The sequence below is a fragment of the Tunturiibacter lichenicola genome, assembly GCF_051013355.1.
GTDB classification, from domain to species: Bacteria; Acidobacteriota; Terriglobia; order Terriglobales; family Acidobacteriaceae; genus Edaphobacter; species Edaphobacter lichenicola_F.
On sequence record NZ_CP132944.1, the window covers coordinates 230,686 to 346,028 of the forward strand.

Genomic DNA, 115,343 nt, shown 5'->3' on the forward strand with positions numbered 1-115,343 from the left:
GGTCGAGTCCGGTTTAAGCTGCAGTTGTGTCTCCACCGACCGTAACGCCAGTTGCATATTTGTGAGGCTTCCATTCTCTGGCGTTCCGTCCGTTGACTGGCGCGACACAGAGTTGCCTGCGAGCGCGCGGCCCAATGCCAGGGTCTCGTCAACCAGCGTTCTTATCTCCACACGACTGGTGCGGTGGTTAACGATGGCGACGCGGATAGCAACGCGGCCGTTCAACCTGGTTGTCGACGGGGCAACACTGCCACACTCCTGGAGTTCGACCACGATCTGTTCGTTGATGCGATCGGAGTCCTCAGCACGATAGCGGAAGCAGACGATATTAAGTTCGACTGGAGCCAGCAGTTCGAGCTCGGAGCTATCAGCAACCAGCGCTTCCAAATACCGCGCCAGCTCGCAGGTCTGCGAGATCACAGCGCCGATGGCCTCCGTCCCGTGAACCTTGAGGGTGAACCAGACCTTCAGTGCGTGGAAGCCTCGCGAAAGATCGGGCCCAAAGTCGCACGGCCATGGGGCGCCGGCAGCGAGCCCGCGAATCTCACGCTTCAAGTAGGCGGGCGAGAATTCGAACGACCTCCGATGGAGTTGGCCATTTCGTATCAGCACGAACCCGGAGTCATATGGGACCTGTCCCCACTTGTGAAAGTCAAATGCAAGTGAGTCAGCGTATTCAATTCCTTTCAGGCGCGAGGCAAGATCGGGAGCAAGAATTGCCAGAGCGCCATAGGCTCCGTCTACGTGAAACCAGAGCTTTTCGCGCTGACACAGGTTGGCAAGCGCAGTGAGATCGTCGATGGCTCCTGTATCGACCGTCCCAGCACTACCGACAACAATAAATGGAGTAAAGCCATCTCTGCGATCTTCACGGATCGCCTGCTCGAGAGCTTCGACGTCGATGCAGTGACGATCGCTGGTTGAAATAATCCGCAGCGCATCGCTGCCAAGACCGGCGAGATCCAAGGCCTTTGCAAGACAGCCATGCACTGCAGCAGAGCCATACGCTGTCAGCCGCTTGCTGCCGTCTGCTGCGATTCCCTGCTGCCGAACCTGAAAGCCGAGCTCTACGTCACGCGCTACGACCACGGAGATGAAGTTCGCCATCGATGTGCCAGTCACAAAGAGCCCTGTAGCTCCCTGGGGAAAGCCAAAAAGCTCACGCACCCAATTGACGACCTGACGCTCCACCTCGACGGGTGCGTGATCACGGCCACCGAGATTTGCGTTCAATCCAGCAGCCAGCATCTCCGCTACCATGCCAACCGGTGTCCCTCCGCCATGCACCCAGCCCATAAAGCCTGGGTGAACGTTGCCAGCGGCAAACGGCAAGATATTTTGCATGAACTCGGCGTGAACCATGGCAAGATCCGTCGGCAGCAGAGGTACATCTCCGCGGAGCTGCGCGCGCAGGGGGTCCGGAATAGGCTGCCACACGGCCCGTTCGCGGATGTTCGCGATGTAGTCGATCATGTCATCGAGCATCCGGTGCGCTTCCACGCGAAAGCCGGTCCAGTCGGACGGGTCGAGCGATATAGGCATACCCACCGGAGCGCCTGCGCCTCTATCTAAACTGTTTGGATTTGCTACGTGAGACATTCACTCTCCCGCGTCCGCGCAATCGGCCGCGCGTTAACAGCCAGCAAGCGTCTGACCAAAAACGCTCGACGTTCTGATGGAGAAATTAGTGAACTCTCATAAGTCTTTCGCTCGGCTTCCGAGCTCCGTGTCTGATGATCCAAGGCCGCTGGCCTTGAACCGAATCGAAGCTACGGAATTACTTCGGTGGCTGTGGCGAAGCTGAGCTGGTGAATGGCCATCCAAGTCTGGGAGTAGGCGTTGAGGGCGTCGGAGGTGACGGAGCGGGACTCGCGGAGGGCATCGAGGTAGTCGATCAGGGCGAGGCCGCCGTGGTCGTAGCTGAACCTTGAGATCTCGAGAACGTCTTTGGCCTCGTCGAGGTAGTGGCCGTTGTAGCGGTCGGAGAGGACCTTCGCGTTGGCGTAGCCGGACCATGCCTGATCGACGTCGGCGATGACCTGGTTGCGGGTGGCTAGCTCGGTGAAGCGACTGGCCTGCGCGACGTACTTACTGGTCGCCTTATTGCCTTGGTTGCGATCAAAGAAGCGCAGCGGGATGTCGAGGGAGAAGCCCACAGAGTTGTCCGGGCCGTTGCGGTCGTACTCCGCCCCGAGGGTGGGGTCGGTCGTGCCGTTGGCGTAGGCGAGTTTTACATTGGCGTCTGCTACCGCAACGCCGAGATGGGCTGCATGGTAGTCGGGGCGGGCAGCGAGAGCTTTTTGCTCCAGGCTTTCCATTGTGTCGGAGACGGGTGGCGGTACGAGATCGCCGATGACATCGAAGTCCGGGCGGGCTTTGTCGTAGCCGAGGAGCGCCTGAAGCTGGATGCTGGCCTGTTGAGCGCTTGTGATGGCGTTCGATTCGTCGGTTTCGAACTGTGCGAGCTGGAGGTCGAGCCGTTCGTAGTCGAGCTTGGAGAGGTCGCCGGCCTTGAAGCGCTCGTGGCCGATGTCGAGCTCGTGTTTGAAGTCAGCGAGGTTGTCGTCGGCCAGTTTTTTTGCGGCCTTGGCAACGACGAAGTTAGTGAAGGACTGGCGGACCGAGAGGATGGTCTGCTGCTCCTGGGCGTGATACTGGGCGTCTGTCTGGGCGGTGGTGGAACGTGCGCTGTCGAGACGCCAACGACGTTTTTCGCCTCGCTCGAACAAGCGGGAGACACCGACGTTGTAATCGTACGGATTGTTGGATTGAGCGCCAAGGGTGACGTTCGATCCTGAGAGGTTGAGATCAGGGTTTGCTCGAACGCCGGCTTGAATCTCCTGTGCCTTGACGGAGAGCAGGTTCTGTTGGGCAGAGAGCAACGCTGGATTCTTCATGCGGGCGATATCAACTGCCTGCTGCATGGTGACTGCAGCAGGGGCGGCCGAGCTGGAGGGCTGGGTCTGCGAGAACGCAACGCAAGGCAAAGAGAGAAAGCAGGCGGCAGCTAGGAGGATCTGATGTTTTGTGTTTGGCATATGTTTCGTGTTTGGCATAGCGCCGTCAGAGCCTCCTTTCGCCTGGGTGAAGATCGTCGAATACTTACCTGCACACTTGAACAGCATTAGTTCTCGAACTCCGTCTCTGGGTTGGGGAGGACATCGTTGGGCCTCGCGATCCAGACGTATAGGGTAGGCAGCAGAAAGACGCTGATGAGGAGCGCTCCGACGAGTCCACCTACGATAACGATGGCGAAGGGACGCTGCGAGTCGGAGCCGATGCCGTGCGATGTTGCGGCAGGAAGCAGGCCCAAGGTGGCGACTAGCATCGTCATCATGATGGGACGGAGGCGCAGGACAGCGCCTTCGATGGCGGCTTCTTCGATGGAGTGACCGCGGACTCGCATCTGGTTGATGTATTCGAGCATGATGACGCCGACCTGCACCGATACGCCGAAGAGTGCGAGAAAGCCCACGCCGGAGGAGACGGAGAAGTTGGTGTGCGTGATGAAGAGAGCGAGCAGGCCACCCAGAGGCGCCATGGAGACGTTGAGGAGGATGAGCCCGGCCCATTTGCCGGAGTGGAACATGATGTAGAGGAGCAGAAAGATGAGAAGGATCGTGATGGGGAGGACGAGCGCAAGGCGGCGTGAGGAGCGCTTCTGGCTCTCATACTCGCCTGCCCAGTCGGTCTTGTAGCCGGGAGGAAGCTTGACCTGTTCGTCCACCTTCTTGATGGCTTCTTCTACGGTTGAACCGAGGTCCCGGTCGCGGACGCTGTACTTGATGGCGACGTAGCGCTGGCCAGATTCGCGATAGATCTCCTCGGCGCCGTCTTCTGTCTTGACGGTGGTGAGTTGGGCGAGAGAGACGCGCTCGCCGCTGGGGGAGAGGAGGCGGATGTTGTTGATGGCCTCTTCGGTGTCACGATACTGCGGCAGGTAGCGAACTACGACGTCGTAGCGGGCCTCCTTGTCGAGAACCTGACTGACGGCGTTGCCACCCACGGCGGTCTGAATCGCATCCTGTACGTCGATGACGTTGATGCCGTAGCGGGCGGCAGCTTCGCGGTTGACGGCGTAGTTGAGGTTTGGCTGGCCGATGACGCGGAAGAGGCCGAGATCCTGGACGCCGCGAACTTTACTCATGACGGAGACGATCTCATCGCCCTTTGCTTCAAGGGTCTTGAGATCGTCGCCGTAGATCTTGATGGCTAGCTCGCCTTTGACGCCGCTGACGGCCTCTTCGACGTTGTCGGAGATGGGTTGCGAGAAGCTCCAGAGGACGCCAGGAGTCTTATCGAGTTCATGCTGCATGGCGGCGATGAGCTCTTCCTTGTTCTGGTTGAAGACGGGGCGCCAGTCGGCCTTGGGCTTGAGATCGACGAAGTATTCAGTGTTGAAGAAGCCGGTAGTGTCGGTGCCATCGTCGGGGCGTCCGGTCTGACTTACGACCTTGTTGACCTCGGGGAACGCCGCGAGCGTAATGCGTGTTTCGTTCATGACGCGGAGGCTTTCGGTTGGGCCAACAGATGGAGCCAGGGTGCCGCGAACCCAGATAGAGCCTTCGTCGAGGTGAGGAAGAAACTCGGAGCCGATGGCGCCGCTGAATCCGAGAAAGAAGGCGAGGGCGAGGGCGAAACCAGTGAGTGACAGAGTGACGACGCGATGTTCGACAGCCCATCGGACGGCAGCGCGATAACGGCTGGTGAGCCATGTCATCACGGGGTTCTCCCACTCGCTGGCGCCGTTGGGAAAGAGCAGGCTGGAGAGGACAGGCGCGAGGAGGAGAGAGAAGATGAGCGCGCCGAGCAGAGCGAAGCTGACCATCCACGCCATTGGCCTGAAGAGACGGCCCTCGACTGCCTGCAGGGTGAAGATTGGCAGGTAGGCGGTGATGATCATGCCGCGTGCGAAGAAGACCGGGCGCTGCACCTCGTGCGAGGCCTCGCGGATCTGCTGGGACGGGGAGAGAGAGTCTTTGCGCTGGTGGCTGAGGTGGCGGACGATATTCTCGACCATGACGACGGAGCCGTCGACGACCATGCCGAAGTCGAGCGCGCCAAGGGAGAGAAGGTTCGCGGGAATGTGGAGAAGGTTGAGGCAGATTGCGGCGAAGAGGAGAGCAAACGGAATGGTGAGCGCGACGATGATGGCGCCGCGGGCGTTGCCGAGGAAGAGAAACAGGATGACGACAACGAGGATGATGCCTTCGGTGAGGTTGTGAAGGACGGTGTGGGTGGTGTAGTGGAGGAGTTCGCTGCGATCGAGGAATGGGATGATCTTGACGCCGGGCGGGAGGACGTGGTCGTTGAGCTCGTCGACTTTTTTGTGGATGCCTTCGAGGACGCCGTCGGAGTCTACGCCCTTCTGGAGCAGGAGGATGCCTTCAACGACGTCGTCGTTGTCGATGAGCTTCCCGTCTATGTGACGGATGGCGTGCTTGGCGCCGGGCTTGTCGACGTGATCGACGCAAGGGTCGGTGGCGCTGAAGGATGCTCCTGATTCGGCTGCGGGTGTGTCGCCGCCGCGGCAGGTCTTGCCGATCTGGCCGAGGCGAATCTTAGGCCCCTGGGCGACTGTCGCAATGTCTTTTACGCGGATAGCGGCGCCGGCCTGGGTCTTGAGAACGGTCTCTTCGATATCGTGGACGTTAGTGTAAAGGCCGACCTCGCGGACGTTGACCTGCTGCTGGCCCTGCTCGATGAAGCTGCCACCTGCGTTTTGATTATTGTTGGCGAGCTGCTGCTCGACCTGGCTGATGGAGAGGCCGTACGCGATGAGCTTGTCGGGGTCGATGCGGATCTGGTACTCGCGGGTAGCCCCCCCGAAGCTAGAGACGTCTACGACGCCGGGGACAGATTTGAACTCCTTCTCGAGCTTCCAATCCTGCAGGGATTTGAGTTCCATGCTGTCGTAGGCGGGATTGGTGGAGCGAAGGGTGTACCAGTAGATCTGTCCGACAGGGCTCCAGTCGCTTCCCATCTGCGGCTGGAGGCCGGCGGGAAGGACAACCTGTCCGAGGCGCTGAAATACCTGGTCGCGATTGTCTTTGTTGACGGAGTCGTCGTCGAAGACCATGGTGACACTGGAGAGGCCAGCAAGAGAGGTGGAGCGGAGATGGGACATATGCGGGATACCAGCCATCTGGATCTCGATGGGCGTTGTAACCTGCTGCTCTACCTCTTCAGCGGCTCGGCCGGGCCACTGCGTAATGACCTGAACGTAGTTGTTGGCGACGTCCGGATAGGCTTCGACGGGTAAATTGTGAAAGGAGATGGCTCCCCAGGCGAAGAGAATAAGCGATGCCCCGAGTACGAGCCATCGATTGTTCAGTGCAAAGTCGATGAGTCCACGAATCATCTACTGGTCCACCGTATTCTGCAGCGCGAGTGCGTTGGAGACGACTTGCTGACCGGCATTGAGGCCCGACAGGATCTCCTGCAGGTTGCCGGAGAGCGCGGCTCCTCCCTGGACGGCGACGCGGCGGAATTTGCCGTCGCCTGCGGGGACGTAAACCCAGTCGCGATCGTGCAGATGAAGTACCGCCGTGGACGGTACCTGCACGTGGGTCTGGAGTGTCTTGCCATGGATGGTTGCAGTGGCGAACATGCCGACGCGCATGAGAGTGTTCGGATTTTCTACCTGAATGCGTACCTTGGCAGTGCGTATCTGCGGATCGAGGACAGCGCCGATATCGCTGATAACTCCTGTCAATACACGGTCGGGGTAGGCGGTGAGGCGAATGTCGGCCTTTTGACCAAGATGCACGGTGGGGAGATCGTTCTCGTAGACGTCACAGATGATCCAGACGTGCGACAGGTCAGCGATGGTGAACGCATTCGCCGAACCGGCGTAGGTGACACCGGCGGCGGCGGCGTTGGTGACTGTTTGCGCAATGATGAAGCCGGAGGCCGGGGCGTAGACCTTGACGGTCGCGGCAGGGTGATTCTTATCGACGCCGAGGACACGGAGTTGCTCCTCGGATGCCGAGAGCGCGGCTTTGGCATCGTCTTCGGCATTCTGCGCGATCTCAACCTGGCTGTTGGGAATGGCGCCCTTGTCGTTCAGGATCTTGGCGCGGTCGAGCTGCACTTTGGCGAGGCGCTCGTCGTTGACGGCCTTGAGGTAGGAACCAAAGGCGCCGGAGACGTCAGTGCTCTGCACATCCATCAGGAGCTGACCTTTTTTGACGTAGTCGCCGATGCGCGCATGCACTTCAACGACTCGGCCGGAGGCAATCGAGATGACAGGGATGGTGCGGGAGATGTCAGGGTTGACCGTGCCGGTGACCTGGATGGCCGAAGCGGCCGCGTAGTCAGTCGCGGCAACCAGAGTGAACTGATCGGGATGATCGACGTGCACCAGATTCGAGTCCGCATCGGCTTGTACAACCGCTGGCGGGGGAACTTCACTCTTCGGGTCCGACGGCTTATCTTTGCAACCTGCCAGAAATAAAGCGCCTAAATAGAACAAGATCGGGGCAGGATGCCTGAAACGGATTGAACTCATCGCGTAAACTCGTTGTCTCCCATAGGATCAGTCAGTTATATTGCTTCCTTCTTAGAGATTACCCGATGCAGCGACCTTAGTTGCGGTTGAATCTGTCCCGCCACTTAATCCCATTTCGAGAGACATAGGACTTTCACGCACGGCGAAGGCTCCGTTAGCTAAGTCTACCGTTTGGTTGCTAATTGCACGTCAATATTTGACTGGACATGCAGTGGTTTGGTTAGACAGCGTGCGTGGAGGCCCAATGACCTTCGAGAAAGCGCGATCCATCTCTAATTTCGCTGTAACAGCAGCGGCGCTTTGATGCCGTTTGCTCACTGCGGTTCGTTAGCAACTTCGGTCGAGTCCACGGGCTGCGCTCAGATGTCGAGAAAGCCGCGCTTCATTGCGATGATGACAGCGTGTGTGCGGTCGCTCGCGTCGAGTTTGGCGAGAATGCTTTTGAGGTGACCTTTGACGGTGTGTTCTGAGATGGCAAGCCTTGCAGCGATAATTTTGTTGGAATTGCCTTTGGCAACATCGCGCAAAACCTCGATTTCTCTTGCGGTCAGCGTTTCGTCACCGGCATGCTGTGCCATCTCCGAGGCTATCTCTGGTGGGATGCGCCGCATTCCTGCGTGAGCAGTTCGTATCGTGTCGATCAACTCCGTCCGCAACATACTCTTCAGCAGATACCCTACTGCCCCGGCCTTGAAGGCGCGAAGCGCCTGGATATCGCCGCCGTATGTGGTAAGGACGACGATTCGAGCCCAGGGGAACTCCTTACGAATTGCCAGGATAGCGTCGATGCCGTTTATTTTGGGCATGCGAAGGTCCATGAGCGTGACGTCAGGACGGTGAACTCGAAAGCAGGCGAGCGCCTCTTCGCCGTCTGAGGCTTCAGCAACAACGGTCATATCCTGCTGAGAGTTGATTGCGCCCGAGATTCCTGCCCTGAGTAAAGGATGATCGTCGACAGTGAGGACTCTGATTGTGTGCCCTTCGCTCATAACGTTCCTTAGTCTCGGAGGTCCGGTGGTCTGTCAGCGCCGGCACCGTCGTAGGCCACGACAATAACCATTCGCAATTCTATCTTCGTGCCTGCCGTGGAGCGTCGACAAACTTCGACACCATAGTGCGAGCACCTGCTGCCCAGGTCATCGAACGTGATCTAAAGGCTACCCCAAGTCATTTATCTGGGATGTCGCTCGGCTCTGCAGACGAAGTGCTGCTTGTGTGGCTCCATTTGTTCTGTCAGAAATCAGCACGAGACTCATTACCCATAACAACTGTGGAATAGGATACCCCTCGAAAGTGTTGCTCGTCATACGCTCTCTCCGGGTTTGCCCGTTTGTGAGATGGCAACTAACCTCTCCGCGTGCAGAGACTCTTTTCGATGTTTCCAACGGGAGCGGCTGGCGTTGCATTAGTTCTGCTGCGGGTTTCTGTTGCGGCGATGCTCGTCTCAAATGTCATCCCGAGTGAAGACCCAATCGTTCATACAGGTGAACTTGTGGGTCTCAGTTTGCTCGTGGTGTCGCTATGTCTGGGAGTTTTTACCCCAGTTGTATCCGTTTTATCGTGCTGTGTTGAGATCGCAGCCATATCGGATCTGAGACAGTTGGGTGTCACTCACCTTATCGCATCCATTCTGATTACTGCATCATTGGCGATGTTGGGACCCGGAGCATATTCCATCGACGCACGCATGTTCGGACGGCGCCTCGTGGTTTCATCCTCGGATAGGAACGACGATTGACCGAGGCTGATCAGGTATTGACACAAATCGGGCGGCCACGACTTTGACCGGAAGGCTTGTACCCCTCGAAAGAGTGTCCCGACGGAGGCACGATTTGGGCTTTCATAAAACGGCGATACAACCTAAGTTGAATAACATCCTAATCGGTTAATGAAATTTCCCGCTGCAGGATTGGTGGTTCTCCCATGCAAAGCTCGGAAGTCGCGATGGCAATTACTCGTACCTCAGATTCCCTTCTCTTCAGCAACTTTGTTCGCAGTTATGACAAACCCAATCCGGAGCGGTCGTCAGATATTCGCGTGGAGCGATCGCGACGAGCTCTCCGAGATTAAGTCTGCACCGGCCAGCAGAAGGCTGGGCAAAATGCACTCTTTGAGAAATTTCATTCAATATCTCTCAGGTTTTGGACCATGACTCGGCACTTGATTACAGAATAAAGTTCGAACTGTCTGCAAAACAAATCATCCATCCCACGTTCGTAAAGGTGGTTTTATGAGTTCATGTCTTTCATCAGGCGTCATCAGTGTGCAAGCAATTCTCAACAGCTCAGGTGACGAGACGCTTGTCGCCGCAGCAAGATCCGGCGAACATATGGCTTTCTCCGAGCTTTGGAATCGACATTCGAAGAAGGTCTTCAACACGATGTATCGGATTACACGCAACCGACAGGATGCGGAAGATGCACTCCAGGACGCTTTTCTGAAGGCCTTTGTTCACTTGAAAAATTTTGACGGCAGATCGTCCTTCTCCACATGGCTTACGCGAATCGCTATCAACTCCGCACTCATGATCTTGCGCCGGAAGCGCGCACACCCTGAGATTTCGATGGATGGTAGTGTCGATGGCGACGCGTGGCAGCATTGGGAGGTAGCGGATAGACGAGTCAATACGGAAGAACACTACGCTAGATCTGAAAGAGAGAGGCACTTGAAACGTGCCATCCACCGACTTAGGCCAGCGCTTCGCACCATCGTTGAGATCCAGCAGGTGCATGACAGCTCGATCAAAGAGATTGCCGAGATTGCGGGCATTTCGGTGGCAGCCACCAAATCTCGGCTGCTGCGTGCCAGAACCGTGCTGCGCCGATCATTGGTGTGAAGAATTAGCCAGCAGTCGAATCAGCTTTCAAGTGGTAATCCGCACGTCTGCGGTATCGTAGGCAAGACATTCAGCTTTTCCGTCCGGGAAAACTGTTCGACTTGGCCATTCCCTCATGAGAGGCATGAGGCCTAGGTACCCGGCGAAGTACTCTGCGGCTCGTCGATCAGAAGGGCTCAGGTGTGACGGATTCGACCGATAACCTTGCGAGCCAGGCGGTCAGGAATAATCGCTTCAGCTTTCACATTATCGAGCTTCGAGTTCTGTCCAGGAGGAGTGGGCCTCATCCCTAACTTGCGCTCGTAATAATTGAATGCGCGAGTGCGCCCCAGCGCTCGATCGGCCTTCGTCTCAAAGACGCAGCTATAAGAGATCGATCTGCTTCCGCAGGTCTCGACCCAATGTGGTGCGTTCTGAGGTTGGTGGAAGCCATGCCCTGCGCTGAGGTTATAAACCTGTTCTTTGCCTGGATCGCGTTGCTCGATGTCGAGTTGGCCAATGCTCACTTTTCCTCGAACGTAGAAATCCTCGAGATCTTCTTCGCGCACATCGTCTGGAGAATAGACATGGTAGGTCTTGTCTCCTTCAATCTGAGCAAAGAATCCAACTTCCGGATCAAAGTGGAGAGGTGTCGTGGATGCCGCAGAGGTGATGAATAAGCTGGATTGAATTCGTAAGATAGGTTGATCTCCAAGCCCACCCGGGATGCTGCGAATTCGCTTGATGATCAGGTCAAGCAGCTTACGGAAGCGATCGTCATGGTTCTCCAATCGCTTGAGCAATATGCGGGTAGGACGTTCGTGAAGCTGATGAATGGCTTCCTTTGGAGTCAGCTTGATATGGGGTGCATCAAAAAAAGCGCTTCCTGCCGCTGCCGCGCTCCCGGCAACATAGTAATCGTTGCTAGCACCTGTATAACGATCCAGCAATTCGGAGATAGAGTCGAACTGGAAGATATCCAATCGGTGCAAATTATGCGTAAACCCGAATGGGGTCCTGTTATAAAACGTCTGGTAGGACTTCGGATCTATATCAAGCTGCACATCCTCGAGGGCAACCCGCGGCAGCATTGCGGAATTTGGAGCGGTGGCGGTGTCTAAGTTAGCCGACATAAATTCTCCCATGTAGAGCAGAGGCGACAGTGATGCGATGATAGCAGCCCGTAGCCTTGACCGAGCTTCATTTCTTTTGGCTCTAGATATCTAGCTTTATCCCAAAAGAGCCATCTGCAATGGTTAGCGAATTGCACATAGCTCACTGTGAGCAATTCAGAAGCCAGACATCGCAGTGAACTGCCTATTTCCGGACGAAATCGTTATTGTATCGGTCTGGAATTAGGAATAAACTTCGCTTAAATCTACGTCCCGAGAGCGTGCCGTACTATGTCAACTTCTGTTATTTCGAACGACCTACTCGAAGACTGCTGGATCACCACAGATCGTGATGAATTGAGCAGCAAGTTTGATCGTGAACACTTCGAAATCACTCACACCTTGGCAGAACATCCACTTCTACAGATCCCCGAATTGATGGAGTTGGCTGAACGAACTCTACAGACCAGGCCAGCTGGCATTTACTATGATGCGGGCGAAATACGGGTCGACCAGAGATGGGATCAAATGCCGAAGAAGCAGTTTTCGGTTGTAGAAACAATGAAACGCATAGAGACATGCGGCGCTTGGCTATTGTTCAAGGACGTACAGCGTGATCCAGAATATCAGGCCTTTCTTGGTAGTGGGTGGCACAAGATAAAAGCAAAGATCGGCCACAGTCTGGAGTCGCAAATCTTGCGCGAAGATGCTCTCATCTTCGTCACTTCTCCCAAACGGATCGCAACTTACCACATCGATCGTGAATGCAGTTTCTTGTTACAGATCAAGGGGACTAAAACCATTCACATCTTCGATCGCACAGATCGAGACGTACTTCCCGAGGAAGAAATCGAGCGTTTCTGGACAGTTGATAATAATGCTCCTGTTTACAAACCACAGTTTCAAGCTCGCGCCACTTCTTATAAGTTACGCGCCGGCACGGGGGTTCATATTCCCGTGAACTGCCCTCACTGGGTTGAAAATGACGACAACATATCCGTCTCCCTCAATGTCAACGTACAGTTCAAGGACACGCTTCGCGCAAACACATATCGCGCAAATCACGCCCTTCGAGCCCTTGGTCTGACCCCGAGACCACCAGGTCAGTCTGCTGCAGTGGACTACCTTAAATCTCGGTCCATGGTGCCTGTTGTGGCAGCCAAATCTGCGCTCCACAAGTTAAGCTTTCTCAAGAAGTAGCAGCCGCTAGAATTAGCAAAGACAACTATTCAGGTCTCGTCTGTGAATGGTTAGCACACAAGCCTGGACGTTCCTTCACTATCTTTTATGCGGCTATTCGAAACTATCTTGATTCTTGTTGTAATCGCTGCCGCGCTGGCGCAAATAGCTAAGATGTCGGATTCCTGGCCGCGATCTCTGACGTTTTTAGCTCTCTTACTCTGCACATGGCATATTGCCTACGAAAAGACTTACTGGCAGATGTTTCCTGCTCTAGCAGGTTTACTTGTTCTAACAATTTGGAACTTAGGTCCCCGCCGCCTGCATACTGCGCTCAGTCAACCAGTGAAGGGGCGCTTGGCCCTTGGGGTTGTTCTGCTCTGCCTGATGAGTTTCGGATTACTTCTGCTTGTGCCGATGTTCGTTCTCCCAAAACCGACCGGCCCGTACTTTGTCGGCACTCGAATAATTTACCTAAAGGACTCGAGCAGAGTTGAAGATGCGGATCAACAACACCCAGGATTGCCTCGTGAGCTTGTGGTTCAGATATGGTACCCGGCTAATCCCTCTAGCAATCACCTTGCCGCATATCAAAGGCTAGCAGAGACAAGTCTAGTCACTTCGTATCGTAGTGTTCTCTGGACCAACTCACGTGTTGACGCTCCCATCGCAGGAGAGGGAGGGTCTTTCCCTGTTTTACTTTTCAATCATGGATGGGGGGGAAGGCGCACGCAGGATACGTTTCTCACGGAAGATCTTGCGAGCCACGGTTATGTTGTCGCTGCGATCGATCATACGTATAACGCCGGCCGGGTCGCATTGGCAGGTGATCGCATTATTGATAGCGCCAACGGATACGATCCGATAGACGCTTCAAAGCATACGGCCACAGAGATCAAAAAAGCCTGGAATACAGAGCTCCAAAGATGGGTCGATGATGAAGTATTTGTTCTTAATGCGCTCCAAAACGAGAATGCTGATAGCAAGAGTTTTTGGTATGGGCGACTCAATACCGATCGAGCTGGCGCCCTTGGTCACTCGTTCGGAGGGGCCGCAGCAATACAGGTCTGCTCTGTTGATCGCCGCATTCAATCCGCACTCAACATGGACGGCTGGACGTTCGGAAATATTCAACATCGCACGTTCGCCCAGCCGACGCTGTTCATGTACGAAAAGTCGAATCATCCCCAACAGGAAGATCTGAGCGCGCTGGATACCGAAGCGCGAACCTTGAAGCAACTAGATAAGAATGACGAAAGCGAAGTAGATGCCAGCCTCAAACAGTATGGCGGATATAAGCTATATGTGAGTAATACCTCACACATGGACTTTACCGACCATCCTCTGATAACTCCGTGGAGTAGCTGGACGCAGCCCACGCATATCTCTCCCGCACGAATACAAATGATTGTTCGCGCATATGTGCTGGATTTCTTTGATCAGACCGTCCAAGGGAAAAAATCTAGCCTGCTTGAGACTGAAAACCCGAGTCAATTTCGTGAAGTTCAGGTGAAGAAATGGACACCATAGTAAAAGTTTCTTTGGCCGGAGCACATTAGTCTATAGGCAATGCTCCACCAATCATCACATCGGCTTAGCTAAGCAGGATCTTGCCGGTCAAATTTGCTGAGACAGCCATGAATGGTTTTAGCCAATACATCGATTCCCGGCTCAGACAAAACCTGCCAATGATCTCCCGGTATGTGATGAATTTCGATGCCTTCGTCAAAGATTGCTGACCAGCCATTATCGGAGGGTATATTGACGTTAGTCTGTTTAGAGGCCCGAAAAAGAGTCAATTTACCTGGAAATGGTTTTGGCTGATAGTTGCGTGCTGCGACAGCATTAATTTCGTGAGTATTTTTTAAAAAGGCGGGCAATGTGGAGAACAGTTTAGCGGCGATCGTAGTCATATAACGCACCCTGCGTTCGTCCATGTCTTTGAGAAAAAACTCCGCCCATGCTTTGCCACTTCCGTGGCCTTGATTACTGCGGAAAAATCCACTAAGCCGCCCTCGTTTTTCTAATTTTTCTGATTCACTCTTCTTCGGCATCTCCTGGGCGTAATCTTTGGCTCGTGTATCCAACATTCCTAAAAGGCCAACTTCTTCGCCAGCGTAGTGTAGTTGGTGGGCCATCTCGAGTACAACGATGCCTCCGAAAGAATACCCGAGAAAATGGTACGGCCCTTTAGGTTGAATACGACGAATCTCTCTCAAATAATGGGCAGCCATGTCCTCCATGCGAAGGAGCGCCGGTCGGTTTGCTTCGAGCGCTTGAGCCTGGACTCCGTACACCGGCTGGTCGGCACCAATCCTTGTTGTCAGACCATAAAAATTGACTACATTTCCGCCCGCTCCGTGGACGATATATAGCGGTCGGCGCGTACCCACCGGCTGAATCGGCACAAGTGACGTCGCAGTATTCGGCGCATAACGCCTGCGAACCAGTTCAGCTACAAGCTTGATGGTAGGAGCCGAAATTAAGCTCGCTAGCCCGAAGCCCATCGAATAGAGACTATTCATCCGCGTGACAAGCCGAAGAATAGACAATGAGCTGACTCCCAACGAAAAAACATTCGTGTCAACAACAATATCTTCGATGGCTAGCATCGAACGCCAGAGCTCAAGCAACTGAATCTCGATTGGGTCGTTCGTGGTTGCTAGTTGCTCGTCGAGCTTCTCCATTATCTGGGCGCTGTCAACAAATTGCTTCGCCCCGTGAAGTCGCGTATTTCTTCGAGATATGGTGCGATTGGAAATGTCAGGCGGGGTGGCGGGAAGAAAATCATCCGCCGGAGCCATCTTCTCTAATTCGATTGAAGGCTCCTGTACCGCAGAGTCAAGCAACGCAATAAAGCTTTTCAAGTAGCGTTGAATTGTCGTAGAGCGAAAGTAGTTTGGGTTGTATTCGAGCTGTAGTCGTGGTCCTTCTTCCATCCGATCAACGATGGCGAACATCCATTCGAAGACTGCTCCAGGGCTCATTGAGCGTAGAGGCACAATTTCTAGTCCGGCAACGCGCTGGGTTACCATAAAGGACTTCTGATACAGAAAGAAAATCGGAATTTCAAACGAAGTATTGTTGTGCGAAAAATGTGAGTCGTAGATCAGCTCTTCAAATGGAAGCTCCTGATTCTCGTATGCACCTAGCGTCCAGTCCTGAACCTTAGTAAGAAGAGACCGAAAAGACTCGTGCGGTTCTATCTGAACACGAAGAACTTGGATGTTCATCAAGAGACCGATGAGCTCTTCGGTGTCCTCGTTTCGATTCGCGCACGGAGATCCAATAACAATATCTCGTTGCCCAGTTACTCGATGAAGCAAAGCGCAGAAGATACTGAACAGCAGGATATTCAAAGTTACGTTTTGATCTTTGCAGAATCTATGGGCTGACGCGGTAAGTGCTGGCGAGATCAGGAGCGTTTCAATATCTCCCGACTCTGAGTCAGTGCGCGTGTCGCGCAGGCCCTCAGGAGAAGCATCGTGTGGTAGTTCAATGTGGCTAAAGTCACTTCCGAGAGCCTTATGCCAGAAATCAAGCGACACCTCCGCAGCTTCGCTCTTTCGCCACTCTTCTTGCCATACCGCAAAGTCTGCATATTGGATTGGCAGTGATGGAAGGATAGGCTCCTTCCCTTCGACCAGTGCTTCATAGAAGACTGCTACATCACGCAGAAGAATACCGAGCGATATACCGTCGCAGATGATGTGGTGCATCGTTACAAGCAGTAAATGATGTTGTGGAGCAAACTTTAGCAGTTTGATAACGAGCAGAGGACCGTTCATCAGGTCCATCCGATACGCAGCATGCTCGCGGATCAGTACACCAGCTTCGTGCGATTCTGATGCATTAGGTAAATGCTGCAAGTCTTTAACCGGAAGCGGTACGCTGTATGGATTTCCGATTATCTGTGAAAGCTTCCCATCCACCATCGCAAAGGTAGTTCGCAACACTTCATGACGCTGCACTGCCTGATTAAAAGCCAATGCCAATAGATCTACGTTTAATCCCCCACGACATTGCCACATGAGAGGCATGTTTAACGCAGGATTACCGGGGTGCATTTGGTCAAGTGACCAGAAGCGGATCTGCCCTTGCGTGGCGGGCATGACATACACGTCACCTGCTGGAGGAAGCATCGGATTCAAGACAGAGAGCTCCTCTGGAGCGTTCATAGTTAGTCCCGTCGCTGGATGAAATTGTTGTTTCATTCGCGTATTCCAGTCTGACCGCGATAAGCCTTCCGTGGTGCGACTGCAATTCGTGGTGGGGCCTTTACCGTTGTAACCTCTGCGTCGCTTGAATTTTTAAGTTCATTAGACAAGGCCAAGATCGTTCGGTGCTTGAAGATCTGAGCTGCCGTAACATTCAACCCTTCCTTCTTAGAGCGTGCGGCGATGCGGAAGATGAGAAGAGAGTCGGCGCCAAGTTCAAAGATGCTGTCTGTAATACTGACGCGATCGACCATCAGTACTTCAGCCCATATCTTTGCGAGCTTTTTGTGCTCGACCGTAGAAGGTGGAATGAACGATCGTTGCGATGCGTGAAGGCCAGACTTGAGATAGGTCTCCACATCAGGCAGGCTCTTGCGGTCGATCTTCCCATTCGGAGATCGAGGGAGCTGCGGGAGTGGGAGAATAACGGCGGGAATCATGTACTCAGGAAGCGTGTCAGTAAGCATCGTAACTAAATCTGCAGTGAGTGCGTTGGCATGTTCAGCTGAATTGCCCGCATCGACGTAAGCTACAAGACGCGTGATCGATGTTCCAGCACTTTGACTCGTATGTGCCACCACTACGGACTCGCGCACGGCCGGATGGCGATTCAACGCGGCTTCAATCTCCCCTAGCTCGATGCGATAGCCACGAATTTTAACTTGAAAGTCCGTTCGACCGAGTAACTCGACCCGCGCTTGGCCAGAGGGGTTCACACGCCAGCGTCCCAGGTCACCGGTTTTATAGATCCGACCCTCAGTAAATGGGTTTGGCAGAAAGCGCTCGGTGGTCAAATCTAGTCGCCTCCAATAGCCGCGCGCCAATCCCCTGCCCCCAATGTACAGCTCGCCTACTACTCCGATAGGTACGGGCTGCAGCCGCTGGTCCAGCAAATAGAATTGCGTGTTCGATATAGGTGGCCCGATCAACAGCGGTCCTGTTTCACGAACGACACGAGTAGCAGATGACCAGATGGTCGTCTCGGTCGGGCCATACATGTTCCACACCTGCTCGCTTCGTTCAACCAGTTGGTCAGCAAGATCTCTCGGCAACGCCTCACCGCCGCACAGAACTTTCAGTGGCAACTGGCGCCCCCATCCTGCGTCGATCAACATTCGCCATGTTCCGGGGGTGGCCTGCAGCACCGTCGCTTTACTCTGTTCGAGCAATTGCAGCAAAATGTGTCCGTCCATTACTTGATCTTCGTTTGCTATCACCAGCCGCGCACCCACTAGAAGCGGCAGTAACAGCTCCAGGCCCGCGATGTCAAAGGCGAGCGTTGTTACTGCAACCAGCAGGTCCTCCCGGCTAACTCCAGGTTCATGCTCCATCGAACGCAACAGGTTCATCAGCGCCCCGTGTTCGATAGCCACACCCTTCGGCCTTCCAGTAGTCCCCGATGTGTAAATTACATAAGCAAGAGAATCTGCCGAAGTCGTAACTTCGAGCTGAGCGGCACTCTCTTCGGCTATCTGTTCATCCAGCACTATTGTTTTTGCAGTTGTCGTCAGGCCAGGCTGTGCAGATGCGAAAGAGCGACCTACTAGCAGCAGTTTCGTCCCCGCATCCTCGAGCACCATCTCCAACCTCTCACTCGGATGACGAGAATCCAATGGAACATAGGCACCACCGGCCTTCAGGACGCCAAGCAACGCACCTACCATCTCCACGGATCGTTCAACGCAGAGACCCACCAGATCACCAGGCTTCAGCCCCTCACGCAGCAGTCGATGAGCAATGCTATTTGCATAGTCGTCGAGCTTCTTTCTGGTCCAACTCGATTTACCACTCTCAATCGCTATCTCGTCCGCATGCGTGTGTGCCTGTACCTCTATCAATCTGTGTATTGGCAGGAATTCTCGCTCGAACTCCACCTTAGTCTGGTTCCAAGCTTCCAATATCTCAACACGATCTTTCTGGCCCAGCAGTTCCAACTCGTCCACGCTCACTGTCGCGTCCCGAACAACGCTGGCGAGGAGGTTGGCATAGAGAAGCATCCAGCGACGAACGGTCTCTTCGTCGAAGAGATCCGTATTGAAGTCGCAATCGAACTCGAGATCACTCTCGGTTTCAATCATGTTAAGAAACATGTCGGTATTAACAAACTGCTTTGGATTGGCTTTTATCGTCGCTGCCAAGCCATCGAAGCCGATGCGTGTCCCAATCTTTTCGAGATTGAACTGGACTTCGATCAGCGGGAGGCGACTCGCATCTCTTGGGATTGAGAGCTTTTGAAGCAAGCTGCCGTACGTAAACTCCTGATGGTCGAATGCATCGAACAACATGTTACGCGTAGCAGCAATATGGTCTTTGGCCGTCTCAGTCTCGGTGATCCGGCTCAACATTGGCAAAAAGTGTACGCAGTGTCCGACGAGACTTGCATTCTGGAAGAGCGCTTGTCCGGCGGTGGAGATGCCAACGACGACTTCTTGCTGTCGCGTCAGGCGGTGCAGCAGGAGTTGAAAGCCCGACAACAAGGTTATATAGAGAGTGCATCCAAGTTTGGTGCTGGCGTCCTTCAAATCGTTATACGGCCCAGTACCCAGACTGCCCTTCAGAGTTGCGCCACGGTAACTCTTGTTCGTTGGACGAGGCCGGTCGGTGGGCAACTCAAGCACCGGTGTAAGGCCCTCGAATTGCTTCACCCAAAAGGCTTCGTTGTCTGTAAATTCGCCCGAGCGATGACGTGTCTGCTCCTGAACAGCGTAGCTACTGAAAGGCAAAAGAGGAAGCAGCTTCACCGATGCACTGTTTTTCGCCCCATACAGTTTACTGACTTCCTCGAATAGCTGATTGACCGACCATCCATCGAGAACAATATGATGCGCGGTAAAGAGGAGGACAACATTATCTGCTGAGATCCGAAAGATCGTGGCGCGAGCGAGTGGTCCATCAGTCAGTGAAAACGGCGTCCTCCCTTCTCGTTCAATCGCATCTTGAACGACTGTTTCGCGAGAATGGATCGTTGGAGTCTCTGGCAACTTGGAAAGATCGTGATACTCGACGACACCAGTAAAGACCGGAGCAATCATCAGCGACTCGCCATCGATACTGATCGTGCTTCGCAACGCATCGTGCCGCGCAAACACCGAGTCCAGTGCTCGCTGCAGTTCCTTCTCCTTCACATCTCCTTGTAACCGCAGGGATACAGATTCGTTGAAAGCACAGTTCGCCTCATCGCCGAGCGCTGCTGCGAAGTATATCTCTCGTTGCGCCTCCGTTATAGGAGCCTGCGTAGGGTTTTTCGCCAGGACGGCCGGATGCATTTCAGGTCCCGCTACATCTGCGGAAATTTGCTTGTGCGAATCATGACTGGGAAGCGCGTTGCTCCGCTGCATCTCTTCCACAGTTTCGCGAAACGCCGCCTCAACTGCAGCCAGATCTGCGTCGGAATGTGACGTTGTGAGAAAGCAGGGATAGCCTTCCTGAATGTGAATCCCCTTCTCGCGCATCGCATAGTACAACAAACTGCCAAGCCGAGCATCACCATGGAAAGTAAAGTAAAACCAGGATGCAAAGTGATGAATCCTGCTCGGCACTCCACGCTCAACAAAGAAATTGTCGAGCCTCATAGCTAGCTCGGCTGTCTTTCGATTTAAATCTAGCTGGAGTTGCGGCCCTGCATCTTTCAGATGTTTGAGCACCGAACGAGCCGCTGCGAGAGCCTGCGGATGTCGAACGAAAGTACCGGCGAAGAAGGTCACGCCAACTTCAGGTATGGACGCATCGCCGTACTGCCAGGCTCCTCCGTCGAGTGCGTCCATGAATTTTGCCTTACCGGAGAGGACACCTATTGGATAGCCACCGCCGATAACTTTGCCATAAGTGGCCAGATCGGCGCGAACACCAAACGCCTCCTGCACTCCACCAGGAGCAAGACGGAAGCCGGTAACAACCTCATCAATGATCAGTGCGATCTCTTCTTGCTCAGTAATCTCCCTCACCGTCTTAATAAATGCAATCGGCTGCAAGCCCGGATTACGTGTCTGTACCGGTTCAATGAGCACTGCTGCAATCTCGCTCGCATTTTTCCGTATGTAATCGAGCGACGCATACGCTCCATATTCGAGTACAACTACGTTCCCTGTATTTGCTATCGGAATTCCCGGCGCGAGCGGTACCGTGCCACGCGGCGTATTGCGAACCAGCACCTCATCGAATGTTCCATGATAGTCACCGGCGAAATAGATGATGCGGTCTCGCCCTGTAACCGTCCGGGCCACACGAATGGCAGCCATAACTGCTTCGGACCCCGTATTGCAAAACGTCACCCGATCATTGCCGGTCAACTCACATATCTGTGCAGCGACCTCGCCTGCCAGCGGAGATTGCGGACCAATAGCAACACCTAACTCGATCTGCTCTCGAACAGCATCCAGCACGAACTGCGGGGAGTGTCCGAACATAATTGCGCCATATCCATTCACGATGTCGATGTATTCGTTGCCGTCGACGTCCCATATCCGCGACCCCTTCGCTCGATCTGTCACAAGCGGATAGACCATCTCTTTCCACTGGGGGCGAAACCCCGCGACTGCTCGCGGATCCGCCAGATGAACGCGCGCCGCATCTGTCAAGCGTTTCGACCCCGGCGTGCGCTTCTCGTACTTTGAAATAAGCGTATCGAGATATTGCTGTTGATCGCTGTCGAGATCCTGCTGAACTCGTGGTTGGAGTGGTCGGTATGATCCGTGCTTAACTTCAGACGTTTCGGCTGTTGCGGGTATCGGAACTGGCAGAGATAACGAGGCGACCACCGGTGCTTGCGAGGTCACCTGAACTGTAGGACCGGGAGCGGAGGTACCTGTCGTAGCTCGCAGTGTCAACATCTGTTGCTCGAACATCTTCGACATCATCGCCATCTGCTCGCTAAACAACCGCTCCACAGCAGAAGCAGAAGAAGCGGAGGCACCTGCAGAGAGCGGCGCTGCAGCAGACGCGCTGGAGGCGGCAGCGATTTGCGGCGCGGCAAGTGGCGTCTGTGCCGCTGCTGGAAAGGCATCGGGTGGCAGCACGCTATCGAGATACCCAGCAAGACTCGCGATCGTGGAATATTGTTCCATGATCTGACGAAACGTCAGCTTCACTCCAAACTTCTTCTGAAGGCCCTGCGTAGCCTGTGTAAGAAAGAGCGAGTCAAGCCCTAACTCCAAAAACTGATGATCGACCTGATCTGGCGTGATGTCGATCCCGCTAAGCTGGGTAAAGACTTCGGCAACAACTGGCTGCAAGCGCAGCTTACGTTCTGGCATTAGAGCCTCTCTCAGTGGTTCAGTCGCGACTGAAATAGATTCCTCTTCGCGTCTTGTGTCGAGCGATGCGGAAGTAACAAAAGTTGTTTGCTCACTGGTTGTTGAAACAACCGTGTGCGGAGGTGGCGCAATCCAATGCAGTTTGCGTTCAAAAGGATAAGTTGGCAGCGGCACGCGGGATCGCTGTTCCGGTGCGTAGACCTCTGTCCAATTCGGAGCGGCACCCGCCATCCAGAGCTGTCCTAGCGCCTCTTGAAGTGATCCTGCTTCCACAGGAGACTGCTCGTCACGTTGCGACAACGAAGAAATGATGATGGATTCACTGCCATTCGGCTGCTGACGCGCCAGCGTGGACAATGTACTTCCCGGCCCCACCTCCAGCAATATCTGCGGAGTCGACATCAAGGTTTTGAGCGCATCGGCAAAGCGAACGGGATTGCGAACCTGTTCGGACCAGAAGCGAGCACTTGTCGCTTGCTCTGGCAGAATCCACGTACCGGTAAAACTTGAGACATAAGGACGAGAAGGTGGACGCAACGAAACCTTTGCGACCTCCGCCTCAAACGCCGAGAGCATTGGATCCATCATCGACGAATGAAACGCGTGCGATGTGCGAAGTCTTCGGAAGAGCGCTCCATCTGACGTAAGCCTCTGTTCCAGGAGCCCGATTGCCTCGATAGACCCAGCAAGAACGCTTAGCTTCGGAGCATTCAGAGCAGCCAGCGAAATACCTTCGGAGAGATATGGCTGAAGTTCCGACTCACTCAGCCTTACTCCGACCATCCCTCCCCGCGCCATTTCCTGCATCATTCGCCCACGAATACTCACCAGGCGCAATGCGTCCTCCCGGCTCATGACTCCGGCCAAAACCGCAGCGACGTATTCGCCGATGCTGTGACCCGCCATCGTCCGAGGTTCAATTCCCCATGACTGCCACAACTTCGCCATCGCGAACTCAGTTACAAAGATTCCCGTCTGCGCGAATTGAGTCTGCTGAATTCGTTCTGCTGCTTCAGGCGTCGAGCTGTCGGCCGGAAAGAGAACGTCGCGAATATCGTGTGCCATCAATGACACTAGGATCTCAGCACACTCGTCTACTTGCTGACGATAGAGAGCCTCCGTCGCATAGAGCGAGCTGCCCATCCCCGCGAACTGTGAGCCTTGCCCTGGAAAAAGAAAGACCACTTCGGGTCGCTTTGCCGACGCGACTCGAGTCGTCTGTGAGTTGGCCGACTGCAATTTTGTAATCGCATCTTCGGCACTCGCACAAACAAATGTGGCCCGATAGTCGAACGCCTTTCTTCCAACGGCCAAGGTATAAGCCACGTCTTCAAGCGGAAGCTCCGGATGTGACTGGAGAGTCTGAGCGAGATTTTCAATAGCTCCATTGAGCGCAGGTTGAGATCGCGCGGAGAGGCAAAGCACTTGAGCCAAACGGGAAGAAGCCGTCGAAGTTACCGGCGACGGTGCCTCTTCCATGACGATATGTGCGTTAACCCCACCCACTCCAAACGCGCTGACACCGGCGCGTCGCGGTCCGTCCGAGCGCCAAGGGCTCAACTCACGGTTCACATAGAAAGGGGAGTTCGCAAAATCGATATTTGGATTTGGCGTGTCAAACTGCGCCAGCGGAGGCAGTGTCGCCTTACTCAGTGAGATCGCAGTTTTGATCACGCCCGTCACACCAGCCGCTGCATCAAGATGCCCCACATTTGCCTTCGCAGTTCCGATCGCACAGAAGCCCGAATCCTCCGTGCTGAGTCGGAATGCCTTTGTAAGCGCCGCAACTTCTATCGGATCCCCTAGAGGTGTCGCCGTGCCGTGAGCTTCGATATAGGTGATCGTGCGTGGGTCTATCCCCGCCATCGCCTGTGCGGCAGCAATTACGCCCGACTGACCATCCACGCCAGGCGCCATGTAACCCGCCTTCATTGAACCGTCATTGTTCACGCCAAAGCCACGGATCACCGCCGTGATGTGGTCTCGATCCGCGATGGCATCTTCCAGACGCTTCAACACGACCACGCCTGCGCCATGACTAAAGACGGTGCCCGTTGCCCCAGCATCGAACGGCCGACACAACCCATCTTTCGATCCGATGCTTCCTTCCGAGTACATATGTCCGCGTCTCTGCGGAAATGTAATCGAAACGCCACCAGCCAGCGACATGTCGCATTGATAGTTCAGCAGACTTTGACTTGCCTGACAGATTGCAACCAAGGATGTGGCGCAGGCAGACGCCACACTGATGCACGGGCCACGGAGATTCAACTTGTACGCAACACGAGTCGTCAGAAAATCTTTATCGTTCCCCATGAACGACCTGAATTCACCAACCTGATAGCTTCCCGTCAACTCATCGATAAACGCTCGATCGTGGCACAGGTTCGCTAAAAGATAAGTATTCAGACTGCATCCTGCAAAGAGACCAATCTGTCCGGCGTAGCTCGATGAGTCGTAACCTGCATCTTCCAGCGCGTTCCAGCATGTCTCGAGGAAGATACGATGCTGAGGGTCCATACTCTCGGCGTCACGTGGCGAAATACCGAAGAACTCTGCATCGAACATGCCGGGATCTTTCAGCACGCCGCGCGCAGCAACATAGTCTGGACCATTTTCGAGCCCCGCGCTGCTCCTGACCTCAAGCTCCTCAGACGAAAAATGGGAGATCGAACTCTTTCCGGCAGCAACATTCTGCCAAAACGTCTCCACGTCAGGCGCGCCGGGAAACTGCCCCGCCATGCCAATGATGGCGATGCCTTCCAACTGCTCGTCAGGTTGTTGTTCCGTCAAACCAGTTGTTTCGTTCAGATTGTCGCTCATGATGCTATGCCCTTCGTCGCGCGGGCACGAGCGAACGCGCCTCTTGCTTTTTGTGCTTGCTGTTGAACGACGCTTCTCTCCGATGAGGATGGTTTGTCGCTCGAAAGACGCTTTGCCAGTAAACGTACAGTCGGGCACTCAAACATCAACGTTACCGGGATCGGCACTTCGAACTGCGCTTGCAAACGTAAATGAGCCTTGATCAACAGCAACGAGGTTCCACCGCAATCGAAAAAATTGTCATCTGGTCCAATTCGTCGCAGATCAAGGACATCCTCGAAGATTCGTGCAACCCGCTCCTCTGTTTCGGACAGTGATTGCGGAATCTCTCGCTCTGTCGAGACGAACACCATTGAAGGCATAGGCAAAGCGGCTTGGTCTAGTTTGCCATTCACAGTCAACGGCAGCTCCGTTAGCCGCGTGTACGACGAGGGCCTCATGTGTGCAGGCAGTCTGCCAGCGAAGAACTCACCCAGCACGCGCGCACTCAATTCGATCCCCGGCGCGGCAACAAAATAACCAGCCAGACGATGATTCCCACTCCCATCTGAGTGGAGAACCACGCACGACTGCTGCACACCAGGAGCAGCGGCCATTACGGCCTCCACCTCTCCAAGTTCAATACGAAAGCCATTGATCTTGACCTGGCTGTCATTCCGTCCGAGATACACCATCTCTCCGTCTGGGCGCACACGAGCAAGGTCGCCTGATCGATAAAGTCTCGCGCCAGATGACTGAGCAAAGCGATCCACAATAAAACGTTCTTCATTTAGCTGCGGACGATTGAGATAGCCGTGAGTAACACCTCCACCACCGACGTAAAGCTCCCCGACCTCGCCTTCCGCAACCGGCCTTCCCTCAGCGTCCAGTAGATGAACTTGCATATCGGGAATCGGCACACCAATCAGGCTCTCCTGAACTGACTTCGCCTCATCCGCTTTGATGGGTCGATAGGTCACATGCACCGTCGTTTCAGTGATGCCATACATGTTCACCAACTGTGGCGCGGTATCTCCATGCCTCTCGAACCACGGGGCGAGCTTGCGATACTGCAGAGCCTCCCCACCGAAGATCACAAGACGCAAAGACAGAGGTGTTGGCGCCGTACTCTGTTCTACTTGGACCAGCATCGAAAAAGCAGACGGAGTCTGATTCAGCACGGAGACCTGTTCCGCAGAGAGAAGATTATAAAAATCTCTCGGCGAACGACTTACCGCGAACGGAACGATCACGAGCCGGCCACCAGTGAGAAGACATCCCCATATCTCCCACACGGAAAAGTCGAACGCGATCGAATGAAACATCGTCCAAACGTCGTTCGAGTCAAAATGAAACCACTGCTCCGTTTGATCCAGAAGTCGAATGACATTCCTGTGCGATACCATCACACCCTTCGGCTTCCCTGTCGATCCTGAGGTATACATCAGGTATGCAAGATCGTCGTTGGTGGCGGCAAGCGTGGGATTTTCAGGCTCTGGAGCAGCCCCCTCGGACGCGAGAAGCTCATCCAACTTCAACTCCGCAACCGACACTCTCCGAATCTGATCGGAAAGACCTGCAGCAAGCGATGTTGTCGTCAGAATTGCGACAGGTCGCGCATCTTCAAGCATCTCCAGTACCCGAGCTGCAGGATATTTGGAGTCAATCGGTAGATATGCTCCCCCGGCTTTGAGAGTGCCAAGTATAGCTGTCAGCATCTCAGGCGATCGATCCAGATAGATCGCAACGAACGCATTGGTCCGAACGCCCGCCTCACGCAGATGCTCCGCGAGACGATTCGCTTGTGCATTCAGTGTGCCGTAGGTTTGGCTGAGCGTTCCGCAGACCGAAGCTACTCTGTCTGGATCTTCCGCGACGACTCTTTCGAAACGACTCACAATCGTTTCGTTAACCTTGTTGCCGGATCCATCTTTGACGCACTCTTCCGAAATCTGCAAACGACTCAGAAGTCTCTCCCCAGTGGCCGGATTCTTAGAAAGCCTGTTGTTCTCCATCGAGCCCCATGCAAAATCAAAGCAGCAGCGGGAACGGACTGACTTAGAACACTCAGTATTAATTGGAAGGCACCAGCTCGGCGAACACTACGAGTCACTTATTCAATAATGCAATCGGAGATAAAAGATGCCACCATGTGCCTTGTCATTCAACCCGTTCTTGCTGCCTAATTGTACGCATACAGCAGAAATCCACGAGCATTAACTTGCACCAAAGGTACCTGAAAGTTGTACGGGTCTAAGATATCAACAAGTGTTTAACCACTGATAAACCTCAAAAACACTACAAAGCTCTGGTTATCATTGGAAAGCTAATCCATTTTCAGTCAGGCACACATTCATGTTGAGCAACTGGATTCCAGTTGATACGCTTCCCTTCCTGGATGGTAACGAAGTACAACTCTGGCGAATTCTGCCAAGCGGCGCAGCCAACTCTGGCGAGTACTACAACTCGCTCCTCAGTCCACTCGAACGAGCCCATGCCGAACAATACCGGCACACTCAAGCACGAGAACACTTCACTATCGGAAGAGCATGCTTGAGAATTCTTCTAGGAAACGCACTTGGCATCGATTGCAATTCGATCAACATCTCAGCCGGTCTTCACGGTAAACCGGAGACTCCACCCATCGGTGGACAGAGCGTTTTCTTTAATGTCGCCCACTCCAATGACACGATTCTCATCGCGCTTGGCCGCCAAGGCGCAATGGGAGTCGACGTGGAGTACTTTGATCGGAAGACCGATATCATGGAGGTCGCCAGCTGCAACTTCACAGAGGAAGAGACAAACACCCTTGCGGCAACTGCGGATCAGGATGTGCGCATAAAGCTCTTCTACCGCTACTGGACACGCAAAGAGGCAGTTGCGAAGGCCGACGGTCGAGGTCTTCTGCTGTCTTTATCTTCCTTCGATGTGTCGCATGAGTCTACGCATCTCCATCCGGTGCGCGTGAGCGATTCCCCTCGCAAGGACGGCAAGCTATATTACGTTACCGATCTTGACCTTGGCAGCGAGGCAGCTGGAGCACTAGCCCTCGAATCCACGAATTGCCGCGTAGCCCAATTCATCTTCCCCTTAATCTCGTATAGCCGTCCTACGAAAGTTCGTACTCCCTCGGTCTAGAGATCACACTACTTTGGTGGCTCTACCCCTCGGGCCTCTTATCCATACTCCCCATCTCCGCCTCCAGCCTCGCATGCAATCGTTCACTGAAGCCAAGCGGCAGTTCAAATACTCGCTCATCGGCGGTAAGAATCAATATGTTCCTTGTGGAATCGAGAATCGCTGAACATATCTCGCAGTGTTCCAAATGCTTCTGCACGTCTTCCAACACCGCCGCATCCAGCGTGCCATCCAGATAGCCGGAGATGTGCTCCCAAACATGTTTGCACTCTAGAACCATGGGAACCACCTTCGCTTCGGCACCATCTGTTTCAACTGCGGCGCGAGCTTCTTCTGTAGCATCATGCGCGCACGATGCAGTCTGACCTTCGCAGTGGCCACGCTGATGCCCAGTGCCTCGGCCGATTGATTGACGCTGAGTTCCTCCAGATCACGAAGCAAAAATATCTCGCGATAGATAAGCGGCAAGCCCGTGATCGCATGCTGCAACATGACACGCACCTCCCGCCGCTCCACAACTTCAGATGGGATCTCACGCCAGTCTCGCAAAAGTGCAGGCAAGGCCTGTCCGCCTTCGTTCAACTCATCGAGCGAATCCGTCTTTGCAGTCTTCTTCTGCCGCAGGCGGCTTCGAGCCTCGTTCAGCGTAATGCTGATCAACCAGGTACTGAACTTCGCCTCGCCGCGAAATTTTCTCAGGTTACGAAACGCCTTGAGAAATGCCTCCTGCGCGGCATCCTCCGCATCCGCCTCATTCTGCAACATCGACAGCGCCATACTATAGACGCTTCGCTCGTAGGGCTGGATCAGATCGTGAAACTCATGCGTATTGCCCGCAAGTATGGAGGCGATCATCTGAGCTTCATCTCTGTTCTCAAAGACTGCAGTCATTGCTTCTCGATCCATCCTCGACAACGCTTTGCCAACACCGCATCCACAGAGAACAGCCCGGCACCGAAGACCAACACCATCACTGACGCGAACAGGAACGTGTACGGATCCGCATTGTAAAATTTGCCTGGATCGGAGAAGACAGCAAAGAGCGCATCGCGATCCGCCGTCCAGTAAGCAACCAGCATGTTCACGCTAAGCACCAGACCGATAAGCCGCGAACCGAGCCCTAAAATCAGCAAAAGTCCACCCACCCACTCAAGTCCGGAGACGAAGTGCGCCGTGAAAGCTGGGGCAGGCAGGTTCAGGCTCGTAAAGAAGTCGGTAACCCTGTCAAGATGATGCAACTTCCCCCAGCCGCTCTGCATGAGCTGCCATCCCCAGTAGAGACGAACCACGAGAAGAAACGGCGATTTAAGGTACGAAGCAAGGGCGGCAAACCGTTCATATACTCTGTACAGGCTTTTCATCACAATCCTTATCTACATATCTTGACTGAAGCATAAAATACGGCGCTAGCTGTGAGGCCAAAAGAGTCGTTTTTCAGGCTGCATACGTTAGAACCGCGCCCATGCGATTAGTTACAACAATCCACCGACGGCACATACAAATCTCTCTCCGACAGACTGGATAGAAGGTCATCTCCCTCTGGGGTGTCTCAGCGAAACTCTGTCGGAAGCAGAGACACAATGTTACCCCGGCGAACTACCGAAGTTTTTCGTCGTTTCTCTAAGTCCAATTAACGCAATCCAATGAACCTGCCTCCACGTTAACAAGAGGATCCACTCGTTGCTCGATTGGAGTCGGTCCGAACAAAAAAAATATAAAGCTGTTAGTCTTCGGTCGGCCTCGAACTGCCTGTAACCTTTGCACCTTATTGCAGTCCAATCTGCGGCGAGGAGACACGAGCAGAGAACGACCTTGCCACATCTGTAACCTTCTCTGGGCCCTCGTCACTTCTTGCTACGATTCTGTAGCCTTTATTAACCCAGCACGCTTCGCGCGTTGCTCAACCAAAGAAAGGTTCAATCATCATGAAGAACTCCGCACAATCGCTCGCTTTGGCCGCCGCATTTGCAGGTCTGCTCGGTGGCACCACGGTGCGCATGAATGCACAGACCGCCCAGCCGAACAACACCCCTGCCACCACTGCGCACGCCGGCGTGCTGATCGCTCAGGATAAGCCCGACCTTCCGAAGCACTCTTGCAAGGGCAAGAACGACTGTAAAGGCCAGGGCGGCGGTAAGCACCCCGGCAAGAATGACTGTAAGGGCAAGGGTGGCTGCGCCACCGACGGCTCCAAGCCCTCACTGGCATAATTACCTCCCCTGTCTGGAGGCTTGGTTCTCCTTCAAGCCTCCAGATCCTCCTCACCATCTACTTCTATTGGGAGCAAGGAATGCCGGCCAACCGTTTCAACGGTTTTAGCGACTATGGCGTGGGAATCGGTCTGCGCGTCCCGCACTACGACCATATCTTCGCCGAAAAACCCGTAGTCGACTGGTTCGAAATCATCTCAGAAAACTACATGGTCGACGGGGGCCGAGCGCTCCAGATTCTCGACCAGATACTCGAGCGATATCGCGTCGTTCAGCACGGCGTTTCAATGTACTTTGGCTCTGCTCAACCTGCCAATCGCGAACACCTCAAGCGCCTCAAGACCTTGACCCGCCGAACGAAGACTCCGTGGCTCTCCGACCATCTCTGCTGGGGCAGCGTGGATGGCCGTTATACTCACGATCTCCTCCCCATGCCGTACACCTTCGAAGCCGTGAAGACAACAGCAGCCCGCATCCGCGAGGTGCAGGACTTCCTCGAGATCCCCATAGCCGTCGAAAACGTCAGCAGCTACGCAGAATTTCACCAATCCGAGATGACGGAGTGGGAGTTCTTGAACGAAGTCGTCGAAGCCGCAGACTGCGGCATCCTGCTTGACGTGAATAACATCTACGTCTCGTCGCAAAATCACGGATTCAATCCATTCGACTACGTCAACAGCGTTCCTGCCGAACGGGTCGCCCAGATTCACATCGCCGGCCACTCCAAATTCGAAAAATACATCCTCGACACGCACGATCACCCCGTCCTCGATCCCGTCTGGCGCCTCTACGCCCGAGCCATCGAACGCACCGGCCCCACCGCGACGCTTCTCGAATGGGACGACAACATTCCATCCTTCGACGAGGTCCACTCCGAAGCGTTAAAAGCCACACAGTATCTCGCGCCGTCCGAAACCCTCGCCGCTTCAAACCTCACGATAGAAGAAGACGCAAGAGAGGTCGTCCAACTGTGAACCTGCTCGATCTGCAGCGCCGAATGGCGGAAGACGTCATGCGCCCTCTCACTCCTGATTTTCAAATGCAGACCACAACCTCTGACGGCGCCTCAACGCAGGAACTCGCCGACACCTACATTAAGCCCAACGACCGCCTATCCTCCTTCGACCGACTCGAGATCTACAACCGGCAGTACTGGTTCCGCGTCATTGGAGCCGTCTCAGAGGACTTTCCAGCGGTCGGCGCCCTCCTTGGAGCGAAAAAGTTTGACTCCCTGATCCTCGCCTATCTCCGCGAGAATCCATCGACCTCCTTCACCCTGCGCAACCTCGGCGCGAAGCTTCCACAATGGCTCGAATCTCATCCCGAGTTCGCCCCGAGACGCCACAAGCTCCTCCTCGATGTATCTCGTCTCGAGTGGGCCTATGTCGAAGCCTTCGACAGTGCCGAGCATGCCCCTCTAACACCCTCCGACTTCGCCGATCTCGGCGCGGAGTCCACACTCTTCCTGCAACCGCACCTCCAGCTACTGGACCTCAGCTATCCCGTCGACGAACTGGTACTAGCCGTTCATCAGCAGACCCCTCCCAGCGACATCATGAGCAACGCCGTCACCGAACGAAAACAGGCCAAGCGAGCGCGTCTCCCGAAAATGCATCGCTCTCAAGTTCATCTGGCCGTCCATCGCTTCGAAAACTCCGTCTACTACAGACGTATCGACCATGAGGCCTTCCTCCTGCTCACGGCTCTGCAAACGGGCAGCCCTCTCGATCAGGCTCTTGAAGCAGCGTTCGCGGGCACCACCCTCTCCCCCGACGATCAAGCCGTCAAGATCCAGGAATATTTTGCGCATGCGTCGCATCTGGGTTGGTTTTGCAGGCAACTCGACGCTGGCTCGTCCCTATAGCGAACTTCCCTCGCGATCTCCCGCCAAACCCAGTCCATCCGCGATTTAGACCGCCGGTCCCTGCTCCTGCAGACGCGACATTCGCCGCGTATCATACAGATGCTGCAACTCCCGCCTCCATAAGGCGAGCCAGTTGCGACACAGGCAAAGCGCTGTCGTTCTATCCATCGCTAGACCGCATCTAACTAAGGCGACATAGCTTTCGGGTAATATAGGCAGTCTCACCTGCCCTCGTTTCTGGGAGCTCAACTAAATACTCCGTTCGTGCCGGAGCGCACAAAGACAGCTGTAGAGGGGCATCTCGTATGGAATTTCACATATCCCGCGCTCTCCGAGAAAACCTTGGAATCGACGATCTGCTATTCAGCTACACGGGCAACATCGTCTTTACCAACGTTGCCGCAAGCCGTGCCTTGGCGAAACAGCTTCAGGAACTCCGCGCCCGGACTACTGGCTCATCGGATCCCGTCAACGCGGGCGCTCTATTCGCCATGGGGCTCATCGACGAGCTCAACCACGCGATGGTTGCTCGTTATCGCAAAGAGATTGACCCTTCCGTCCTCAAAGAGGCGGTCCGCTGGTTCGGAAGCCAGATCAAGCCTGCCGATATCGAGCGCCTCCTTCTTGTCTTTACCGAGCAGTTTCCAAATGTGGCTGTCCATCGTGGAGAGCTGACCGCAGCCGAATGGCTGAACGGCACAACAGATGACCTGCCTAACCGTGAGGCTGCTCTCGAAGAACTCCTCATGCTGTGGCTCGCCAACATCAACCCCGCCTTTGCTCCATTCCGCGAGCTCTACGAAGACTCTGACTTAAAACGCAAAACCGTATACCAAAACGTCACCGCGTCATTTCCGGATTATTTCGTCACGCGCCCCCAAATCTCCCCTGAAGTGGGAAGCCTGCTCGACGCCCTTCGCGCCCCCTTACTTGCATCACCAGACTCCCTCACCGGCCAGCTCGACTACATTCGCGAGCACTGGACCAAGTACCTCGGCGAGGACCTGCGCCGCGTGCTCCTCGCGATCGATGTCCTCCGAGAAGAAGATCTAGCCATCTGGATGCGCTTTCATCCGCCAGGTCCCGACCAGTTCCGTCACGGCGCGCCAGGCCGGGGAGGAGAAGGATTCGTCGGAGACGAGTACATCGGCTTCGAAGATGAGTTCTTCGTCGGACCCGATGGCACCCGGCAGCGTCGCTACGCAAGCGACTACCAGGCGCCCCTGAACGAGTACGAGGCCTTCAGCGCGGATCAGGCATGGATGCCTAACGTCGTCCTCATGGCGAAGAGCACCTACGTCTGGCTCGAACAGCTGTCAAAAAAATATCTGCGACACATTCACCGCCTCGACCAGATTCCCGACGAAGAGTTGCAGCTACTCTCCGACAGAGGCATCACTGGCCTGTGGCTGATTGGCCTCTGGGAGCGGAGCGTTGCCTCTCGGACTATCAAACGGCTGCGCGGACACGGCGATGCCGTAGCCTCCGCCTATTCGCTCAAGGAATACCAGATCGCCGACGACCTGGGCGGAAACACGGCCTACGAAAACCTCCGCGACCGCGCCGCCCGAGCCCGCATTCGCCTCGCCAGCGACATGGTGCCGAACCACATGGGCATCGACTCCAACTGGGTCATCGAGCACCCCGACTGGTTCCTCTACCGCTGGGAGAGTCCCTTCCCCGTCTACCGCTTCGAAGGCCCCGATCTCTCAACCGACAGTCGTGTCGAAATCAAAATCGAAGACCACTACTACGACCAGAGCGACGCCGCCGTAGTCTTCCGTCTCCGTCATCATCGCGAAGGCACTACACGCTACGTCTACCATGGCAACGACGGCACAACCTTCGCATGGAACGACACTGCGCAGCTCGACTACTCCAAAGCGGCAGTCCGGGAACACGTCATCCAGGTGATCCTTCACGTCGCACGGCTCTTCCCGATCATCCGTTTCGATGCCGCGATGGTCCTGGCCAAACGTCACGTCCAACGTCTCTGGTTCCCCCTACCCGGCGCTGGCGGCTCCATTCCATCGCGTGCCGAAAACGCCATGACGCAACAGGAGTTCGACTCTCTGATGCCTCACGAGTTCTGGCGCGAGGTCGTCGATCGCGTCGCCGCCGAGGTCCCCGGTACCCTGCTCCTCGCCGAAGCATTCTGGCTTCTCGAAGGCTACTTCGTCCGCACTCTTGGCATGCATCGCGTCTACAACAGCGCTTTCATGAACATGCTGCGCGACGAAGAGAACTCAAAGTATCGTTCTTATCTCAAAAAAACCATCGAGTTCGACCCCGACATTTTAAAGCGTTACGTCAGCTTCATGAGCAATCCCGATGAACGCACCGCAATCGACCAGTTCGGCAGCGGAGACAAGTACTTCGGCGTCTGCACTCTGCTCGCCACCCTGCCAGGCTTACCGATGTTCGGACACGGGCAGATCGAGGGCTACACCGAACGCTACGGCATGGAGTTCAAACAAGCCAAGATGAACGAGTATCCGAACCACGATCTCATCGCTCGCCATCAACACGAGATCGCGCCTCTACTCAAGAACCGACACATCTTTGCCGAGAGCACTAACTTCGTCCTCTACGACTTCTGGAACGATCACGGCACCGTCGACGAAAACGTCTTTGCCTACTCAAACCGCTCCGGCGGCCAGCGCGCTGTCATCCTCTACAACAACAGCTACGGAAGCACACGCGGCACCATCCACTTCTCTGCGGCCTCCTTCGACAAACACACCGGTTTTCTCCGGCAAAAAAGCCTCGCCGATGGACTTGCTCTGCCGAACGATGGCTCAGTCTTTCTCGCCTACCGTGACACCGCCCATGGCTTGGAATACCTCATCCGCACCACGGATCTTCACCACCACGGCCTGAGCATCGATCTCCGCGGCTATCAATACGCAGTCCTTCTCGATTGGCGCGAGCTCAGAGCATCTGCCGACCAGCCATGGGACAACCTTTATTATGCCCTCAACGGTGCCGGCGTCCACAGCGTCGAAGAAGCACTCTCCAAGCTCCGTCTGCGGCCGTTGCATGAAGCTCTTCGTCAGGCTCTCGTCTGCGACAACATCCAGACATTCGCAAACGTCGCCGCAGAGACGGCGAAAAAGACAAACTACGCACTCGACCAGCAATCATCCGTCCACGTCATCGCAGACAACGCAGCAAAGACAAGCGAAAAGACAGAGCTGAAAAAGCAGCCACCGCTCGAAGCGCACCAACCGGAAAAAATCGCGCCCCCGAAACCGGAACAGAGTCGCATCAATCCGATAAATCCAAGGCTTGAAGCTTTCCTGGGTGAGAGCCATCATTTCTTCCACAGGGTAGCCGACGAACTGCCATCGGAAAACACCGCATCTCCTGAGTCTCACGATTTCCCAATTACCCCGGAGACCCCATCTGGAGCCGAGACCACCATCCACAGTGCAGTTTCTCTTCTAACTGAAGCTCAGCCAGCTTCCCCCAAACCGGCACAAACCATCCCGGAGTCAATCGAAGCAAGGGCGACAGCCACCTCGCAACTTGTCGCCTTATCGCAAACTTTCTCAACGGCATGGCCTGAGGCAGTACGTCGCGTGCTGCCGACTCCCGCCAAAACACTGACTCATCCAGAGCATGTCTGGGGTCCGATATTGGCTTGGATCATCTTGCGCAGTGTTCCGATGCGACACAACAGGGCAGAACTATTCGATAAACTCCATCTGCGCTCTGCTCTGTCAGAGATCTTCTCGTCTGTCGGGATGGAAGGTGAAAGCACTTGGCAAGCCGCCGCAAAGGTCAGAGTCCTATTGGCCCATGAAGGGGCGGTCCCGACAACCCTGACGCACACCGACACCTTCTGGAACGATCCTGACGTTCGATGGCTCGCTGGCGTCAACGAGTCCTCCGGCACCACCTACTTCAACAAGGAACGGTTCGAAGAGCTCCTATGCTGGCTCCAGCTCCCCGCTTTACTCAAAATAGCGCACCTGAACTCCCACAAACTGGAATCGATCATCAAACTCGAAGTCCCTCTAAGAGAAGCTTGCCGCTCAGCGAAAAACGCAGGATACAAGCTAAGCGAATATCTCAATCCGTCGATCGACGGCACGGACAACAACCAACCGCCAGGCGATTCCGAAGCGGGGGCTGTTACAGAAGTGAATCAACAGACAATCGTCGCTCAAGATGTCACCGTCGCCTCGCAGAAGAGATAGAGCTTTCACTGTCGTTTGCGAGGCGCATCGCTGAACAGCTTCAGGCCTCGCCCACCCACGATGACCTTATCGCCAACCTTCTCTTCCATGAAGGGGTCATCGATATCTTCCGTGTTGATCACCTGACACCATGGGTTCTTTGAAGGTGACGGCGGAAGCACAAACTCAACACCATCCTGAGAGGCATTAACAACGAGGAAGAAGCTATCGTCGATGACATCCTTTCCATCCTCATCGGTAACCTGCAGAGTCTGCCCATTGAGCAATACCGCGATCGAGCGACTCCATCCGGCGTTCCATACCTCATCTGGGACTTGATTTCCATCCGGGTTGAACCACGCAATGTCCTGAATAATCGTGCTCTCCCCCCTTCTACGAATCTCCCGATCCTGAAAGAATTTGCGGCGATGCAGGTTCGGATGCGCAAGGCGAAGATGAACGAGCTTGCTGGTGAAATCCCTCAGTCGCTTGCGAGGCTCATCCAAATCCCAGTCGTGCCAGGTCAATTCATTATCCTGGCAATAGCAATTGTTGTTGCCACGTTGTGACCGGGCGATCTCATCGCCGCCATTCAGCATGGGCACTCCCTGCGAAAACATGAGAGTAGCGAGAAAGTTGCGGGTCTGCCGCTCTCGCAAAATGTTGATCCCCTCATCATCCGTTGGCCCTTCCACTCCCATGTTCCAGGAATCGTTGCTATCCGAACCGTCTCTGTTGTCCTCCCCATTAGCCTCATTATGTTTTGAGTTATAGCTAACCAGATCGCAAAGCGTAAAGCCGTCGTGAGCTGTAACGAAGTTGATGCTGGCATAAGGCTTGCGCCCGTCATATTGGTAAAGATCACTCGAACCCGTAAGTCGATTGGCGAAATCCGAGAGCTGTCCCGCATCGCCCTTCCAGAATCGACGAACAGTATCGCGGTACTTTCCATTCCACTCGGCCCATAGCACAGGAAACTGCCCCACCTGGTATCCACCTTCGCCGACATCCCAGGGCTCGGCAATCAGCTTCACGTTCGCTATGGTCGGGTCTTGGTGAATCGTATCGAAAAAAGACGAAAGCCGGCTCACGTCATGAAGTTCCCGAGCAAGCGTTGCCGCAAGATCGAAGCGAAATCCATCTACATGCATCTCCGTAACCCAGTAGCGGAGCGAATCCATCAGCATCTTAAGCACCTGCGGATTCCGCACGTTCAGCGTATTGCCGGTCCCGGTATAGTCCATGTAATAGCGAGGATTGTCCTCTTTTAATCTGTAATACGTACTGTTACAAACACCTTTCCAGCTCAACATTGGTCCCATCTGATCGCCTTCGCAGGTGTGGTTGTAAACCACATCGAGAATCACTTCAATTCCTGCGGCATGAAACGCCTTTACCATCTTCTTGAATTCATTAACCTGGCCACCGGTATCACCGCACGAGCTATAGCGCGACATCGGAGCAAAGTAACCCAACGTGTTGTATCCCCAATAATCAACGAGCCCACTTTCAACAAGGTGACCCTCGTCAATAAAGTGGTGGACAGGCAACAATTCGACTGCGGTAACACCAAGTTTTTTAAAGTAGTGAATACTTGACTCACAGGCAAGGCCAGCATAAGTGCCGCGAAGCTTCTCAGGAATCTGCGGATTACGAATACTGAACCCTTTGACATGAACTTCATAGATAACCGAGTCAGCGAGCGGCGTCTCTGGCGGACAGTCACCCTCCCAATCGAATCTGCTATCCACCACAACGCACTTCGGAACGCCCGCCGCGCTATCCTGGTCATCCATCTTTAAATCGTCGCCGGAGGCAACGTCATACGGGAAGATCGGGCTCTTCCAGTCCACATGGCCGCAGATGGCTTCGGCATAGGGATCAACAAGCAGCTTATTCGGATTGAAGCGGGAGCCACGCGCGGGCTCCCACGCTCCATAAACACGGTAGCCATACAGCTGTCCGGCTTTGATGTCACGAACAAGGCCATGCCATACGTATGCGGTGCGCTCACGCAGGCTCACACAATCGGTCTGCTTTCCTTCTGCATCAAAGAGGCACAGGTCAACCCGAGTGGCACCTTCCGAAAAGATGGCGAAGTTCGTCCCCTTGCGAGTCACCGTGGCGCCAAGCGGAAAAGGTCGACCAGGAAGCAGTGTGTATTTCATGTGCCTTTGGATGCTGTCAGAAGGTTACAGTTGCGAACCCGATCAACATTAGCTCCGATCATAAGCTTCATCAAACCAAATCACTATACTTCTCCGTGAGACGAAAGAGAGAGCGGCTTATGTTGCATACTCCGGCAAACCCACCTGCTCTACAATCAAAGCAGATGGATCTAGCCGCCAAAGCCGCCAAGCTGCACGCCACGCTGCAAGATCTCGGCAGTGTTCTGGTCGCATACTCCGGCGGCACCGACTCCGCCTACCTTGCGTACGCTGCTCATCTCGCTCTCGGCAACAACATGCAAGCCATCATCGCCGACTCCCCTTCCCTCCCTCGCGCCGAACTCGCCGCAGCCCTGGCTTTCACGACCGACCACAACATCCCCGTCCAGATCCTCCACACCGACGAGCTCGACAACCCTGACTACCAGCGCAATGACGCCAACCGCTGCTTCCACTGCAAAGATGAGCTCTTCACCCAAATGGAAGCCGAGCGCTCCTCACGCGGTTTCGCTCACATCGCCTACGGTATGAACCTCGACGACCGCGCCGAGTTTCGCCCCGGTCAACAAGCCGCAACGCAACACCACGCCGTCGCCCCGCTCGTCGCCGCCGGCCTCACCAAACAAGAGATTCGCACGCTCGCCCTCCAGGCCGGCCTCAAGCTTTGGGACAAACCCGCCAGCGCCTGTCTCGCCTCTCGCATCGAGTACGGCCGCCCCGTCACACGCGACCACCTCACACAAGTCGAGCAAGCAGAAGAGGCCCTCCACGCACTCGGCTTTCCTCAAGTCCGCGTTCGCCACCACGGCGACCTCGCGCGAATCGAAATATCCCGCGACGACCTTCCTCGCGCTCTCACTCTGCCCATCTTCGAAGCCATCACCGCTGCTATCAAGCCTCTAGGCTTCCTCTACGTAACCCTCGATACCGAAGGCTACCGCTCCGGCTCCATGAACGACTCTCTCCTCGCAGCCTCCTCCATCCGCCCCGCGCCCTAAACCATCCACCGGAACATGAAACAATGGCACTCATGCGCATCGCTTACCTCGACTGCTTTGCCGGCATCAGCGGCGATATGTTCCTCGGAGCACTCATCGACGCGGGAGTAGATCCAAAGATCCTCCACGATGCAATCGCCGCTCTCAATCTCAACGCGACCCTCACGATCGAAAAGGTCGACCGCAGCGGAATCTCCTCCACAAAAATTCAGGTCTACGATGGCGCGAAGCTAGCCGAGAAAAGTCCAGCACACAGTCACGCCGACAAAGACGATCACACTCACCAACACAGCCACATCTATCAGCATCAACCCAAGACACAGCATCAGCACAAAGCAGGCCACACCCATAATCACGAACACGAACATGGTCGCTCCCTCAACGTCATTCGCGACCTCATCAACGCAGCCTCTCTGGCGCCAGCTGTAAAACACACGGCGATCCAGGCATTTGAACTCCTTGGCGCATCCGAAGCAAAAATCCACAACGTCCCCATCGAAAAAATTCACTTCCACGAAGTGGGTGCAGTCGACGCCATCGTCGACATCGTCGCCGCATCCGCCGGCATTCACGCTCTCGCCGTCGACAAGTGGTTTTGCTCCCCCCTCAACATCGGCGGCGGTATGGTCGACTGCGCCCACGGCCGCTTCCCTGTCCCCGCACCCGCCACCGCAGACCTCCTCCGCGGCCTTCCCACCTACTCCGCACACATCGAAAAAGAACTCGTCACCCCAACCGGCGCAGCAATCATCCGCACCCTCGCCGCCACCTTCGGCCCACAGCCCTCCATGCGCGTCGAGCAAATCGGTTACGGCGCCGGCACTCGCAACCCCAAAAACTTTCCTAACGTCTTGCGCCTTAGCATCGGCGAAACTGCCGACCACCCAGCTCTCCCTGCACCGCCAATCCCTCACTCTCACAAAAAGAGCGAGGCTCATCACCATCACACCGCGCAAACCGTCACCGTGCTCGAAACAGCTCTCGACGATCTCTCCCCACAGATCCTCGCCTATGTCTCTGAGCGAGCGCTAGCCTTAGGAGCACTCGACGTCATGCTCACTCCCGTCATCATGAAAAAAGGCCGTCCCGGCACGCTGCTGACGATCATCTGCAATCCCGCGGAACAAAACGCAATGGAGCAGTTGGTCCTCCGCGAGACCAGTACCCTCGGCGTTCGCGTCCGTCAGGACAACCGCGTCTGTCTCGACCGCCACCATGCGCACGTCACAACGGCCTACGGAGAGATTCGCGTCAAAATCGGCACTCGCGACGGACAAGAGTGCAACGTCGCACCCGAGTTCGAAGATTGCCGCGCTGCAGCGACCAAACACAACGTGCCTCTCAAGCTGGTGCAACAAGCTGCCATCGTGGCCTACTTCAAATAGCTCATCCACCATCTGACTACCCATCCACAAACCACGGATTGCATCTAAGGAATAGGCATAGAGCCAACAAATCAGGAGTAAGCGCATGGAGCGAAGAGACTTTCTCAAGACCGCAACAGCAGCCAGCGTAAGCGTAGCCATCCCAACAATCGCGCAAACAGGCCAGCCAGCCGCAACGCCGGTCAAGCGGCCCGAATCACCCGATATGCTCTACCGCGAACTAGGCACCACAGGCGAACGAGTCTCCGCAATCGGCATGGGAGGCCACCACATAGGCAGACAGAAGGAATCCGCCGAGAGCATCCAACTCATCCACGCCGGCATCGACCGCGGCATCACCTTCCTCGACAACTGCTGGGACTACAACGACGGCATCTCAGAAGTCCGCATGGGACAGGCCCTGCGCAACGGCTACCGCCAAAAAGTCTTCCTCATGACCAAAATGGACGGACGCACCGCCGACGAATACAACAGACAGCTTGAGCAATCCCTCGGCCGCCTCCAAACCGACATGATCGACCTCGTCCAGTTCCACGAGATCATCCGCTTCGAAGACCCCGACCGCATCTTCGCTCCCGGCGGTGCCATCGAAGCCGCCATCGCCGCGAAAAAAGCCGGCAAAATTCGCTACATCGGATTTACCGGCCACAAAGATCCCGCCGTCCACCTTCGCATGCTCGAGGTCGCGCAAAAACACAGCTTTCACTTCGACACCGTTCAGATGCCGATCAACGTCATGGACGCACACTTCCGCTCCTTCGAAAAAGAAGTCATGCCCGTCGCGCTCAAACAAGGCATCGGCGTCCTCGCCATGAAGACCTTCGGCGATCCTTACATTCTCAAAAGCAATACCGTCCAACCCATCGAAGCCCTTCACTACGGCCTCACTCAACCGGTCTCGGTCGTCATCACCGGCATCGATAACACCCAAATCCTCGATCAGGCCGTCGAAGCCGCACGCACCTTCAAGCCTCTCGACCAGGCCCAGATCACCGCACTCCTCGCACGCACCGCCACCGCCGCCGCCGAAGGTAAGTACGAACTCTTCAAAACCACTTCACACTACGACGGTACAGCACAAAATCCAAAGTGGCTCGGATAAGAAAAAGAGGGAGCGACATCCGCGTCGAACCCAGTTGTTCCGAGTGCTACGAAGAACCACGAACAGACCATCAAATGACCACAAAAACACCACAAGCACCCGCCAATGCACCGCGAAAGAACCGCTAACAATCAAAGGAACCACTACCAATCATTAGTCCGACCACAAATATCGTCATCTCGACCGAAGCGGTTCACAGCCTCATCGTGAACCGCGTAATGGAAAAACCCCCGGTATTTCTCTTTGAACCCAGTCCGAAACCATCACCCCAGCCGGGTGCCCCATATGTGGGCATTCGCGAAGCGAATAGTATTCTTTTGAACGCCACGAAAGTCCAAGCAACATTCATGAACAAAGCCACTCTCCTCGAACTCCTCGCCGCCGTCCAATCCGGAACCATCACCCCAGCAGCCGCCTCCCAGCGACTCGCCGACATGCCCTACGAGGACATCGGCCACGCCCGCATCGACCACCATCGCTCCCTTCGGACCGGCCTCCCCGAAGTCATCTACGCTCAGGGAAAATCCCCAGAGCAGACCACCGAAATCTTCACCCGAATGGCAGCCTCCGGCACCGACGTCCTCGCAACCCGCGCCGATGCGCCGACCGCCTCCATGGTCGTCGCCGCCATCCCCGCAGCCATCTACCACCCGAAGGCCCGCGCCATCACATTGAAGCAATCCACCGCAACAGAGCCCACCGGCCACATCGCAATCCTCAGCGCCGGCACCAGCGATCAGCCCATCGCCGAAGAGGCAGCCGTCACCGCCGAGCTCTTCAACACAAAAGTCACGCGCCTCTTCGACGTAGGTGTCGCTGGCCTCCACCGTCTCCTCGACGTCCGCGATCAACTCACCAACGCGAACGTCATCATCGTCTGCGCCGGAATGGAGGGCGCCCTCCCGTCAGTAGTCGGCGGTCTCGTCGGCGTCCCCGTCATCGCGGTCCCCACCTCGGTCGGCTACGGAGCCAGTTTTGACGGCGCCGCCGCTCTTTTGGGAATGCTTAACTCATGTTCCCCCAACGTCACCGTAGTAAATATAGACAATGGCTTCGGCGCGGCTTACACTGCCGTCTTAATCGCACGAGCCTCTGCCCGCCGTAGCTGACGGGAGAAGGCTTAAACGATAATTCGCCATCAGCGTGGCGAAAGGCGGACTAACATGCTTCCCAATGATGACAAACCCTGGGCAAAGGGCGTTGCACGCACCGTCATCTGCCTGACCATCGTCGCCCTGGCCTGTCTAACCTACTATCTGCAGAGCAGGGACATGCTCCACATCTCCGAGATCGTCGGAATCGTCCTTCTCTTCCTCACGATCGTCCCGCCAAATCTCGCTGTCCTCTATCCGTGGCTGCTCACCGGCAAGCACACGCAGGCCAAAACGCGTCCCTGAATCCACAGCGCGCTGACATCAGCCCTCTTGCCCGCACACGCGAGCCATCAGGCTCATGTGGAATAAACTTCTGCCACCAATCCTGATTTAGCGGCCGAGCCTGCGTCTCAGCACTCCTGCAAGACTCAACAAACCGGTACCGAACAAAGCGAAGGTAGAAGGTTCAGGAGTAACCGCGCTTGGCGGGTCCACCGAGCTGATCAGCGTCAGCGAGCCGGATTCAACATACGGGTCGACTTTGGGGAAGGCGAACCCGCTCATATAGCTGAACCCGTCGTTACACGGCGCAGTCGCCGAGCAGATACTCCCACCCGTGTAGTCGACCAGGCTGGTTACAGGCAACGCCAGCGAAAACGGTGCCGTCGAGCTCTGGTCCGAAAGAAAAAATGTATACGTAAAGTCTGAGTGTGGGTAGTTGCCATCCAGCTTCGTAAACGTCGCAACTACATCCGCAGGATTCCCACCGAGGTAATACGAGACATCAGCGCCAACCCACTTTCCTGTAGTCACGTTCAGGGAGACTGTTCCCCCAGCGGTATCGGTTGGCGTAAAACCCGAGCCTACCATGATATTCACGGCAAACGTGTCGACGAAATCAGCGTGAGCGACCACCGGACAGACGACCAAAACCAAGGCAGCGACAACAAAACGCAAGCAGCGCATAGGAAATCTCCAGATACGCACCACTACTATGCAATTGCTCTGCCAAGTCTTCAGCAGCTAAAGGGCTCTCATTGCTCCGTAATATTTCCACACCCTGCAGGACGTTGCAATTTGTTGCGACATTAAGCAGATTCCTATTACCTATGGAAGACCTAAAGTCACCTGTGCCCATTCGCATCGTCGGGCTAAAGTACCTAACTTACGTCAGAGGCTGAGTTGGCGCTCTCTAACGTCCGAAGAAAACCGAGCAGGCGGCACTTCAGTCGAGTACCGCATTAGCCCGAAACACTCCATTCGTAGCAATGAGTTGCAACTAGCTGACGCGACCGAGATAGCTCTCAACCGCTTTCCAGTCTCCGCTCGCCACAGCCAGAGCGACATATCCGTCCGGCCGGATGAGCCAAAGTCCGCCAGAGGTATACGGCTCGCGAATCTTCGGTTCGACCAGCCCCGCATAACGCTCCAACAGATCTGTTGCCATGTCATCAGATCTCCCGAACAGGACGAAGCGCGGGGTCTTCCCTGCGCCTACAAGAGGCTCGCCTGCGCGTATCGGCGCACGCTGGCCCGGAGTCGGTTCTACATGGCCATTGGCGCCGTTGAGTGGACTATGCGCATAACCGATGGAGATCTCCGACACCACATTCGCAGCAAGTTTGCGAACCGGTGCAAGCCCGAGGACCAGCGAGGCAACGTGATTTCGAATCGACTGTGGCATGTCCCCGGTTAAAGTAGCTATGCTTGTGGCCCGCCCCGTGATCTTCAGGACTTCCTCAGCAATTGGGCTACGTTCCGCGCTATAGCTCTCAAGCAGGCTTTCGCCGCCTGTACCACGGACGACCATGGCGAGCTTCCATGCGAGATTGCAGGCATCCTGTATCCCGGTATTCATCCCCTGTCCGCCGGCAGGGCTGTGAACATGCGCCGCATCTCCTGCCAGAAAGACGCGACCTGCACGATACTCCTTTACCTTGCGCTCATTGATCGTGAACGACGACAGCCAAACCGGATGAGTCGCTCGCGGAGCGCCAGGAAAGCGCGTGTCGAGAATAGCCTGGATCTCTTCGAGTGTGGGTGCCGCGGGATGTGATTCGCCCTCCACCACGTCTCCAGCATCGGCAATAATCCGGTAACGATCGTCGGCGATTGGGAAGGTGGCCAGTACACCGTCGGAGTGCCAGGCGATTTTAATCTCTGGAGACCGTGGTATCCCCTCCAGGTGGATGTCGGCAAGCACCCAGTTAATCAGCGAAGTCTCTCCATGAAACTCCATCCCCAATTGATGGCGAACAAAACTATGGGCGCCATCGCAGCCGATCAACCACGACGTCTCGACGGCCTCCTGAGTACCATCCGCATGTCGAAGAGTAGAGACAACGTTCGTCGAGGAAGTAACGAACTGCGTCAGTTCGACGCTGCGCTCAACCTTTACGCCGAGGGTATTCAGAAACTCATCCAGCACGCGTTCGGTATCGCTCTGCGGAATCATAAGCGCATAGGGGTATGCTGTCTCGACACCCTCCAGACTGAAGCGTGCAATCGGCTTCTTATCCGCCGAGATATTCACCGAAGAAACTCTGTATCCGGCTTCGACGAGAGCGGCACTGCAGCCGGCCCGTTCGAGAAGCTCAAGCGTCCGACTCCAGATGACGAGTGCCTTGGATTTGTCGGTCCGTGCCGGTGCCTTGTCGATAATCCGTACCGAAACACCGTATCGGGCAAGTTCGATTGCCATAGTTAATCCGACGGGGCCCGCTCCTGCAATTAATACGTCGGTCTTCATGTTTTCAAACTCCTATATAAAAAGAATGTTCCTTCTTTTATAATAGATTTGTTGAGGAGGGAAAAGTTGCCAAAAATCTCTGACAAACAGCGCCAGGCCCGCCGCGACCAGATTCTGGCGGCTGCCTGGAGGTGTTTTTTTCGCAAAGGCATTCACGCCACCTCCATGGAAGAGATCATTCGGGAAGCGGAGCTATCCGCCGGCGCGGTCTATCTCTACTTCGAGAGCAAGGACAAGTTGATTCTCGCAGCCATCTCCACCTATATGGCTACCCTGCGGGAATTATTGCTGCCGATCCTGACCACACCAGAGTCCTCCCCTCCGCTCGAATTCATCCACGAGATAACGTCTGCCATGGAGAAGCACACCAGGCGATCGGAGATTGACCTGAACGTCGTGATCCTGATGTGTTGGAGCGAAGCCCAGACCAATCAGCAGGCCAAGGAGCTGATCTCCGGCTTTCAGGTGAACTACAGAGCAGCCCTGAGGCTGGTCGTTCGACAGTGGCAGAAGCGCGGTCAGCTCAAATCTCAGGGAAAGCCAGATGATTTAGCCAAAGCTCTTCTATCGTTCTTCCTCGGATTCATCGTTCAATCAGCCTTGCTCGGCGAGCTGGATTCCAAAACCATCTCACGCGGAATGAAGGGGTTGCTGATGGGAGTTGGAGCATAAAACCCTTTCACCCAGAGGCATCGAAAATCGCACAGCAGCGGCACAATCGACTCAATTTTTACTGCTGCCAGACTATTTTTTTGCGATTTAGCCGAGAAAATACATGTCAAGCCCCTGAACGGCCTAAACCCTTACCAACCAGTAACATCCACGTGGCGCATTTGTTCTATCCACAGGACTATACTTGAGGTAAGCTCAAAAAAAGCCTCGCCTAAGTTGGCGAGGTTTTCGTTTTCAGCTCAGGGATATGCAGCTAACTCGTTATGCTGCACATATTTGGCCGTAAACCCTTTAGAATGACATTTTTACAAGGGTATCCACACCGCAAGTTAATTAAAATAAAAGACTTACACCAGACAATGGGGGGGGAGGGGTGGCACCCGGGCACGTAGCGGCACAAGAAAGAAGAGAGGAATAGCCGACAGGCCGTCTACTGATTGACGCCGCTAGCCAAAAATCCGCCATCTACGACCAGAATCTCACCTGTAACAAAGGCAGACGCATCGCTGGCCAGGTAGATCGCCGAACCAACCAACTCTGCGGTCTTTCCGAAGCGGCCCATCGGCGTTCGCATCAGCAGCTCCCTACCGCGATCACTCTCGTCCAGCAGCTTCTGATTAAGGGCAGTCCGAAAGACCCCAGGCGCAATCGCATTCACCGTGACGCCCTGAGAGCTCCACTCCACCGCGAGAGACTTAGTCAGAGCTCCAACGGCCGCTTTACTAGCCGCATACGCCGTGACCTCCTTCAGGCTCACGAACGTATTCAGTGACGCGATGTTGATAATCCGGCCGTAGCCGCGCTCCAGCATGTGCTTGCCGAAGATCTGGCAGGCCCGCAGCGTTCCGGTCACGTTCGTGTCCATGATGCCGTCCCAGGTCTCCTCTGAGACCGTGAGAGTCGGCTCGCGCTTAATCTTGCCCGCGCAGTTGATCAGAATATCGACCTTGCCGAACTGCTTCACCGTCCCATCCAGCAGCGCCTGCAGCGTTGCACGGTCCGCAACATCCGAGGTCAACCGCAACGATCTGCGTCCCGTCGCCTCGATCGCCTTCGCCGCCTCATCCACCTGCTCCGACCGACGCGAACTGGCCACGACATCGGCACCCGCCTCCGCCAGTCCAATCGCCATCGCCAAACCAATACCAGACGTCCCCCCCACCACAACAGCCGACTTGCCGCTCAAATCGAACAACGGATGCCCCATCGAAACGTCCTCTTTCTTATCCAAAATCTTTCGAACTCAACTCTTGCCCGATGAAATCTGCGCCAGAATCTGACTGACAACCTCTTCCGGAGATCGATCGTTCACGATCTGCAAAGCATCCTTCGGAATCTCCAGCGTCGCAAGCTGACTCTCCAACAGCTTCGCACTCATAAACTCATGATGGCGCTCAGACAACCGAGCCGCAAGCATCTCCTTCGTCCCTTCCAGCACAACAAAGCTTACAGCACCAATCGGCATTCCGGCGCGCAACGTATCTCGATAACTCGCCTTCAACGCCGAACACGCCAAAATGCCACTCTTCCCTGCCTCGAACCAACCCAGCAACAGCCGGTTCAACTCCTCCAGCCAAGGCTGACGATCCTGGTCATTTAGCGGTTGTCCCGAAGCCATCTTCTGCTTGTTCGCCAAAGGATGATAGTCATCAGCGTCAGCGAACACGCAGCCAATCCGCTCAGCCAACAACGCCCCGATGGTCGTCTTGCCCGAGCCGCTTACTCCCATCAGCACAACTATCATCCAGCAACATCCTCTCAGTCACAGATCGCGAGTAAAGGCATTGAAGCACGACCAATGCTATCGTCAGAGTCCGAGGAAGACAGGTTTGATATGTCGCTCAAACAGGTTAGTCGTCACATTCCGTGCCACAACCTCTTCATTGGCCTCCAGCGCCTGCAGGTATCGATCTCCCATCTTCGCCGCCACCTTGAAGCCGACATGCAACAACTGCCGGAGGTTCTGGTTATATGCCTTGTTACTCTGATCATGCCGCAGCGCCGAAGTATACTGCTCGCTCGTCCAGCCCTTTACCTCGTCAGGAGTCGGTAGCTTCGCCGGGTCGATGTCAATCACCGTCGCATAAGGCGCACATAGCTCCCCACTGTGCGCGTACGCCTCAACGTATATCTCCTTCGCGATCACCAGTCCTGCCCCTCCCGCCTCCGCCAGCCCGATCAACTCTTCAAGCCAAGTCGTACCAGCTGTCTTTAAATGAACACCTGCATCTAACGCCGTCACCGCTTCATGGATCGCCCTATAAATAGAAAACTTATCTGAACCTGAATGCACACTCAGCTTTAAATTTTCCGCGAGCCCATAGGTCTTCACGGCGAATGCAATCGCAGCCAAGTCCTCCTCAAATTCCTTACGAAATTGGGCTACATCACCCACATAGTCGACCCCTTTATTGAACCGACCAGTGAACTTCGGAGCGATGGTTTGGATGGGGATTTTCTCGTCTGCGATAGCGGCGAGAATTATCAGCAGCTCTACCGGTGTCTGTGGCAAGTCGGTCTCGTCCATAGAAACCTCCGGCACAAAAGTACCGGCTCCCTTCTTCTCTACCAAAAGCCGGTAGATGACACCTGCGTGCTGCACTGCAGCAAGGAACTTGTTAGCGACACGCTCAATAAACGCCTTATCCGTCTTGAACGGCTGAGCGATATGTGGAATCACAACCGTACCAACCAGTTCTGGATGTCGCTGCACGAATGTTGCAACATCAGAAGGGGCTGCGGCTTGTCCGATCGAATCGGCTACATCCAACGTAAAAAAATCACATGAATTCAAGAATTTTCCGACGGTCTTAACATTAATATGGTCTGCGTCCAGGAAGTATGGCTTTGACCACCCAAGATTCTTCACCGCCGCATCCGCAGCCTTACGTGTCTGGCTCGGTTCAGAGCCAATAATCATGTGCTCACGGTTGGATTTATTCCAGACCGGAACAACCTCCACTCCTGCATCGGCGGCCAAGACACACGCCGCCAGTTGAGCCTTAGCCTGGTGCGCAAATCTATCGCCAACGCCAAGCGAGAACCTGGGAAGCTTCAATCCCTCACTCATTGCAATACCCTTCCCAAACTCAATTGGTCTAACCAATTCGGTAACCGTCTTAGCATACCGATTAAAGGTTTAACGGGCAAATTGATTAATTTGGGTTAGTCGAGGAATCGACCTCGGTAGGCCCAGAGGCCTAGGCCTGGATTGGAGATGTAGAAGATCTCGTCGCCGTCTACGGTGTTCCAGCCGTCGGTGAGGGTGGCGGGGTTGTACTTCGCGGTCATCGTTGCGAGGTCGCCATATTCGAAGTTGGCGTCTTCTATCTCTTTGCGGGTGAGATGGCCGGGGCAGTAGCGGATGGTGAATCGGCCTTCGCTTGAACCGTGGATGAGGTGGGCTGCTGCGCTTAAATTGCCTGCTAGTTGAGGGTCTTCCTTCACTGCCGCCAGGGTTCGTGGGGTTCCGCAGTAGCCATACTTACGGATTAGTGCGTCGATGGCGGCGTCTTCGCCAAACTCGTGGACGCCGGGGGCGAGGACGATCAACTCGGCGTTGTCTGCGAGAGCCATGCGAGTTCGATAGACGCTCTTGTTTCCTAACCAGGTGCTCTTGAACTCGTGGGGATCGAGGAAAACTACTGCTTTCTTGATCTCGCGGTCCATCATTTTGAAGTTCACCTTGAGGCTGAGCGCTGCTGCCAGTTCAAAACACTCTGCATCGTCGCCGACATAAAGGCCGCGAATTACAAGGTTTCCTTCAGCATTCTTGCCCACCACCGTCTGGACGTAAACGATCGGCAGGTTCTTCGCGAAGTGCTCGCTTGCGTAGTTCAATACGCGCCTCACGGGTGTGTCGGCGCGGCCCATCATGCGCTCCATGCCGTAGACTGCGCCGAGGAAGTGGCTGCGGTGGATGCCAATTGAGCCGCCTGTGCCGATGAAGATGTTCTTGTTGTAGTTGGCCATACCGACAACTTCATGTGGAACGACCTGGCCTATCGAGAGAATGAGATCGTGGCCACCGTCGCGCACGAGCTTATTCACCTGTGCGGGCCAGGTGTAGTCGAGTTTGCCTTCGCTCACCTTGTACATGAATTCGCCGGGAACTTCTCCTAAGGTCACGACGTCGTTGCGCCAGTCGTGAACGCGAAAGAGGGAGCGTGGAGTTGCGCCGTACATGGTCGCAATCTCGTTGTCTGTCATGGCTTTGTGAGTGCCCAGGGCGGGCAGAATGTCGGTGAGATTTTGGCCGTAGTACTGCCAGGCGAGTTCGGTCAGGACGCCGCTTTGGGAGTGCATTCGGGTGAAATCGGGAGGAACTGCCAGTACTTTTTGGCGCTTACCTAGCTTGTCCAGCGCCTGGAACAGGTTCGACCGCACTTCTGTGGGCGACATCTCTGTTGTCGCGCTTCCAGCAGCAAAAAAGAGACTCATGGCTTTTGATCTTACTCTTCGGCGAACAGAGGTTGCAGGAGGTTTGATCTGTTTGCGTGAGTTCTGAAGACTAAAAAGTGCAGAAAAATATCTGGAGGCTTGAGGTTGATTTTTTTTGATTTTGCTGGGTTTTTCGAGGGGGTTTTGGAAAAAGACGTGTCTTTTTTGTGGTGTTTTGGTGGTGAAATCGTGGTGCGATGTGTGGTGAATGTGGTCATTGAAACGTCCTAAATTGGGCACCGAAAAAAGTGACAGCTTTTTGAACTATTTTTTTGGACGGACCACTTTGTTGGATGGGTTTGCGGGTGGTGAGTTCTGCTAGTCGACGTATGTCTGGGCGAGGACACGAATACAGGGATCCTTCGCTGCGCTCAGGATGACAACTCAAAGAGGGAGGGGCTTCGCGGTGATGGTTAGCGGCTGGGAAGAGGTGGTGGACGGTGATGATGTCGTCAGGGGACTCTCCTCAAGAGGTAAGACGCAAACGCAGATTCCCTTCGGGAGTGACAACCAAAGCAAAGGCATTGGTTGGCGGCCCGGTTAAATCTGAATGCGGTCTCGCTTCGCTCGATAACCCACCCTTTGCGATGAGACCACAAAGGATGGGCCACCCATACCAATGTGTGACTATGGCTGAATGTGTGCGATGGCTGACCTTGGTTTACGGTGGTTGGGTCCTGGTTAGAGCTTGTAGGCCTTTTTGACCAGGTTTACCGTCAGGTCCTGGACTACTTCGAAGGCTTCGTTTTCGTCCAGACGATGTTCGGCTACGAGGCGGCCCAGGAAGGCGCAGTCGATTCGGCGGGCTACGTCGTGACGGGACGGGATGGAGAGGAAGGCGCGGGTGTCGTCATTGAAGCCGACTGTGTTGTAGAAGCCGGCGGTCTCGGTGGCCTGCTCGCGGAAACGCATCATGCCCTCGGGTGAGTCGTGGAACCACCAGGGCGGACCGAGTTTGAGAGCGGGATAGTGGCCTGCGAGAGGAGCCAGCTCTCGGGAGAAGGCTGTCTCGTCGAGGGTGAAGAGGATCAGGGTCAGGCGCGAGTCATTTCCGTATTTGCTGAGGAGAGGTCGCATGGCTCGGACGTATTCAGTTGGCGAGGGCATATCGGCGCCCTTGTCGCGGCCAAATTTTTCGTAGACGAGACGATTATGGTTGCGCACCGAACCTGGGTGGAGCTGCATGGTGAGGCCGTCTTCGACGCTCATGCCAGCCATCTCAGTGAGCATCTGGGCCTGGAAGATCTCCTGCTCCTGCGGAACGGAGCGGCCCGAGAGGATGCGGCCGTAGAGCGAGGCTGCTGTCTCTAGGTCCAGATCGGCTGTCATGGCGGTCAGGTGGCCGTGATCGGTGGCGGTGGCCCCCATGGACTTGAAGAAGGCACGGCGGCTCCTGAGGGCGTTCAGATAGCCCTTCCAGGTGCCGATGTCTTCGCCCGTGATCTCTCCCAGCTTTTCGATGTTCTGGAGGAAGCCGGAGTACTCGGCATCGATCACGGAGTCGGGACGGAATGTTGGCAGTACCCTGCCCTTCCATCCGGACTGTTGGATGGCTTTGTGAAACTCGAGCGTGTCGAGCGGAGTGTCGGTGGTGGAGAGGACTTCGATGTTGAATTTTTCGAAGAGAGCGCGCGGACGAAACTCGGGGGTCTCAAGTTTTTTCGCGATCAGGTCATAGTACTCGTCGGCGTTTTCGACGCTGAGCCGTTGGGTGAGACCGAACTGGTTCTCGAACGTGTAGTCCAGCCAGAGGCGGGTTGGTGTACCGCGAAACAGGTAGTAGCTCTTTGCGAAGATGCGCCAGACCTCGCGGGGATCGGCGTTGGCTTTGCCATCGACTGAAGGGATTCCCAATGACTCCAGTGAGATTCCCTGGGAGTAGAGCATGCGGAAGATGTAATGGTCGGGCTGAATGAGGAGCGCGGTGGGGTTTGGAAATGCTTCGTTCTGGGCGAACCATCGCGGGTCGGTGTGGCCGTGGGGCGAGATGATGGGCAGATCCCGTACTGTCTCATACAATCTGACGGCGACTGAGCGTGCCGCAGTTTCCGCAGGGAAAAGCCTGTTTGCATCCAGAATCATTCTCAACACCTCTTCAATCTGGCCAGCACCTGAAGAACGCCAGCATAGGAAGCGTATCAAAGATTCAGCCGCACCTCGAACAAATGCCATTTCAAACAGACAAAAGGCACCCCGAAGGGTGCCTTTTGTTGTGAAGCCATAGCTACTACGGGAGGTAGTAACGGAAGCTGGTGAAGACCATGTTGTTGGTCGCGTGCGGCCCACCGAAGGTGGTCGTCGCTGCACCGGCTGCGCTGGTTACACCTGCCCAAGCCTGACGGCTGAGGTAGCTGTACTGCATCTGGTACTGGAGACGGCCGTACTTGGGGCTGGTGTAGAAGCGGTAGGTGAATCCTGCGGTCGCCTCATAAAGATACTTAGTTGCGCCAAGGCAGTTCGCTGGAGTTCCAGGGCTGTATGGAGGATTGCCTGAGACACCGATGCTGCCCAGACCGGAGGTCGGGGTGGTCGGAAGGGTCTCAGTGTTGCAACCCGCGTTGGTGCTGGTGATCGGAGCGTAGCCTACGAGCTTACCGGCATCTGCACCGATGGTGCTGAGGTAGGTTGTACGCTGCGCGTACTCTTCGCCCCAGTAGCCGACCAGATCAAGCTTCGGCAGCGGATGCAGTTCGACCGAAGCAAGCCCTTGAAGATTCTTGATCGGCTCGAGCGTACCGTCGGGGTGAACCGTAACGTCTGGCAGAGTGGAGGTGCCGTAGCGGCCTACACCGGTGCCACCGAGGACGTGGACGCCTACGTCCGCGAACTTGGTGATTGGCGCGCGAGCGTTCACGAAGAAGCCACCGCCGACCTTGGTGTTATTGGTGCCGCCAGTAGCCGACGGAGTTGCCAGCGTCTGGTTGGGATAGTAGCGATCGCGGAACCAGCGAGAGACACCGCCGATTTCAAAGTGGCCGAACTTGGCGTCGTAGGTGGCTTTGGCGATGACGTCGGGTGCGACGTTGTTGGAGTAGTTCGCGGTGAGATTGTAGAGACCGCCGCCCGCACCGGCGTTGCCGATGAAGAAGTTGTTGTTTGCGTTGGTGGCCGAGTAGATGATCTCAGCTTCTTCGACTGATACCGCACCGGTGAATCCACCGATCTTCTGTTGGAAACGGATGCCAGGCTGACGCTCCCAGCTGAAACCGACAACGTACTGAGCGTCGATGACCTGTGGCAGATTTTCTGTGCGATTGTCTGTGCTCTTCTTGGTTTCTGTTACGAGCGACCACATCTGACCGCCGGTTACAGTGAATCCGTTATTGAGAGCGGCCTGACCAAAGATCTGACGCTGACGAAGAACGTAGCTGTTGCTCTGGTTTTCGTTGCTCGATGCACCCGCGCCGAGGAAGTCAGCTTCGACGTAGCCGGAGAGCTTGAATGGGCCAGGGTTCCCGACGAAGAGGGCTCCGATGCGGCTCTGACGACCGGAGAAGTTAAGCTCGCTGGTGTTGGCCTGGGCCGCTCCCGGGTAGGGGGTGGCGTTGAACGGGGTGTTTACATCCGCGTTCATCGCGCGTTGACGGTAGACCATTTCACCCGCGAAGAAGGCAACCGGCGTGATCTGGACACCCTTGTAGTGAATTGCCAAGGGCGACTCGAGCTCGTCGGAGATGGTCTTCTTCGTGTCGCTGATGGTCTGGGCCAGGCCGACATTGGTGGTTTTGAGGTCGGTCACGGTGCTGTTCAGGTTCGAGACGGCTTCAGTGTTGGCCGAGAGGTTGGAGCTGAGGCTATCGGCCTTGGCCGAGGCGGTGGCTGCAGCGGTCTGGGCGTCCTGCGCGGACTGCTGAGCCGCCGCGAGTTTTGCATCCTTATCTGCATTCTGTTGTTTGAGAGCGTCGATCTGAGCCTGCTGGCTCGCCATCTGCTCGCGCAGCTCCCGAATCTGCCGCTCTACCGGGCTCTCGGCGGGTGCCTTTTTGTGAACGGTCGCCTTCTTTGGGGCGGTGCTCGTTTGCGCCTGAAGCGATATTGAACTGATAACCAATATCGCTGCCATAGTCGCTCGTAGTTGCTTCGTCATGGAACCTCGCAGAAATGTGAAAAGGCACAAGGACATCAAGAAAACAGGTCAGCCCTACTAGCCTCTCCGACTTTCTTCCTTTTGCTCTTTGACTCATGCTCACAAAGTCGTGTGAACAGAGGAATAATTTGTGCGTTATTCACGGAGAAAACACTTTTCATTTGTTAACGCTGTGTGAATTTTGAAATCTGAGTGACTACGGCTGAACTTTGTTGGTTGCTGCAGAGCCTGGAGAAGTGATTTACCGTTATTGGCATGTCCTCTTATCGTCTCGGCTCCCTTTTGGCCGGTCTTGCCCTGTTCGCCTCCTTTGCATCCCTTGCCTCTGCACAATCGCAGCTGAAACTGATTCCCATTCCGCGGGAGGTACACGCGACCGGAGATCAGCGGCTGACGCATGGTGTGCGCATCGTGTGTGCGTCGCCTTGTTCTGCGGAGGACCAGTTTGCGGCGGATGACCTTGCGGCGACTTTACAGGCGCGGGGGATTGCGGCGGCAGCGGCTGCTGGGTTTCCGATTGAGTTGACACGGTTGAGTACTCATCCCGACACGAAGTTCAGCGATGAGATGAAGGCTGAGGGATATACGATCTCGACGACCTCAACTTCGATGACGGTGGTGGGGGCGACTGCGGAAGGGGTGTTTTATGGAGCGCAGACGGTGAAGCAGTTGATCGATGGGAACGGCGACCGCGCTGTGTTGCATGCTGCGAATATTCGGGACTGGCCGGCGATGAAGTATCGGGGGCTGGATGACGATATGTCGCGTGGGCCGATTACGACGCTGGAGTTTCAGAAGAAGTTGATGCGTACGCTGGCGGCTTACAAGGTCAATATATATTCGCCGTACTTCGAACATACGCAGCAGTATGCTTCGAATCCGCTGATGGCGCCGCCGGGGAGTGTGACTGCTTCGGAGGCTGCGGAGTTAGTTGCTTATGCGCGGCTTTATCACATCACGATTATTCCGGAGCAGGAGGCGTTTGGGCACCTGCACCATAATCTGGCGTGGGAGCAGTACCAGACGCTGGCGGAGACTCCGCATGGGGCGGTGCTTGCACCGGGACAGCCGGGGTCGATTGCGCTGATCACGCAGATGTTTACGGAGCTTGCGGCGCTGTATCCGGGGCCGTTTCTACATATTGGCGCAGATGAGACGGTGGATCTTGGGCTTGGGCAGACGAAGACCGATGTGGATGCGAGGGGGCTTGCGCCGGTTTATCTTGATTTTCTGCAGAAGATTGTGACGGCGCTGAAGCCTTTGAATCGGAAGCTGCTTTTTTGGGGGGATATCGCACAGGACTCGCCTGATTTATTGAAGGACCTGCCGCAGTCGTTTAAGGATTCTACGATTGCTGTGGCATGGGTCTACAACCCGGAGGCTCGTGGGTATGACCGCTTTCTGACGCCGTTTACGAACGCTGGGTTTGAGACGTGGGTTGCACCGAGTGTTAATAATTTTCGGAAGGTCTATCCGAACAATAACAATGCTCTTGCAAATATTCAGCGCTTCACTGCCGATGGACAGCGGTTGGGTTCGACGGGGCAGCTCAACACTATCTGGAACGATGATGGGGAGGGGCTGTTCAATCAGGATTGGTACGGGATCTTGTTTGGCGCGGCGGCGGCGTGGCAGAAGGGGGAGTCGTCGACTCTGGATTTTGAGGACTCGTATGCGCAGGTATTTCATGGCGACTCGACGGGTGATCTGAATGAGGCGCAGAAGGAGATGATGCTGGCTCATTCGGTGCTGAAGGATCAGGCGAAGGAGGGTGATGGAACGAACAGCATCTTCTGGCTTGATCCGATGTCGAAGGATGGTTTGAGAATTGGAGCGCAGGTTCTTCCCTATGCTCATGAGTTGCGACTGCATGCTGAGCGCGCTTTGACTTTGATCGCGCAGGCGAGGGCGGCTGCACCGGCACCGCCAGCGGTCTCGAACGGGCCTAAGGTTTATGACCCTGCGGATTCTTATCCGACCGCGCCAACGACGTTGCGGGAGACTGCGGCTATCGATGCGCTGGAGTTGGGAGCGCGGCGGATGGACTTCATCGGACTGAAGTTTCAGCTCGCCGAGGAGATCGCAGAGGGTTATCAACGGGCTTATGCGATGCAGAACACCAAGGATAAGAAGCAGCGAATGGATGTGAGCCGGGAGCTGTCCGACATCAACGGTGTCAATGGACGGATACAGGATTACATCGACGCCTATTCGCTGTTGCGTGATCTGTATGAGCAGGCTTGGTATCGCTCGAATCGTGCGTATGCGTTGCGGCCGGTACTGGAGCACTATGACTACGCCGTCGGGATTTGGGAAGCTCGCAGCGAACGAGTTCGGAGCGCGCAACGGCAGTGGTCGGATACGCATACTTTGCCACCGGCGGCAGATCTGGGGATACCGCCGCCTGCTCCCGCACCGGCAAAGTAGAGGTTTTCCAGAGGTTTCGGTAGCGCTCAGGTCGAAATGTCTGGCAATCTAAAAGATCATGCTTTCGACGGACTTCATCGGCCTATCACTTGGAATTGATTTCGGCACTACGAACAGCTCCATCGCTGTAGCGCGAGGCAACGGCGCAGTGGAGCTGGTGTCCTTCCCTACCGCGAAGGGTGCCACTGAGTCGTTTCGTTCGGTGCTTTACCTCGAACAGCAGAAACATGCGGGTCGAACGCAGATCAAAAGCTTCACGGGACCTTCTGGCATTGAGCATTACCTTCAGGCTGAGCATAAGGGCAGGCTGATTCAGTCGCTCAAGTCGTATTTGACGAGTCGTACCCTGACTGGCACCGAGGTGTTTGGCCGCAGGTACACGATTGAAGATTTGATCTCGCGCATTCTTACTGATTTACGTCTGGCTGCGGAACGACAGTTCGGCCAGCCAGTTCGTCATGCGACGGTGGGGCAGCCAGTGCGTTTTGTGGGGGCCGATAACGTCGAGGATGATGAGTTTGCCGTCAAGCGACTAAAACAGGCTTTTATACACAGCGGATTTGAGTCCGTCACGTTTGAGATGGAGCCTATTGCGGCGGCCTATGCCTATGAGGCCACGCTCGACCATGATGAGCTGATCTTGATCGGCGATTTTGGTGGAGGCACAAGCGATTTTTCTCTGCTGCATGTTGGTCCCGGTGTTCGCGGCCGAGGTAGAACCGCCAAAGATCTTCTTGGCAACAGCGGACTGGGGCTTGCCGGGGATAGCTTCGATGCGCGCATCGTCCGTAAGCTGGTATCTCCGGCGCTGGGCTCCGAGAGCTTTGAACGCTCCTATGCACTCGCACCCGATCGTCCCGCCAGCATTATTCCTGCGGTACCAGCGTGGATCTATGCCAACCTGGAGCGCTGGCACTATTTATCTTTTTTGAAGACCAGGAACGTGGCGGAGATATTGAAGAGCGCCCGTGCCCGTGCGCAGGAGCCGGAGAAGATTGAAGCGCTGATCAATCTTGTTGAAGAAGACCTTGGGTATCAACTCCACCAGGCAGTGCAACGAGTGAAGGTGGACCTGTCGCATACCGAATCTGCAGAGTTTCGTTTTCGTGATGGGAGTATGGACACTGTCACGACGGTCACGCGCGAGGACTTCGAGGCATGGATTGCCGATGATCTGCGATCGATAGAACAGTGCGTCGATGCACTACTAACGAAGAGCGGCGTTGATGCGCGAGCGGTTGACCGGGTGTTTTTGACGGGTGGTACGAGCTTTGTGCCGGCGGTAAGGCGGATCTTTGAGACGCGATTTACGGCTTCGCGCGTGCGGGCGGGGAACGAATTTACTTCGGTTGCGCGGGGGCTCGCTTTACGGTCACTGGAGATAGCTGGCTCATAGAAGCGTTCAAGACGATGTGGCTTCCTAAAAACAAGCAACGACGTAGAACAAGCAACGAGGTAGAACAAGCAACGACGTAGAACAAGCAACGACGAAATACGAGGATCCTTCACTGCGTTCAGGCTGACAACGTGAGGAGCTGTGGCGACGTGAAGGGGCAGTGGCGACATGAGGGGACGTGGCGAAGTGAGGGGAAGTGGTGAAGCTTCTGTCGGGGAAAGTCTGTGGCGGGGCTATTTCAGTATCTGTCTTGCTCGCCAGAGAGCGCCTTCGAGTGAGTCTACTGCTCCCTCTAAGACCTTTACGTTTGGCGATGAAGTTTTGAGGGTCGCCACCATCGAAGAGCGGACCAGCGAGATGTGCTCCAGAACACTGCCGGTGTAGGCTGCTTCAACGTTTCTTCTGCCACCCGACTCCCTCATCTTCAGAGCGACAAGAGCTATCTGTTCGGCGAGCTCAGCGCCAGCACGCTCTAATACTGCGATTGCGAGTTCGTCGCCTGCCTCGGCACATCGCTTCACAATAGGGGCGAGGGCTGGAAGGTCGGGGCCAGGACGTGCATTTGCCATTTCGACGATCTCGCCGAGGGATCCTGCGCCCCAGAATTCTCCGATCTCTGTAAGCAGGTTGGTCGGGACGCCGCGGTCTTTTGCCCAGAAGCCTGCACGCAGAGCTTCCTGGCCGATCCAGAAGCCGGAGCCCTCGTCGCCGATGGCGGGGCCCCATCCGCCTGCGTGATACATGGTTCCATCTTCGACTCTGCCCATGATGTTCGAACCTGTTCCGGCGATGATAAGAATGCCCGGGCCACCACGAAAGGCACCGTCGAGGGCGATCTCTTCATCGCCAACGAGAAGCAAGCCTCCGCTGACGACTTCGCCAATCTCGCGCTCGGCCCACTCGCGTACGGCGTCGATGGTCAGACCTGCAAGTCCGACACAGGTTTGCGTGACCTCACCGAGACTAACGTCGGCTGTACGGGAGACCTCTGCCAGCATGGCGCGCAGTCGGGCGGAGGCCTCTGCCTCGCTGACTCGCATGAGCTTCACGCTGCCGGTTTCGGCACGTCCTAATATCGTTGTCTCATCTGCAAGAAGACATCTTGTTTTCGTACCGCCCGCGTCGATCGCCAGATACAGACCCATAAGGTGAAATGATATGTCAGGTTTGCGGTCTCGGAGCGGGGGCGGGCTGCAACCTTCGTCCGACACATCTTATGGAAGAGGCATGCTGCGTGCAGGCGCGTGGTCGCTATACACTTGCACGAATGCATGCTGCCGCACTTCCAACGCGCCTCCACACCTTCGACCTGGGCCTGATCGTCGTTTACCTGATTGGTATTACGTTGTTTGGCTTGCGGTTTCGAAGCAGTAAAGACCCGAATGCACGATCGCTGCGGAGTTACTTTCTGGCCGACCAGACGATTCCGTGGTGGGCGATTGCACTGTCGATTGTCTCGGCCGAGACTAGTACGCTGACGATTATCAGTATTCCGGGTGTGGCGTTTGCCGGGGATTTTGGCTTTTTGCAGATCGTGATCGGCTACATGATCGGGCGTGTGGTGGTGGCGTTGATCTTTCTGCCGAAGTATTTTCAGGGGCAGATGCTGACTGCGTATCAGTTGATCGATCGGCGTTTCGGGCACACTTTGCATAAGGTGACTGCGGGTTTGTTTTTGTTGACGCGCGCGGCGGCTGAGGGCGTGAGGGTGTTTGCGGTGAGTATCGTGGTAGGGATCGCGATTGGGACGCGGGATGTGTTGTCGATCGGGATCATCTCGGCGTTGACGCTGCTCTATACGTTTGAGGGCGGGATGGCTGCGGTGATTTGGACCGATGTTGTGCAAATGGTGATCTATATTGGCGGGACGATGGTGGCGATCTTTACGCTGGGGACGCATGTGCCGGGAGGATGGTCGCAGATTCATGAGGTCGCTGCGGCGGCGGGTAAGTTTCGGCTGTTCCACTTCGCGTTGAACCTGACACAGAGCTATACGTTTTGGGCGGGAGTGCTGGGCGGAACATTTTTGACGATGGCCTCGCATGGTACGGATCAGTTGATGGTGCAACGGATGCTTGCGGCGAGAAATTTGCGCGAGTCTCGTCTGGCGCTGCTTTCGAGTGGGGCTGTGATCTTTTTGCAGTTCACACTTTTTTTGCTGATTGGGGTGGGGCTTTATGTCTTCTATGGTCTGCATCCGACGGCGTTTGCTTCTGCGGATCGGATCTTTCCTACGTTTATCGTTCAGGAGATGCCGGTTGGTATTGCGGGATTGCTGGTGGCTGCGATTCTCGCGGCTGCGATGTCGAATTTAAGTGCTGCACTCAATTCCCTTTCGTCGACGACGGTCGTGGATTTCTATATGCATTGGCGGCCGGAGGCGGATGATCGGGAACGCATGATGGTGTCGAGATCGAGCACGGTTGTGTGGGCGGTGGTGTTGTTCGGAGTGGCTGTGTATAGCGTGTTTGCTGGCGGCAGGGGCCATGTAGTGGAGGTTGGGTTGTCGATTGCTTCGGTGGCGTATGGAGCGTTGCTGGGGGTTTTTTTGCTGGGGACGCTGACTCGTTATGCGACGCAGGCAGGAGCGATTGTCGGGATGATTTGTGGGTTCGCGCTGAATCTTCTGCTGTGGCTGCATGTGACGCCGATTGCGTTGGGGCCGCTTACGGTTCCGCATATTGCCTTCACCTGGTATGTGCTGATTGGGTCCGTCGTGACGTTTGTTGTGGGTTCGCTGGCTAGCGTGGTGTTGCCTGGGGGGCGATCGGCTCGAGAACGGAGCAGAGCTGCCGCGCGTGTTGCCGGGATAGTGCTCGCGTTGGCTGTGCCGGTTTTGCTGGCTTTGCGTTGTGACGCGCAGAGTGCTTCTGCTGGCAGAGGCTCGGACAGCGCCCGGGAGCACTACGATTTCAGCGGTGTTTCTGCGGTTTTGGATCAGGCGATCGCTGCCAAGAAGCTGCCGGGGGCGGTGGTGCTTGTTAACCATGATGGAAAGACGGTGTTCGAGAAGGCTTATGGTAACCGTGCCCTTGAGCCTGCCGTTGAACCGATGACCGAGGACACGGTCTTAGATATGGCTTCGTTGACGAAGTGCCTTGTCACGGCGACGGCGGTGATGCAGCTTTATGAGGCGCATAAACTGCAGGTTGACGACCCTGTGGCGAAGTATCTTCCTGAGTTTGCCGTCAATGGAAAACAAGCGGTTACTGTTCGTGAGTTGCTGACTCACTACTCGGGTCTGCCGGAAGATCTCGATTTGAAGGATGCGTGGGGGCTGGCTGCTCCTGATAAGGCGGAGGGTGTTCGAAGGGCAATGAATGCGGGGCTGGAGACTGTGCCCGGCACACATTTCAAGTACTCCGATATTAACTTCATCACGCTAGGCGTGCTGGTGGAGAAGGTGAGTGGGGAGAGGCTCGACGACTATGCGGAGGAGTATATCTTCGGGCCGCTCAAGATGACGCATACTCGCTATCTGCCTAGCAGTACGTGGATTTCGACCATTGCTCCGACGGCGTATGACAATGAAGGCACAGCGGCTACGAATCCTGATTTTGACAGGCTGCTTCGCGGGACTGTGCATGATCCTACGACGAGACGAATGGGTGGAGTGGCCGGGCATGCGGGGGTATTTTCTACCGCTGGGGATGTTGCGTTGTTTGCGCAGGGGCTGCTCGATCGGCTTGCCGGGCGTCCGAGTAATTTTCCGTTGGAGCAATCGACGCTCAAACTGATGACTCAGCCGGAGCAGCCATCGACGGCCGTTGCTGGCGCGACAGTTTTTACCGCTGACGGCAAGACCACAACAGGGGTTGCAACGCGCGGTTTTGGTTGGGACATCAACTCGGCATTTTCGCGTCCGCGTGGTGAGGTGTTCCCCATCGGCAGCTTTGGGCACACCGGGTTTACCGGTACTTCACTTTGGATGGACCCGTCGAGTGATACCTTCGTTGTTCTGTTGTCGAATGCGATTCATCCGCGAGGAGCGCCGCCTATCTCGGTTGTACGCGGGCAAGTTGCCAGTGCAGCAGCTCGCGCACTTCGACTCCCCGAAAGACCACGCTCTGATGTGACAGCTTCCAAAACGCTTACGGGAATTGATGTGCTGGAGGCTAGTCACTTCGAGGCGCTGGCCCAGGCTGCGAAACGTCATAACAATCATCTGCGGTTGGGACTGCTTACTAACCAGACTGGGCTTGATCGCGAGGGCAAGCGCACGATAGACATTTTGCTGCATAGCATTCCTGAAGTGGAGCTTAAGACGTTGTTCTCGCCGGAACACGGTCTTCTGGGAGTGAAAGATACGACTAAGATTGGCAATGATCTTGACCCTTCGACGCGGCTTCCTGTCCTCAGTCTTTATGGAGCAAAGCCGGAGCAGCGTCGGCCAAGTATCGAGTCTCTCAAGGCTCTTGATGCTGTCGTGATTGACCTGCAGGATGTGGGAGTTCGCTTTTACACCTACGAAGCAGTGGTTGGTTATTTTCTTGAGGCTGCAGCCCAGGCGCATATCGAGATTATTCTGCTGGACCGTCCTAATCCGAACGGGGGGATCGCGGTGCAAGGTCCGGTCTCCGATGCTGGTGCCGAGTCATACAACAACTACATGCCGATGCCGGTTCGCAATGGCATGACTCTTGGTGAGCTTGCGCGGTACTTCAACAGCGAACGCAAGATTCCAAGTACCACTTCACCCAATATTCAGATCCCCATTCAAGCTCAACTCACCGTTGTGCCGATGCAGAACTGGGAGCGTCGGGAGTTCTTCGACGAGACCGGACTGACATGGACAAACCCCAGCCCGAATCTGCGTAGTCCTGCGGCCGCCACGCTCTATCCTGGAATTGGCCTGACGGAGATGACCAACATCTCGGTTGGCCGTGGCAGCGATAGACCCTATGAGCATATCGGCGCGCCCTACATCAATGGTTCAGAGCTTGCGGCTTACCTGACTGCGCGCAATATTGCTGGTGTGAGCGTTACAGCAACGAGCTTTGCCGTTGCGGATGACTCGAATCACTACCCGTCACACGGGAAGACGATTCCGGGAATAGCTTTCACTGTGACTGATCGAAACGCTTTTAATTCGCCAGAGTTTGGAATTGAACTTCTGAGCGCATTACACCATCTCTATCCTGAATTTCAGCTGGCGAAGGCCGCTTACCTCGTCGCGAACGTCGATACGATGCAGGCGCTGACAAACCAGGATGATCCGCGAAAGATCGCTGCGGCCTGGGAGACAGAACTGGCAGCGTTTGAGTATCGACGACAGGAATATCTGCTTTACAAGTAGTCTTCGCTATTCCCAAACTATGTACATGAACCTCTCGTCTTAGCACGATATTTATAGTTTCTTCGCCTTCTTTACGTCACAATAGTAGGATGGCCTTTCGAGGGACTTACCTATGCCACGCATCAACTTTCAGCTACAACTGGTAGCTCTCAAAGACAAACTTCTTGCCATGGCGGCGCTCTCGCAGCAAGCACTTTCGCTGTCGCTGGAGGCGTATCTCACTGGAGATCTTGGGCTTTGCGACCACGTACGAGAGATTGAGGCGGCGATCAATTCCGCTGAGCGCGACGTCGACGAGATGGCCTACGATCTGCTGGCCAAAGAGCAACCGATGGCCATCGATCTACGCTTTATCCTGTCAGTCATCAAGATCAATGGAGACCTTGAGCGCATCGGCGATCAGGCCACCAATATCGCGTCTCGGACGCAGTTTCTGCACGATTCGCCGAAGATCTCCCTTCCCATCGACATTCCAGATATGGGTGAGAAGGTGGGGGTGATGATTCGACGCGCGATTCAATCGTTGCTGGAGGCAGATGCCAAACTTGCCGAGTCCGTGCTGGCAATGGACGACGAGATCGATGATATGAACCGCGATGTGCAAAACGAGCTGATGGAAGTCATGCAGCAACATCCGGTTGTCAGCGGACAGGCGCTCAATGCCATCATCATCTCGCGTAATCTGGAACGCGCAGCAGACCATGCGACGAACATCGCCGAGGACGTCATCTTCTGGGTCCGAGGTTCCGACGTGCGACACAAACTGTCTCTGGCGGAAGTAGACTAAGTGTCTGCATATCTGCTTTCACTCGGAATTTCATTGTTGCGGCCTTCAAGACGTTGATATTTAGAGTGTCTTTCGGCTAACCCGCCTTGACGTGTGGTGGCTCGGGAACTAACCTTAGAGCATGGTGATTTCGACTGCACATAAGCTGACCGTCTGTTGCGCGTGTTGTCACGACTGCGCGCGTGGTCGACTTTGCCTGATTCGCCGACTTAGCAACTAAGTCCCGATCATCCCGCAAAAGCCATCAGCGCCCACTTCAACAGTGGGCTTTTTATTTCTGACGCACTCATTCTTCTGTCGCATCAAAAGGACCCTCATCATGAGCACCCCCGACTCACCACCCGTCAAAGAGACCAAAGCACAAAAGTCCGAACGGCTGAAGCTTGCGAAGAATCCCTGGGAGGCATGGGATGAGGTCCGTCAGTTTGCCAAGGAGGGTCGCGGCTCCGTGGTTCCTGAGTGGGCCGGAACCTACTTTAAATGGTGGGGTGTTTATACCCAGGGCGATGGTGTCGGCGTAACGGGTGGTGTCGGCGGCGAGGGCAAAGCTACTGAGTTTTTCATGATGCGAATTGGGTTACCGAATGGCATTCTTACGAGCGCGCAACTTCGCGTTATTGGTGAGCTGACAAAGAAATACGCACGGAACCTTGCGGACATTACGACGCGACAGAACATCCAGCTTCATTGGCTGACGATTGAGGCTCTGCCCGAGGTAGTCGATGCACTGACTGCAGTGGGGTTAAGCCCCAAGGGCGCCTGCGGCGATGTGGTTCGCAACGTAACCGGCTGCCCGCTGGCTGGACTCGATGGACACGAGATTATTGATGCCTCCCCGTTGGCTGTTGAGATCGCACACAAACTGACGGCCAACCCGGAGTTTTATAATCTGCCGCGCAAGTTCAAGATCTCCGTTACAGGGTGCTCGTTGTGGTGCTCGTACCCGGAGATTAACGATGTCGCGCTTACTGCGATCAAACGCGTCGTCGATGGCAAAGGAGAGGTTGGTTATACGCTGAGGGTTGGGGGTGGACTCTCTACCGAGCCTCATCTTGCGGTGAGGATTCCAGCTTTTATCCGACAGGACCAAGCGTATGCGGCTGTTCATGCGACTGCGGAGATCTTCCGCGAACAGCAGGAGCTTCGCGAGAACCGGACGCGGGCACGTATTAAATACCTTTTCATGCGGCATGGCTGGACTGCCGAGTCCTTCCTTGATGCATTAGAGAGCAAGCTCGGCTATAAATTGGCCCCGAGCCCAAGCGCGAGCGACATCGTTCCGGATGATGTGTACCGTGACCACATCGGCGTTACGCCGCAGCGTCAGCATGGGGTGTCGGCCGTTGGCGCAAGCGTTCTGCGCGGAAGGCTTTCTGGTGACCAGCTTATTCGACTGGCTGAACTGGCTGAGCAATATGGCACCGGCGAGTTGCGCACGACCATCATGCAGAACATCATCATCGTCAATGTGCCAAATGAGAAGACGGCTAGCCTGGTGATTGCGTTGAACAGTATGGATCTGCAGGTTGATGTATCGGCATTTTGGCGAGGAGCGATTGCATGCACGGGAACCGAGTTCTGCAAGCTCGCGATCGCCGAGACGAAAGGGTTCTCAAAGTGGCTGGTCAGCGAGATGGAGGAACGGCTTCCAGGCTTCGACCAACAGATTAAGCTGCATGTGACTGGATGCACGAATAGTTGCGGACAACATTGGATCGCCGATATCGGTCTCGAAGGTAAGAAGATCAAGAAGGACGGCAAATCGGTCGACGCTTTTTATTTTTGCGTTGGAGGAGCCGTTGGCAGGTTCGCGCGAACCGCTCGGCCGCTCGGCTATCGGGCCGCAGCTGACGAGGTTCCCGATGCGATCGAGAGACTACTGCGCAGCTATCTCGCTGATCGGCTGCCGGACGAGGATCTTCGTGCTTATTTTGCGCGAACCGATGACGACAGTCTTCGCGCACAGCTTGCCGGCACGGTAGTCGATCCGGTGGAACGGGATGCGCCGCCGGTGGGTGCTGGCCGTCATGCTCCGGGAGAGTAGATTTATAGTATGGATCTTTTTCCTATCTTTCTTAAGATCGCTGCCCGGCCTTGCATGGTGATTGGAGCGGGCAACCTTGCAGAATCGAAGATCGATTCGCTACGAACTGCTCATGCCAAGGTTACGGTGATCGCGCCCGCTGCGCGTCCCTCCATTGTTGATCTGGCTGTCGCCGGAGAGATCGAATGGCAACAACGGGAGTACGTGGACGGTGATTTGGCAGGACAGTTTCTGGTGGTTGCCGCAACGGATAATGCGGCCGTCAACCGTGCCGTTTTCCATGAGGCCACGAAGAACAATGTCATCTGCAATGCAGTGGATGACCCACCATTCTGCGACTTTTACTTCCCTTCCGTAGTGCGGCGGGGCGATCTGCAGATCGCCATCTCTACGGCTGGAGCCAGCCCGGCGCTGTCGCAGAGGCTTCGCAAAGAGATCAATGAGCAATTACCGCTGGACGCTGGAGACTGGGTGAGCGATCTGGGTAATCTACGCCGCGAAGTGACGCAGATGGAGCCGCTGAATGAGGAGCGGAGGTGGCTGCTTCACCAGTTGGCACAGCGTGAGGTCTGCGGATATGACGGATGCCCTTCTCGTGTGATGGCCCGAGAACATGCGTTGACCAATCCGCTGCCTGAGAGGAAGTCTTGAACGCCGCCGCGCAACCAGGGAATGTCTATTTAGCCGGAGCGGGCCCTGGGGATCCGAATCTGCTGACGCTGCGTGTGCTTCGGCTGCTTGAGACGGCGGATTTGATTCTTCCGGATGATCTTGTCTCTGCGGAGATTCTCGCGATGGCTCACGCGGGAGCGGAGATCATTCCGGTTGGGAAGCGATGCGGGCAGCCGCGCATTACGCAAGCCGAAATCCATGTACTGATGTTGGAGGCGGCTCAGGCAGGCAGGTCAGTGCTCCGACTGAAGTCCGGGGACCCTCTCATCTTCGGACGAGCGGGAGAAGAGATGGCAGCGCTGCGGGCAGCTCAGATTTCATTCGAAGTGATCCCCGGCATCACGACTGCCTTTGCCGCTGCTGCACGACTCAAGACGCCGCTGACCGACCGTAGTGCAGCTTCCAAACTGATTCTCGCTACGGCCCATCACGCAGCGGGAAAGCTAGAGCCAACGCCAAAGTGGGCCGGAGGGCTGGCGGACGACGCCACCTTGATTATTTATATGCCCGGACGCAAGTTTCGCGCGCTGGCTGATGACCTTATTGCATCTGGGATTATCGCCGACACCCCGTGCGTCGCGATCAGTAACGCGACTGCGCCGGAGGAGCACATTCACCGTACTACTCTCGCAGGGCTGGACGATGCAGATGTTGGTCCCGCACCTGTGATTCTGCTGATTGGTCATGCGATTCAACTCCCGGCACTCGACGACCGGGAGTTGAAGGGTGTACTAAGCCTTGAATCTGCGACGAATTGTTCCGGCAGCACCGGCTAATCCGGTGAGTAAGTAGACGAAACTTGCAGGCTCCGGCACAACTGAGACGGGTGGAGGTGTGACCGGTGGAGGCGTCACAGGTGGAGGGGGTACAGTCACGCCTTTGCCGGGGCCACCGCCTGAAGATGCTCCACCACCGGAGCCGCCAAAACCGGGATAGTAGGGTGCAGTTCCACCTTCGCTTGGGCTACCCGACGAGTACCCACCGAACGGAGGTGGTGCATCGTTTTCGGCAATCAGTTCACCCGGAGCAGCAGGCAGCAGATCGATTCCGTAGTTCGTCGGGCGCTCGGCGTTGAAAGGACCCGGAGTCTCTTCGGATACGAGGGGCTCGTCTCCCCCACCTTCCGGCAGGACACCGCAGGCCAGATCGATGTGGCGGAGCGTCTGTTTGCGGGTCATCGGATGACTCGCACGAACCAGCTTTGGCTTGGGCGCTGGTTGCACTTGAGCGATCTTCCGCTGGGCGTACAGCTTCGCCCGACGCCTGGCAGCGGCGATGCGCTGGACCTGGCGCGAATGCGCGAGTTCCTGGCGGTAAGCGGCATACCAGCGCTCGCAATCTGTTGACGCGCTGACACAAGTTGCGGAGGCACTTACGAAGAGCACCAAAAGCAGAAGATAGACAAAGCGACGCATTCGTTCACCTTAGGGTAAGTAAAGATCGTCCTGAACCATTACTGGACGAACACTCCGGATGTTGCAATTTGCAGACCAAAGCGGTGAGGAAGTAATACATGCCGAATATTGCAGAGTTTACGCAAAATCTTTACTTAGTTGGGAATATTTTACCCTGCAGTGCCAATTGTTTTCCCTTTCTCTGTTAGCAAGATAGGAACGGCGTTTCTGCTTGTCCCGTTCTGATACACGGGAAATCACAGATCTGCTTCAGTTTGGGGGAGAGACTCGAGATTCCTCGGCGCTGGAGCGTTCCCTAGAGCTTCTCTGCACTTGTTTGCAGCCGGGTTGCGAAATATTAGACCCGCACAACATTTTTTACCTTTTTGCGTTCCTATATACAGGATGTCGGTTCCGCTTTGGGCGGCCTGGGATCCGCAAGGCCATTGACGCTCGAAGGCGTACTGGGCTCTTGCAGAGGAGATTCGAAATGCGATTTTTACGCTATCTCGCCTTACTCGCTGTTCTAATCATCCCGGCAGCGACTTACTCTCATGCCCAGGTTTCGGTTGGGGTCGGCATCGGTGGCCCGGTGTATGGGGGTTACGGCTACCCGGCTCCGGTTTGCGCCTATGGCTACTACGGCTATGCTCCTTACGCTTGCGCGCCATATGGATACTATGGCCCGTCGTGGTTTAGCGGCGGTATCTTCATCGGTGCCGGTCCTTGGTTCCGTGGTGGTTATGGCTACGGATACCGTGGCGTCTACGGCTACCGCGGTGGATACGGTTATGGCTACCGTGGTGGCTACGGCTACCGGGGTGGTTACGGTTATGGCGGCGGATACCGCGGTGGATACGCCGGCGGCTATCACGGTGCGGCAGTGAGAGGCGGGTTCGGGGGTGGCGGTTATCATGGCGGCGGTGGTGGTGGATACCACGGTGGCGGCGGTGGTGGTGGATTCCATGGCGGCGGTGGTGGCGGCTTCCACGGTGGAGGCGGCGGTCATGGTGGTGGCGGACACCGGTAAACGCCCGCCAAGCGTTGCATGTAAAAGCGGCTGCGGGTTTCATTCCCCGCAGCCGCTTCTTATTTTTGATGATTTAACAGACCACTCTGTGATGCTCAGTTCGTTTCTAGGTCAGCCTGCTTTCGGCTAGCTTAGTCGCTTCGTAGATCTGGTCGAAAGACTCGACGGCGTAGAGGACCGATTGCATCTCACTGGTCTGAAACTCCTGATTAAGGACGGCGTCGAGATCAAAGTCCTTGACCTCGCAGCCTCCGGCCAGAACGCGGGTGCATTCGCCGTGAGAAGAGATCAAACCGCTGCCATAAACCTTGATCTCGCCGTTCTGACGGATGAGGCCAAACTCGACTGTGAACCAGAAGAGGCGCCCCATACGCTCCAGCGCCTCGGGATCGGTGAGGCGTGCGCAGATTTTTCCGTAGCTTTCGAGGAAGTTTGCGAAGACCGGGTGAGCATGCATGGGCACGTGGCCGAAGACGTCGTGGAAGATGTCCGGCTCCGGGGTGTACTCCATCGAGTCGCGCGAGCGGAGCCATGTGGTGGTGGGAAACATGCGAGCGGCGAGCATCTCGAAGAAGGCGTCGGCCGGGAGGAAGCCGCTGACTGGGGTGGACTGCCAGCCTGTACGGGGCTGAAGGAGCGCGCTGACCTCGGAGAGGTTGGGTAGTTTGTCTTCCTGGAGTCCGATCTGGCGGAATCCGTCGAGATACTCCTGGCAGGCGTGCTCGCGGAGTTGCGGCATGCGGCGGCTGACCAGTTCAGCCCAGATGGCGTGTTGCTCGGGGGTGTAGTCGGCCCATGTTTGTTCGATCAGATACGGCGCGGCCACGTTCAGCTTGCCCTGGGCCAGATTCAGTGGTGAAGTCGCAATTCCCATGTGGTTCTTTAGGCTCCTTACTGCCTGGAGAAGGATACATCTTTCATAGGATGACTTGTGTCACCGGGAAGGTGGTACCCCCTCCCCCTCGGGGTATTTTGTACGTAAATTCTTTCTTTTGAATGGTTTGAAGATCAATGCTGTCTGCAAAATATTCATTCCAGATGGGTTACGCCTAAAATATTCCATTCAAACGGGTTAGGGCGATATAGCGGCGAGAAAGTTCCTCCGTTCACGGTTTCGTGTTTCTGCTTTAATTATATGGAACTGAGAGGAACTCATGCGTCAGCTTTATATCGTTGATATAAAGCGAGATGTTGGAGTCTGGGGCTTGACAAGAATTTTGGGGGAAACTGTATGGGAGGGCGCGGGCGAAATGCGGGGGGTCTCTCCACTACACAACAGACGGTGAGACTGTCTGTTGCTTCGGTCGAGATGACGCTTTTTGGGTGGTGGGGACGACAGACGACGACAAAAGCAACTGCAACAGCAGATCCCTACGGGATGACAACCAAAGAACAAGCAACAACCACAGCAGTGGCAAACGCAGAATTCTGTGGGGGATGACAACAAAAAAACAAGCAACAACCGTAGCAGTGGCAAACGCAGAATTCTGTGGGGGATGACAACAGAAAACATGCGGCGGCAACTGCCACTGCGGATGTGCCTGGCTACATTTTGGCGCGAAGGGGCTGGGAGGGCTCGGTGTGAGCAGCTGTCGCGGCGGGGTCTGTATCGACCAGGTACTTCTTTAAGAGTTCGTGGTGCAGGCAGTAGAGAGCCAGCTCCAGGCGGTCGGAGACGCCGAGCTTGTCGTAGACCTTGCGCAGATAGTTCTTGATGACCTGCTCGGTGGTGCCGATCTGGTAGGCGATCTCTTTGTTGCGCATGCCGCGGGTGATGCAGCTGATGATGGCCAGCTCTTTTTTAGAGAGCTTGGGCTGGACTTTGGGATCGGTGAGGCTTGTAGCCTGAGAGCGGTAGGCCTCAATGACCCAGCTGATGGACTGGTTGTCTATCCAGGTCTCGCCTTCGGCGATCTTGCGGACGCACTTCACGAGAAGGTCGGGGGAGATGGAACGGGGCACGACTCCGCGAACGCCGCGACGGTAGAGTTCGACGGTGTTGGACTCGTCGGTCTCGGAGACCTGGACGATGAGCTTCGCGTCGGGCGCCTGGCGGACGAGCTCTGGAATAGCATCGATGGTGCCGGAGATGAGCTGCCCTTCGAGGACGACGACGTCTGTGGGATAGCGCTGCAGGGCGGCGTAGAGATTCTGGAGCGTCTCGACCTGGGCTACGACCCGAATGTCATCTTCTAGCGCAAAGACTTTCTTCATCCCTACGCGATAGATCGCCTGCGAATCGGCAAGAATGACACGAATGCCAGCAGGGGATGTGTTTTCTTCAGGGAGTTCCTCGTTGCTGCGAGCTGTTGTATCGAAATGGACAACGTTCATATGTCAGGCCTTTAGAAAGTATTCGTCGATCACTGCGGCCGCTTTTTTCTCACCGTTCTGCAGATAGTGGCGGACGACGCGTCCGATGCAATGTATGGTTACGTCGTTTGTAGTGCCCATAACTGCCGAAGGCATTGCTATGGTGAATTCAATTCTGCTGTCTACTTCCGGTAGCTGTTCACTTACGAACAGCAAACCGTTTGCCGAGATGTTTTCAGTAATGGCGTCCAACTCGCCCTGTTCTGTCTGCACCCGTATTGGGAGTCTCATAGGAAAACGTACTGCGGTGCGAACTGGATTTTCCCCGTTCGGCATCTGCCACTGAGCCACTCATCCTCCTTGGACCGCGTTCTGGTGCAACTTTACGCCGTAAAAAGCATTCCTTAAGTAACACAGTGGAGTCTACCGCACCTGACCGATTGTTTCTCCATTTTTCTGAGAGCTGGGTCACACCTTTGGACATAGGGCGGCGGAGCTGCCGACCCACTCCTTGTCGCGATTGTGGTCTACGCCCATCATGAGTCCGCGGCCCAGGCGGACCAGGGCGATGGCAGGCTGGAGGGCGCCGTCGTCTGGCCAGAGGTACATGATGCGAATTTCGGCCTGGGTGAGGCCGTGGGGAGTTTGGATGGTGTGTTCAAAGGTGACGCGCTCCTGCAGGAGGTAGAGGTGGCGGTCTGCGGGGGGGATTGCGTTTAGCTCCTTGTCGGTTGGGGCAAACTGAATTCCCTTCCCGGCGAAGGAGTAGAGGGGCTTCAGGAGGAGTTTTTCGCGGTCTGTGGGCAGGCTTTCGATGTTGCGGCGGGCGAACCAGTCGTCGAGGAAGACCGCTCGCGGGACCGATGGGTGGTTGAGGTAGGGCAAGGAATACTTGCTGATGCGGAAGTACCAGTTGGGATGGCCGGCCCACTCGACGTTGAGGTCGTCGCGGTAGTCGAAGGGGAGATGAATGTTTTTGCGTTCGAGTTCGTCGACGATGGCACGGTTGTAGATGCGATGGATGGGGATGTCGCGGCCGTTGCGGTGGTAGAAGAGGCGGTTGCCGCGTTTCGTGAGCTTCGTGATGTCAACGGTGGAGATGCCGAGTTTGTCTTCGTAGACGTGGAAGTCGGGAAGGGTTTTCTGGTGGTCGGGGTCGATCTCGAGAAGGACTACGCTTTCGGGGTCGTGGCTGTTGAGGATTACCTTTCGCAGTAACTCCCAGTAGGACTGCTCGGTGAGGCCGCCGAGATGACCTTGCAGGTTGGGGTCGAGGTTGTAGGTTTCGATGTATTGGGGGACGAGGATGTCCTGATAGCCGAAGATCGAGGGGAAGGCCTGAAGCTCGACGAGTTTGGGGCTGAGGGTGCCGTCGGGGTTGCGAACGAGACCGAAGTCCACGGTCATGAAGTTGGGATGGGGATTCTCGTTGGGGACGAGATATTGGGCGGGGATGGTCTGGTTTGAGGCCTGCATGTAGGCGGGGTTGTCGAGGAGCTGATCGGTGAGCTCGGCGCCGGTGCGGGTGAGTTCGTCGAGGAGCGACTGCGGGAAGAAGCAAGGGGTTTCGGCGATGCGAAATTCGATGGTGGTGCGGGTGGCGCGATTCAGGCGCGAGATGAGGTCGGCGTATTTTGATGGGGTGAACTGCGCGTTGAACTGGTCGCGATAGGGCTGCAGCATGGGAGCTAGTGTAGCTGCTGCAGCCGGTTTCGCGAGGGTTTTCCGTTATGGGTGTGCGGCGAGGAATGCGTTGATCTCGGCGTATTCGGCGTCGCTGAGGCGGAAGGTGATGGCGGGAATGACGCCTTCGACCTGTTTGGCGTTGCGGCCGCCGACGATGGCTGCGGTGATGGCTGGGTTGTGGAGCGTCCAGGCGATGGCTACGACGCCGGCAGTGACGTTGTGACGCGTGCCGATGGTTTTGAGGAAGTCGGCGATGGTGAGATTGCGCGAGAGCAGCGGCTCCTGGTAGTTCTTTGCGTTGCGGCGGAAGTCGTCTTTGGGGAAGTTGGCGACGCGTTCTTTCGACATCGCTCCGGTGAGGAGGCCGGAGTGCATGGGGGCGTAGTTGATGGTGCCGATGTTGTGTTTGTGGGTGAAGGGGAGGATTTCGGCTTCGACCGCGCGGTTGAGCATCGAGTAGGGCGGCTGGTTGGAGGTGATGGGAGCGATCTTGATGGCGCGCTCCATCTGCGAGACGCTGAAGTTGGAGACACCGATCCAGCGGACTTTGCCTTCGCGTTTCAGGTCGGCCATGGTGGTCCAGCCCTCTTCGAGATCCTCATCGGGTTTTGGCCAGTGGACCTGGTAGAGGTCGATGGCTTCGACCTGGAGGCGGCGAAGGCTGTCTTCGACTTCGCGGCGGATTTGCTTGAGGTTGTTGGTGATCTCGCGTTTGTCGTCCCAGACCATCGAACTTTTTGTGCAGACGTAGGGCTTGCTGGATGCGGATTTAATGGCTTTGCCGACGATCTCTTCGGAGTGACCGAGGCCGTAGACGGCGGCGGTGTCGATCCAGTTGATGCCGAGGTCGATGGCCTTGTGAATGGCTGCGATGGAATCGTTGTCGTCTTGCGGGCCCCATGAGAACGCCCAGTCGCCGCCGCCAATTGCCCATGCACCAAACCCGATTGGGGAGAGGTGCAGATCTGAGTTGCCTAGTTGTTTCTTGTCCATAGTTGGATTGGACGTGGGATGGGGTGTGGAGGCTTCAACACTGGATGAAAATGATGGTTGGGGTTTGTTGTAGAGAAGCAGATTCCTCCGCTGCGCTGCGGAATGACAACAAAAGAACGAGCAAAGCGAAGGACGGTGATTGTCTACGCTTCGATGAGGAATTGGCCGTCGCGCATGATTTGTTCTTCGCCGTCGGCGTCGCCGAGCCAGATGCTGAACTCTAGGCCGACTACGTCGATGTGGGTGGAGGACTTCCAGGGAGCACCGGTATGGGCGCCGTAGGGGTCGCCAAAGGCGATGTGGATGCCGGGGAACTTTTCATCTTGCAGGATGTTGCCGATGACGCGGTCTACGCCGATGTTGGTGCCGATGGCGAACTCGCCGACGCGGTCAGAGTTTTCGTCGGTGTGGGTGTAGGCCCAGAAGTCGCGCTCGAGGGCTTTGTTTTCGCTGGAGACGCGGGTGATGCGATTGCCTTCGATGTTGATGGTGAGGGGCTGGTCGCGGAGGATGCCGTAGCGGGCGCAGAGGTAGTCGCCTACGACGCCGTCGACGACGAAGACGCCGTTGACCTCGCCGGGCGCCGTGAAGCACTCGCCGCCGGGGAGGTTGCCCCACTTCTCGGTGCTGATGATGCCTGAGGTTTTGAACCAGCGGTAGTCGGGGTTGAGTTGGGCGTGGATGTCGGTGCCGGCGGGGGTGGTGGCGCGGACGTAGGTGGCGGCGCGGACCTTGTCGAGGACGGCCTGGGAGAGGCTGTCGATGGCGAGGAAGTCGGCACGCATGCCCTGGGTCATTATTTCGGGGGTGATGTTGACCATGTGGGCGTGGCGCATGCGGCGGCGATTGACGACGTCGGTCATCTGCATGCGGGAGTGGAGTTCGTTGGGCTGGACTTCGACGGCGAAGATGCTGACCTGCGATGTCTCCATGTCGTCGAGGATTGTGGCGGGGAGATTGACGAGTGGGCGTGGGGCGAGGGCTTCAAGTACGAAGGCGTTCCATGCGCAGCCGATGCGCTCGAGTTCTGCGACGAGAGAGGCTGCGATGGTGAGGCAGCGCTCGTCTGTGATGAGGGTGACCTTCTCGTTGGGCTGGATGCGCAGGCAGGTCGTGACCGCGTTGCGAGCGCCGGGGGTGAACTCGGCGGGAAAGGCTGTGGTGCGTAGGTCTGGTGCGGTCTGCGTTGCTTGATCCATCATGGGTACGGCCTTCCGAGTGAAGCTTTGCTCTCAGGATATAGGTTTCTCGGTATTTTCACAGGGTTGTGATGTTTTTTTGTTGACCAAGGATGGTACAGATTCCCCAAGATCGGGGGATTTACAAAGTGCGATGGGCGTGAATTGAGAACTGCGTTAGAGGGGATTTAGAAAAGACGTAACGCGTGCTTTCGGTTAATTCGACTGCGTTGCTCACACAATGCCGTGAGCAACTTCGCTCGGGATGGCACGGGAGAAAGCAATGACAACTGCAAAAGCAGATCCCTGCGGGATGACAACAAAGGACAGGCAACTGCAACAGCAACTGCAAAATACGGGGGTCTCTCCACTGCGCCACTCACGATGAGACTGTGAGTGGCTTCGGTCGAGATGACGAGTGTTTGGGTGGGGCGAGAAAACAGCAGATCCCTGCGGGATGACAACAAAAGGACAAGCAACAGCAACACCAACACCAACAGCAACAACAACTGCAACAGCAACTGCAACACCAACACCAACAGCAACTGCAACACCAACACCAACAGCAACAACAACTGCAACAGCAACTGCAACTGCAACACCAACAGCAACAGCAACTGCAACTGCAACAGCAACAGCAACTGCAACAGCAACAACAACTGCAACACCAACTGCAACTGCAGATTCAAGAGCAACGTGTCTTGTGGCGATCTAGAGGCCGGCGCGGGTTTCGGCGCTCATGTAGTCGACTACTGCTTTGAGGTCGCCGGTTTCGCGGTAGACCTTGAGTTGGCGGTCGGCGCCAGTGCCCTGGGCGAGCATGGTGTGGATGTAGTTGATCTCGTTGCGACTGCCTAGTTCGTCGAGGACGTCGTCGATAAAGATGAGGTACTCGTAGATGAGCTCGCGTACGGGGACCTCGGCTTGCTTGCCGAAGTCGATCATCTTGCCGTCGATGCCGTAGCGGACGGCACGGAACTTGTTTTCCATGAGCAGCGCGCGGGAGTACTGGCGATAGTCGACGTTTTTTGAGTGAAGGTGCCAGAGCTTGCAGGCGGTGGCCTGGATGAGCGCGGCAATGGCGATGGACTCCTGCGCGCGGAGGGGGATGTCGCAGATGCGCACCTCGACGGTGTCGAAGAAGGGATGGGGGCGGACGTCCCACCAGATTTTTTTTGCGTTGTCGATGGAGTTGGTTTTGATGAGAAGGTTTACGTAGCTCTCGAACTCGGAGTAGCTGGCGAAGCTGTCGGGGAGGTTGGTGCGGGGGAAGTTTTCGAAGACCTTGGCGCGGTAGCTCTTGTAGCCGGTCTCCATGCCGAGCCAGAAGGGGGAGTTGGTGGAGAGCGCGAGGATGTGGGGAAGGAAGTAGCGGAGCGAGTTCATGATGCGAATGGCGGCTTCGCGGTCTTCGATACCGACGTGGACGTGGAGGCCGAAGATGAGATTGGCACGGGCTACGAGTTGGAGGTCTTCGACGACCTGGGCATAGCGTGGATCGGGGTAGATCTCCTGGACGCGCCAGTCTGCGAAGGGGTGGGTTGCTCCGGCGATGAGGAGGAGGTTGTGCTCTTGGGCGAGGTCGATCATATTGCGGCGGAGGTCGAAGAGGTCTTCCTGTGCGACCTGGATGTTGCTGCAGACGCGGGTGCCGACCTCGATGACGGATTGGTGCATCTCTGCCTTGACTCGCTCTTCGAGGCGGAGCTTGCCTTTGGCGAGCATCTCGGTGGCGATGTGCGAGCGCAGGTCGCGGGTTTCGGGGTCGACTGTCTGGTACTCCTCTTCGATGCCTAGCGTGAAGGTGGGGCGCATATTCTTGGCCTCGTTAGCGAATACCAAAACCTAACACGGATAAAAAGGATTGGGCTTTCTGCACAGCCGTTAAATACTAAGTTCCGATAAACAACTTCACTTTTAGACGTTTAGAACTGTGGGCCAAGGTCACAACAACTAACCCTTCACACCAATTCGGCTTGAGGAATTGGAGATAATGTGTGTTCCCTTTGCGTGTGGACTGAATTGCGAAATGCCCATTTTTATCCGTACGCGTTATTGGAACGCAATTTTTGAAGTCGGCGTTGCACTCAGCAACAGCGACGTCTTCAAGTCCTTTCTCATCCCGATCGGCGCTCGAGTAGAACACAATACCTTGCAACGAACCTGCTTGAGCATGAGACTCGACAGTCTGATTGGCCTGAGCCAAAACACAGGGCGCTTTTGCGAGAAGGCACAAGATCGTCAGCATGCGCCAAGTTTTCATCTATTCGGCCCTCTTAGTCGTTTTCTTTGCGGCCTTTTTTGGTGCCCTTTTTTACGGTCTTTTTGGGGGTGGATTTGGGCTCTGGTTTCGCGGCCGATTTTTTGCTTGGGGTTGCGAGGAAGGCCGACCAGTTCAGATCATGCTTCTTGTTGGAGGATTGGGCTTTTTTTACGGCTAGTTTCGCTACTTTGTCGACGATCCACTCGAAGCTTTCTTTCCCAACGGCGTGAAGGTCGGCGTCTGGTGCGGGGTTCATGAAGTCGATGGCGTAGGGGATGCCGTCTTCTACGGCGAACTCTACGGTGTTGAGGTCGTAGCCGAGCGCTTTGCAGAGAGTGAGGGCGTCTTTTTCTACTCGTTTGAGGAGCTTCTTGTCGTACTCGGGTGGATCGAGGACGTAGCGGTGCTCGTGCGGGCGGCGTGGATCGTAGGGCATGATGCGGACGTCGGATTGGCCGACGACGTAGCAGCGGAAGTACTCCTGGAAGTTGACTGCGGCCTGAAGGGTCATGCAGAGATCGCGGGTTTGATCGTAGGCGTGGAAGAACTCGTCGCGATTGTGGACTTGGAAGACATCGCGCCAGCCGCCTCCGTCGTGAGGTTTGAGGAAGGCCGGGAAGCCGACGTACTCGAAGATGCCGTCCCAGTCGAGGGGAAACTGCAGGTTGCGCAGAGAGCGCTCGTTGATCTGTGGAGGAAATTTTTTGTGTGGCAGGAGAACTGTTTTGGGTACCGCTACGCCTAGTTTTGCGGCTAGGGCATAGTTGAAGAACTTGTCGTCGGCGGACCACCAGAAGGGATTGTTGATGACTTGAGTGCCGGTGAGGACAGCGTTTTTTAAATAGGAGCGGTAGAAGGGGAGATCGTGCGAGATGCGATCGACGATGACCGCATAGCCGGAGGGCTCTGCCATGTGTACTCCGCCGAGATGAACGAACTCGGCATGAATGCCTTCGATCTCCATTGCGTTGACGCGATCGACGAAAGCGCCGGGAAAGGTATTTTCCATTCCGAACAGAACACCAATCTTCTTCACTGAATCCTCCATGGACGAATGTTGTCGAGGTGGTTTGCCCGTTGGAGACTAGAGATAGGTCGCGAGCATTCTCTGCCACCAGGGCCAGTCGTGGCCTGTGTTGTCGCCCCATACGTCGAGGCGGCAAGGGATACTTTTATTGCGAAAGACCTGTGCCATGCGTTCATTTTCGTTCCAGCATTGATCGTGAACGCCGGTTGCAAGGATGTAGTTGTTGCGCCGGTAGCGGTCGAGATACCAGGAGTCGCTGATGTTGGGGAGGTAGTGCATGGGAATGTTGAAGTAGCAGTCGTCGTCGTAGTAGCCGCGGAGAAAGTTGGATGGGTCGAAGGCCCCGCTCATGGAGAGCATGGCCTGAAAGACATCGGGATGGCGGAGGGCGATGTTCATGGCATGGTAGCCGCCGAAGCTGGTGCCGATGGATCCAAGGCTTGAGTATTGGTTTTGCTGGCGCACGAGGGGAAGGACTTCGTTCATGACGTACTGCTCGTACTGCATCTGACGGGCGATGCGCCAGCGTGGGGGAACGTCGCGGTTGTACCAACTCTCGCCGTCAACCGAATCGACGCAGTAGAGTTGGAGGTGGCCGTGTTCGAGTTTGTCGTAAACGGTGTTGACCATTTGACGGTCTTCAAACTCATAGAATCGGCCTTGGGAGGTGGGAAAGACGATAGCCGGGAAACCTGCATGCCCGAAGACGAGCAGTTCCATATCGCGTCCGAGAGAGGGTGAAAACCATTTGTGGTAGTCGCGTTTCATCCGGCTCCCTCTGCTAGTCTGAAGTAATCGTAGTTGATTGGAGCAGCTTCTTCCGCATTGAGACCTTTACCGACAACCGCTTCCCATCCTGTGCTTGAGGCCCTCGAGCTTGGGTCCAGCTCCGCCATCCCCGACGAAGATGTGTTGAGAGAGCATACCGCAGACGATCTTGATTTGAATCCGAGATATAGCGTGCGGAAGTTTCATTCGGAGATTTTGCCGGATGACCGCGTTGTTTCGGTGTATCTGCCGCCACAGTATCTGGAGCAGGAGGAGCGACGCTTCCCTGTCTTCTACCTCCATGATGGACAGAATCTGTTCGATGGACGCACCTCGTACATTGCGGGACGGACCTGGAATGCACATACGGCGGCGGATCGATTGAATGCGGGAGGCGAGATTGAGCCGGTGATCCTGGTTGGCGTTGCAAATACAGGGCTTCGGCGAATGGCGGAGTATACGCCCACGCGCGATTTCAAGATGGGCGGCGGGGAGGGCCGGAGCTACGGGCGGTTGCTGATCGAGGAGTTGAAGCCGCTGATCGACAGTTCCTATCGCACGCTGCCCGAGGCTGGGAATACGGGTCTGGGTGGGTCTTCGCTGGGCGGTTTGATCTCGCTTTATCTTGGGTTTACGCACCCTGAGGTGTTTGGTAAGGTGGCGGTGATGTCGCCTTCGCTGTGGTGGGATCAGCGGAGCATCTTCAATTTGGTCGATCAGAGGCACCAGAAGCCTGAGCTGCGGATTTGGCTGGATATTGGAACGGCGGAGGGCGCGCGCCACGTGAAGGATGCGGACCATCTGGAACGGCAGCTGATCAAACGGGGTTGGAAGCCGGGGATTGACCTCGCTTATATGAAAGCGGAGGGGGCGGTTCATGACGAAAATGCGTGGTCGGAGCGCTTCGGAGACGTGCTGAGGTTCTTGTATCCAGCTTAATGAGCTTCTAATTGCGCTATTTCGTTGCGAAAAAAAGCGTTTTCAGACATACTTAGTTGTTGGGTGATGTGTCCTAAGGTCCCTGTCTGAAGGAAGATCGACAGCGCGGCTATGTCACCCAAACCAAAAATGTTTTTGAAAGGCATTGCCAGTGTTGATGATTCGTTTGGCGCGCGTTGGAGCGCGTAAGCAGCCGCACTACCGCATCGTAGTTATTGAAAAGGACCGCGCCCGTAACGGCCGTTCGGTCGAAGTGGTAGGAACCTACAATCCGCGGACAAACCCCGCGACAGTTGATTTGAAGCGCGACCGTATCGATTACTGGACCGGAAATGGTGCTCAGTTGTCGGAGCGCGTTGGGAAATTGATGGCCCAGAAGCCGGCAGAGGCAGTCGCAGTAGCTTAGGAGTAACGTGAAGGTTATTCTTTGGGTGAACACACGTGGTGCCCAAAGATAGCTGACACACTAGGTTCTTCGTGACACGTTCTGAGCATCATTTCACGTAGACTCTTTGGTATTGCACAGTCGCAGTTGGCCTTGCAAAGCAGAAGGCTCTGGGTTTAAAGCCCCAGGACTTCCTGCGACCGGTGTTTCGCTCGTTGCAGCACTTCCTGGAAGATCTCCGCTAGAACGAGACGAAGGGATAGAGCTTGAGCGTCTCCTCGTGACTCCCAGACCTAGAAGGTGTGTGATGACTCAGGCAACTCAGTTTCCTGCAGGGGACGACCCTGTAAAGAACATGACAGACCTTGTAGCGGAGATAGCCCGTGCCCTGGTTGACGACCCGAACAGCGTGACGGTCGAAGCCATTCAAGATGGCGAATGCACCGCGCTTCGCTTGCGTGTCGCGCATAGCGACGTCGGCAAGGTGATCGGAAAGCAAGGCCGAACCGCGCGGTCGATGCGTACCATCCTCAGTGCCGCCAGCATGAAGCTGAAGCATCGCTTTTCGCTGGACATTGTGGAAGAGGACCAGACGCCTGCTCCATAGCGGTTCGACTGACAAAAGAAAGTGCTCCAGTCGATCCTTCGCCTCAGTTTTTTGCTTATGACGGAGAGCACCCCAGCATGGATCGTATTGGCACACCTGCTTCGGCCCCAGGGCCGCAAGGGCGAGGTGCTCGCGGAGCTGTTTACCGACTTCCCCGAACGATTTGAAGAGCAGACTAGAGTTTTTCTTGCTCCGACTGGCTTCAAGGGCAAAGTGGCGGAGGCGCGTACGGCTGAGGTAGTGTCGTTCTGGCTGCCTGTCGGGAAGAATGAAGGGCGTATCGTGATGCATTTTGCAGGTGTCGATACAATCTCGGACGCAGAATCGATTGCGGGGCAGGATGTGATCATTCCACGGGAAGAGCGGCTTCCGTTGGACGACGAGTCGGTCTATATCAGTGAACTGATCGGCTGCACCGTCTATGACGGGACGACGGCAATTGGTGTCGTCGAAGATGTGCAGTTTGCTACGACCGCCGATGGGGCGCGTCGATTGACCGATGCAGCACCGTTGCTGGCAGTGACCTCACGCGATGGAGATGAAGTGCTGATTCCGTTTGCGAAGGCATTTCTGGTGACGGTAGACACCGAGGGGAAGCGGATCGATATGGCGCTGCCTGAGGGTTTGGTTGACGTCAACCGGAGTGCAAGCGATAAGACCTAGAAGTGGTAGGCCAGACCTAACGAGAGTACCGGATAGACCGGGATTCTTTTCAGGTCTTCGTTGAGGGTCTGAATCTCCTGCTTCAGACTGGCCTGAGCCTCGGCGTTATTGGCGAAGCTGAAACAGCCTTCGGTGGTGCAAGCTGATCCCGTCAGGTTGACGTTGATGACTGGAGCGCCGGTGTAGGCCGCGCCAAACTCAAATGGAACGGAGAAGTGCCGGCCGTTGTGTGGGAGCGCATTTCCAAAGCCGAGCAGCAGCGTAGGCGAGACGTTGTGGGGAAACACGACTGTCATGGTGCCGTTGACCGGGTCGTCGACGCTGTTGATGTAGCTCTGATCGCCGAGTGAGAAGTTCTGGCCGGCGGGAACGGTTGCGAGGGACGAGATGTTGTTCCTTGAGTAGAGGATGCCGGGGCTGATGTGAAAGCCGTGACGTGAAGGAAACCAGTCGAGTGTCGTCTGCGATGATCGCAGGCGAAGCCGGGAGTCGTAGGTTACGCCATCGGTGCCGAAGGGGTATCCGAAGTTGATGACGCTGAAGCCGGAGCGAAGATTAAAGCTACGGGAGAGGGGCGTTGCAAGTTCTGCACCGGCTCCAAGTGTGCTGGCCTTGATGGCGAGGGCTGCTGTGTGGAATGGCCGTGTGGCCGGGGTCTCTTTCGCGGAGGGAACGGGGATGGTGCGAATCAATCCTTCAGAGCTCGATGGACTACTTGTAGATATGCCCGGGGCCGTCGCTGGCACGAGGCGGCTGGCCGTGGGTTTGGCCAGCGCGAGTTGCTGGTGAGTCGAAGGCTGGATAGGATCTAATCGTTGTTCCTGGCCAATGGCCATGAGACAAAGAGATGGCAGAATAGTCAGTCCGGCGGCGAGCTTAATTCGATCCATGGTGAGACTCTTTCTACTTATCGTGATCTTTGTGGAGATGCCATTTGCGACGATTGCTCAAGCAAGGATTCGTTTGAGACAGCCTGCGTGGTTCTGCAACTTTCAAAGTGATATGGTGCAATCTGCACATTGATTCTTCAGGAGCTTCACCGCAGTTATCGTCTATGCGCTTCGATATCATTACGATCTTTCCCGACTTCTTTACCGGCCCGTTCCACTATGGGATTCTGAAGCGCGCCCGCACTACTGGTCTGGTCGATATCGCCACGCATGACCTGCGCAGCTTCACGCACGATCGCCATCGGACGGTGGACGATCGCCCGTTCGGTGGAGGAGAAGGGATGGTGCTGAAGCCGCAGCCGATCTACGATGCGGTGCAGTCGCTGCATATCGCGCCAAAAGATGAGCGGCAGAGGCAGAAGGAGACCGTGATTCTGCTCTCAGCGCAAGGACAGCCGTTCAGTCAGTCGATGGCGCAGGAACTTACGTTGACGGAGCGCGTCGTAATTTTGTGCGGACGATACGAGGGGATCGACGAGCGGGTGAATGAGATGCTCTGCGACAGGGAGATTTCGATCGGCGACTATGTGCTGTCGGGTGGTGAGCTGGCGGCTGCAGTGATCGTTGATGCGGTCGTGCGGCTGTTGCCGGGAGCGCTGGGCAATCCCGATTCGTCGCGATTTGAGAGCTTTGGTGCAGAGGATGTTATGGAGGATGCAGGTGAGGCAGATGGGCCGCCGCGGTCGACCTATGGCTCTGGTGGGCTGCTCGACTATCCGCACTACACGCGGCCCGCGGATTTTATGGGAAAGCTCGTCCCAGAGGCGCTCTCGGGGGGCGATCATGAGGCGATCCGTAAATGGCGGAGACGGATGGCGTTGAAGAAGACTCTGGAGAACCGGCCGGATCTGCTGGATAAGGTCGAAATTGACGACGAAGATCGAGAGATTCTGGCTGAACTGCGAGGTTACAGAGAATCAGAGTGATAGAAGCGACAGTGGCTCATTTCTCGTGTGGTTTTCACCCGGAAAGTGCAGATTTCGTGTACACTAAAGGTCGAGTCCAACATAGGAAAGTTGTGTCATGTCCATTCATCCGATAATGCAGAAGCTGGCCGCGAAGTTCGAGCGGACCGATCTACCCGTGTTCGCCCCTGGCGATACAGTTCGTGTTCAAGTCAAGATTCGTGAAGGTGAGAAAGAGCGTCTGCAGGCGTTTGAGGGCATGGTAATTGCCTGCCGCAAGGGCGCGCAGGGATCCTTTACCGTTCGCAAGATGAGCTTTGGCCAAGGCGTCGAGCGTATCTTCCCGTACAACTCAAAGGTTGTCGACAAGGTCGAAAAGGTTCGCTCGTACGAAGTTCGCCGTTCGAAGCTGTTCTACCTGCGCGGTCTGCGCGGCAAGGCTGCTCGTCTGCGCGAAGTTGAGCGCGCCGCCAAGTAAGCATTCAGTTCCCTGTTTTCCACTGAGCCACGACTTCGGTCGTGGCTTCGTTCTGCGCGCTGGTTATACACTCGAACCAGAAAAGCATGGCCTCGATTCCCTCTCCACGTGCGGCCCGGACGGTGACTGCAGCTACCGCGAAACAGCGCATGCTGAAGCAGCTGGTTTGCAGCGATGCGCCAGAACAGGCTCTGCGATATTACGGATTTCAACGGATCGCCGGCGTGGATGAGGTGGGGCGCGGGGCGCTGTTTGGGCCGGTGGTGGCTGCTGCGGTAATTCTGCCGGAGTGTCTGGATGAGTTGGCAGAGGCTGGGCTGAAGGACTCCAAGCAGCTCACTCGGGAGGAGCGCGAGTCGCTCGACCGGAAGATACGCGGTATGGCGCTTGCGATCTGTGTCGCTGAAGTCGACGCCGAGACGATTGACCGGATCAATATCTATCAAGCAACGCGCATGGCTATGTTGCAGGCTGTCTTGGGACTGACGCTGGCTCCGGATCATCTGTTGATTGATGCGATGCGTCTCGATCATCCGTGCCGACAGACGAAGCTGATCTATGGGGATGCACTGAGCCTTTCGATTGCAGCGGCTTCGGTAATTGCGAAGGTGCATCGCGACGCTTTAATGCGCGAGTTGCACGAGGTTCATCCTGGATATGGACTTGCTTCGCATAAGGGCTACGGGACGCCGGAGCATCGGCGAGCGCTGGCTGAGATTGGGCCTTGCGCGCTGCATCGGAGGACGTTTGCGCCTGTGCGAGCGGTGGATCCGGATGCGGTGTTGGACGAAGTTGTGTCGGCTGAACTGTTGTTTGACGATTCGGATCTGGAGGATGCGGAGTGGGCTTGAAGTTGATGTGCGTGGCGGCGCACCCGGATGATGAGTGTTATGCGTTTGGTGGGGCATTGGGGCTGGCAGCGGATCGCGGAGTTGAGAGTTACGTCGTCTGCCTGACGGATGGACAGGCTGCAACCAATCGTGGCGATGCGTCGAGTGGTGACGCACTGGGAAAGATGCGACGGGATGAGTTTTCTGCGTCGTGCAACGTGCTCGGGGTATCGCACCACGAGCTTCTGGACTATCAGGATGGGCAGCTGGAGTTAATCAACTTCTCGTTGGCTGCGGGAAGGCTCGTGGAGCGGATACGGCGTTACAAGCCGGATGTCGTCATCACGTTTGGTGGAGACGGCGGACCGAATACGCATCCAGACCACATGATGGTGTCGATGTTGACGACCGCAGCCTTTCATTGGGCGGGACAAACGAGACGATATCAGGATGCCGGTGCTACCTTCAAGCCCCAGCGGTTGTACTACGTTACTGCAAACTTCCATCTGCCAGATAGACCGCCTGCTGTACCAATGCCATGGACCGTGACCCTCGATATCCGTGCAGTGAGAGAACGCAAGATCGAAGCGTTTCGACAACATGTTTCGCAGGCACCGCTGATGGAGAAGACGAAGGAGATCTTCGAACGATATGGCGCGGAGGAGTTGTATGCCTTGGTGGCTACGGCAGAGCCGCAAGCTGCGCAGTTGACGACCGATTTATTCGACGGGTTGGAGTAGTCTCCTTCGCTCGCTTTCCGCCTGCTGAAGAAGATGAGGATGCGATGGACAAGGTGGAATTAGAGACTGCGGTTGATCCGATTGCGCTGTTTCGCGCATGGCTGAAGGATGCGGTGGCTCGTGAGGTGAATGATCCGGATGCAGTGGCGTTGGCTACGGCGACACCGGATGGGGTGCCCAGTGTGCGGATGGTGTTGATGAAGCGACTGGATGAGGGAGGATTCTGTTTCTATACGAATGCGGAGAGCCAGAAGGGCTCGGAGTTGGCGGTCAATTCGCACGCGGCGATGTGCTTTCACTGGAAGTCGCTGCGGCGGCAGGTGCGGGTCGCAGGCACAGTGGCGGAGTTGCCGGATGAGGATGCAGATGCTTACTTTCACAGTCGATCGAGGTTGAGTCAGCTTGGGGCGGTGGCTTCGCAACAGAGCCGAGTGCTGGCGTCGCGGGAGATGCTGGTGGAGCGGGTGAAGGAGTTGGAGCAAAAATCTCCGGGGGAGATTTCGCGGCCTGACTATTGGCGGGGTTATGTGTTGCGACCGGAGCGCATTGAGTTCTGGAAGGATGGCGAAGGCCGGTTGCATGACCGTTTTTTGTTTTCAAGGAACGGCGACGGGTGGCGTAAGGAGCGTTTGTTTCCGTAGTTTTTGTAGGCAGCCGTGCAATTCGCACGCCCTGATGCCATGGCTTTGTTGGTTCCGGCGGTTGCAGTTGCAAATACCGCAGCGAGTTGTCTGCGGTCAGTCCTTCATACCCTCCCCCTCCCGAACCCTTAGGATCTTGTACGTAAGATCTATGAAATCTTAGGTTTACGGAGGAGCTATCCTGGTAAAATATTGATACTAAATGACTTGTTTGCAAAATATTGCACCGAAACGACTTAGCTCTCGCCTGTCGTTCCGAACCGGCATTTTTTTTGCCCTGACTCTATTTTATCTGGTGGAGCGGAACTCATGCGCAACGCGATTGTGCTGGATTGGCGTGGGTTTTGATGGGTCGGGAGCTTGACAGCTTTTCGTGCGGGGAGCCTGCCTGGCATTTTTTGAGTGCTTGATGGTGCGAGATGGGGGCTATCTTGGCGCATGGAGCAGAGGCGCATGGAGATTCGAGCGGCGACGGGGCAGGATGCGGGTGCAATTGCCCGTGTCCATGTGGAGAGTTGGAAGACCACTTATGCGGGGATTGTGCCGGAGGCATATCTGGCGAGCCTGAACGAGGCGGAGCGTGAGGCTTCGTGGGAGGAATGGCTGACACTTGATGTGGATGTGTTCGTGGCAGAGGTGGATGGTGAGGTTGTCGGATTTGTGAGTGGAGGAGCACTTCGTGATCCCATTGAGGAGTTCGATGCTGAGTTGTTTGCGATTTATCTGCTACAGCGTGAGCAGGGACGCGGGATCGGAACGGCTCTTTTGCGGAGACTGGCTGGGTCGTTGAAGGACAGAGGCTTCAGGAGCATGGCGGTATGGGTGCTCGAAGACAATGCATCCGGCCGTTTTTATACGCAGTCGGGGGCGTTGCGGGTTCGTTCGAAGGAGATGGAAGTCGGTGGGGTGATGCTGCCTGTGGTGGCTTATGGTTGGGCTGACCTTGGGGCGATTGACTCGGGTGCTTGATCGGTGGCAACAACTACAACGGCAAAAGCACTGCAACAACAACGGCAAGAGCAAAGGCAAAAGCAAATACGGGGATCCTTCGACTGCGTTGCTCGCAAAGTGCCGCGAGCAACTTCGCTCAGGATGACAGGTGGTTTGGGTGGGTCCAACGGTAACGGCAAAAGCAACGACAACGGCAAAAGCAACGACAACGGCAACAGCAACAGCAACTGCAACTGCAACGACAGCTGCAACTGCAACAGGCAACGACAACAGCAACGACAACAGCAACGACAACAGGAATAGCAACGGTGACAACTACTACAACCGCGACACGAACGGTGATAGCGTTACAAGCGCAACAGCCGCGGCTGCTCGTGTAACAATTCTTCGCGGCGTGTCGGTGCGGAGTGCGGTGGGCGGAGTTGAGCTTGTGAGATGAAGCCCTCCGCGCGTGTCTCTTGTGTCTTTCAGGACGCGCGTTGGAGGGCTGCTTCGTGAGAGAACCGGCAGTACCGGGCAAAACAAGACCTACTTCGTATAAGACGAAGTAGGTCTTCATTTAGACCCAATTTCTTCGAAGTCAACCTGATTTTTTTTGTCACTACGATTGCGATGAGGCGCCGTGCGCTTCAGCTTTGCTCGGCAACGACAAATTGATCGTCTTTTTGGTCGAGTTAAGTGTTGGTCGAGTAGGAGCATGCGCCTTCGTGGTGCTTTGGTGGTGATTGGGTGCATTTTTGTGGTGGTTTGATGGTTCTTATAACGCGCTCTACGGTCAGGTAAATACATTTTTTGACGGGCGTCGCCCCGAGTAACGCTCCGCCGAAGCTTTAGAACCCGGAGATGATCTAGGGCGGGAGGGTGTGAGAGATTAGAAAGTAATGACTTCTATGCGGATAGTTGCAGCTCTGGGTGCGGTATCGGTCGTGGGCCTCGCAGTGGCGGCGGGTGGGTTTGTCAAGGGCCCGGTGCGAGCGGAGGCTCGCGGTCAAGTCCAGGCTCAGGTTTCTGATCAGGCGCTGCGCGATCCGGCGAATCTGAAGGGAGAGCAGGTGCGGCCAGCGGTCGGGGTGCGGGATATTCCTGCGAACGAAGGTGCGACTGCGCTGTGGCAGAGTCTGGTGAAGCTGCGGACGCGGGCGAGTTTGATGATGATTGTGGCGCATCCTGATGATGAAGATGGCGGGATGCTGACGTATGAGTCGCGTGGGCAGGGCGCGCATGTGGCGATGTTGACGCTGACTCGGGGTGAGGGTGGACAGAATTTGATGTCGGGCGACTTCGATGGCGCGCTGGGTTTGGTGCGGACTCAGGAGCTTCTGGCAGCGGGTCGTTACATGGGGATCGACCAGATGTGGGGGACCGAGGTGGACTTTGGTTTTTCGAAGACGAAGGAGGAGAGCTTCGATAACTGGGGACACGATCGCGTGTTGTATGACGCGGTGAGGGCGGTGAGGCTGTATCGGCCGCTGGTGGTAACGGCTGTGTTTGTTGGTGGGATTACGGATGGGCATGGGCAGCACCAGGTGTCGGGTGAGATGGCGCAGGAGGTTTTCGATGCGGCGGGAGATCCGAAGGTGTTTCCGGATCAGATAGCGGCGGGGTTGCAGCCGTGGAGTCCGCTAAAGGTGTATGGGCGGGTGCCGTTTTTTTCCGTCACGGAGAAAGGCATGTATGACTATGCGACTGGCAAGTATGCGCCGGCGCGGTTCTACAACTACGTGACGAAGGAGTGGACGACGAAAACTCCAACGGAGAATGTGGTGGTGCCCGAGGGAGAGTACAGCCCGGTGTTGGGGCTGACCTATCTGCAGTTCGCACGGATGGGGCTAGGGCAGCAAAAGACGCAGAACGGCGGGATGGGGATTCCGGCGGCGGGGGAGTTTGATGTGCCGTATACCCGATATGGGTCGAGAGTGAATACGGGCGCTGCTGCGAGTGCGAAGGATGCTAAGGAGAAAAACTTTTTTGATGGGATCGATGTTTCGCTTGTGGGTATAGCTACGCTGGCTCCGGGTGAGACGAGTTTTTTGAAGCAGGATCTGACGAAGATCGATGGGCTGCTGCAACAGGCGATGACGGGATACTCCATTGACGCTCCGGAGAAGATTGCGCCGCTGTTGCGGGATGGTTTGCGTGCTACGGACGAGTTGATTGTGAAGGTGGAGGCGAGTGGGCTGACTGCTCGGGAGAAGTTCGATTTGTTGCATGAGCTGCGAGTGAAGCGAGTGCAGTTCAATAATGCGATCGTCGAGGCGTTGGGGCTGAGCCTGCGTGCACAGGTGGCTGGACGCGCGGAGAATGGGCCGTTTGCGCGGTTCGGCGATGGTGGGGATACGTTTGTGACCGCGGTGCCGGGGCAGACGTTTGGCGTGCAGATGCGCGTGGTGAATGGAAGTGCGGTGCCGGTGAAGTTGAAGGCTGCGGTGTTGGAGTCGAGTGCGGGTGCTACGTCTGAGAACACGGGTGCTTCGACTGTTGGAAAGACGATCGTGAGTGGGCAGGCGTTTGAAGATGCGTTCCAGGTGAAGCTGCCGGCCGATGCGAAGATGTCAAGGCCACCGTTTACCCGTACGGATATTACGAAGTCTTACTACGACGTGGCCGACCCGGCGTTGCGGAATGCTTCGCTTCCCTTGCCTGCGCTGACGGCGTGGGTGACGGTGGACTATGACGGCGTGGATGTTCGGTTGGGACAGCAGGTGCAGACGCTGCATCGAGTGACGGGGCTGGGGACGGTGTATGAGCCGTTGGTGGTGGCTCCGGCAACTTCGGTTTCGGTGTCGCCTGCGGCGGGTGTGGTGCCGCTGACTGAGAAGACGCTGGTGGTGACGGCGGATGTAAAGAGCAATGTGAAGGGACCGGCTTCGGGGACGGTGAAGCTTGAGTTGCCGAAGGGGTGGACTGCGTCGCCCGAGCAGGCGGAGTTTTCGCTCGTGAAGGATGGGGATTCGGTGGCGGTGCCGTTTGTTGTGACTCCGGGAAAGATGGCGGAGACGGCGTATACGATGACGGCGGTTGCGACGTATGCGGGGAAGGAGTATCGCGAGGGGTATAAGACGGTGGGGTATGCGGGGCTGTTGCCGACGAATCTTTATCGGCCGGCGACGTATCAGGCGCGTGGTGCGGATGTGAAGATTGCGCCTGGGTTGAAGGTCGGGTATCTGCCGGGGACTGGAGATGAGGTGCAGGAGTCGCTGGAGAATCTTGGCGTGCATGCGACGACGTTGACGATGGGCGATGTTACTGCGGGAAAGCTTGCTGGGTATGACGTGGTGGTGCTTGGAGTGAGGGCGTATGCGGCGCATCCGGGGCTTGCGGCGGCGAATGGTCAGTTGTTGAACTATGCGAAGAATGGCGGCGTGTTGATTGTGCAGTACAACTCGGGCAGCTTTGACTACGGGCCGTATCCTTCTTCACTGGGGAGCAATGAGCGGGTGGTGGATGAGACTGCGCCGGTGAAGTTGCTGATGCCGGAGAGTCCGCTGCTGAGCTGGCCGAACAAGATTACACAGAAGGACTTCGACGGCTGGGTGGAGGAGCGTGGGCACGGATTCATGGGGAGTTGGGATTCGCAGTATCAGGCGTTGCTGGAGACGCATGATCCTGGACAGGATCCGCAAAAGGGTGGGTTGCTGGTGGCGAAGACGGGTAAGGGCGTTTATGTTTATGCGGCGTTTGCGCTGTACAGGGAGCTACCGGAGGGTGTGCCGGGCGCGTATCGGCTGTTTGCGAATCTGCTGAGCCTGGGTAAGGCTTCGAGCCACTAGTACGTCGGCGCGCGGGATATTTGGTGTGGCGGCGAGACAGAAGCTGGCTGGTTGCGAGACACTTACAGGATGATGACTGGTGCTCGCGAAGAACAACTGATCAGTGCGGCGAGGATGTTGATGGACGCTCGCCGAACCCGTGAACCAATTGACGACTTGCCTGAAGAGTTGCGCCCGACGACGGTGGACGAGGCGTACTTTATTCAGGACAGGCTGAGCCTGGTGTATGGAACTGTCGGTGGGTGGAAGGTGGGAGCGCCAACGCCTGAGGCCACACCGATGTTTGCGCCGATGCCGCTCTCGCGGATGGCCCCGAGTGGAGTGGTGATCAAGGAGACGGAGCATCGCTTCCGTGGGCTGGAGGCGGAGATTGCTTTTCTGTTGGGGAAGGATCTGCCGCCGAGGGAGAAGGCTTACTCGATGGACGAAGTGGTGGCTGCAATTGCGAGCTGCCATCCTGTGATCGAGGTGCTGGAGAGTGGGTTGACGGCGCCGTTGAGTGCGACGCGGTTGTCGATGATCGCCGATCTGCAGATGCATGGCGGGTTTGTGTATGGTGCGCCGGTTGCCGATTGGCAGAAGATCGATTTTACGAAGGAGAACGTCGTGCTCGCCGTAGATGGTGTGGTGCGGGTGGATCGGACGGGCTCGAATACGTCGGGTAATTTGATGCGGCTGCTGCCTTGGCTCGCGAATGAGGCTACGGCGCGCACTGGCGGTCTGAAGGCTGGACAGTGGGTGACGACGGGGAGTTGGACGGGAGCGGAGTTGGCAGACGCCGGAACCACGGCTGATGTTAAGTTTGCGACTGCGGGCTATGTTCATCTGCGGTTTGAGTAGGGTTGAGATGTGGTTGTGTTGATGGCTTGCTTGAAGATTCGACCGTGATCGGTATCGAGAAGCAACGGCAAAGACAAAAGCAAATACGGGGGTTCTTCACTCCGTTCAGAATCACAGGCTTCTCTGTTTAGGAGAAGCCGTCTAAAGGATTGAACGATGAAGTCGGCTAAGAGTGTGGAGTTTGTTGCTCCTGCGACGGGGCGGTATGCGGAGATTTTGACGCCGGAGGCTGTGGCTTTCGTGGTGGGGTTGCAGCGCACGTTCAACGCGCAGCGGAAAGAGTTGCTGGAGGCTCGCGTGGCGCGGCAACGGCGGCTGGATGCGGGTGAGCGTCCGGATTTTCTGAAGGAGACGAAGGCGATTCGCGAGAGCGAGTGGGTGGTGGAGCCGCTGCCTGCGGATCTGCTGGATCGACGGGTGGAGATTACGGGACCGGTGGATCGGAAGATGATCATCAATGCGTTGAATAGCGGCGCGAAGGTGTTCATGGCGGACTTTGAAGACTCGACGACGCCGACCTGGGAGAACGTGATCGATGGCCAGTTGAACCTGCGGGATGCAGTGCGGCGGACGATCACGTTTGAAGATGAAAAGACGGGAAAGAGTTACAAATTAATTGAGAAGCCTGCGGTGCTGTTTGTGCGGGCGCGTGGTTGGCATCTTGAAGAACGGCATTTGCTGGTGGATGGGGAGCCGATGTCGGGGTCGCTGTTCGACTTTGGCTTGTATGCTTTTCATAACGCGAAGGAGTTGCTGGCGCGGGGATCGGGGCCTTACTTTTATCTGCCGAAGATGGAGAGTCATCTTGAGGCGAGGCTTTGGAACGATGTGTTCATCAAGGCCGAGGGTGAGTTGGGGATTCCGGGAGGATCGATCAAGGCGACGGTGCTGATCGAGACGATTCTGGCTACGTTTGAGATGGATGAGATTCTTTGGGAGTTGAGGGACCACTCGGCTGGATTGAACTGCGGGCGGTGGGACTACATCTTCAGTTTTATTAAGAAATTTGCTGGGGATACGAGTGTGCTGCTGCCTGATCGTGGACAGGTAACGATGACGACTCACTTCATGCGGAGCTACTCGAAGCTGGCGATTAAGACTTGTCATCGGCGTGGAGTGAGTGCTATGGGTGGGATGAGTGCGTTTATTCCGATCAAGAGTGATCCGGTGGCGAATGAGAAGGCGCTGGCGCAGGTGAGGGCGGACAAAGAGCGCGAAGCGACTGATGGGCATGATGGGACTTGGGTCGCGCATCCGGGGTTGGTGCCGGTGGCGTTGGAGGTTTTTGATCGTGTGATGCCGCAGGCTAATCAGATTTCGAAGCAGTTGCCGGACTATCACGTGACAGCTGACGACTTGCTGCAGGTTCCCGAGGGTACGATCTCTGAGGCTGGTGTGCGGCAGAACGTTGCGGTAGGGCTTGGGTATGTGGAGGCTTGGCTGCGCGGGATTGGATGCGTGCCGCTGTTCAACCTGATGGAAGATGCAGCGACGGCGGAGATAAGCCGGGCACAGCTTTGGCAGTGGGTTCACCATAAAGCTGTGATGGAGGATGGGCTGCCGGTGACCGTGGCGATGGTGGATGCGGAGATCGCAGATGAGCTTGAACGGGTGAAGGCTACTGTGGATGCGAAGCGCTACTCGGCTTATGTGCGGGCGGCCGAGTTGATGAGGGAGTTGGTGCGGTCGCCAAAGTTTGTGGATTTTTTGACGGTGCCGGCTTATGACAGGGTGATGGCAGAGGGGCTTTAGTTCCCTGCTCTTTTTTTCTTCAACTCTTCTTCAAAGGGATATGTCCTGCCGGACGGGCCCCACTGCGCGTGGAGCGGCCACTTCGTGGCGTGTATACCGGTCTTGGTGGAATAGACATCTCGGTCCTCCCGTTGGTCGGGATGAGCTGCCTTCCGGCCAACGGGATTCACAAGCTTCGGCTTAGAGTGCGGGTCGGCTTAGCTTCATGACGAGGCACTTGGCGGCGCCCCCTGCTTTGAGGAACTCGGTTAGAGTGACTTCGATGATGTCGAAGCCACGTGCTTCGAGTTTGTGGCGCAGGTCGCTGCCGATGTTGTTGAGGATGATGGTGCGGTCTACGTTGATGGCGTTGCATGCAAAGCAAATCGCATCGGCTTCGGCCACGATGATACGCTTTTCGGGCGGGTAGAAGGCTTCGATCTTGTCGAGGGAGGCGCGGTCAAAGGCTTCGGGAAAGTACATGACGTAGCCGCCGTCGAGTGGGGCGAAGCAGGTGTCGAGGTGGTAGAAGCGCGGGTCGATGAGGTGAAGCGAGGTTACTTCGATGCCCCAGACTTTGCGTAACGGGTGATGGCTGGAGGCGACGGTGCGCGGACCATAGCCGACCCAGAGGCGTGTGCCGTCGGTGGAAAAGAGTGCGTCGCCTTCGCCTTCGAATGGTGTGGCACGAGGCGTGTCGAGAACTTTGTAGCCAGCTTCATGGAACCAGCGGCGGAAGTGCGGCTCTTCGCCCTGGCGCTCGGGGTGGAAGAAGCTGCTGATGGCGACGGTGCCGTTGCGCTCGAGGCCGGCGTTGGCGGTGAAGACCATGTCGGGGGAGCCGGGTTGAGGCTCGATGAGCTGGACGTCTGCGATGGTGCTGACGGCTTCGTAGAGACGCTGCCACTGCTCGGCGGCGCGGGTTCGCGAGGAGGCGTGGACGTTGCCGGCCATCCAGGGGTTGATGACGTAGTCGACGTCGTAAAGCTTGGGAGGGCACATCAGAAATGTTGCTACGGCGGGAGTGGGCTCTGGCTTGTAAGCAGCAGTTAATGCGTTCGCGGTGGTCAGGTCAATCTGGTGCGTGCTCATCATTCGTCCTCAACTTCAAGGATGAGCTTGGCAGATTAAAAATGCGCCGTCTATATGAATGATTATACGTACGTTAGTGCATAAACATGCGCAAAATGAAGGAGATAGGACGGTATGAGTCGCGTTGATCTTTCGGTCTAGTTCCATAAGCGATTTTTATACGTCACGATGCCGGTTGTCATGTCAATCGTCCACGGTTTTGGTCGCGGGAGGTGAAGGTTGCCGTCGCTTATCTCGAGCGGCATCCACAAGTAGCGTGAGTCCCAGAGGGTTTTTGGTTCCCACTGATCTGCCATGAAGATGACTGTTGTTGTTTTGTCCCCGACTATCTTTAGCAACATGCTGGATTGTGAGTCGTAGGTTCTTTTTTCTGGCGGGGCTATGTCTTTGAACCCGGCCCACGGGCCTTCGAGGCTGGAGGCGGTGGCGTAGACGTTGGAGTTTGAAGTCCAGCCGGAGAGGTGGGAGCCGATGACGTAGTAGAGGCCGTTGTAGTGGACGAGTGCTCCTCCTTCGAGCGGCTTGGGAACTAGGCTCATCTGCTTGTCAACGTTGAGGTAGTCGTCGGAGAGCTTTGCGATGACGAAGCCTTTGGTTGGGCGGCTTTCGAAGATGAGGTAGGCTGTACCGTCGTCGTCGATGAACTGGCCGATGTCGCGGCTCTCCATGTCGAGCGGACGAAAGCTCTTGAGGTAGTGGTAGTCGCCATCAACTGTGTCGCTTGTTGCTATTGCGACGCGAGCCAATTTGTAACTGCTGTCGTCCAGGTGGAGGTACATGACGTACTTCTTCGTCTTCGCGTTGTAGAAGACTTTGGGACGCTCGACGATCCATCCTGGGCCTAGATTTTCTGGGTCGGCCAAGTTGAGGACCTGATTGCGGAAGGTCCAGTGGGAGAGGTCCTTTGAGGAGTAGCAGGCGACGTACTTTCGAGTGGGATCTAGGCCCTGGGTGCGGTCTTCGCCGAACCAGAAGAACTCGTCACCGACTTTTAATATGCCGCCACCGTGAGCCTGAATCGGCTTGCCACGGTTGTCGAGCCATACCGGGGCTCGTGTCGTCCGGTTGCTGAAGTAGAAGATGGAAGCGAGGGCGAAGAGGAGCAAGGCTGCTAAAACGCCGATCTTAATGCGCACAGACTCCCCTTCGTCCGAGATAGCTACAGACAGCTACGACTTCGATGTTCGTTTTTACAGGTTGCCGCGAAGCTCTTGCTCGCGCTCGATGGCTTCGAAGAGGGCTTTGAAGTTTCCTTTGCCGAAGCTGCGGCTGCCTTTGCGCTGGATGATCTCGTAGAAGACGGTGGGGCGATCTTCGACGGGCTTGGTGAAAATCTGCAGCATGTAGCCTTCGTTGTCGCGATCGACGAGGATGCCTAGTTTTTCGAGTTCGTGGATTGGCTCGTCGATCTTGCCGATGCGGTGTTGCAGCTCGGTGTAGTAGGAGTGAGGGACGGTGAGGAAGTCGACACCCTGCTGTTTCATCGCAGCGACTGTTGCGAGGATGTCGCTGGTGGCGAGGGCCATGTGCTGGACGCCGGGACCGCCGTAGAAGTCGAGGTACTCCTCGATCTGGGACTTGCGGCGACCTTCGGCGGGCTCGTTGATGGGAAATTTGACGTAGCCGTTGCCGTTGGCCATGACCTTCGACATGAGGGCGGAGTACTCGGTTGAGATGTCGTTGTCGTCGAAGTGCTGGTAGAGACCGAAGCCCATGACGTCGCGGTAGAAGTCGACCCACTGGTTCATGGAGTTCCAGCCGACGTTGCCGACGATGTGGTCGATGTGGAGGAGGCCGACGGGGCGGGCGATGTGGTCGTGCTTGACGGCGTGGTAGCCGGGGAAGAAGGCGCCGGTGTAGTTGGTGCGCTCGACGAAGGTATGGACGGTGTCACCGTAGGCGGCGATGCTGGAGGTGGTGACGCGACCGTGGTCGTCGGAGAAGTCGGTGGGCTCCTGGATGCTGCGGGCGCCGCGCTTGGTGGTTTCGTGCCAGGCCTGACGGGCGTCGTCTACCCAGAGGGCGATGGAGTGGACGCCGTCGCCATGGGTGTGGACGTGGCGGGCGATCTCGGTGTCGGAGCGGAGGGCGGTGGTGATGACGAAGCGGACCTTGCCCTGCTGGAGGACGTAGCTGGCGCGGTCACGCTGACCGGTTTCGGGGCCTGCGTAGGCGACCAGCGACATGCCAAAGGCGGCGCGATAGAAGTAGGCAGCCTGACGGGCGTTGCCTACGTAGAATTCGACGTGGTCGGTGCCCTTGAGGGGGAGGAAGTCGGCGGTGGTATCTGATTCGGGCTGATTCAGGGTTGGTGCGTGTGTTGCCATGGGAGGTCTCCGGTTGGTGGGCTTGTGGCCCACGTTGCAGGAATGAGGATAGTTCACCCGGGTGGGGATTGGCTAGGTGGGCTTAGGGTCGCAGAGGATTCAGGTTCGGGCGGGGAGGATGGTGGCGCGGCACTCGCCCAGGCCGATGCGAGGATGGCCGGGAGCTTCGCAGGAGCCGCGAAGGATGATCTCGTCGCCGTCCTGGAGGAAGGTGCGGGATTCTCCCGTGGGAAGAGGGATGGGACGGGCGCCGTTGCGGGTGAGTTCGAGGAGGCAGCCGGCGGAGGCTTCGGAAGGGCCGGAGATGGTTCCGGTGGCGAGGACGTCGCCGATCTGAAGGTTGCAACCGTTGCTGGTGTGGTGTGCGACCAGTTGGGAGGGCGTCCAGTAAAGGCCTTCTGCGCTGGATTTGCTTAGCGAGTGCGGCTCGAGATTATTCTCGCGCATGGTGAAGGTTGAGATTAATACTTCAAGTTTTACATCAATACTTCCATGGTTTTGGTCGGCGACGGAGTGGAGGTATGGAAGTAGCTTCGGATCGGGGTCAGGACGAGTAGCCGCAGGTGCATGGAAGGGCTCCAAGGCAGACATGGGAGTGACCCAGGGAGAGATAGACGTTGCGAAGTTTTTCGCGAGGAATGGGCCGAGGGGTTGATACTCCCAGGACTGTACGTCGCGGGCGGACCAGTCGTTGAGAAGGCTGATCCCGAAGAGGTGGCCTGCCGCTTCGGAGATTGGGATTGGAGCGCTGAGTAGATTGGGGGTTCCAATGTAAAGTGCTAGTTCGAGTTCGTAGTCTAATGCGTTGGTGGGTAGGAATTTAGATTGCGTGTCGGGTGAAAAAGGACGCGACTGCCCGACAGGCCGAGTGACGGCGTAACCGCTGACGATGATGGATGAGGCACGGCCGTGGTAGCCGATGGGGATGTGCTTGTAGTTGGGGAGGAGGGGCTGGTCAGGGCGGAAGAGCTGACCGACACGGGTGGCGTGATGGATGGAGGCGTAAAAGTCGGTGTAGTTGGGGATGTGAACCGGCTTTTGGAGGGACGCTCCAGCGATGGAGTGCAGGGCGGCTTCGGCTTTTTCTTTGTGCTCGGGGTTGACGTCAATGTGGAGTAGAGCGGTAAGGGTTTTGCGGAGGAGAGTCCAGGCTGCGTGGCCCTGAGACATGAGCAGGTTGAGGGTGGGCGCCTGACAGGATTCGGTTAATGTGGGAGGCAGCAGACCGGTGGAGGCGCAGGAATGAAGGTCAAGGAGGTGGTCGCCGATGGCGACGCAGAGATGCTGCTGACCTTCAACAAGGAAGGCACCGTAGGGGAGATGAGTGAGGGGAAAGTCGGTGGTGGGGTGGTTTGCTTCGGGGAGCCAGCTTTTTGCGGTCGGGTTGGCCATGCGGCCATGATAGCCGTAAGTAGAGGATTTTGTGTGTATGTTTGAAGACTCAAACGCTGCGCTCAAGTTTGAGATGCTTGAGCGCAGCGAGAGAAAGCACGTGGTTGGTTCTGTGGTTGGGTGGTGCCGAAGACGTTATGCTCTGGCAGCCGGGACCTTAGTGCCGGAGAATTTCCCGAGGATCGTCTTCAGAATGACGTAAAGGACCGGGATGAAGAAGAGATTAAGGATGGTGGAGAGCACCATGCCTCCGACGATGGCAGTGCCGACGGAGTGACGACCGTAGGCGCCTGCACCGGTTGCGAAGAAGAGAGGACCGACGCCGAGGATGAAGGCGATGGAAGTCATCAGGATGGGTCGCAGGCGGAGCTCGGCTGCTTCGATGGCAGCTTCGATGATGGTGCGCCCCTGACCGAGAAGCTGCTCGGCGAATTCGACGATGAGAATTGAGTTCTTCGCAGAGAGACCGATGAGCATGACGAGGCCGATCTGGACGTAGACGTCGTCGACCAGGCCGCGGAGGGATACGAGCGAGAGCGCTCCCAAGATAGCCATAGGGACGGCGAGAAGGATGATGAACGGCAGCGCAAAGGACTCGTACTGGGCAGAGAGTGTGAGGTAGACGACCAGGAGGCCGAGGCCGAAGATGATGATGGCCTTGCCTTCGGACTCCACTTCTTCGAGTGCGAGACCGGTCCACGAGTAGGTCATGCCTTGGAGTTTGTTCTTCTCGAAGAGCTTGACCATGGCCTGGTTGCCTTGACCGGAGCTGAGGCCTGCTGCCGGGGAGCCATCGATTTCGGCGGAGCGGAAGAGATTGTAGTGGTTGATGACCTGTGGCCCGGAGATCTGGCGGACGGTCGCGAGATTGTCGAGCGGGATCATCTGACCGGTATTGGAGCGGACGTAGTACTGCTGCAGATCCTTTGCGTTGCGGCGGAACTGCTCGTCTGCCTGAACGTAGACGCGGTAGGAGCGGTTGTTGAAGTTGAAGTCGTTGATGTAGCTGGAGCCCATGAAGGTTCCGAGCGCAGCGGTGATCTGGGTGAAAGGAACGCCCACTGTTTCGGCCTTTTGCCGGTCGACGGTGACCTCAAGCTGAGGGTCATTCGAAGTGAACTGGGTGTTCATGGCAGTGAGGCCAGAGCCTGGAGCGCTGCCCTGTGCGACGAGAGTGTGGGCGACGCGAGAGATGTCGTCGAAGGTGTTTCGGCCGCCGTCCTGGAGGATGAACTGGAAGCCACCAACGGTGCCGAGGCCAGCGACGGCGGGTGGTTCTGCTGCGAAGGCGATGCCGCCGGGGACGCCGAAGAGCTTTGGCCCTACCTCGCGGACGATGTTTCTTGCGGTGAACTTGTCACCCATCTTTGTGCGGTCGTTGATAGGCTTGAGCGGCGCAAAGATGAGGCCGGAGTTTGGCGAACTGCCACCTGCGAGGGAGAAGCCCATGACGGAGAAGGTGCCGAAGACGCCGTCATTTTTCCGAACCACTTCCGAGACGCGGTCTGCGAATTCGGTGGTGTAGCTGAGAGAGGCGCCTGGAGGCGTCTGCACGATGATGAGGAAGTAGGACTGGTCTTCCTGCGGAATGAAGGCCGTCGGTACGTAGTTGTACATGAACGCCGTGGCTGCAAGGGCGCCGACGAAGAACAGCAACATGACGTAGCGTATGCGAACGACGAAGGTGACGATGCGCGCGTACGTTCTGATGACCCACTGGATGACGGCTTCGATGGGGTTGAGAATCAGCCCCATAATGCCGGTCTTCTTTTGCTCCGGGCGAAGGAGGATGGCGGCCAGGGCAGGCGAGAGAGTAAGTGCGTTGAAGGCCGAGATCGCGATGGAGAAGGCGATGGTCAGCGAGAACTGCTTGTAGAGAATGCCGGTGGTGCCGGGAAAGAAGCTGACCGGGATGAAGACCGAGATGAGCACGAGCGAGGTCGCGATGACGGCGCTGGTGACCTCGGCCATGGCGATGCTGGTGGCTTTGTGGGGATCGGAGGAGGTCTGCTCCATGCCGGAGCCGGTCTTCTCGCCCGCGAGAGTATCGGGGGCGTAGGGATCGGGTTCACTTAGCTCGTGGCGCTCCGGTATGACGGAATGGCCGGAGAGGTGACGTTGGACGTTTTCGATGACGACGATGGCGTCGTCTACGACCAGTCCGGTGGCCAGCGTGATGCCGAAGAGCGTGAGGGAGTTAATGCTGAAGCCGAAGACCTTGATGAAGGCGAACGTACCGATGAGGGAGACAGGGATGGTGACGGCGGGAATGATGGTGGCGCGCCAGTCCTGCAGGAAGAGAAAGATGACGATGACGACGATGATGATCGCTTCGCCGATGGTGCTGACGACTTCGTGGACCGACTCGCCGATGACGAGGGTGGTATCGACGGCGATGATGCCCTGCATGCCGGGAGGAAAGTTCTTCTGGAGCTCCGCGAGTACGGCACGGCACTTCTTGTCAACGTCGAGTGCGTTGGCGTTAGAGAGTTGCTGGACGCCGACACCGATGGCGTCGCCGCCGGAGTATTTGAGCGCAGTGCTGTAGGTTTCCGCACCCAACTCTGCGCGGCCAACGTCTCTTAGCAGGACGACGCCGCCGGCGGTTGGGTTGTTTTTGATGACGATGTTTTCAAACTGTTTGGGGTCGTCGAATCGGCCAATGGCGCGGATCGCCATCTGGAATTGCTGCTTGGGGTCCGAGGGTGGCTGGCCGAGTTGGCCTGCGGGGACTTCGACGTTCTGTGCGGCAAGCGCGTTAGTGACATCGAGAGCAGTGAGACCGCGGGCGGCGAGGCGATTGGGGTCAAGCCAGAGACGCATTGCATACTTGCGTTCGCCGAAGATGACGACCGCGCCGACGCCGGGAACGCGTTTGAGCGCGTCGCTGACGTAGACGTCGAGGTAGTTTGAGATGAAGGCCTGCGAGAGCGAGTGGTCGGGCGAGATGAAGCCGGCGGCGAAGACGAAGTTGGAGTTCGCCTTGGTGATGCTGATACCGGTGTTGTTGACTGTGGCTGGGAGACGTCCCTGAACTGTGGCGACGCGATTTTGCACGTCAACGGCGGCGATGTCGAGGTTGTAGCCGGTCTGGAATGTGATGGTGATGGACGAGGTGCCGTCGTTTGAGCTGGTGGAGCTCATGTAACGCATGCCCTCGACGCCGTTGATGGCCTGCTCGAGGATGATGGTGACGGCGGATTCGACGTCCTTGGAGTTGGCACCGATGTAGTTGGTGCTGACGATGACTTGAGGCGGTGCGAGATCGGGATAGAGCGAGATCGGCAGAGACGGGATGCAGACCGCGCCGGCGAGGACGATCAAAAGCGCACAGACCGTTGCGAAGATCGGGCGACGAATAAAAAAGTCTACGAACAAGGGCGACCTCTAGCCGGCTCGGATGGCCCGGGGGTGGAGCGAAAGATGATGCGGAGTGGAAGACCACTCCGCAGGAACAATTACGGCCAGCGGTTAGCCGAGAGGTTTGACCGGAGCACCTTCCTGCAAAAACTGCAGACCTGACGTGATGACCTTCTGGCCCGGCTGGAGGCCGCCAAGAACGGGATAGGTGTTGCCGACGGTTTCGCCGACGGTAATTGGCACCTGATGGGCGATGTACCCTTCGCCTTTGGGAGTTGCGACAAAGACGAAGGTTTGACCACCAACCGTGCTGACGGCGAGTACGGGGACCGTTGGCGCGGGTGCGGTGCTCCAGGTGACGCGAGCCTTGACCAGTTGCTGGTTGCGAAGAAGCTGCGCAGTGCGTGGGATCTCCGCTTTTGCGAGGATGCTCTGCAGGCCATTGTCGACCTGCGGAGAGAGGAAGGTGATACTTGATTTGACGAGCACATTGCCGGCGGTGTCGAGGATCTGGACGGGCAGACCCTTGCGAACGAGGCTCGCCCGCTCGGTTGGGATGTAGATATAGGCTTCGAGGTCTGCGTTTTCGTCCACGGTGGTAAGGAGCGTGGTGGGCGAGACGTAGTCGCCAAGGTGGACGGGGATGTCGCCGACGACGCCGTTGAAGGGCGCGCGGATGTCGTAGTAGGCGAGCTGCTGCTTCTGGGTATCGGTGAGGGCAGCGTTGGACTCGTAGTCGCCCTTGGAGTTTTGGTACGCCTGATCCGCCTGCTCGTATGTATCACGCGAGACGACACCGGCTTCGAAGAGCTTGCGCTGGCGCTCGACTTCGATCTTGTTGTAGTCGTAGACGGCCTTCTTCTGCGCCTGAGTTCCCTGCTGCGACTGGACCGACGCGACCTGCTTCAGCGGATCAATGCGCATCAGCACCTGTCCTGCTTTGACGACGTCTCCGGACTTTACGAAGATTTTAACGAGGTTGCCGTCCACTTGTGGCTGCATGGTGGAGGAGCGGCGGCTCTTGATCGTCGCGACGTAGGTGTCGGAGTTGGGCACCGGCGACAGCGTAACCGGCGCCACCTGTACAGGCATGGCCTGCGGAGCGGGTGGCGGAGGAGCTGCGGGCTTACAACCTGAGACCAGGCATGCGGCCGCACAGAGAAAGAGGGGTAGGACGCGGCGGGTGTTCACGATCAGAGGCACAGTACTTCTCCTTCACGGACGGTGACTTCTACGACGAGCCACCGAGTCAGGTTGCAGAATGCGGTGGGCAGGAAGATTTGCGACGCAACGATCTGCAGATCAACGATTTATCAGACGACAGCTCTGGAGTTCAAGTTTAGATGAAGCAATCGTAGCGAAAGGTTCGTAAATTGAAACGAAAGAGTCTCTTAGAGCAGATCTGCCCATTTTAGCCGTGCGATTGAAGGGCTTTCACGCGTCCAAACTGCTCTTTTCAGCAAATGAAAATGGATTGAAGCTCTCGTGACGGTCAAAGGCATCGGCATGTTCCACACGCTTCAGCCAGTTGATCACCAGATACGTGATCGGGGTGGCGATCACCTCGTAACCGACCTTCAAGGCGTAGCCAGTAACAATAATATTGATCAGAACGCGGATTGGGTAGATGCCACCGAAGGTCAGGGTGATGACCAGAACTGTATCGACGGCCTGCCCGACGACCGTCGACCCGATGGTTCGTGTCCAGAGCTTGCGGCCGTTTGTGATGAGCTTCAGGCGCGCCATAGTGTAGGAGTTGGCGAACTCGCCTGCCCAAAATGCGATGAGGCTGGCTGCGAGGATCCTCGGGATGAAGCCGAACACCGTTGAGAACGCCTGCTGGTTGCGCCAGCCCGGGGCGGATGGGAGCGCAATGACGACCGCTCCGATGAAGTACAGAAGGGCCGTTCCAAAGAATCCAAGCCAGATGGCGCGACGCGAGGCGGCGAAGCCATAAACTTCGGTGAAGACATCTCCGAAGATATAGGTGACGGGAAACAGCAACACCGCGCCGCTGACCGCAAACGGGCCTATTGACCGCCCAAAGAGGGAGAGGGGCCCGAGCAGGCAAACCTTCTGCGCGATCAGGTTCGAGACGAGCAGGATGACAACAAACGCAGTCGTCAGAGCGTCGAGATACTTATAGCTGCGGGCTGCGGAGCGCGTCGTCTCTGTTTGAGCCGTATCGAGTTGCGAGGGCATGCCTACAGTATGCCGTGCGTGAGAGAGGTGCGCCAATCTTTGACACGGCATGCCTCTATTGTTAGCGTTGAATGTGGTGAGGGTACCGCTGATTCCGTCATCTTCCAAGGGTCCCCGTCGTCTAGCCCGGCCCAGGACACCGCCCTTTCACGGCGATAACATGGGTTCGAATCCCATCGGGGACACCAAGAAATGGCCTTGTCCGATAGCATCAAGGCATCATGTGGGACGTTTGCGACGGTGTTGATCTTGGCGGCCAGTGGTCCGGGTCAAACCTCTAATACACCAGAGAATCTCGACGCACGGTGATTGCGTCGTTGAAGATCGGGATTGAAACAACTGCAAGAAGTAGCCGGCACGCGATGTCCAGCCACATGTTGCTTGAGATGTGTACGGCGACCGCAGTAATAATGCAGATGAGACCAATGGCAAACTCGATTAGCATACGGAAGATCAGAAATGGCCGGCTGTTCATCGGTTAATGTTCTCAGCTGTTGAAAATTCCGACAAGGAAAAAGTAGCCTCATACCCTTCCTTGCCGGATGGCCTGGCGGCTAGCTCTTGAGACTCCGTAGGTAGTCAGCGTCCACCTTCAACGATTCCTTCCAAGGAATATCGAATGCTTCCTGTTCCACAAAAGCATGCTGGATGTGTTGTGTCCTGGCTGCCTGCGCGAAGATGGGAACATAATCGATGGTGCCTCGACCCAACTCAGTGACCTTTGCGTCATGCGGATCGGCCGGAGGAGTTGCTGTAAGTTTGAAGTCCTTGACGTGAAGCATAGAGATGCGGTTCGGGTTGTTCTTTAGAATTTCGACCGGGTGCATGCCCGCAACAATGGCCCATCCGCAATCGAGCTCGAAGGTGACTTTCTTCGGATCCGTTAGTCGAAGGAGCTCCATGTACGGCGTCTTGCCATCGGTGACGGCAAACTCCCGTACGTGGTTGTGATAACCAAATTGGATTCCTGCGGCAGCCGTCTTTTCGCCCATGATGTTGAATTGCTCTGCGTTGTAATGCCAATCATCGAGTGCGAATGGCGCTCCCCCGGGCGTTCCTGCTGCGGCGGGAGTGCGATAGCCAGGGCTGGCACAGATGATGAACTGCGCCCCAATCTGCTTGTCGTACGCGACGATTTCGTCGAAGCGTGCATGCAGGTCAGCAAAGGGATGATGTGCGCTGACGCAGCGCAGGTTCGCCTTGTCCAGCGCTGCACGAACCTCCTGCGCAGTTTTCTTGGGTAGAGCTGCCGCCTCCACTTCGGTGTAGCCTGCGGCACTCACAGCGGCTAGAGTGCCTTCAAAGTCTTCGGCCATCTGTTGCCTAACAGAGTAGAGCTGGATTCCCAAAGGTAAACCAAGCGGGTTAGCAAACATATTCCGGTCTGCCAGGGTGAGCGCTGCCACTGCTGCAGTGGCGCCTATGAATTTCCTTCGAGATATCTGAGTCACACTCTCTCCTTTAAACATTCTGTTTGTCCATCTCAGTCGCAAGATACTCCGAAGCACGCATCGACAGGGCAAGGATCGTCATCGTCGGATTCTGCCAACCTGCGCTGGTGAAGCTCGCTCCGTCCACGACGAAAAGATTCTTGTGATCGTGACTCTGGCACCACTTATTCAACACGCTGCGCTTTGGATCGTCACCCATGCGACAGGTCCCCACCTCGTGGATGCTGTAGCCCGGAGGGTTGGGAAGAACGTTCTTCGACAGTACTTCAAACCCCGCTGCTTCGGCGACTGCGCAGCCTACCTCTACCGCGTCTTTCGCCATGTTGTATTCGTTGTCCGTATATCTCGTCTCTACACGCAGCGCGGGGATATTCCAGGCATCTACCTTTTCTTTGTCTATCCGGACGTGGTTCTCATACCGACCCAACACCTCTCCCATGATCGTCATCTGAAAGGCGCTGCCATAGTACTCATCGAGCTTCCTCTGCAGCTCTTCGCCATAGGCTGCGAAGTTACGCGGTTCAACAGCGCCCGTACGACTCGTCACATTCAGAGCATAGCCGCGAAGAAATTTATCGCTCTTCGTGGTGATGTTTCGGAAGCGTGGAATGATCGCCGAGCCGCCCATCAACCCTTTTGCGGCTTTTCCGTTGCGAGCCTCAGGGACCGAGCATACCACTCCGGCGCCGTAGATCTGGTCCATCAGATAGTGGCCGATGACGCCGCTCGAGTTGCCGACTTTTGAATTGAGCAGCAGGCGCGTACTCTCCAACGTTCCAGCCGCCAGAACGATAACACGCGCTTTGACGCTCATCTCTCTTCTTGAGAGGCGATCGACGAAGTGACATCCGTTGGGCTGGCCTGTGTTCTTGTCTACCGTCAGTTCACGCACGACGGCGTTGGCGATTGAGGTGAGTTTGCCGGTTTTTTCCGCGTCCGGGAGCAGGAGATTGACAGAGCTGGCCAGACCGTCGCGGCCGAGAGCGCGCCGCTGCTTGCAGACTGGTATGTTAAATGGCTTGCTCGCCTCAATGAATCGCCGCATCGACTCCGACCAGGGATCGTTGTCTGGAACGAAGTTACCGTTCGGCATCTGCGGCGGACCATCCATTGCACCCGCTACCTGAAAGATCTCTTCGACACGTGAGTAGTACGGCGATATATCCGCTGAGCTGATTGGCCAGTCTTCTCCAAAACCGTCGCGCGATTTTGCTTTGAACTCATAGTCGCTGAGGCGAAACGACTGTCGCGACCAGAAGAGCGAACGTCCGCCGAAGAGTCGCACGCGAACCCAGTTGTAAGGATTCGCCGCATCGAAGGTATACGGAACTTCTTTTTCGTCGACCCAAACGTTGGCATCGAAGCCATTGGACTGGAAGACATGCTCGAGCCTGCCTGGTGGTGTGAACCCGCGGTAAGGTAGCTCATAGGCAGGCTTGCGTTCTGCATGCCTGGCAACATCTGCCACAGGGCCCGCGTTCAGCATCAGACACTTCAAACCTTTTTCGGTAAGGATCTTGGCAGCCATTCCGCCGGCGTGCCCGGACCCAATAATCAAGACATCGAAGTTTTCGTTTTTCATTGAACTTGAAGGGCCCCGAGATTACTGACGTGGATAGGTTGTGCCGGTGTGGGCTTCCTTAGAAGCAGCAGTGATGTGTGCCGGAATCTTAGAGCACGTTGCACTCTCGAAATATAGATCCGGCTCGATGGGAGACCAATAGAGTCCAACCGCCGTTGCTTCCTGTGCGCCGACCGATGCAACTTCGCTCCATGCCTTTGAGTTCACCGTAGCTTCGCGAATGTCATGGTGTGCGATGTTGACGAAGTCTGCATGCGGCTCATTCGGTGGATGGTCACTCATCCACGTACGCAGCCACGGTTTGAGCAAGTTGTCGGATTGTTCATTGCTGAGCTTGGCGAAGGGGAGGCTGAATTTTCTGTGCGACTCTGCGTCGAGCCAGTCCAAACCACCGCTGTATATCTTTCTGCGGGCATCCGGCGAACTATCGATGAGGAAATCGATAAAACGTGGAGTCTCTGCTTGAACCGCGCCGGGCTTATTTCCGATCGGCGGCAGCAGAACATCGGAGAGGCGAGTGAGCGTCGCCATCTGTTGAGGGCTGAAGAAACGCAGCTCGGTTTCGACAATTCCATCGACGACTGCGGTATGAGGCTGAGGCGTCTTTGGGTTCAGCCCCAGCGTCCACGGAACAGGAGCCGGTGGTGGCGGTGCTGGATTTGCAGTCTGCTGAGGCAACAAGGCTCTGGGCGCAATGCTTACCGAGACAACGGCGCGGACAAAATCACGACGCAACATGAGTGCTCCTTGGTTGCCTAAAACGTTACACTGCCACAGGTTCCGGCGTCCACCCGAAGCCCTTTGGAAAAGATGATCAACCTGTGTCCTGACGGCGCTTCGCTTCTGGTGGTCGCATCCTATGTGGAGATGCGGTATCACGATGCGCGAGCCGTTCCATTGAAGTTCGATTCTATTGGTGCTGATTAAATAATGAACCACGGCAAAGAGATTGAACTCTTCGCCGCGGGTATTTTGTTTTTCAAATTAGAACAATACTTTGAGGGCGAACTGATATTGACGTGGAGTGTAGTTCGGATCCGTTTGATTGATGTGTCCGAAGCCGGCGTTGCCGAACTCGTCTCCGGGCTGACCGTTTTGCAGGTAGAAGTTCGGTGTGTTTGAGATGTTGTAGCTCTCTACACGGAATTGCACTCCTACGTGCTCTGTAACAGCAAATGTCTTGAAAAGAGAGAGGTCGACGTGACGGAAGTTGGGCCCGAAGAGCGAGTTGCGCCGAGCGGTTCCAATCGTTCCAAGTGGTTGAGGAGCGAACTGTGATGTATCGAAGAAGTGCGACAAGGTCTTGTGGCCCAGTCGAGCATCCCCAATCTGATCTGGACGATCCTGCCCTACAGCATTTTGCGGGGTCGCACGATTGTTGAAGCCGTGTGCGATTCCGTCGCTCTCGATGGGATTGTCGGCACCGGCACCGGTGCTGGTAATGGTGAAGGGCTTTCCACTCTGCCAGGCAGTGATCATATTTGTTTGCCAACCAGCGAAGGCGAGTTTCTTCAGGCCGGTAAACTCTTTTCCGAACTGCAGTTCGTAGTTCAGCATAAGTGCGAAGCGGTTCTGAATATCGTTTTCTGCGATGCCGTACTCTATCTGCCGAATTCTGGTTGGATCAGCATTGCTCCAACCCTGATTATTACCCTGCTGAGAGAAGCCAGTGATGTCGCTCAGCCCCTTGGCCCAGGTGTAGTTCGCATCAAACGCCAGGCCTTTGGTAAAGCGCCGCTGGATAGAAGCCTGCAACGCGTTGTAGTTCGAGATACCTTCGCTTTGGATATAGCTAACGCCACCCAGGTTGGAAAGTTGAGAGCTCAGTGGGCGTGCTGCTGCACCAGGATTAGTGACGGGGTTGAATGGCGCGGGTTGGTTGATGCTGTTGATCGATTCAGGTAGATGCTGCCCGATGTTGCCGACATACCCTATGGTGAAGACGTTGGCACCGAACTGCTGCTCGACCTGCAGATTGAACTGCTGGATGAGAGCTGAACGGAACTTTGGCGCCTCCGCAACAAACCCCAGTCCGGTAATAGAGGCGAGGTTGTTGACGATGTCCGGTGAATAGACGGGAACAGGCAAGCCCTGTTGCAAGACTGACGGTGAGCCTAGTGTTGCGCAGTCCGGGTTCTGACCCGCACTCGCACCGGGAACCGAGGCTTCCAGTTGAATCGCACGCGCGGATTGGCACGAGGGCTGGAAGATGGAGGTGAACGGAAGATTCTTCAGGTCGGCATTGGACGTGTAGTTGCCGGGGAAGAAGCTTAGGCCGTAGCCGCCGCGAACGACGATCGCGGGCGTTACAGAGTAAGCGAAGCCAACGCGTGGAGCGACGTTGGAATAGTCAGTCGGAATATTTACTTGTGAGTTCACACCGTTTACGCCAGCGATCTTCAATGCATTCGATATGTTTGCGGCGGACAGCGTAAGCGCCTCCGGAAAGTCGAAGTTCGAGATGTGATTGTGCGCTTCCGTAAAGGGAGTAAACACATCGTAGCGAATGCCAAAGAGCGCGGTCAGCTTCTGATTGACCTTCCAGCTATCCTGCACGAAGCCGCTCGGTTCATAACTCCGGTAGTCGGGAGGGAACAGGTTGAAGTTGCGTTGCGCCTGGCTAAATCCGCCGACCAGAGTTGAGGCAAGTTGATTGCTCTGCTGCTGCAATTGGAGAGCAGGGTCACCGTTGGGATTTGCGACGCTGTCGCTGGGCAGATTGAACTGATAAAAACCAACTGCGGATGCGCTCTGCACGTTGCGAGCTTGCCTTCGAATAAAGGTCGCGCCGGCTTTGATGTTGTGGTTGCCTTTGTTCCAGCTCACCGTTGCGGAGTATTGAAAGGTATTGTCGATATCCTGCAGGGGAACAAACGCGCCGTCGCCGATGTCACCGAAGGGGCCGACATTGATTGGCGTCAGTGAGTTTGCAAATGGACTAAACGCTGTCATGCTCGCGTCGAATCCCACGGCCTGGTCAGCGTTCTTTCCGTAGTTGAGCGGAAGGGAAAGGTTGTTAATCCGCGTAAACGCCGCTCTGAGATCGAGCAGGAGGGCGGGAGTGAAGATGTGAGTGTAACCCAGAGCGTACTGCTGGGCTACGTCGGTTGCAGGACCGTCGAAGTTGAACCTGCCGCCGCTGATGTCCAATCCATTCACCGTCCCAAAATTCGGCGGCGTAAACGTATCAACGGTGTTGTAGGCGAAGCGTGCAAAGAGCAGGTTCTGATCGTTAAATTTATAGTCGACGCGAGCATCGTACGTATTGGCGGTTTGTGTCTTGTTCGGGCTAATGGTGAAGTTGCTGGCAAGATTGTCATTCGTGGGTGCGGGGAACAGCTTCAAATAGTTAAGTGTGATCGGATTGATTCCGTTGACGAGATCGGGGCCAGTAAGAAGAGTACCGTCAGGATTCCGTGTGCCGTTACTCGCCGATAGCAGCGCTTGCGGAGTTCCCCCATTGAGACTGTTGATGTCGTTGTACTCAGCAAGAGTGGGAACAGTGCCGGTGTCGGTCACACCGCTCACTTGCCGAAAACCTTCATAGTCAAAATAGAAGAACGCTTTATCTCGAAGAATCGGGCCACCGATGCTGGCGCCAAACTGGTTTTGTCGCAACTCGGGTTTATTGCCTGTCGACTGAAAGAAGTTGCGAGCGTCAAAGATATCGTTGCGGAAGTACTCGTAGACAGAACCATGAAAATGGTTAGTTCCTGAGCGCGTGACGAGGTTGATGACACCGCCTGCCGTGCGTCCAGCTTCCGCGGCGTAGCTGTTGGTTTGGACAGTGATCTCCTGAATACCTTCTACGTTCGGCTTGACTCCAATGGTGCCGATAATACGTTCATTGTCGTCCACTCCATCGACCACCCAGTTGTTGAGCGTGTCGTCTTGTCCGTTTACGGAGAGACCAGCGGCGTTGGTTCGCCGATCATCTGGACGCCCGCCACTGCTGAGTCCGTTGCCGGGGCCCTCGTTGGCGCCGGGAACAAGCTGGACAAGCTGAACAAAGTTGCGCCCGTTCAGCGGAAGGTCCTGCACTGACTTGGCAGTTACCGTTGAGCTGACGGTCGCGCTATCGGCCTGAAGTAACGGGGTGCTGGCAGTGACTTCGATGGTGGTCGACTCTGAACCGAGTTGCAGGTGCACGTCAACACGCGCACGGTCACCGGCTTCCACTGCGATGTCCTTCGTGACCGACGATTGAAAGCCGCCGGCTTTGACGGTTACAGAGTAATGCCCGACCGAAAGAAGTGTGAACGTGTAATCGCCTGAGTTATTGGATTGCGCCGTCCGCTTTTCATTCGTTCCCAGGTTGTTGAGGGTCACGGTGGCATTTGGTACGACGGCTCCCGTGGAATCGGTCACTGTTCCGAGGATGTCGGCAGTGGTTAGCTGCCCGAAAGCAACCGAAACGTAGAGGAGCAAGAGCGCCAAAAGACAAACTGGTCTCCTCCACCCTTGAAAGATCTCGCGTCCGCACTGGCCGATGCGGTCAATCGTGTGAATCAAATTGAGCTTCATGATTTTGTTCTCCTGGATACTTTGGCTCGTATGGAGCGGCTCGAGCTGGTGGACCGCACCATAACGGTCTCAACCGTAGAGCCATATCGAGGAAAATCCAATGACCACTTTGAAGGGTCTTACCATATCCATTGCATATGTTCTTGGTTCTTCAACTCATTCATTCGTCACATTTATCTAAGAGGGTGGATCGATCAGCAACACGAGATAATTCGTTTGATTTATTTGAACGTATAGCTAACTAAACGCAGTCACCTTCGTCCGCGACGTTGTTGTCAATGCAGACTGAAAACTGCATCGATACAAATTTGGTGCCTCGACAGCACAGTGAATGCCGCGGTTGGACTTCGATGGTCAGTTGGCTCAAGAGGAAATCACATTCCAATTCGCGATATAACTCCGGCTTCTATCGGAGGAGGTCTTTCGAATTGGAGAGAGACTGTGTTCCGCAAATTTCGACACGCTTCCACACGGCAAAGTCTCACTTAGACCGCGCCGCAGTGATAAGGAATTGGTATCAACATTGAGGCTGCCCAACGAATCATCAGAGTGGTCCAACCTAAAAAGCTATCTCACGGATGTTCTCTTCACTTGGCCGTGAAAACCGTTATCTCAGAGCGACTTTTTTCAATGAGGTCGCCCACTTGATCCGTTGCATTCGAGTGATCGCACGAGAGGGAATCGATTTGCACCTGAACTTGTTCTTCTTGGTGGCTCCATTCACGAAGAAAATCGGTGGATTCAAAACTGCAACCTACGATTGAGTGGCGCATTGATCGTCAGTTTGATATTTTCGGTTTTTATTTCTTGCCAAGACTGTCGCACGGTGCGTATATTGCCGTCCTGCGTAAACATTTACTGAAGTACTTGGTCTCAAAAAAACTCAGCTTGCATTGGGCTTTGATGAAAAGCCCGATTATTGTTCCTGGTCATTGATTGCTTTGCTTGATTTGCGGTATTTCCAGCAAACGTTTACAGAGATTAATCACCTCCGAAATGAACAGCAGTTGCCTGTACATGTTCATGGGAAGGTAGAGGGCTCCGAGGCTCTCCTCGGTAAGTTTCAGGTTAAATTCCGGAGGCTACACCATGCAACGTTCTCGAATCGCATTGACAGTTATGTTGGGCGTCATTCTGTTGTTATCTGCACGTGGATGGGCCCAGGAAAACGCAACCGTCACTGGAACAGCTACCGATTCCACTGGCGCCGTGGTTCCGAACGTCACCATCACTCTTACAAATCCGGATACAGGTCAGGTTCGAAAGTCGACGACGAATACTTCCGGAATCTATCTCTTCGCGAACGTAGGCGTCGGTCGGCTAACGTTGGACGCTACGGCGACAGGATTTCTGAAGTACACAAAAACAAACATCGTCGTGAACACCGATCAGACCTTAAAAATAGACGTCAACCTTACGGTCGGAAGCGAATCGCAGTCCGTGACGGTTGAAGCTGACGCTCTCCAGCTCCAATCAGAAACGAATGAGCTGAGCACCTTGATCAGCGGGAAACAGGTGACTCAGTTGGCGACCAACGGGCGCAATGTGGTTTCACTGGCAGCCCTTGGTTTAGGTGTGTCGAATAACCTGCCGTCGTTTGGTGGTGTAAACGCTCTGACATCCGCCAATGGCATCAGCTTCAACGGAACCCGGGTCAATCACAACATCTACCTGTTGGATGGAGGCGAACTGAACGACCGCGGGTGCGGTGGCTGCTTCAGTTCCCTGCCCTCTGTCGATGCTCTCTCCGAGTTTCAAACTCTCGACAGCAACTACGGTCCCGACTACGGCATTGGCTCCGGCGGAACGATCCTCATGGTTCTCAAATCCGGCACTCATGACTTTCACGGTGGACTATGGGAGTTCAACCGGAACGAAGACTACGATGCCAACAACTACTTCACTAAGGGTGCGGGGCAGGAACGGCCATTGTTCCGGCTCAATACGTTCGGCGGAAACATTGGCGGTCCTCTATGGATTCCGAAAGTGTATAACTCCGATCGCAAGAGAACATTCTTCTTTGTGAATGAAGAGTGGCGGAAACTGAATCAAGGCAGTTCGCCTACCACGGTAAATACCATCGCGGCCAACAACTTCGCGGTGGCAGGCCAGGACCTGATCTACAACATTCCGTCAAATGGAATAGCGCCCATCGTTCCGGCCACTACAGACCCCAATAAGCTGGCCATCTATGCAGCTCGCGGTTTAACTCCAGGGCAGCCTTTCACCCAACCATCTCCTACAACGTCCCTTATCCCGAAAGAGCTGTTCGACCCAAACGCAGTACTCGAACTCAACGCTGGTACGTTCCCCAAGCCGAACTTTGGTACAAGTCAGTACATTTCATCCATTCCTCAGCCGACAGATGTTCGTGAAGACGTCGTCCGCATCGATCACGCGATCAACAGCAAGCTGCAGTTGATGGGCCACTATCTTCATGACCAGGTAACTCAAACCTACTATCCACCGCTCTGGAGTGACGGCACGTATCCAACAGTGGGCACGGCGATGCTCAACCCATCGTGGTCAGCGACGATCAAGCTCACACAGACACTTTCACCCAACCTGCTGAACGAAACTGCATTCCTGTATAGCGGTAATACGATTCACCTAAGTCCTGTAGGTGTCTCGGCGCAACCATCCGGGTGGACGGCTACAAGCTTTTTCCCGCTTGCCAATAATGTCGGCAGCCGTATGCCGGAGATCGATTTAGGCGCACCCTACAACACGAATT

Annotated in this window: 84 protein-coding genes and 1 tRNA gene (2 of these 85 only partly in view); 40 read left to right on the forward strand and 45 right to left on the reverse strand. The window is 56.0% G+C overall.

Annotated features, from left to right (window positions below):
- From RBB82_RS00990 to RBB82_RS01010, 5 genes are all read right to left on the reverse strand, one after another.
- Positions 1-1,599, reverse strand: the 5' portion of a protein-coding gene (locus RBB82_RS00990) for a pyridoxal-dependent decarboxylase (protein ID WP_433973253.1). The gene continues 1,383 nt to the left of window position 1, outside the view; 1,599 of the gene's 2,982 nt are visible here — the first part of the coding sequence; it begins with the start codon at positions 1,597-1,599; the stop codon falls past the left edge of the window.
- 170 nt (positions 1,600-1,769) lie between these two features.
- Positions 1,770-3,125: a TolC family protein gene (locus RBB82_RS00995; RefSeq protein ID WP_433973254.1), complete on the reverse strand. Its 1,356-nt coding sequence runs from the start codon at positions 3,123-3,125 to the stop codon at positions 1,770-1,772.
- Complete coding sequence (locus RBB82_RS01000; RefSeq protein WP_433973255.1) at positions 3,125-6,361, reverse strand: efflux RND transporter permease subunit; 3,237 nt, start codon at positions 6,359-6,361, stop codon at positions 3,125-3,127. The genes RBB82_RS00995 and RBB82_RS01000 overlap by 1 nt, the downstream gene beginning before the upstream one ends.
- A complete protein-coding gene (locus tag RBB82_RS01005) occupies positions 6,362-7,510 on the reverse strand; it encodes an efflux RND transporter periplasmic adaptor subunit (RefSeq protein ID WP_433973256.1) in 1,149 nt (382 codons plus the stop codon). It lies immediately after the preceding gene.
- Between the two features lie 359 nt (positions 7,511-7,869).
- The gene (locus RBB82_RS01010) at positions 7,870-8,499 is read right to left on the reverse strand and encodes a response regulator (protein WP_433973257.1); all 630 of its coding nucleotides are present in this window, start codon (positions 8,497-8,499) and stop codon (positions 7,870-7,872) included.
- A 1,241-nt stretch (positions 8,500-9,740) separates the two neighbouring features.
- Between RBB82_RS01010 and RBB82_RS01015 the strand changes: the two genes are divergently transcribed.
- Positions 9,741-10,346, forward strand: coding sequence for an RNA polymerase sigma factor (locus RBB82_RS01015; RefSeq protein ID WP_433973258.1), 606 nt, complete (start codon positions 9,741-9,743; stop codon positions 10,344-10,346).
- A 176-nt stretch (positions 10,347-10,522) separates the two neighbouring features.
- On the opposite strand, the gene RBB82_RS01020 is transcribed toward RBB82_RS01015, so the two are convergent.
- Positions 10,523-11,458 (reverse strand): hypothetical protein, encoded by a 936-nt coding sequence (locus RBB82_RS01020; RefSeq protein ID WP_433973259.1) that lies wholly within the window; start codon positions 11,456-11,458, stop codon positions 10,523-10,525.
- Between the two features lie 270 nt (positions 11,459-11,728).
- Here RBB82_RS01020 and RBB82_RS01025 point away from each other — a divergent pair, with 270 nt between their 5' ends.
- Both RBB82_RS01025 and RBB82_RS01030 read left to right on the forward strand, forming a co-directional pair.
- Positions 11,729-12,637, forward strand: a complete 909-nt coding sequence (locus RBB82_RS01025) for a hypothetical protein (RefSeq protein ID WP_433973260.1) — start codon at positions 11,729-11,731, stop codon at positions 12,635-12,637.
- Positions 12,638-12,745: 108 nt separating this feature from the next.
- Positions 12,746-14,146 (forward strand): alpha/beta hydrolase family protein, encoded by a 1,401-nt coding sequence (locus tag RBB82_RS01030; protein WP_433973261.1) that lies wholly within the window; start codon positions 12,746-12,748, stop codon positions 14,144-14,146.
- Between the two features lie 68 nt (positions 14,147-14,214).
- Here RBB82_RS01030 and RBB82_RS01035 read toward each other — a convergent pair whose 3' ends face one another.
- From RBB82_RS01035 to RBB82_RS01045, 3 genes are read right to left on the reverse strand one after another with little or no spacing between them, the layout of a single operon-like run.
- Complete coding sequence (locus RBB82_RS01035; RefSeq protein WP_433973262.1) at positions 14,215-16,830, reverse strand: condensation domain-containing protein; 2,616 nt, start codon at positions 16,828-16,830, stop codon at positions 14,215-14,217.
- Positions 16,827-24,908, reverse strand: coding sequence for an amino acid adenylation domain-containing protein (locus RBB82_RS01040; RefSeq protein ID WP_433973263.1), 8,082 nt, complete (start codon positions 24,906-24,908; stop codon positions 16,827-16,829). The genes RBB82_RS01035 and RBB82_RS01040 overlap by 4 nt, the downstream gene beginning before the upstream one ends.
- The gene (locus RBB82_RS01045) at positions 24,905-26,785 is read right to left on the reverse strand and encodes an amino acid adenylation domain-containing protein (RefSeq protein WP_433973264.1); all 1,881 of its coding nucleotides are present in this window, start codon (positions 26,783-26,785) and stop codon (positions 24,905-24,907) included. The genes RBB82_RS01040 and RBB82_RS01045 overlap by 4 nt, the downstream gene beginning before the upstream one ends.
- 457 nt (positions 26,786-27,242) lie before the next feature.
- On the opposite strand from RBB82_RS01045, the gene RBB82_RS01050 reads away from it, so the two are divergent.
- Positions 27,243-28,025 (forward strand): 4'-phosphopantetheinyl transferase family protein, encoded by a 783-nt coding sequence (locus RBB82_RS01050; protein ID WP_433973265.1) that lies wholly within the window; start codon positions 27,243-27,245, stop codon positions 28,023-28,025.
- A 22-nt stretch (positions 28,026-28,047) separates the two neighbouring features.
- Here RBB82_RS01050 and RBB82_RS01055 read toward each other — a convergent pair whose 3' ends face one another.
- From RBB82_RS01055 to RBB82_RS01065, 3 genes are read right to left on the reverse strand one after another with little or no spacing between them, the layout of a single operon-like run.
- Positions 28,048-28,305: an anti-sigma factor family protein gene (locus RBB82_RS01055; RefSeq protein ID WP_433973266.1), complete on the reverse strand. Its 258-nt coding sequence runs from the start codon at positions 28,303-28,305 to the stop codon at positions 28,048-28,050.
- Complete coding sequence (locus tag RBB82_RS01060) at positions 28,296-28,916, reverse strand: sigma-70 family RNA polymerase sigma factor (protein WP_433973267.1); 621 nt, start codon at positions 28,914-28,916, stop codon at positions 28,296-28,298. Before RBB82_RS01060 ends, RBB82_RS01055 begins: the two co-directional genes overlap by 10 nt.
- On the reverse strand, positions 28,913-29,386 hold the full coding sequence (locus RBB82_RS01065; protein ID WP_433973268.1) for a DoxX family protein: 474 nt from the start codon (positions 29,384-29,386) through the stop codon (positions 28,913-28,915). The genes RBB82_RS01060 and RBB82_RS01065 overlap by 4 nt, the downstream gene beginning before the upstream one ends.
- Positions 29,387-29,950: 564 nt before the next feature.
- Between RBB82_RS01065 and RBB82_RS01070 the strand changes: the two genes are divergently transcribed.
- The 4 genes from RBB82_RS01070 to RBB82_RS01085 all read left to right on the forward strand — a co-directional run bounded on the left by RBB82_RS01070 (position 29,951) and on the right by RBB82_RS01085 (position 36,301).
- Positions 29,951-30,235, forward strand: a complete 285-nt coding sequence (locus tag RBB82_RS01070; protein ID WP_260740005.1) for a hypothetical protein — start codon at positions 29,951-29,953, stop codon at positions 30,233-30,235.
- Positions 30,236-30,315: 80 nt separating this feature from the next.
- Positions 30,316-31,209, forward strand: a complete 894-nt coding sequence (bufB, locus tag RBB82_RS01075; RefSeq protein WP_433973269.1) for an MNIO family bufferin maturase — start codon at positions 30,316-30,318, stop codon at positions 31,207-31,209.
- Positions 31,206-32,099 (forward strand): HvfC/BufC family peptide modification chaperone, encoded by an 894-nt coding sequence (locus RBB82_RS01080; protein ID WP_433973270.1) that lies wholly within the window; start codon positions 31,206-31,208, stop codon positions 32,097-32,099. The genes bufB and RBB82_RS01080 overlap by 4 nt, the downstream gene beginning before the upstream one ends.
- Before the next feature lie 305 nt (positions 32,100-32,404).
- On the forward strand, positions 32,405-36,301 hold the full coding sequence (locus RBB82_RS01085) for an alpha-amylase family glycosyl hydrolase (protein ID WP_433973271.1): 3,897 nt from the start codon (positions 32,405-32,407) through the stop codon (positions 36,299-36,301).
- 5 nt (positions 36,302-36,306) lie between these two features.
- On the opposite strand, the gene glgX is transcribed toward RBB82_RS01085, so the two are convergent.
- A complete protein-coding gene (gene glgX / locus RBB82_RS01090) occupies positions 36,307-38,448 on the reverse strand; it encodes a glycogen debranching protein GlgX (protein ID WP_433973272.1) in 2,142 nt (713 codons plus the stop codon).
- A gap of 119 nt (positions 38,449-38,567) precedes the next feature.
- Between glgX and larE the strand changes: the two genes are divergently transcribed.
- The 5 genes from larE to RBB82_RS01115 all read left to right on the forward strand — a co-directional run bounded on the left by larE (position 38,568) and on the right by RBB82_RS01115 (position 43,330).
- A complete protein-coding gene (gene larE, locus RBB82_RS01095) occupies positions 38,568-39,446 on the forward strand; it encodes an ATP-dependent sacrificial sulfur transferase LarE (protein ID WP_433973273.1) in 879 nt (292 codons plus the stop codon).
- Positions 39,447-39,469: 23 nt separating this feature from the next.
- Positions 39,470-40,831: a nickel pincer cofactor biosynthesis protein LarC gene (gene larC / locus RBB82_RS01100; protein WP_433973274.1), complete on the forward strand. Its 1,362-nt coding sequence runs from the start codon at positions 39,470-39,472 to the stop codon at positions 40,829-40,831.
- 85 nt (positions 40,832-40,916) lie between these two features.
- Entirely contained in the window at positions 40,917-41,933 is a 1,017-nt protein-coding gene (locus RBB82_RS01105) for an aldo/keto reductase (protein ID WP_433973275.1), read from the forward strand.
- A gap of 347 nt (positions 41,934-42,280) precedes the next feature.
- The gene (larB, locus tag RBB82_RS01110; protein WP_433973276.1) at positions 42,281-43,042 is read left to right on the forward strand and encodes a nickel pincer cofactor biosynthesis protein LarB; all 762 of its coding nucleotides are present in this window, start codon (positions 42,281-42,283) and stop codon (positions 43,040-43,042) included.
- Between the two features lie 54 nt (positions 43,043-43,096).
- Positions 43,097-43,330, forward strand: coding sequence for a hypothetical protein (locus RBB82_RS01115; protein WP_433973277.1), 234 nt, complete (start codon positions 43,097-43,099; stop codon positions 43,328-43,330).
- Between the two features lie 87 nt (positions 43,331-43,417).
- Here the strand turns inward: RBB82_RS01115 and RBB82_RS01120 are convergent, their stop codons facing one another.
- Positions 43,418-43,993 (reverse strand): PEP-CTERM sorting domain-containing protein, encoded by a 576-nt coding sequence (locus RBB82_RS01120; RefSeq protein WP_433973278.1) that lies wholly within the window; start codon positions 43,991-43,993, stop codon positions 43,418-43,420.
- 313 nt (positions 43,994-44,306) lie between these two features.
- Positions 44,307-45,776 (reverse strand): FAD-dependent monooxygenase, encoded by a 1,470-nt coding sequence (locus RBB82_RS01125; protein WP_433973279.1) that lies wholly within the window; start codon positions 45,774-45,776, stop codon positions 44,307-44,309.
- 66 nt (positions 45,777-45,842) lie between these two features.
- On the opposite strand from RBB82_RS01125, the gene RBB82_RS01130 reads away from it, so the two are divergent.
- The gene (locus RBB82_RS01130) at positions 45,843-46,448 is read left to right on the forward strand and encodes a TetR/AcrR family transcriptional regulator (RefSeq protein WP_433973280.1); all 606 of its coding nucleotides are present in this window, start codon (positions 45,843-45,845) and stop codon (positions 46,446-46,448) included.
- A 430-nt stretch (positions 46,449-46,878) separates the two neighbouring features.
- On the opposite strand, the gene RBB82_RS01135 is transcribed toward RBB82_RS01130, so the two are convergent.
- From RBB82_RS01135 to RBB82_RS01160, 6 genes are all read right to left on the reverse strand, one after another.
- Complete coding sequence (locus RBB82_RS01135; protein WP_433973281.1) at positions 46,879-47,655, reverse strand: SDR family NAD(P)-dependent oxidoreductase; 777 nt, start codon at positions 47,653-47,655, stop codon at positions 46,879-46,881.
- 36 nt (positions 47,656-47,691) lie between these two features.
- Complete coding sequence (locus RBB82_RS01140; protein ID WP_433973282.1) at positions 47,692-48,192, reverse strand: gluconokinase; 501 nt, start codon at positions 48,190-48,192, stop codon at positions 47,692-47,694.
- A 63-nt stretch (positions 48,193-48,255) separates the two neighbouring features.
- Positions 48,256-49,518 carry a tagaturonate epimerase family protein gene (locus tag RBB82_RS01145; protein WP_433973283.1) on the reverse strand — a complete coding sequence of 421 codons (1,263 nt, stop codon included), beginning with the start codon at positions 49,516-49,518 and terminating at the stop codon, positions 48,256-48,258.
- A gap of 95 nt (positions 49,519-49,613) precedes the next feature.
- Positions 49,614-50,888 carry a lactate racemase domain-containing protein gene (locus tag RBB82_RS01150; RefSeq protein WP_433973284.1) on the reverse strand — a complete coding sequence of 425 codons (1,275 nt, stop codon included), beginning with the start codon at positions 50,886-50,888 and terminating at the stop codon, positions 49,614-49,616.
- Positions 50,889-51,569: 681 nt separating this feature from the next.
- Positions 51,570-52,970, reverse strand: a complete 1,401-nt coding sequence (gene uxaC, locus RBB82_RS01155) for a glucuronate isomerase (RefSeq protein ID WP_433973285.1) — start codon at positions 52,968-52,970, stop codon at positions 51,570-51,572.
- A 145-nt stretch (positions 52,971-53,115) separates the two neighbouring features.
- Positions 53,116-54,951, reverse strand: a complete 1,836-nt coding sequence (locus RBB82_RS01160) for a hypothetical protein (protein WP_433973286.1) — start codon at positions 54,949-54,951, stop codon at positions 53,116-53,118.
- Positions 54,952-55,230: 279 nt separating this feature from the next.
- Here RBB82_RS01160 and RBB82_RS01165 point away from each other — a divergent pair, with 279 nt between their 5' ends.
- Both RBB82_RS01165 and RBB82_RS01170 read left to right on the forward strand, forming a co-directional pair.
- Positions 55,231-57,402, forward strand: a complete 2,172-nt coding sequence (locus tag RBB82_RS01165) for a glycoside hydrolase family 20 zincin-like fold domain-containing protein (protein ID WP_433973287.1) — start codon at positions 55,231-55,233, stop codon at positions 57,400-57,402.
- Between the two features lie 58 nt (positions 57,403-57,460).
- Complete coding sequence (locus RBB82_RS01170) at positions 57,461-58,798, forward strand: Hsp70 family protein (protein WP_433973288.1); 1,338 nt, start codon at positions 57,461-57,463, stop codon at positions 58,796-58,798.
- Positions 58,799-59,031: 233 nt separating this feature from the next.
- On the opposite strand, the gene RBB82_RS01175 is transcribed toward RBB82_RS01170, so the two are convergent.
- Entirely contained in the window at positions 59,032-59,943 is a 912-nt protein-coding gene (locus RBB82_RS01175; protein WP_433973289.1) for an N-acetylglucosamine kinase, read from the reverse strand.
- Between the two features lie 89 nt (positions 59,944-60,032).
- On the opposite strand from RBB82_RS01175, the gene RBB82_RS01180 reads away from it, so the two are divergent.
- The 5 genes from RBB82_RS01180 to cobA all read left to right on the forward strand — a co-directional run bounded on the left by RBB82_RS01180 (position 60,033) and on the right by cobA (position 68,373).
- Positions 60,033-64,094: a sodium:solute symporter family transporter gene (locus tag RBB82_RS01180; RefSeq protein WP_433973290.1), complete on the forward strand. Its 4,062-nt coding sequence runs from the start codon at positions 60,033-60,035 to the stop codon at positions 64,092-64,094.
- 112 nt (positions 64,095-64,206) lie between these two features.
- Complete coding sequence (phoU, locus tag RBB82_RS01185; RefSeq protein WP_433973291.1) at positions 64,207-64,881, forward strand: phosphate signaling complex protein PhoU; 675 nt, start codon at positions 64,207-64,209, stop codon at positions 64,879-64,881.
- A gap of 319 nt (positions 64,882-65,200) precedes the next feature.
- Positions 65,201-66,925: a nitrite/sulfite reductase gene (locus RBB82_RS01190; protein WP_433973292.1), complete on the forward strand. Its 1,725-nt coding sequence runs from the start codon at positions 65,201-65,203 to the stop codon at positions 66,923-66,925.
- 9 nt (positions 66,926-66,934) lie between these two features.
- On the forward strand, positions 66,935-67,576 hold the full coding sequence (locus tag RBB82_RS01195; RefSeq protein ID WP_433973293.1) for a precorrin-2 dehydrogenase/sirohydrochlorin ferrochelatase family protein: 642 nt from the start codon (positions 66,935-66,937) through the stop codon (positions 67,574-67,576).
- On the forward strand, positions 67,573-68,373 hold the full coding sequence (cobA, locus tag RBB82_RS01200) for a uroporphyrinogen-III C-methyltransferase (RefSeq protein WP_433973294.1): 801 nt from the start codon (positions 67,573-67,575) through the stop codon (positions 68,371-68,373). The genes RBB82_RS01195 and cobA overlap by 4 nt, the downstream gene beginning before the upstream one ends.
- Here the strand turns inward: cobA and RBB82_RS01205 are convergent.
- Positions 68,329-69,012: a PEP-CTERM sorting domain-containing protein gene (locus tag RBB82_RS01205; RefSeq protein WP_433973295.1), complete on the reverse strand. Its 684-nt coding sequence runs from the start codon at positions 69,010-69,012 to the stop codon at positions 68,329-68,331. The genes cobA and RBB82_RS01205 overlap by 45 nt on opposite strands.
- A 469-nt stretch (positions 69,013-69,481) precedes the next feature.
- Here RBB82_RS01205 and RBB82_RS01210 point away from each other — a divergent pair, with 469 nt between their 5' ends.
- Positions 69,482-70,021 (forward strand): hypothetical protein, encoded by a 540-nt coding sequence (locus RBB82_RS01210; RefSeq protein ID WP_433973296.1) that lies wholly within the window; start codon positions 69,482-69,484, stop codon positions 70,019-70,021.
- A 106-nt stretch (positions 70,022-70,127) separates the two neighbouring features.
- Here RBB82_RS01210 and RBB82_RS01215 read toward each other — a convergent pair whose 3' ends face one another.
- The 6 genes from RBB82_RS01215 to RBB82_RS01240 form a co-directional block, all read right to left on the reverse strand.
- Positions 70,128-70,895, reverse strand: a complete 768-nt coding sequence (locus tag RBB82_RS01215) for a phenylalanine 4-monooxygenase (RefSeq protein ID WP_433973297.1) — start codon at positions 70,893-70,895, stop codon at positions 70,128-70,130.
- Positions 70,896-71,566: 671 nt separating this feature from the next.
- The gene (locus RBB82_RS01220) at positions 71,567-72,355 is read right to left on the reverse strand and encodes a LuxR C-terminal-related transcriptional regulator (protein WP_433973298.1); all 789 of its coding nucleotides are present in this window, start codon (positions 72,353-72,355) and stop codon (positions 71,567-71,569) included.
- A gap of 3 nt (positions 72,356-72,358) precedes the next feature.
- Entirely contained in the window at positions 72,359-72,685 is a 327-nt protein-coding gene (locus RBB82_RS01225; RefSeq protein WP_433973299.1) for a PilZ domain-containing protein, read from the reverse strand.
- 117 nt (positions 72,686-72,802) lie between these two features.
- The gene (locus tag RBB82_RS01230) at positions 72,803-74,017 is read right to left on the reverse strand and encodes a hypothetical protein (protein WP_433973300.1); all 1,215 of its coding nucleotides are present in this window, start codon (positions 74,015-74,017) and stop codon (positions 72,803-72,805) included.
- 45 nt (positions 74,018-74,062) lie between these two features.
- A complete protein-coding gene (locus RBB82_RS01235; protein WP_433973301.1) occupies positions 74,063-75,013 on the reverse strand; it encodes an aldo/keto reductase in 951 nt (316 codons plus the stop codon).
- Positions 75,014-75,156: 143 nt separating this feature from the next.
- Positions 75,157-76,215, reverse strand: coding sequence for an aminopeptidase (locus RBB82_RS01240; protein WP_433973302.1), 1,059 nt, complete (start codon positions 76,213-76,215; stop codon positions 75,157-75,159).
- Between the two features lie 433 nt (positions 76,216-76,648).
- On the opposite strand from RBB82_RS01240, the gene RBB82_RS01245 reads away from it, so the two are divergent.
- The gene (locus RBB82_RS01245; protein WP_433973303.1) at positions 76,649-76,906 is read left to right on the forward strand and encodes a hypothetical protein; all 258 of its coding nucleotides are present in this window, start codon (positions 76,649-76,651) and stop codon (positions 76,904-76,906) included.
- Here the strand turns inward: RBB82_RS01245 and RBB82_RS01250 are convergent.
- The 4 genes from RBB82_RS01250 to RBB82_RS01265 form a co-directional block, all read right to left on the reverse strand.
- Complete coding sequence (locus RBB82_RS01250) at positions 76,903-78,006, reverse strand: carboxylate-amine ligase (protein WP_433973304.1); 1,104 nt, start codon at positions 78,004-78,006, stop codon at positions 76,903-76,905. The genes RBB82_RS01245 and RBB82_RS01250 overlap by 4 nt on opposite strands.
- A 76-nt stretch (positions 78,007-78,082) precedes the next feature.
- Entirely contained in the window at positions 78,083-78,454 is a 372-nt protein-coding gene (locus RBB82_RS01255; RefSeq protein WP_433973305.1) for a hypothetical protein, read from the reverse strand.
- Between the two features lie 13 nt (positions 78,455-78,467).
- Positions 78,468-79,490: an ATP-grasp domain-containing protein gene (locus RBB82_RS01260; protein WP_433973306.1), complete on the reverse strand. Its 1,023-nt coding sequence runs from the start codon at positions 79,488-79,490 to the stop codon at positions 78,468-78,470.
- A 48-nt stretch (positions 79,491-79,538) separates the two neighbouring features.
- Entirely contained in the window at positions 79,539-80,249 is a 711-nt protein-coding gene (locus RBB82_RS01265; protein ID WP_433973307.1) for an esterase family protein, read from the reverse strand.
- A 57-nt stretch (positions 80,250-80,306) separates the two neighbouring features.
- On the opposite strand from RBB82_RS01265, the gene RBB82_RS01270 reads away from it, so the two are divergent.
- The 4 genes from RBB82_RS01270 to rimM all read left to right on the forward strand — a co-directional run bounded on the left by RBB82_RS01270 (position 80,307) and on the right by rimM (position 82,843).
- A complete protein-coding gene (locus tag RBB82_RS01270) occupies positions 80,307-81,188 on the forward strand; it encodes an alpha/beta hydrolase (protein ID WP_433973308.1) in 882 nt (293 codons plus the stop codon).
- Positions 81,189-81,345: 157 nt separating this feature from the next.
- Positions 81,346-81,594: a 30S ribosomal protein S16 gene (rpsP, locus tag RBB82_RS01275; protein ID WP_179582336.1), complete on the forward strand. Its 249-nt coding sequence runs from the start codon at positions 81,346-81,348 to the stop codon at positions 81,592-81,594.
- Between the two features lie 286 nt (positions 81,595-81,880).
- Positions 81,881-82,180 carry a KH domain-containing protein gene (locus RBB82_RS01280; RefSeq protein ID WP_260740079.1) on the forward strand — a complete coding sequence of 100 codons (300 nt, stop codon included), beginning with the start codon at positions 81,881-81,883 and terminating at the stop codon, positions 82,178-82,180.
- Positions 82,181-82,201: 21 nt separating this feature from the next.
- A complete protein-coding gene (rimM, locus tag RBB82_RS01285) occupies positions 82,202-82,843 on the forward strand; it encodes a ribosome maturation factor RimM (protein ID WP_433973309.1) in 642 nt (213 codons plus the stop codon).
- Here the strand turns inward: rimM and RBB82_RS01290 are convergent.
- The gene (locus tag RBB82_RS01290; RefSeq protein WP_433973310.1) at positions 82,840-83,733 is read right to left on the reverse strand and encodes a hypothetical protein; all 894 of its coding nucleotides are present in this window, start codon (positions 83,731-83,733) and stop codon (positions 82,840-82,842) included. The genes rimM and RBB82_RS01290 overlap by 4 nt on opposite strands.
- 164 nt (positions 83,734-83,897) lie before the next feature.
- Between RBB82_RS01290 and trmD the strand changes: the two genes are divergently transcribed.
- The 10 genes from trmD (at position 83,898) to aceB (ending at position 94,700) form a co-directional block, all read left to right on the forward strand.
- Positions 83,898-84,719, forward strand: coding sequence for a tRNA (guanosine(37)-N1)-methyltransferase TrmD (gene trmD, locus RBB82_RS01295; protein WP_433973311.1), 822 nt, complete (start codon positions 83,898-83,900; stop codon positions 84,717-84,719).
- Positions 84,720-84,816: 97 nt separating this feature from the next.
- The gene (rplS, locus tag RBB82_RS01300) at positions 84,817-85,176 is read left to right on the forward strand and encodes a 50S ribosomal protein L19 (RefSeq protein WP_433973312.1); all 360 of its coding nucleotides are present in this window, start codon (positions 84,817-84,819) and stop codon (positions 85,174-85,176) included.
- Between the two features lie 86 nt (positions 85,177-85,262).
- Positions 85,263-86,027 (forward strand): ribonuclease HII, encoded by a 765-nt coding sequence (locus RBB82_RS01305; RefSeq protein ID WP_433973313.1) that lies wholly within the window; start codon positions 85,263-85,265, stop codon positions 86,025-86,027.
- Positions 86,018-86,746: a PIG-L deacetylase family protein gene (locus RBB82_RS01310; protein ID WP_433973314.1), complete on the forward strand. Its 729-nt coding sequence runs from the start codon at positions 86,018-86,020 to the stop codon at positions 86,744-86,746. The genes RBB82_RS01305 and RBB82_RS01310 overlap by 10 nt, the downstream gene beginning before the upstream one ends.
- A 44-nt stretch (positions 86,747-86,790) precedes the next feature.
- On the forward strand, positions 86,791-87,387 hold the full coding sequence (gene pdxH, locus RBB82_RS01315) for a pyridoxamine 5'-phosphate oxidase (protein ID WP_433973315.1): 597 nt from the start codon (positions 86,791-86,793) through the stop codon (positions 87,385-87,387).
- Between the two features lie 453 nt (positions 87,388-87,840).
- Positions 87,841-88,356 carry an N-acetyltransferase family protein gene (locus RBB82_RS01320; RefSeq protein ID WP_433973316.1) on the forward strand — a complete coding sequence of 172 codons (516 nt, stop codon included), beginning with the start codon at positions 87,841-87,843 and terminating at the stop codon, positions 88,354-88,356.
- 139 nt (positions 88,357-88,495) lie between these two features.
- The gene (locus RBB82_RS01325; protein ID WP_433973317.1) at positions 88,496-88,777 is read left to right on the forward strand and encodes a hypothetical protein; all 282 of its coding nucleotides are present in this window, start codon (positions 88,496-88,498) and stop codon (positions 88,775-88,777) included.
- A gap of 451 nt (positions 88,778-89,228) precedes the next feature.
- Positions 89,229-92,108, forward strand: a complete 2,880-nt coding sequence (locus RBB82_RS01330; protein WP_433973318.1) for a PIG-L family deacetylase — start codon at positions 89,229-89,231, stop codon at positions 92,106-92,108.
- A 69-nt stretch (positions 92,109-92,177) separates the two neighbouring features.
- The gene (locus RBB82_RS01335; protein WP_433973319.1) at positions 92,178-92,948 is read left to right on the forward strand and encodes a 2-keto-4-pentenoate hydratase; all 771 of its coding nucleotides are present in this window, start codon (positions 92,178-92,180) and stop codon (positions 92,946-92,948) included.
- A 156-nt stretch (positions 92,949-93,104) separates the two neighbouring features.
- Entirely contained in the window at positions 93,105-94,700 is a 1,596-nt protein-coding gene (gene aceB / locus RBB82_RS01340; protein ID WP_433973320.1) for a malate synthase A, read from the forward strand.
- A gap of 180 nt (positions 94,701-94,880) precedes the next feature.
- On the opposite strand, the gene RBB82_RS01345 is transcribed toward aceB, so the two are convergent.
- The 7 genes from RBB82_RS01345 to RBB82_RS01375 all read right to left on the reverse strand — a co-directional run bounded on the left by RBB82_RS01345 (position 94,881) and on the right by RBB82_RS01375 (position 105,052).
- Positions 94,881-95,774, reverse strand: coding sequence for a dimethylarginine dimethylaminohydrolase family protein (locus RBB82_RS01345; protein WP_433973321.1), 894 nt, complete (start codon positions 95,772-95,774; stop codon positions 94,881-94,883).
- A gap of 134 nt (positions 95,775-95,908) precedes the next feature.
- The gene (locus RBB82_RS01350) at positions 95,909-96,907 is read right to left on the reverse strand and encodes a family 43 glycosylhydrolase (protein ID WP_433973322.1); all 999 of its coding nucleotides are present in this window, start codon (positions 96,905-96,907) and stop codon (positions 95,909-95,911) included.
- Between the two features lie 54 nt (positions 96,908-96,961).
- Positions 96,962-98,098 (reverse strand): 4-hydroxyphenylpyruvate dioxygenase, encoded by a 1,137-nt coding sequence (hppD, locus tag RBB82_RS01355; protein ID WP_433973323.1) that lies wholly within the window; start codon positions 98,096-98,098, stop codon positions 96,962-96,964.
- 99 nt (positions 98,099-98,197) lie between these two features.
- Positions 98,198-99,490: a fumarylacetoacetase gene (fahA, locus tag RBB82_RS01360; RefSeq protein ID WP_433973324.1), complete on the reverse strand. Its 1,293-nt coding sequence runs from the start codon at positions 99,488-99,490 to the stop codon at positions 98,198-98,200.
- 135 nt (positions 99,491-99,625) lie between these two features.
- On the reverse strand, positions 99,626-102,868 hold the full coding sequence (locus RBB82_RS01365; RefSeq protein WP_433973325.1) for an efflux RND transporter permease subunit: 3,243 nt from the start codon (positions 102,866-102,868) through the stop codon (positions 99,626-99,628).
- Positions 102,869-102,961: 93 nt separating this feature from the next.
- Positions 102,962-104,053: an efflux RND transporter periplasmic adaptor subunit gene (locus RBB82_RS01370; RefSeq protein WP_433973326.1), complete on the reverse strand. Its 1,092-nt coding sequence runs from the start codon at positions 104,051-104,053 to the stop codon at positions 102,962-102,964.
- A 231-nt stretch (positions 104,054-104,284) separates the two neighbouring features.
- Positions 104,285-105,052, reverse strand: coding sequence for a queuosine precursor transporter (locus RBB82_RS01375; RefSeq protein WP_433973327.1), 768 nt, complete (start codon positions 105,050-105,052; stop codon positions 104,285-104,287).
- A 110-nt stretch (positions 105,053-105,162) separates the two neighbouring features.
- Here RBB82_RS01375 and RBB82_RS01380 point away from each other — a divergent pair.
- A tRNA-Glu gene (locus RBB82_RS01380) sits at positions 105,163-105,240 on the forward strand.
- A 366-nt stretch (positions 105,241-105,606) separates the two neighbouring features.
- Here RBB82_RS01380 and RBB82_RS01385 read toward each other — a convergent pair.
- The 4 genes from RBB82_RS01385 to RBB82_RS01400 form a co-directional block, all read right to left on the reverse strand.
- Positions 105,607-106,503: a sugar phosphate isomerase/epimerase family protein gene (locus RBB82_RS01385; RefSeq protein ID WP_433973328.1), complete on the reverse strand. Its 897-nt coding sequence runs from the start codon at positions 106,501-106,503 to the stop codon at positions 105,607-105,609.
- Positions 106,504-106,513: 10 nt separating this feature from the next.
- Complete coding sequence (locus tag RBB82_RS01390; protein ID WP_433973329.1) at positions 106,514-108,085, reverse strand: GMC oxidoreductase; 1,572 nt, start codon at positions 108,083-108,085, stop codon at positions 106,514-106,516.
- Positions 108,086-108,106: 21 nt separating this feature from the next.
- Positions 108,107-108,823: a gluconate 2-dehydrogenase subunit 3 family protein gene (locus RBB82_RS01395; RefSeq protein ID WP_433973330.1), complete on the reverse strand. Its 717-nt coding sequence runs from the start codon at positions 108,821-108,823 to the stop codon at positions 108,107-108,109.
- Between the two features lie 246 nt (positions 108,824-109,069).
- Complete coding sequence (locus tag RBB82_RS01400) at positions 109,070-112,609, reverse strand: TonB-dependent receptor domain-containing protein (protein WP_433973331.1); 3,540 nt, start codon at positions 112,607-112,609, stop codon at positions 109,070-109,072.
- A 735-nt stretch (positions 112,610-113,344) separates the two neighbouring features.
- Here RBB82_RS01400 and RBB82_RS01405 point away from each other — a divergent pair.
- Entirely contained in the window at positions 113,345-113,545 is a 201-nt protein-coding gene (locus RBB82_RS01405; RefSeq protein ID WP_433973332.1) for a hypothetical protein, read from the forward strand.
- A gap of 153 nt (positions 113,546-113,698) precedes the next feature.
- Positions 113,699-115,343: the 5' end (the start) of a TonB-dependent receptor gene (locus tag RBB82_RS01410; protein ID WP_433973333.1), read on the forward strand. The gene runs 1,790 nt beyond the window's last position; 1,645 of the gene's 3,435 nt are visible here — the first part of the coding sequence; its start codon is at positions 113,699-113,701; the stop codon falls past the right edge of the window.

Excerpts from the sequence above, each read along its gene's own strand:
- RBB82_RS01070 (WP_260740005.1), top strand. The coding sequence starts at position 29,951 with ATGAAGAACTCCGCACAATCGCTCGCTTTGGCCGCCGCATTTGCAGGT.
- trmD (WP_433973311.1), top strand. The coding sequence starts at position 83,898 with ATGCGCTTCGATATCATTACGATCTTTCCCGACTTCTTTACCGGCCCG.
- RBB82_RS01105 (WP_433973275.1), top strand. The coding sequence starts at position 40,917 with ATGGAGCGAAGAGACTTTCTCAAGACCGCAACAGCAGCCAGCGTAAGC.
- RBB82_RS01305 (WP_433973313.1), top strand. The coding sequence starts at position 85,263 with ATGGCCTCGATTCCCTCTCCACGTGCGGCCCGGACGGTGACTGCAGCT.
- RBB82_RS01400 (WP_433973331.1), bottom strand. The coding sequence starts at position 112,609 with ATGAAGCTCAATTTGATTCACACGATTGACCGCATCGGCCAGTGCGGA.
- RBB82_RS01060 (WP_433973267.1), bottom strand. The coding sequence starts at position 28,916 with ATGACTGCAGTCTTTGAGAACAGAGATGAAGCTCAGATGATCGCCTCC.
- fahA (WP_433973324.1), bottom strand. The coding sequence starts at position 99,490 with ATGGCCAACCCGACCGCAAAAAGCTGGCTCCCCGAAGCAAACCACCCC.
- hppD (WP_433973323.1), bottom strand. The coding sequence starts at position 98,098 with ATGGCAACACACGCACCAACCCTGAATCAGCCCGAATCAGATACCACC.
- RBB82_RS01250 (WP_433973304.1), bottom strand. The coding sequence starts at position 78,006 with ATGCGCCCCACCTTCACGCTAGGCATCGAAGAGGAGTACCAGACAGTC.
- larE (WP_433973273.1), top strand. The coding sequence starts at position 38,568 with ATGTTGCATACTCCGGCAAACCCACCTGCTCTACAATCAAAGCAGATG.
- RBB82_RS01015 (WP_433973258.1), top strand. The coding sequence starts at position 9,741 with ATGAGTTCATGTCTTTCATCAGGCGTCATCAGTGTGCAAGCAATTCTC.
- RBB82_RS01035 (WP_433973262.1), bottom strand. The coding sequence starts at position 16,830 with ATGAAACAACAATTTCATCCAGCGACGGGACTAACTATGAACGCTCCA.
- glgX (WP_433973272.1), bottom strand. The coding sequence starts at position 38,448 with ATGAAATACACACTGCTTCCTGGTCGACCTTTTCCGCTTGGCGCCACG.
- RBB82_RS01255 (WP_433973305.1), bottom strand. The coding sequence starts at position 78,454 with ATGAAAACTTGGCGCATGCTGACGATCTTGTGCCTTCTCGCAAAAGCG.
- aceB (WP_433973320.1), top strand. The coding sequence starts at position 93,105 with ATGAAGTCGGCTAAGAGTGTGGAGTTTGTTGCTCCTGCGACGGGGCGG.
- RBB82_RS01010 (WP_433973257.1), bottom strand. The coding sequence starts at position 8,499 with ATGAGCGAAGGGCACACAATCAGAGTCCTCACTGTCGACGATCATCCT.
- bufB (WP_433973269.1), top strand. The coding sequence starts at position 30,316 with ATGCCGGCCAACCGTTTCAACGGTTTTAGCGACTATGGCGTGGGAATC.
- RBB82_RS01065 (WP_433973268.1), bottom strand. The coding sequence starts at position 29,386 with ATGAAAAGCCTGTACAGAGTATATGAACGGTTTGCCGCCCTTGCTTCG.
- RBB82_RS01290 (WP_433973310.1), bottom strand. The coding sequence starts at position 83,733 with ATGGATCGAATTAAGCTCGCCGCCGGACTGACTATTCTGCCATCTCTT.
- RBB82_RS01395 (WP_433973330.1), bottom strand. The coding sequence starts at position 108,823 with ATGTTGCGTCGTGATTTTGTCCGCGCCGTTGTCTCGGTAAGCATTGCG.
- RBB82_RS01120 (WP_433973278.1), bottom strand. The coding sequence starts at position 43,993 with ATGCGCTGCTTGCGTTTTGTTGTCGCTGCCTTGGTTTTGGTCGTCTGT.
- RBB82_RS01145 (WP_433973283.1), bottom strand. The coding sequence starts at position 49,518 with ATGAGTGAGGGATTGAAGCTTCCCAGGTTCTCGCTTGGCGTTGGCGAT.
- RBB82_RS01375 (WP_433973327.1), bottom strand. The coding sequence starts at position 105,052 with ATGCCCTCGCAACTCGATACGGCTCAAACAGAGACGACGCGCTCCGCA.
- RBB82_RS01230 (WP_433973300.1), bottom strand. The coding sequence starts at position 74,017 with ATGCTGCAGCCCTATCGCGACCAGTTCAACGCGCAGTTCACCCCATCA.
- RBB82_RS01265 (WP_433973307.1), bottom strand. The coding sequence starts at position 80,249 with ATGAAACGCGACTACCACAAATGGTTTTCACCCTCTCTCGGACGCGAT.
- RBB82_RS01335 (WP_433973319.1), top strand. The coding sequence starts at position 92,178 with ATGATGACTGGTGCTCGCGAAGAACAACTGATCAGTGCGGCGAGGATG.
- RBB82_RS01000 (WP_433973255.1), bottom strand. The coding sequence starts at position 6,361 with ATGATTCGTGGACTCATCGACTTTGCACTGAACAATCGATGGCTCGTA.
- RBB82_RS01160 (WP_433973286.1), bottom strand. The coding sequence starts at position 54,951 with ATGGCAGCGATATTGGTTATCAGTTCAATATCGCTTCAGGCGCAAACG.
- RBB82_RS01165 (WP_433973287.1), top strand. The coding sequence starts at position 55,231 with ATGTCCTCTTATCGTCTCGGCTCCCTTTTGGCCGGTCTTGCCCTGTTC.
- RBB82_RS01330 (WP_433973318.1), top strand. The coding sequence starts at position 89,229 with ATGCGGATAGTTGCAGCTCTGGGTGCGGTATCGGTCGTGGGCCTCGCA.
- RBB82_RS01390 (WP_433973329.1), bottom strand. The coding sequence starts at position 108,085 with ATGAAAAACGAAAACTTCGATGTCTTGATTATTGGGTCCGGGCACGCC.
- RBB82_RS01195 (WP_433973293.1), top strand. The coding sequence starts at position 66,935 with ATGGATCTTTTTCCTATCTTTCTTAAGATCGCTGCCCGGCCTTGCATG.
- phoU (WP_433973291.1), top strand. The coding sequence starts at position 64,207 with ATGCCACGCATCAACTTTCAGCTACAACTGGTAGCTCTCAAAGACAAA.
- RBB82_RS01280 (WP_260740079.1), top strand. The coding sequence starts at position 81,881 with ATGACTCAGGCAACTCAGTTTCCTGCAGGGGACGACCCTGTAAAGAAC.
- RBB82_RS01135 (WP_433973281.1), bottom strand. The coding sequence starts at position 47,655 with ATGGGGCATCCGTTGTTCGATTTGAGCGGCAAGTCGGCTGTTGTGGTG.
- rplS (WP_433973312.1), top strand. The coding sequence starts at position 84,817 with ATGTCCATTCATCCGATAATGCAGAAGCTGGCCGCGAAGTTCGAGCGG.
- RBB82_RS01175 (WP_433973289.1), bottom strand. The coding sequence starts at position 59,943 with ATGGGTCTGTATCTGGCGATCGACGCGGGCGGTACGAAAACAAGATGT.
- RBB82_RS01085 (WP_433973271.1), top strand. The coding sequence starts at position 32,405 with ATGGAATTTCACATATCCCGCGCTCTCCGAGAAAACCTTGGAATCGAC.
- RBB82_RS01215 (WP_433973297.1), bottom strand. The coding sequence starts at position 70,895 with ATGGGAATTGCGACTTCACCACTGAATCTGGCCCAGGGCAAGCTGAAC.
- uxaC (WP_433973285.1), bottom strand. The coding sequence starts at position 52,970 with ATGATTCTGGATGCAAACAGGCTTTTCCCTGCGGAAACTGCGGCACGC.
- RBB82_RS01235 (WP_433973301.1), bottom strand. The coding sequence starts at position 75,013 with ATGGACAAGAAACAACTAGGCAACTCAGATCTGCACCTCTCCCCAATC.
- RBB82_RS01055 (WP_433973266.1), bottom strand. The coding sequence starts at position 28,305 with ATGGTTCTAGAGTGCAAACATGTTTGGGAGCACATCTCCGGCTATCTG.
- RBB82_RS01140 (WP_433973282.1), bottom strand. The coding sequence starts at position 48,192 with ATGATAGTTGTGCTGATGGGAGTAAGCGGCTCGGGCAAGACGACCATC.
- RBB82_RS01050 (WP_433973265.1), top strand. The coding sequence starts at position 27,243 with ATGTTGAGCAACTGGATTCCAGTTGATACGCTTCCCTTCCTGGATGGT.
- RBB82_RS01220 (WP_433973298.1), bottom strand. The coding sequence starts at position 72,355 with ATGAACGTTGTCCATTTCGATACAACAGCTCGCAGCAACGAGGAACTC.
- RBB82_RS01170 (WP_433973288.1), top strand. The coding sequence starts at position 57,461 with ATGCTTTCGACGGACTTCATCGGCCTATCACTTGGAATTGATTTCGGC.
- RBB82_RS01150 (WP_433973284.1), bottom strand. The coding sequence starts at position 50,888 with ATGAGTCTCTTTTTTGCTGCTGGAAGCGCGACAACAGAGATGTCGCCC.
- RBB82_RS01345 (WP_433973321.1), bottom strand. The coding sequence starts at position 95,774 with ATGATGAGCACGCACCAGATTGACCTGACCACCGCGAACGCATTAACT.
- RBB82_RS01020 (WP_433973259.1), bottom strand. The coding sequence starts at position 11,458 with ATGTCGGCTAACTTAGACACCGCCACCGCTCCAAATTCCGCAATGCTG.
- pdxH (WP_433973315.1), top strand. The coding sequence starts at position 86,791 with ATGGACAAGGTGGAATTAGAGACTGCGGTTGATCCGATTGCGCTGTTT.
- larC (WP_433973274.1), top strand. The coding sequence starts at position 39,470 with ATGGCACTCATGCGCATCGCTTACCTCGACTGCTTTGCCGGCATCAGC.
- RBB82_RS01115 (WP_433973277.1), top strand. The coding sequence starts at position 43,097 with ATGCTTCCCAATGATGACAAACCCTGGGCAAAGGGCGTTGCACGCACC.
- RBB82_RS01025 (WP_433973260.1), top strand. The coding sequence starts at position 11,729 with ATGTCAACTTCTGTTATTTCGAACGACCTACTCGAAGACTGCTGGATC.
- RBB82_RS01245 (WP_433973303.1), top strand. The coding sequence starts at position 76,649 with ATGACAACAAAAGGACAAGCAACAGCAACACCAACACCAACAGCAACA.
- RBB82_RS01040 (WP_433973263.1), bottom strand. The coding sequence starts at position 24,908 with ATGAGCGACAATCTGAACGAAACAACTGGTTTGACGGAACAACAACCT.
- RBB82_RS01320 (WP_433973316.1), top strand. The coding sequence starts at position 87,841 with ATGGAGATTCGAGCGGCGACGGGGCAGGATGCGGGTGCAATTGCCCGT.
- larB (WP_433973276.1), top strand. The coding sequence starts at position 42,281 with ATGAACAAAGCCACTCTCCTCGAACTCCTCGCCGCCGTCCAATCCGGA.
- RBB82_RS01005 (WP_433973256.1), bottom strand. The coding sequence starts at position 7,510 with ATGAGTTCAATCCGTTTCAGGCATCCTGCCCCGATCTTGTTCTATTTA.
- RBB82_RS01205 (WP_433973295.1), bottom strand. The coding sequence starts at position 69,012 with ATGCGTCGCTTTGTCTATCTTCTGCTTTTGGTGCTCTTCGTAAGTGCC.
- RBB82_RS00995 (WP_433973254.1), bottom strand. The coding sequence starts at position 3,125 with ATGCTGTTCAAGTGTGCAGGTAAGTATTCGACGATCTTCACCCAGGCG.
- RBB82_RS01240 (WP_433973302.1), bottom strand. The coding sequence starts at position 76,215 with ATGATGGATCAAGCAACGCAGACCGCACCAGACCTACGCACCACAGCC.
- RBB82_RS01125 (WP_433973279.1), bottom strand. The coding sequence starts at position 45,776 with ATGAAGACCGACGTATTAATTGCAGGAGCGGGCCCCGTCGGATTAACT.
- rpsP (WP_179582336.1), top strand. The coding sequence starts at position 81,346 with ATGATTCGTTTGGCGCGCGTTGGAGCGCGTAAGCAGCCGCACTACCGC.
- RBB82_RS01190 (WP_433973292.1), top strand. The coding sequence starts at position 65,201 with ATGAGCACCCCCGACTCACCACCCGTCAAAGAGACCAAAGCACAAAAG.
- RBB82_RS01210 (WP_433973296.1), top strand. The coding sequence starts at position 69,482 with ATGCGATTTTTACGCTATCTCGCCTTACTCGCTGTTCTAATCATCCCG.